The organism is Bradyrhizobium sp. BEA-2-5, assembly GCF_032918025.1.
GTDB lineage: Bacteria > Pseudomonadota > Alphaproteobacteria > Rhizobiales > Xanthobacteraceae > Bradyrhizobium > Bradyrhizobium pachyrhizi.
In genome coordinates this window covers 863,370-978,712 of record NZ_CP136629.1, presented here as the reverse complement: position 1 = coordinate 978,712, position 115,343 = coordinate 863,370, and the positions used below count along the sequence as shown (strand labels likewise).

Here is a 115,343-nt window from a genome sequence, read left to right as displayed (position 1 = left end):
CCGATCGCGCGCGTGGCGAAGAGGTCGTAGAAGGTCAGGGTGAAATAGCCCGCAGCGACGAACAGCGCCGCCATCGCAATCTGGCGCGGCTCGGTGCTCTTGATCGCCTCGAGGACCTCGTTGAAATCGATGCCTCGGAGCATGTGGTAGAGCACGTAGCAAGCGATGCCGATGACCGCGATGCTGATCACAACTCCAAGCTTATGCAGGACCTGCTTCTGGCGCAGAAACGACATCGCCCTGCGTATGGCTTCCAGCATCTAGACCTCGAATTGCGATCCCGCGACGACGGCTCCCGGGCGAACTTCGCCGGCGCTTCGCTGTGCCCTGGCCCGTGTAGCGCGTTTTAAACCGGAGTGGAATTCGTCAAAAGACAATAAAACGCGCATCTTCAAGATATTAGGGATGATTCATGACAGCGGATGCACAAATATGCGCGTTTCCCGCCGCCTTCGACAAGACTTGACATGCGCGTGCGGCAGTTAGCCCGCCGAACAGCCCGCAAGGCCATCCGGAAAACTACGGTGAAGCACCGGCACGGCCGAATAGAGAATGATCTTCCGTACCCGCCGAGAGGCGCTCCGCTGATCAGCAATCCCGCGCCGCCGTGACCGCGGCGACGATCTCGGCGGCATCGGGAAAATGTCCCTTGGCGCGCCTGGCGACAACCTCGTCGCCAAGCTTGACCTCGAAGATGCCGCCCTTGCCGGGGATCAGCGTCGCATCGACGCCAAGGCGCTCGCGCAACAGCGCCGCGGCCTCTTTGGCACGCTTCTCATAGCCGCACGGGCGGCAATAGGTGATCGAGACATTCCTCATGTCACGCCCTCCGTGCACTCATGCGGCGTGGCGCTGCGCGGAGGCGGCCTCGACGCCGGCGATCCAGCCGGCCACAGAACGGCCGATCGCCTCCGGATGATCCTCCTGCAGATAGTGCGCGCCCGCGCCGAGTTGAATGACCGCGCAATGCTTGAGCGTCCTGGCGAATTCGGCGGCAAAGGCCGGTGACACCAGTGCCCCGGGCGACCCCGCAAACAGCAGCTTCGGATAGGTCGATGTCGCGAGCGCCGCATGCGCCACCGTGAGCGCCTCCGCGACATCGGCCGGCTCGCCGGCGATCGGCAGCTCGCGCGGCAGCATCAAGGTCGGCTTGCGGCTTTCTCGCGTCGCAAACGGCGCGCGGTAGGCGGCCATCTCCTCCTCGCTGAGCGTGCGCAGGATCGAGCCGGGCAGCACGCGTTCGACAAACGCATTGTTGTCGAGGATCATCGCTTCGCCCTCGCCCGGCGTGCGGAATTTCCGGAACGTCTCCCGCGCGGCGTCGTGCTGGTGGAAGTCCGACCAATCGCGCATTGGGCGGATGAACTCCATGAAGGCGAGCCCGCGCACCAGTTGCGGACGGCGTGCCGCGAGGTGGAAGGCGAGCGCCGTGCCCCAATCCTGGGCGACTAGATAGGCCGAGGCGATGCCGAGCTCGTCGATCAGCGCGTCGAGATAGTCCGCCTGGTCGAAGAAGCGATAGCCGATGTCGGGCTTGCCGGACTGGCCGTAGCCGATCAGGTCGGGCGCGATGCAGTGCCCGACGGGGGCGACCAGCGGCATGATGTTGCGCCAGATGTAGGATGACGTCGGATTGCCGTGCAGGAACAGCACATGCGGCGCGTCACTGCGGCGGGTCTCGCGATAGGTCATCGTGCTCTCGAGCACAGCGCGATGATGCAGGCTGATATCGGCGGATATGATCATGGCAACTCCTTGAACACGGTTTGGAATGCGATCGTCTTGAAACGCGTCAGCGCAGCTTCGCTGCGTTCGACCTTCATGCGCAGCATCGCGCCCTGCCAGGATGCGAGCAGAAAATCGGCCAATTGATCGGGATCGAAGTCGGAGGCGATCTCGCCTGTGGCCTGAGCCTCGGCGATGCAGGCCGCAAACGGCGCGCGCCATTCCCGGAAGATGTCGTCGAGCTGCTCGCGCAGCACCTCGCTCGAGCCCGACGCCTCGAGGCTGAAATCGCCGATCAGGCAACCGCGGGTGAAGCCGTCATGCGCGAGCTTGCCGGTGATCAGATCGAGGTAGCTTCTCAGCCTCTCGCGCGGCGTCAGCGTCAGGTCGCCCAGCGCCTCGGCGACGAGGCCGCGCACATAGAGGAAGTAGCGGTCCAGCACCTCGGACGCGAACAGCTCCTTCGAGCGGAAATGGTTGGTGAAGGAGCCCTGCGGCGCGCCGGCGGCGGCGGTGACGTCGCGCACGCTGGTGCCATGATAGCCAGTCCGGAACATTTCCTTCAGGCCGGCGTCGAGGATGGCATCGCGAAGAGAGGGTTTTGGCATGACCGCGACTTAATACGTACGTACGTATTAATGTCAAGCCCTAAGAAGAATGCGGCTCGCCTTGCGCTTGGCGACGCCGCTCAGGCCTGCCGGATCAAGAGGTTGAGGTCAGCTCGCGGGCTTGCTGCGCGAAACCACCCAGTCGCGCAGCCAGGAGCCGATCGCGCAGCCGACGAGATAGAGCGCGAACATGACCAGGAAGAGGTCGAGCCAGTAGCCGAACCGGCCGGGCACGATCCGCGCGAACGACGTCGCCACCAGCGCGGCAGCGAGCAGCGCCAGCCAGCGCATCCAGACCTTCGAGACGCCCTGCGCCCGATGCACCACCGCGATCCAGCCCATGCAAAAGCCGAGCAGCGCCGCGCCGAGCAGCCAACCCCAGAAGAATGTCGCGAGCACGGTCATCGCTACTTCACCAGAAATTCGATACGGCGGTTCTGGGCCTTGCCTTCATCGGTGTCGTTGCCGGCGAGCGGCTGCGTGCTGCCATGGCCAACCGCGGTGAAGCGGCTGGCGGGCAGGCCGGCGCGCACGAGGTATTCCACCACGGCCTGCGCGCGCCGCTCCGACAGCGCCTGGTTGGCGGCCTCCTCGCCGTCGCTGTCGGTATGGCCGGCGATCTCGATCGTCGCATTGGGGCAGCGCAACGCGGTCTCGATCAGGCGGTCGAGCAGGCCGGCGGAATCCGGCACGATGTCGGCCTTCCCCGACTCGAAGCGGATCTTGCCCTTCGAGAGGATTTCGGAAAACAGCTGCTGGCACACCGTGGGATCGACCGGGGCAGCCGCCGGCTTGACCGTGACCTCGGCCTTGTACTGCCAGCCCTGCGGAAAATCCTTGCCGAGCCCGTCGCGGATCTGGCCGGCGGCGCCTTCGTAGAGCGCATCGCCCGACAGCTTCACCTCGCGGTCGGAGACGACAAGCGTGCCGGTCGACAGCCGCGACAGCGCGCCGAGCGCTGGGACCACGGCCGCGCTGAAGGAGCCGGGTGCCCCGATGCTGGCCTTGAGGTTGTCGACGACCTTCTCGGTGAAGAACTTTCGGCCGGCGGCGGCGACCAGCGCGGCGTGCACGTTGTTGTCGGGGACGTAGCCGGTCAGCGTCACCGTCGCGGCCACCGGATCCTTGTAGGCCTGGAAGATGTAGGGCGGCGCCTTGATCTCGTTGGCGGCGATCGAGAAACCCTCGGGCAGGTTCTTCAGCGCGGCCGCGATCGCCTCGCGGCCGCCGAGCTCGCGCGCCATGCCCGACAGATTGACCTTGGTGTCGGTTATCGTGATCTTGCCGTCCTTGAGCTTGCCTATCTGATCCAGCAACAGCATCGCCGCCGCGTCGAACCGCAGCGGCGCGCCGCGGGCGAGCACCATCTGATCCACCACCTCGACGCCGCCGAGACCGGCCTTCGGGGCCTCGGTCAACTTGCCCTTGCTCGACGGCAGCGGCGCATTGCCACCAAGAGTCACCCGCACCACGTCGCGCTCGGCGGTCCAGACGAAGGGCTTGGCTTCGGGAACAAGGCGGGTCCCGTCGTTCACCAGCCGCACGCCGGGCACGGCTTCGACCGACGCCACCGCGCTGAGGCGGCCGTCTTCGGAGAAGGCGTTGGCCGCGAACCTCACATCGCGGCCGTCGACGCTGATGCGGCGCTTGTCGAGGACGGTATCCTTGAGTGCGGCATTAGAGCGCGCGGCAAGGTCCGCTTCGACCGTTGCAGTGCTGGTCCAGGCCGCAAGACCCCAAAGCACGACCAGTGGAATCACCCCCGGCCACCACTTGCCACTCCACTTGAAAAGTCCGTGCATTCAGCGTCCTGCGGGTCGGGAACCAGAGAGAAATCAAACCCTTGGCTGACTGTCAAACCCCAAATGACGCGCCATGGCGGGGGCGCCATGTCGGACCGGGATAACAGTTTCTTCAGTGGTCTTTCGCTAAGTTTGCCGCGGAATGCAAATCGGCCGGCCCGCGCCCTCATGAAACAACTCCGCAATACCGTGATCCGTGCCAGCATGGAGGCGTTGTATTTCTCGGGTGCGCACATCCTGCTGCGGCCGATCTTCGCCGGCGTCGGCGCCATCTTCATGCTGCACCACGTCCGCCCGCGGCGCGGCGACACGTTCCAGCCGAACCATCATCTCGAGGTCACGCCGGACTTCCTGCGCGCGATGCTGACGCATCTGCGCGCGCTCGACGTCGACGTGATCAGCATCGACGAGGCGCATCGTCGTCTCGCCGAACGGAATTTCGCACGGCGCTTCGCCTGCTTTACCTTCGACGACGGCTATCGCGACAATCGCGATTTCGCGCTGCCTGTGATGCGCGAGTTCGGCGCCCCGTTCACGGTCTATGTCGCGAGCGATTTCGCCGAGGGCTGCGGCAGATTGTGGTGGATCGCGCTGGAGCGGGTGATCGCGGCGGCGTCCGCGATCGAGGTGCCGATCGACGGCACCATGACGCGGATCGACACCGCGACACCGCAGGCCAAGCGTACTGCCTTCGGCCGCATCCACGACTGGCTGCGTTCACTGCCCGGCGAGCAGGAGATGCAGGCCGAGATATCAGCGCTGTGCGCCCGTCACGGCGTCGACGAGACCGGCATCGCGCGCGAGCTCTGCATGTCATGGGACGAGTTGCGCGGCTTCGCCGACGACCCGCTGGTGACGATCGGCGCGCACACCATCACCCATTGCAATCTCGCCAAGCAGAGCGAGACCATCGCGTCGTTCGAGCTCGCGACCAGCCGGGCGCGAATCGAGGATGCGTTGCAGCGGCCGGCATTGCATCTCGCTTATCCCTATGGCGACCGGATCGCCGCCGGGCAGCGTGAATTCGCCCTCGCCCGGTCGATCGGCTTCCGGACCGCGGTGACGACGCGGCCGGGCATGCTGTTTCCCGAAAGCGCCGACCATTTGACCGCCTTGCAGCGGGTCTCGCTCAATGGCAACTACCAGGACGCGCGCATCCTGCCGGTGCTGACCTCGGGCGCCGCGACCGCGATGTGGAACGGCTTTCGCCGGATCGCGGCGGCGTGATGCGCGCGGAGGATACCGCCGCGGATTTTCAGTTTTCTCCTTCCCCCTGAAAGGGGGAAGGTCGCGATGGGGGTCCGGCCACAGACGACGGCGTCTGTGGAGAGAGCAGATCCCCACCCGCCTTGCTCTGCGAGCAAAGCGACCTCCCTTTTCAAGGGGAGGTGGCAAGCCATGCTCCCACTTGCGCCTTCGAGCTCTCCTTGACTCGTTCCCCGGCCGCGCCCAGAACCAGTGGCAACGCAATGGAGGAGCGCATGTTCAACGATCTGTTCTCGCTCAAAGGCCGTATCGCGCTGGTGACCGGCGGCTCGCGCGGCATCGGCAAGATGATCGCGGCCGGCTTCCTCGCGCAGGGGGCCGCCAGGGTCTACATCACAGCGCGCAAGGCTGGGCCGTGCGAGGAGACCGCCAAGGCGCTCACCGCACAATATGACGGCGAATGCATCGCGCTGCCGATCGACATCTCCACCGTCGAGGGCTGCGACAAGCTCGCGGGCGAGATCATCAAGCGCGAGTCCAGGCTCGACATCCTCGTCAACAATGCGGGCGCGGCCTGGGGTGCGGAGTTCGACGAATTTCCGGAGAGCGGCTGGGACAAGGTGATGAACCTCAACGTCAAGGCGCCGTTCTTCCTGACCAAGGCGCTGGCCGGCCCCCTGCGCGCGGCAGCAAGCGCGGAGCGGCCGGCGAAGGTGATCAACATCGCCTCGATCGACGGCATCTTCGTCAATCCGATGGAGACCTATTCCTACGCCGCGAGCAAGGCGGGGCTGATCCATTTGACCCGCCGCATGGCGACCCGCCTGATCAAGGACAACATCAACGTCACCGCGATCGCACCCGGCGCCTTCAAATCGGACATGAACCGTGCCGCGCGCGACCATGGCGACGAGGTCGCAACGCGCGTGCCTGCAGGCCGCATCGGCACCGACGAGGACATGGCGGGCGCTGCGATCTATCTCGCCTCGCGCGCGGGCGACTACGTGGGCGCGACCATCGCGGTCGACGGCGGCGTGGTCTATGCGACCGCGGGGCTGGAGATCGCGGGCTAGCACGGTATCGCGACGATCGACTTTGGGCGCCATTCTACCGCTGTCATGCCCCGGCTCGACCGGGGCATCCAGTACGCCGCGGCCTCTCAATCCTGCTCGGCAGTCTCTGGAATACTGAATCACCCGCTTTCGCTTTCGCGGGTGATGACGGAATGAGCGCACGACGCAAAAGAAAAGGGGCAAGCCAGGACCTTCTCGGCTTACCCCTTTTCGGCCCCTCCGGGAGGAGAGGAACTGTTAGCTCGCCCTCAGCTCTCGATCTTCACATACTCGAAATCGCCCGGCTTGTTGTCGATGCCGACCTTCGGCGGCGAGATCCAGGAGGCGTACTTGCCGGTCTCGGTGACGGGCTGCATCAGGGAGGTGATGAAGTCGCCGTCGCTGGCCGAGGGCAGCCACTCGTCCTTGCGCCTGGCCCAGGTGGCATCGTCGATCAGGATGCCGTCGGGCGTGGCGTGCACGTCCTTGAACTCACCGATGTGGCGGTGGAAGGCGACGTTGGGCAGCTTGAGCTGGAAATCATAGCCCGCGGTCGAGATCACCTTGTTCCAGCGCAGCATGCCCTTGACACAATCCTGGCTGTAATCGTCGCGCAGGCGCATGTTGAGCGCAGTCAGCGCCGGCTCGTCGACCAGCTTGATTTCGCCGTTGATCAGCTTGAGCACCGGATAGGTGGAATTCTTGAGCTGGTGGTCGTCGTCGATCTGGGTCTCGTGATAGCGGCCCTTGATGCCGGCGTTGAAGGCGTTGGCCGCGTTGGTCGAGACCTCGGAGCCGAACAGGTCGAGCGACAGCGTGTAGTGCAGGTTCAGCTTCTTCTGGATGGTCGGCAGATCGATCACCCCTAGCGCGCGGACCTTGGCAATGTCGGTCGGGTCGGTGATGCCGGCCGCCTTCATCGCATCGCAGGTGCGCTGCACGACGCGGGTGATGCCGGTCTCGCCGACGAACATGTGGTGCGCTTCCTCGGTCAGCATGAAGCGGCAGGTGCGCGACAGCGGATCGAAGCCGGACTGCGCGAGGCTGTGCAGCTGCATCTTGCCGTCGCGGTCGGTGAAATAGGTGAACATGAAGAAGGACAGCCAGTCGGGCGTCGCCTCGTTGAAGGCCCCGAGCATGCGCGGTGCGTCGGCATCGCCGGAGCGGCGGCGCAGCAGATCGTCGGCCTCCTCGCGGCCGTCGCGGCCGAAATATTTCTGGAGCAGGTAGACCATCGCCCAGAGGTGACGGCCTTCCTCGACATTGACCTGGAACAGGTTGCGCATGTCGTAGAGCGAGGGCGCGGTCTTGCCGAGATGGCGCTGCTGCTCGACCGAGGCCGGTTCGGTGTCGCCCTGGATCACGATCAGGCGGCGCAGCATGGCGCGATGCTCGCCCGGGACTTCCTGCCAGGCCGGCTCGCCGTAGTGCTCACCGAACGGCACGACGCGGTTCTCTTCCTGCGGCGCAAGGAGAATGCCCCAGCGATATTCGGGCATGCGCACATAGTCGAACTTGGCCCAGCCGCGCGGATCGACCGAGTACGCGGTGCGCAAGTAAACCAGCGATTCCTGGAAGCCTTCCGGCCCCATGTCGCTCCACCAATCCATGTAGCCGGGATGCCAGCCTTCCAGCGCCTTCAGCACCTGGCGGTCTTCAGCCAGATTGACGTTGTTCGGAATCTTGGTCGAGTAGTCGACGTTCATGATGTTCATGGCCGTGCTCCCTTAGACCCGCGTCATATCGAATTTCGGCTTCTGGCCGCTGCCGTAGCGGCGCAGCGCGCCTTCCTCGCCGACCGCATTCGGGCGCTGGAAGATCCAGTTCTGCCACGCGGTGAGGCGGGCGAAGATCTTTGATTCCATCGTCTCGGGACCGACGAAGCGCAGGCTCGCTTCCATGCCGGTGAGGCTGTCGGGCGAGAAGCTGGCGCGCTCCTCGAGGAACACGCGGACCTCGTCGTCCCAGTCGATGTCGTCGAGTGCGAAGGTGACGAGGCCGAGCTCCTCGGCCTGCTCGGCGTCGAGCGCCTTGCCGATCGAGCCTTGCGCGCGCTCGATGTCCGAGGGGTCGGCCTGGAAGCGCGACTGTAGCCGGGTCAGCCCATGGCTCATCGGGTAGGGTCCGAAATTCATCGCGGAAAGCTCGATCGACGGCGGCGGGCGGTTGTCACCCTGCCGCGTGCCGATCAGCATGTAGGAGCGGTCGGCGGCAAACACGAGCTCGGCCAACGTGCCGGCAAAGCAGGAGCCGGGCTCGACCAGCGTCACCAGTGTGCGCGACGTGACGTCGATGCGCTTGAGCACGCGCTTCCAGTAGTGGCGGATTTCGTTGACCAGCCAGTGCGCCTTGTTGGCTTCGAGGAAGGCATCGCAAGCGAGCACATGGGCCCGATCGCCGTGGCTCTTGAACACCAGCATGGCGATCTCGAGCTCGTTGATGCGCAGATGCAGGATGGCGTCATCGAGCTCGCGCGCGACCTGGAGCGGCCAGAACGAGGCGCCCTGCGCCATCATGCCGTCGATGTCGGCAGGCGGCGCGGCCTCCGGTGCCTTGATCGAGATGGTGGCGATGCGGGCCGTGCGATCGATGTCGACGGTGACGAAGCCGTAACGGATGGCGCTGTCGTCGATGGTGCGCGTCAGCGGCGCCAGCGCGATGCCTTTGCCGGCACCGTTGCGCTTCGACTTCGCGGCGAACTCCTTGACGCGCTCGGCAATCTTGGCTTCCAGCTTGGAATTCGGCGCGATCTCGTCGACGAGGCGCCATTGCACGGCGCGCTTGCCCTTCACGCCCTCCTCGATGGTGCAGAAGAAATCGGCGTGATCGCGGCGCACCTTGCGCTTGTCGACGACGCGCGTGAGACCACCGGTGCCGGGCAGCACCGCGAGCAGCGGCACTTCGGGCAGCGCTACGGCGGACGAGCCGTCATCGGCGAGGACGATGTGATCGGTCGCAAGCGCCAGCTCATAGCCGCCGCCGGCGGCCGAGCCGTTCACCACGGTGATGAAGCGCTGGCCGGAATTCTCCGAAGAGTCTTCCATGCCGTTGCGGGTCTCGTTGGTAAACTTGCAGAAGTTCACCTTGTGCGCATGCGTCGAGCCCGCGAGCATGCGGATGTTGGCGCCGGCACAGAACACGCGGTTCTTGGCCGAGCGCATCACCACGACCTTCACCTCGGGATGCTCGAAGCGCAGGCGCTGGATCGCGTCGGCAAGCTCGATGTCGACGCCGAGATCGTAAGAGTTGAGCTTGAGCAGGTAGCCCTCGAACAGGCCGCCGTTCTCGTCGACGTCCATGGTCAGGGTCGCAACGTCGCCCTCGACCGCGAGCTTCCAGTGCTTGTACCGGGACGGTTCGGTCTGGAAATCGATGAACTTCGCCCCGCCTGCAAGGACGCGATCGTCACCAGCCATGGGCCACCCTTATCTGTTGTCTTGCCGTTGTTCGTTCGAAGGTTCGTCGTCGAGGTCTTCATGCACAATAATGCATGTTTTCGATCTGGTCTAGTTCAAAACGCAAAAACATGCATTTTGTTTCATGTTCGGGAAATTCACTCGCTCGGCCAATGACCTGGCACCGGCACCAAAGGTCAGGCCGCCAGCGCCGGGTCGTCGCGCAGCGCCGCTTTGGCGAATTCGGCGACCGCCTCGAGCGTCACCGCGGGCGCTTCGCGATGCGGCGAATGGCCGGCACCATCGATGGCCGTGACATCGACCGGGCAGTAGCACTCCTCCTGGGCGATCTCGACCTGCCGCATCGTGCCGTACTGGTCGGCCGCGCCCTGCACGATCAGCACCGGCACACGGATATAGGCCAGGTATTCCGAGATGTCCCAGTCGCGGAACTTCGGATCGAGCCAGGCGCCGTTCCAGCCGTAGAAGGCGTTGTCGACGTCCTTGTGCCAGCGCGCCAGCTTTGCCTTCAGGTCCGTAGTCTCGAACGTCGTCTTGATCGCGGCGATGGATTTGATCGAGATGTCCTCGACGATGAAATGCGGCGCGATCAGCACGATGCCGTTCAGGCGATGATCCTGATGCGCCCCGGCATAGATCGCGGCAATCGACGCGCCGTCGGAATGACCGAGCAGCAAGCCGCGGCGGAAGCCGATCCGATCGAGCAGCTTCGGCAGCACGTCGAGCGCCTCGCGATGCATGTAGTCGACCGGACGCGGCAGCTTCGCCGGCGACGAGGAGCCATAGCCCGCGCGCGAATACGCGAACACGCCGGCGCCGGTCGCCGCCTGCAGCTTCTCGGGGAAGTCGCCCCACAGCCCGACCGAGCCGAGGCCTTCATGCAGCATCACGATGGTCGGCGCCGCGTCCGGCGGGGGACCGATCATGCGGTATTCGAGCTCGGCGCCGTCGATGCTGAGGAAGCCTGTGGGGTTTAGGTTCTGCATGCTCGACCTTCCTCATCGTCGTCCCGGCGAAGGCCGGGACCCATAACCACAGGCTTCAGTTGTTGCGCAAAAGCCGTCGAACAGCATCTCTTAGAACAAAGGCCGCGGCGTATGGGTCCCGGCCTTCGCCGGGACGACATGCGAAAACGCTATTGCGCACCGTCGCGCAATTTGAAGCGCTGGATCTTCCCGGTCGCGGTCTTCGGCAGATTGTCCACCACGTCGATCCAGCGCGGATATTTCCATGGGCCGATCTTCTGCTTGACGTGCTCCTTCAGCACCTCGTGCAAACCTTCGGCCGAGCTCTCCGGCCGCAGCACGACGAAGGCCTTCGGCTTCAATAGCCCTTCCGGATCGGCTTCGGGCACGACGGCGGCCTCGAGCACGGCCGGATGCGTGATCAGCGCGCTCTCGACCTCGAACGGTGAGACCCAGATGCCGGAGACCTTGAACATGTCGTCGGCGCGGCCGCAGAAGGTGTAACGGCCCTCGGCGTCCCTGACATATTTGTCGCCGGTTCGCGTCCACGGTCCCTCGAACGTGCGGCGGCTCTTGTGCCGCTGATTCCAGTAGCCTTCGCCTGCGGAGGGCGCGTCGACCAGGAGTTCGCCGACCTCGCCGTCGGCAACCTCCTGCCCGGCCTCGTTGACGAGACGCACCGCGTAGCCCGGCACCGGTTTGCCGGAGGAGCCGTATTTGATGTCGCCGGGCGCGTTCGACAGAAAGATGTGCAAGAGCTCGGTCGAGCCGACGCCGTCGAGGATGTCGACGCCGAAGCGCGCCTTCCAACTGTTGCCGACCGATTCCGGCAGCGCCTCGCCGGCCGAGGTGCAGATGCGCAAACGGTTGCCGCCGGACTGCGCCTTGGTCGCCTCGTCGTTCAGCATCGCCGCGAACAGGGTCGGCACGCCGAAGAAGATGCTCGGGTGATATTTGTTCATCAGCGCGAACATCACCGCCGGCGTCGGCCGCTCGGAGTTCAACACCGTGGTGGCGCCGACCGACATCGGAAAGGTCAGCGCGTTGCCGAGACCGTAGGCGAAGAACAATTTTGCCGCTGACAGGCAGACATCGCTCTCGCGAATGCCGAGCACCTGCTTCGCATAGGTGTCGGCGGTCGCCTGCAAATTCGAGTGCAGATGACGCACGCCCTTGGGCATGCCGGTCGAGCCGGACGAGTACAGCCAGAACGCCGGCTCGTCGGCATGGGTCGGCGCGGTGGCGAACACATCGCTCTCGCGTACGATCTCGTCCGACAGCTTCTTGTGGCCATGCGCGTCCTTGCCGGAGACCACGACATGCTCCAGGTCGGGCATCCGCGCGATGATGTCCTTCACGACCGGCAGCAACGCTTCGGACACGAACAGCACGCGCGCGCGGCAGTCGGAGAGGATGTAGGCGTACTGGTCCGCGGTCAGCAGCGTGTTGAGCGGCACCGGCACGATGCCGGCGCGGATCGCGCCCAGGAACACGATCGGGAAATCGATCGTATCCAGCATGATCATCGCCACGCGCTCCTCGCGGCGGACGCCAAGCCGGCGCAGCATGTTGGCGACGCGGCGGGTCTGCTGCTGCAACTGGCCATAGGTGATTTGCGACACCGTATCGTCGAACACGACCTTGTCGCCGCGGCCTTCATCGATGTTGCGGTCGAGCAGCCAGGAGACCGCGTTGTAAGTCATGCTCCGCTCCTCGGACCCGGACGTGCCACGCTTCCCTCTCCTGTGAATTTAAGAATTATAATTCATACAAAGCCACTACGTTGGCTTGCTGTCAATCCTTATCGGCACTATGTTTCCTAGAACCTCGGTCTGATTCAGCCAGGACCGCGCGTCGCACAGGGATCATGACCGCAGCCAACGACCCGGAAACCGACTTCCTCGAACAACTCGGCCAGCGTGTGCGCACCATGCGCGCATTGCGCGGCATGTCGCGCAAGGTGCTCGCCAAGGTATCGGGGATTTCGGAGCGCTACATCGCGCAGCTCGAAAGCGGCAAAGGCAATGTCTCCATCGTGCTGCTGCGCCGCGTCTCGGACGCGATGGGCGCGCACCTCGAAGACCTGATCCCCACCAGCGAGCCCGTGCCGGACTGGGCCGTGATCCGCGATCTGCTGCGCAAGGCTTCACCGAACCAGATCGCGCAGGCCAAGGACATGCTCGCCGGCAGCAGCCCGCTGGCGCCACGCCGCGCCTCCTTCTGCGGCATCGCCCTGATCGGCCTGCGCGGCGCCGGCAAGTCCACGCTCGGCAAGATCCTGGCGAAGAAGATCGGCTGGAGCTTCGTCGAGCTCAACAAGGAGGTCGAGCAGCAGAACGGCCTCTCGGTCGCCGAGATCATCGCGCTCTACGGCCAGGAAGGCTTTCGCCGCATGGAGCAGGCGGCGCTGCAACAGCTGCTCGCACGCAACGAGCTGATGGTGCTGGCAACCGGCGGCGGCATCGTCTCCGAGCCCCTGACCTTCGACCAGGTCCTGACCTCGTTCTACACGATCTGGCTGAAGGCCGAGCCCGAGGAGCACATGGCGCGCGTCCGCCGCCAGGGCGACCTGCGCCCGATGGCGGATGATCGCTCCGCAATGGCGGAGCTGCGCAACATCCTGCTCAGCCGCGAGCCGCTCTACGCCCGCGCATCGGCGGTGGTTGATACTGCCGGGCTTTCGGTCGACGCCGCCGCCGCGCGGCTGATCGATTCCGTGCGGCCGGTACTGCAGAACGAGGCGCGCAGCTTCGGGCTGCGCAGCGTGGCGCTTTAGCAGCACTTAGAGCAGCCGGCTCTTCACATCATCAGCGCCGTCGCGCAGCAGCGGCAGGAAGCGGTCGATCAATTCCTGCATCGGCACGCGATCGACATGCGCGCCCATGTTGATGGCGGCGACGATGGTGCCGTCGTAGCGGTGCACCGGCACCGAGATGGAACGGAAATGCGGCTCGGCCTCGCGGTCGACCAGTGAATAGCCCTGCGCGCGATCGGCGACAATCGTCGCGAGCAGCTTCTTCGGATCGGTCGTGGTCTGCGGCGTCACCGGATCGCGGCGCATCGCCTTCAGCCGCGCCGCCAGTTCGGCATCAGTGAGCCGGCCGAGCATGGCGCGGCCGACCGAGGTGCAGAACGCCGGCAGCCTGTAGCCGATGTCGAGACCGGCGGAGAACACGCGGGTCGGGCTCGAGCGCGCGACGAACACGACGTCGTCGCCGTCGAGCAGCGCGAGCGAGGCGATCTCCTGCGCCGCGGTCGCGATGCGATCGAGCACCGGTTGCAGCACCGTCACCACCTGGTTGGATTGCAGGAACGAGCCGGCCAGCGTCAGCACATGCGGCGTCAGCGTGAACAGCTTGCCGTCGGTCGCGACGAAACCGCCATGCGCGAGCGTGAACAGGATGCGGCGCGCGGTGGCGCGCGGCAGATCGGCAGCACGCGCCAGATCGCTCAGCGTCGCAGGACCGGTAACGGTGCCAAACACCTGCAGCAGGCGCAGGCCGCGATCGAGCGCCTCGACGAAGTCGGTGGCGCGCTCGTCCTGGTCGGTCCGCTTCAGCTTGGGCATGAGGCTCGGCTTTGAACGGTTCAAAAATTGGGCTTGCTGTCGGAACCAGACATGGCATAATTCGCACATTCGTTCAATAGGCGAACAAATCCAAATCCGGGAGACGCCGCCATGATGAGCCAGGAAGCGAACGATCTGATCACCCGCACCGGCCGCAAGGACCCCTGCGGCAGGCTGATGCGGAGTTACTGGCAACCGGCGGCGCTGGTGGATGAATTGGACGGGCCACGCCCGGTTCGGCCGGTGCGCCTGCTCGGCGAGAACCTGGTGCTGTTCCGCGGCGAGGACGGGAGCTATGGTCTGCTCGATCGCGACTGCCCGCATCGGGGCGCCGACCTTGCCTTCGGCCGGCTCGAGAACGGTGGCCTGCGTTGCGCCTTCCACGGGTGGCTGTTTGACACATCAGGCCAGTGCATCGAGACGCCGGCGGAGCCGGCCGGCTCGCAGCTCTGCAAGGGCATCAGGCAGCGCTCCTATCCCGTGGTCGAGAAGAGCGGCATCCTGTGGGCCTGGCTCGGCGAAGGCGCCCCGCCCGCCTTTCCCGAACTCGACTGCTTCGTCGCGCCCGGCAGCCATACGTTTGCGTTCAAGGGCCACATGAACTGCAACTGGCTGCAGGCGCTCGAGGTCGGCATCGATCCGGCGCACGCTTCCTTCCTGCATCGGTTCTTCGAGGATGAGGATACATCGGCGGCCTACGGCAAGCAGTTTCGCGGTGCGTCGGCCGACTCGGAAATGCCCATGACGAAGGTCCTGCGCGAGTACGACCGGCCGATCATCAACGTCGAGCACACTGAATACGGCCTGCGGCTCATCGCCTTGCGAGAAATCGACGAGCAGCGCACCCACGTTCGCGTCACCAACCAGCTGTTCCCGCATGCGTTCGTCATCCCGATGAGCACGGAGATGACGATTACCCAGTGGCATGTGCCCGTCGACGACGAGAATTGCTATTGGTATGCGATTTTCACCAGCTACGCCGCGCCCGTCGACAAGCAGAAGATGCGCGATCAGCGGCTCGAGCTCTATACGCTGCCGGACTACAAGTCGCGCAAGAACAAGACCAACGATTACGGCTTCGATCCGCACGAGCAGGCAACCGAGACCTATACCGGCATGGGCACCGATATCAACGTCCACGACCAGTGGGCGGTGGAATCGATGGGACCGATCCAGGACCGCACCAACGAGCATCTCGGCCAGAGCGACAAGGCGATCGTGCAGTACCGCCGCCTGCTGCGGCAGGAAATCGAGAAGGTTTCCGGCGGCGCGAAGCCGATGCTGTTCCTCGACGACGCCTCCGCGCGCAGCATCCAGGGCCCGGCGACGATGGACGGCATCGGCCCGACCCAAGGCTGGGAGCTCTACTGGATGGAGGTCGACGTCAAGCGCCGCCGCGGCGCGCCGTGGGCCGCGCCGGTGCCGCGCGAGATCGCCGGCAAGGTGCATCATCTGACGGCGGCGGAGTGATGTTGGCTTCAGTGCCGCAGCGCCGTACCCTTCACCTCGCCCCGCTTGCGGGGAAAGGTCGGATCGCATCGCAAGATGCGATCCGGGTGAGGGGGTCCAGGTCTATCGATCCATTCCATCGGCGGAGAGAGCCCCTCACCCCGACCCTCTCCCCGCAAGCGGGGCGAGGGAGAAGCAAAGGAGTGACGCGGTGAGCTTCGTCGAGCGTCATGGCCTGTGGTCGGATGAGCAGAAGGAGGCCGCACAACGCCTCCGCCGCATCGTCGAGGAGAAGAACCTCGAAGTCATCCGCCTGTCGTTTCCCGACCAGCACGGCATCCTGCGCGGCAAGACGCTGATCGCCAGCGAGGCGGTGCGCTCGCTGGAGGGCGGCTGCTCCATCACCACGACGATGCTCGCCAAGGACACCTCGCACAAGACGGTATTTCCGGTGTTCACCGCAGGCGGCGGTTTTGGCATGAAGGAAATGGAGGGCGCGGCCGACGTGCTGATGGTCGCCGATCCCACCACGTTCCGCGTGCTGCCCTGGGCCGAGAATACCGGCTGGCTGCTCTGCGACCTCCATTTCAGCGATGGCCGGCCGGTGCCGTTCGCGACCCGCAACCTCTATCGCAAGGTGCTCGATCAGCTCGGAAGCCACGGCTACGATTTCGTCGCCGGTCTCGAGGTCGAATTCCATCTGTTCAAGCTCGACGACGCTCATATGGCGCCGGAGGATGCCGGCCAGCCCGGACGGCCGCCGTCGGTCAGCCTGCTGTCGCACGGCTATCAATACCTCACCGAGCAGCGCTACGACCTGATGGAGCCGGCGCTCGAGATCATCCGCCGCGACATCATCGCGCTCGACCTGCCGTTGCGCTCGGTCGAGGTCGAGTTCGGCCCGAGCCAGTGCGAATTCACCTTCGCTCCGACCGTCGGGCTCGCGCCGGCCGACACCATGGTGCTGTTTCGTTCGGCCGTGAAACAGATCTGCAACCGCCACGGCTATCACGCGACCTTCATGTGCCGGCCGAAGCTGCCGAACGTGTTCGCGAGCGGCTGGCACCTGCACCAGTCGCTGGTGTCGCGCGCCGATGGCGAGAACGCCTTCATGGCGAACGAGACCGGCGAGCCGCTCAGCGCGCTCGGCCGCGCCTGGCTGGCGGGCCTGATCGAGCACGCGCGCGCTTCGACCGTCTTCTCGACACCGACGATCAATGGCTACAAGCGCTACCGTTCCTATTCGCTGGCTCCGGATCGGGCGATCTGGGGACGCGACAACAGGGGCGTCATGATCCGCGTGCTGGGCGGTCCCGACGATAAAGCCACCCGGCTTGAAAACAGGATCGGCGAGCCGGCCGCAAACCCCTATCTGTACATGGCAAGCCAGATCCTCTCCGGCCTCGACGGCGTCGACCGCAAGCTCGACCCCGGCCCGTCGGCCGACACGCCCTATGAAACCAAGGCTGCGCTGCTGCCGAAGTCGCTGCGCGAGGCGGTGTTCGCGCTCAACGACGATCCGTTCTTCCGTCAGGCGCTGGGGCCGGAGTTCGTGGACTATTACGTCTTCATCAAGAACGCGGAGATCGAGCGCTTCCAGGCCGAGGTGTCGGACTGGGAGCACCGCGAATATTTCGAGATGTTCTGACGTGCTCTAAAGCATGATCCGGAAAGGTGCGCAGCGGCTTTCCGAAAAGATCATGCTCAAACAAAGAGCTAAGGCGCGATGACGATTCAACCTAATCTCATCGCGCTTTAGAGTTTCGCGAGATGAGCCGCGACGGCCGCTTCGTTCCATTCCAGACCGACACCGGGCGTGTCGGGAATATGCAAAAGACCATCCTTGATTTCATAGGGCCGTTCGAGAATCGGATCGGCCCAGTCCTGCCATTCCAACCAGTGAGCGGTCTCCGTTGCGCGCATGACGTGGGCGGCGACTTCCGGATAAAGATGCGTTGAGATCGGGATGCCCGCCGCGCCGGCGATCGCAGCCGCGCGCATCCAGCCCGTCACCCCGCCGATGCGCATGAAATCCGGCATCACCAGGTCGCAAGCCTTTTTCGCGATCGCTTTGTGCATCTCCCTCGGACCATAGAAGTTCTCGCCGATCTGGATCGGCGTCTTCAGCTCCGCCGCCAGTTGGGCGTGCCCGTCAAGATTGTCGTAAAGCACAGGCTCTTCGATCCAGTCGAGGCCGTGGTCATCGATCATGTGGCATCGGTCGATGGCTTCGGCGAGATTGAGCCCCTGGTTGTAGTCCACCATCAGATGCATGCGATCCCCGACGGCTTTTCGAACGGCGTCGAGGGTCGCCAGATCCTCGCGTGGATCGCTCCTGCCGAGGCGCAGTTTCAGGGCTGAGAAACCTCCTTCGTCCCGCAATTCCAAAGCTTCGGCGGCGACGGCGGCCGGCTCCTTCAACCAAAGGCCGTTACTGTTGTAGGATCTCACGGCGCCGACCGTCGCCCCCAGCAGCACGCACAGCGGCTTGTTTGCCGCTTTCGCCAACGCGTCCCACGCGGCCATGTCGAGGCCCGACGCGGCGATCATCGACATTCCCTCGTAGCCGACGAAGTGAAGCGATTTGCGCGCCGCCTCGAACAACTCGACAGGCGCCACGCTCCGACCTTTGAGCAATTCGCCGAGATCATGCAACGCCGGAACCAGATATCGCATCGATTTCACGACGTAAGGCTCGAGATAGCCGCGCCCGACAATGCCCTCCTCCGTCACCAGATCGATGAGTACGAGCGGCCACTCCGATATCGTGACAATGCGCGCGACCACCGGCCGCTTCAGCTTGAGCACCACCGGACGAGCTCTGATTTCTCCGAGCGTCAATGAGTCGGGCATGATGATCTGCCTTCGCAGCTCGAGGGAGGAAGCCGACTACAACGGGCTGAAAAAGTCGCGGATGCCATTCCAATTGGTTTTTCAACCGATGTAAATTCACTACCCGGTATATTTTAAGAGGGTGACTGCATGGCGCGATCTGCAGAACCGACCCGGCGGCGCATCCTTGCTGCCGCATACGTCCTGTTTCGCCAGCGCGGATACAGCCGTGTCAGCATGGACGAAATCGCATCGGCGACGAGGGTGACGAAGCGCACGCTCTACAATCACTTTCAAAGCAAGGATCAGCTGCTGGCCTTCGTGCTCGAAGCCCAGAACGAACTGGCCTTGGCCGCGTTCGCGACCTTTGGCGACAAGCTCTCCGGCTCGCCGGCGGCGATCATCGATGGCCTGTTCCGCGACCTTGCGGTCTGGGCGGACAGGCCGCGATGGGCCGGCTCGGGATTCACCAGGCTGGTCATCGAGCTGGCCGATCTTCCGGGCCACCCTGCACGCGCGATTGCGCGCCGGCACAAGGCCTTGCTCGAAACCCATCTTGGCGACTTGCTGAAGCGGGCCGGTGTCCGCGAAGCTCTCCGCCGTGCGCGCGAGATCTGGTTACTCTCCGAGGGCGCGATCTCCTTGATGCTGGTGCATGGCGACCGAGCTTATGCTGCGGCGGCAGCCGACGCAGCCAAGCGCTTGCTGCGGAGCGCTTCGCGGCAAGGCGGGCGTTAGCTAGATCCCGAGATACTTGTGCTGCAGGTCCGGCTCGGCGATCAGCTGCTCGCTGGTGCCGCTCCACACCGTCCTGCCGCGCTCGATGATGTAGTGGCGGTCGCAGATGCGGGCGAGATGGTCGACGTTCTTGTCGACGACCAGGATCGACTGTCCCCGGCTCTTGAGCAGCGACAGGCAGCTCCAGATTTCCTCGCGGATCAGCGGCGCAAGGCCCTCGGTTGCCTCGTCCAGAATGAGAAGCTTCGGGTTGGTCATCAGCGCGCGGCCGATCGCGAGCATCTGCTGCTCGCCGCCGGACAGCGTGTTGCCCATATTGGACGCGCGTTCGGCGAGGCGCGGAAACAGCGCGTGGATCTTGTCGATGGTCCACGGATCGGAGGCGCCAAGGCGATTGCCTGATGCGGCGACGAGATTTTCGCGCACCGTCAGGTTGGGGAAGATCTGGCGGCCTTCGGGCACCAAGCCGATGCCGAGCTTTGCGATCTTGTAGGACGGCAGGCCGCGCACCGCCTCGCCGGCGAAGCGGATCGCGCCTGCGCGCGCCGGCGTCAGGCCCATGATGGAGCGGATGGTGGTGGTCTTGCCCATGCCGTTGCGGCCCATCAGCGAGACCATCTCGCCCGGCTTGATCGACAGCGACAGGCCGAACAGCACCTGGGACAGGCCGTAGCAGGTCTCGATGCCTTCGACGTCGAGCAGTGTGTCAGTCATCTTGGTCTCAGCCATGATGCGTCACCACATGCTGATCGCCGAGATAGGCACGCCTGACGTCTTCGTTGGCCCGGATCGCGGCCGGATCGCCGGAGGCGATGACGCGGCCATAGACCAGCACCGAGATGCGATCGGCCAGCGCGAACACCGCCGGCATGTCGTGCTCGACCAGCACGATCGACACTTCCTTCCGCAGCTCCTGGAGCAGCTTCACCATGCGCTGGGATTCGGTGACGCCGAGGCCGGCCATCGGCTCATCCAGCAGCAGCAGCTGCGGCCTGGTGGCGAGCGCGACCGCGAGCTCGAGCTCGCGCTGCTCGCCATGGCTCAATTGCGACACCACGATATCGGCGCGCCTGCCGAGGCCGACGCGTTCGAGCGCCGCGCGTGCGGACTCGCGCAGATGCCGCTCCTTGCGCGCATTGCCCCAGAAGCGGAACGAGTGGCCGTCATGCGCCTGCGCCGCCAGCGCGACATTGTCGATCGCGGAAAAATCCTTCAGCAGCGAGGTGATCTGGAACGAGCGTGCCAGCCCGAGCCGGCTGCGCTTGTAGGACGGCAGGTTCGTCACGTCGCGGCCGGCGAAGCGGATGGTGCCGGAGTTCGGCATCACCTGTCCGGTGAGCTGACTGATCAGCGTCGTCTTGCCGGCGCCGTTCGGGCCGATGATGGCATGCAATTCGCCTGGCACCACCTCCATCGAGAGGTTGTCGGTCGCGGTGATGCCGCCGAAGCGGCGGACCAGATTGTCGACGCGCAGCAGCGGATTTGGCAGGGGCTCAACCACGGCGCATCCTCCCGAGCAGGCCCATGATGCCGCCGCGCGCGAACAGGACGATCAGCAGCAGCAGCGGACCCATGATCAGCGCCCAATATTCGGTGATCTGCGACAGGAACTCTTCCAGCAGCAGGAACACCACGGCGCCCATGACCGGGCCGAACAGCGTGCCGATGCCGCCGAGGATCACCATCACCATGAGGTCGCCGGAACGCGTCCAGTACATCACGGCCGGGCTGATGAAATCAGTGTTGTTGGCGAGCAGCGCGCCGGCAAGGCCGCACATGGTGCCGGAGATGACGAAGCAGACCAGCTGGTAGCGCTTGGCCGGGAAGCCGATCGCCTGCATGCGCTGCTCGTTGGAACGCAGGCCCTGCACGACGAGGCCGAAGCGCGAATTGACGATGCGCCAGATCAGGAAGATGACGCCGAACAGGCAGGCAAGGCAGAGATAGTAGAACTGCACGCGATTGCCGAGATCGATCAGGCCGGAGAAGTCGCTGCGCTTGTAGATGGTGAGGCCGTCATCGCCGCCGTAACGCGCCAGCCCCGAGGCGACGTAATAGGCCATCTGGGCGAAGGCGAGCGTGATCATGATGAAATAGACGCCGCGGGTGCGAAGCGAGAGCGCGCCGATCAGCAGCGCAAACAGCGCCGAGACGGCGAGCGCCACCGGCCACTGGATGAAGCCGGAGCCGATGCCCTCGGCAGCGAGCATGCCGACCGCGTAGCCGCCGATGCCGAGATAGGCGGCGTGACCAAAGCTCATCATGCCGCCAAAACCCATGATCAGGTTGAGGCTCGCAGCCGCCAGCGCCAGGATGATGATACGGGTGAACAGCGTCAGGATGAAGATGTTGCCGGAGAGCTGCGAATAGAGCGGCAGCAGCATCAGGGCGGCACACATTAGCGCCGCGACCGCATTGGAGACGTTGAGCTTTCCCGTCATCGTCTGGCCGCCGGAAACAGCCCCTCCGGCCGCACCACCAGCACGATCGCCATCAGGAGGTAGATCAGCATGGACGACAGCGCCGGCGCCGCGGTGGAGGCCGCGGCGCCGCTCAGCACCTGCCGCAACAGGTTCGGCAGGAAGGCGCGGCCGAGCGTGTCGATCATGCCGACGAAGATCGCGGCGAGGAACGCGCCGCGGATCGAGCCGATGCCGCCGATCACGATGATGACGAAGGCGAGGATCAGGATGTTCTCGCCCATGCCGATCTGCACGGTCAGGATCGGCGCCTGCATCAGGCCGGCAAGGCCCGCGAGCGCGGCTCCCAAACCGAACACCAGCGTATAGAGCAGCTTGATGTTGATGCCGAGCGCACCGATCATCTCGCGATTGGAGGCGCCGGCCCGGATCAGCATGCCGATGCGGGTGCGCATCACGCTGAGATAGAGCAGCAGCGCGACCAGCAAGGCCACCACGATGATGGCAAGGCGATAGGCGGGATAGTGAATGCCGGGCAGGATCGGCACAGGCACGGTGAGCCAGGCCGGCAGCGGCAGCGCAAGGCCGGCCGGCCCCCAGATCAGCCGCACGGCTTCGTTGAAGAACAGGATCAGGCCGAAGGTTGCGAGCACGTGGTCGAGATGGTCGCGGCCGTAGAGATGCCGTAGCGCCGTCACTTCCAGCACGATACCGAGCACCAGCGTGGCGCCTAGCGCCATCAGCGCGCCGAGCAGGAAGCTGCCGGTCCAGGCCGCAAAGGTCGCGGCGAAATAAGCCCCCATCATATAGAGCGAGCCGTGCGCGAGGTTGACGAGATCCATGATCCCGAACACCAGCGTCAGGCCGGCGGCGAGCAGGAACAGCAGCAGGCCAAATTGCAGGCCGTTCAGCAGTTGTTCGACGACGAGATACATCGTGAGGTTACGTCACCATTAAATGAAACAGCGGCAGCGCGCATGCGCCGCCGCTACGTGAACTCCCTCGCCCCGCTCTTCGCGGGGGGAGGGTTGGGGTGAGGGGCAGCTCCGCAGACCGGGTTCGTGGAGAGTCCCCCTCACCCGGCGCTATGCGCCGACCTCTCCCGGCACGCGGGGCGAGGTAAACGCAAAGCAAGCTGCGCGCCAAAAAGACGCCCGACAATCACTTCATCGGACACTTGTCGTGGAAACGATCCTGGTCGTTCTCGACAATGGTGGCGACGGTCTTCAGCGCGAGCTGGCCGTCGGCGTCCTTGACCACGTCCTGGAGATAGAAGTTCTGCACCGGGATGTGGTTGTTGCCGAACTTGAACGCGCCGCGCACCGACTTGAAGTTGGCCTTCTCCATCTCCGCCTTCATCGCGTCCTTCTTGCTGGTGTCGCCCTTCACCGCGACCACCGCGCTGTTGATGAGCTGGGCGGCGTCATAGGACTGCGCACCGTAGAAGGTCGGGCGCAGGCCGGGATACTTCTTGCGATAGTCGGCGACGAAGCGCTTGTTCTGCTCGTTGGGGAGGTCGTTGACCCATTGCTGCGCGCCGGGCACCCCGAGCGCGTTCTCCTTCTGGAGCGGCAGCGACAGCTCGTCGATGGTGAAGGCGGTGTAGAGCGGCATCGTGCTCTTCAGTCCGGCCTGCGCATATTGATTGAGGAACTGCACGCCGGCGGCACCGGGGTAGAACACGAAGATCGACTCGGCGCCGGAGGCGCGCGCCTTGGAGAGCTCGGCGGAGAAGTCGAGCTGGCTCGGCCACACCGTGTATTCCTCACCCACGACCTGGCCCTTGAAGGTGCTCTTGACGCCGGCCAGCATGTCCTTGCCGGCGGCGTAGTTCGGGCCGATCAGGAACACCGACTTGACGCCCTTCTGGTTCATGTAGGTGCCGACCGCCTGCGGGGTCTGGTCGTTCTGCCAGGAGGTCGAAAACACGTAAGGCGAGCACAGCTCGCCCGCGAGCTGCGACGGTCCGGCATTGGCCGAGATCAGGAAGGTCTTCGAATCGACCGCGGTCTTCAGCGAGGCCAGCAGCACGTTCGACCAGATATAGCCGACGATGAAGTCGACCTTGTCCGACTGCACCAGTTTCTCGGTCTTCTGCTTGCCGACGTCGGGCTTCTGCCCGTCATCCTCGTAGATCACCTCGACCGGCTTGCCGTCCATCTTGCGTCCGAGATGATCGAGCGCGAGCTCGAAGGAATTGCGCATGTCGTTGCCGATCACGGCGGTCGGGCCGCTGAAGGTCGAGACGAAACCGATCTTGATGGTGTCAGCCGCCATCGCGGGCTGCGCCAGCGCCAGAGCCATGGCGCCTGCCAGCCAAAATGCCTTTTTCATATTCACTCCCCTCCTCAACCAAAGATCCCACGAGGCTCGATCACGAGGGCCCGGGGGTCACGCTTTGCGCGCGTCGTTCTGTGACGTATTTTGTGCGCGATATCGCAAGTCTGCAGCAAGCATGAACCGACGGCGCTGACTTAGAACCTTCGGCGCATACCTCAGCACCTTGCATCATAATTCGTCTAAATCGACCATGGCAAGAAATATAATGCCGGTTGCGTGGGCAACGATTGTCGCAGGCGGCGGCCTTCGGCAACGACCCACGCCCGCACTGCAGCAGGCTTTAACGATCCGGTAAAGCTCCCGGAAACCACAGGCCGGCAAGCGCCTGCGGGCTTCATGGTCCGGAAAGCATCCCTGGCCGACGCTGCCGCCAAAGGGGTGCGTCACATGCTGAATTACATCTTCGGCTTCAATGCCCGGATGGGCCGACTGGCTTTCTTCTTCTGCACCTTCGTCGTGGGCCTCGGCATTATGATGCTGGTCTACGGCGTCACCGGCAACGCACCGGCGAGCGGCAGTATGGACGTGCTGCTGGCGCAGGCATCGAGCAACCCCGTGCTGGTCATTGCCTTCTACGGCATGCTCGTCATCTGCTTCATGCTGCAATCGATGCGGGTGCGCGACATGGGCTGGGATCCGGTCTGCGTGATGGCGGCATGGGTCGCCCTCATGGTGCTCGACAGGGCCGTTGCCGGACGATTCCCCCAATATGCGCTGACCTATCAGCACACAGCGACGGTGGTCGGCGCGGCCGTCAATGGCGTGATGAACCTGGTCCTGCTGTTCTGGCCGGGCGGCGGCCGTGTCGATGAAGCGTCGTCCTTGCCGCGCGAGAGCGGCAGCGATGGCATGTTTGAACGAAACAGCGCGCCGGCCGCAGCCGGCAGCCGCGTGGCGCGGATTGCCAGCGGCGAATTCGGCGGCAAGACGCGGTAGGGGCACTCTCTCCTCGCGTCGTCCCGGCGAAAGCCGGGACCCATAACCACCGCCATGCGTTGTCGAAACAAGCTGTGGCCCCAGCGGCGCGCGCCAATTGCCATTTGGGGTTATGGGTCCCTGTGTCTTGGAAGTCTGTCATGATGGGTTGGGCGGGAAGCCGTTGGGTCCTTGGCGCTTGACGCCGTGAGCCGGCTCGGCCTCCCGCCCGTTCCATTACCAACCTGAACAGTTGCACGAGGCTGCGCCAACAGACCTCGCATCACAGGGACAGGCACCGTGATCATACCCCCTCGTTATGTCGGAATCGACGTCTCCAAGAAGCATCTCGATATCTTTGATGAAGCTGACGGCGTGTCCAGGCGCATCGCCAACGCGGCACAGGCCATCACACAGCAGGTGGCGCGTTGGCGATGCGATGCGCTGGTCGTCTTCGAGGCCACGGGCGCCTATGACCTCGCGCTTCGCGAGGCCCTAAGCCAGGCCGGTGTCCGCTTCGCTCGGATCAATCCGGCTCGAGCTCGCGATTTTGCGCGGGCCAGCGGCCAACTTGCCAAAACCGATCCGATCGATGCACGGATGCTGGCGGCCTTTGGCCGGGTCATGCAGCCGGCAACCGAGCGGGCCGCCAATCCCGCCCGCAACGCTTTGGCAGGGCTTGCAAAACGGCGGGACCAACTGGTTCTCATGCGCGCGCAGGAGAAGAACCGGCGCAGCGAGGCCGACGACCGCGCCATGGCCGAACGGATCAGTCGGCTCATTGAGGTTCTCGACGGCGAGATCGCCGAGATCGAGGCCGATATCAACGCATTGACCAAGGCCGAGCCGGAGATCGCGGACGATGCGCGGTTGATGCGCTCACTGCCGGGCGTGGGTCCCGTGGCTTGCATGCAGCTGATCGCGAAGATGCCGGAACTTGGACATGTTGGAGCGAAGCAGATCGCCGCGCTCGCGGGCCTTGCCCCCTTCAACGTCGACAGCGGCGCCTTCCGTGGAAAACGCAAGATCGCCGGCGGCCGAAAGCGCGTTCGTGACGCCCTCTATATGGCGGCTCTGAACGCGGTTCGTCGGGCCGATCCATTCAAGGCCTTCTACGCGCGGCTGCGACAGGTCGGCAAACCAGCCAAGCTCGCTCTCATTGCCGTTGCCAGGAAGCTCCTAACGGTCCTCAACGCCATGATGCGCGACAGAAAGCCCTACCTGCAGACCAAGCCGACATAACAGTTGCCGGCTTTCGCCGGGACGACACTGAGATTCTGGAACGATCACTGCGCCACGTGCGGAGGGGCGGCCACCTACCCTTGATCCACCACCCATTCGGCGCCGTCGATCGCATAGGACGCGTGGCGGAAATCCCTGATCGTCGCGACCTTGTCGGCCGACCAGTCGAGCAGCATGAACGATCGCGGCGGCGCGTCCAGAGCGGTCGGATCGAACACCAGGATCGCGGGGCGTCCCTCGACCTGTCCGGTCACCAGGTGCCAGTCGTCGATCTTCGAATAATTGCCGAAGTAGCGTGACACCTCGGCCTTGCCGTTCAGCCGCGTGCGGTTGACGAGCTCGAGCCTGATGTCATCGGCGATCATGGCGCGGATGGCGTCGAAGTCGCGGGCGTTGAAATGGCTGACATAGGCGTTGAGCCTGATGCGATCGGCCGGCGATAGGCCGGGCCGCGGCGCGTCGTCCGGCTCGGCGGCAAACTCGCGCAGTTGCGTGCGTCCACGGTGCAGCGCGGCTTTCACCGCGGGCAGGCTGAAATCCATGATGCCGCAGATCTCCTGCAGGGAGCAGCCGAGCACATCCATCAGGATCACGCTGGAACGCTGCGCCACCGGCAGGCGCATGAAGGTGCGCAGGCTGGTCGCGGCGATCTCGCGGCGGCCCAAATCATCGAGCTCTCCGGCCATCATGTCCACCTCCTCCGGCGCATGGAGCGCTTCCTGGCGGTTGCGCCGCCTGAGGAAATCGAGCGCGGTGTTGTGCGCGATCCGGAACAGCCAGGCTTGCGGATTCTGGATCGGCGCGGCGGACCCGAAGGCTTCCACCGCCTTGATCAGCGCATCCTGCAGCACATCCTCGCCGTCGATGACCGATCCGACCATGCGGGCGCAGTAGCGATGCAGCCTTGGCCGCATCGCCGCCAAAAGCGCGTCGACGTCGGTCGCGGCCGGCGCCTGGTGTGGTGACGTCATGATGGCTCCGCCAGATCGGTGCACTGCCCGCCGGTTCACGGCTCATCCAGCATACGATAATTCCCGACAATCACCGCACTTCGAACCAGCGGCGGCTCGGCGCAACGATCGCGGATGCCGTCCTGGAAGGCCTGGAACGCGGCCAGTTTCGGGATCGGGCTCGAGCCGTCCTCGGCGGCGGTCTCGACCATGTGGATGAAGGTATCGTCCTCCAGCCGCAGGGTCAGATAGCGCACGCCGTCCGGCCTGGCCGCCTTCAGCTCGGCGAACACCGCCGACACCAGCGCGGCATTCTTCTCCGCCATCTCCGGCTTCGCCTTGTACCTGATCAGGGTCCGTCTCATCGCAGCCTCCTTGGCCTGGTCCTGCGGCCTGAACCGGCCGCGTCAGACCCAAGGACGTTTGCAAACCGCCAAAGGATGCGGTCCGGCAAAAATAAATTTAGGCCGCATCCTTTGCCCGTCCCGGTTCGTCCTGGCCTGCGAAGCGCGCCGCAACCTCACGGCGCGGCAATGGAGAACGACCATGCAGACCCCTCGAGAGCGCGCCGAACAGCGCTGGGTGCTCGGCCTCACCGCGCTGGCATCCTTCATGATGGCGCTCGACGCCATGATCATGACCACGGCCTTCGCCACCATCCGCGCCGATTTCGGAAGCGCCGTGGAGACGTTGCAATGGACCGTCAACGCCTTCAACCTGACCTTCGCGGTGCTGCTCCTGACCGGCGCGGCGCTCGGCGACCGGTTCGGGCGGCGCAGGATGTTCGCGGCCGGGATCGGCCTGTTCGTCGTGGCGTCCGCCGCCTGCGCGCTGGCAGGCAACGCCGCGGCCCTGATCGCCGCCCGCGCCCTGCAAGGCGCAGGCGCGGCACTGGTGATGCCGCTGGCGATGGCGATCCTGAGCGGCGCCTTCGGCCGCGAGGAGCGCGCCCGGGCGCTCGGCATTTTCAGCGGCATCACCGGATGCGCGCTGATCATCGGTCCCGCGATCGGCGGCTTCATCACCGAGCATCTCGGCTGGCGCTGGATCTTCTGGATCAATTTGCCGATCGGCCTGGTCGCGATTGCCCTCGTGATCGCCCGCCTGCGCGAAAGTTTTGGGCCGCCGGCGCCGCTCGACATCGCCGGCCTCACGCTGGTCGCGCTCGCGGCGCTCACACTGGTCTGGGGCCTGCTGCGCGGCAATGGCGTCGGCTGGGCCAGCGCGGAAGTCTCGGGCGCGCTGATCGCCGGCGTCGCGCTGGCAGCGATGTTCGTGTTGTGGGAGCTGCGTGCGACAAGCCCGATGGTGCCGATGCGGCTGTTCGCGGTCAGGCCTTTTGCATCGGGCATGGCCGCAAGCGTGCTGTTCTACGCCGCGATGTATGGCGTGCTGTTCCTGCTGCCGCAGTTCCTGCAGATCGCGCTCGGCTTCGACGCCTTCGGCGCCGGGCTGCGTCTGCTGCCGTGGACGGCGACGCTGTTCGTCACCGCGCCGATCGCCGGCGCCGCAGTCAACCGGTTCGGCGAGCGCACGCTGGTCGTCACCGGCTTGCTGATGCAGGCGATCGGGCTCGGCTGGATCAGCGAGATCGTGAGCCCCGCAGTGCCCTATTCGGCTCTCGTCGCGCCGCTGGTGCTCGCCGGCGTCGGCGTGTCGATGGCGATGCCGGCCGCGCAGAACGCGGTGCTGGGCGCGGTCGCCGTCAGCGAGATGGGCAAGGCCTCTGGTATCTTCAACATGGGCCGCTTCCTCGGCGGCATGTTCGGCATCGCGGCGCTGGTGGCGAGTTTCTCCGCCAATGGCGCAGCCGATACATCCGGACATTTCACCAACGGCTTTGCGTCGGCGATGAGCCTTGCCGCAACGCTGTCGTTCGCCGGCGCGGTCGCGGGACTGTTCCTGCCGATGCGGCGGCGGGCCGTCGCCGCGGCCGCGCCACAGGATGCGTGAGGCTTGCGGCGATTGGGTTTTGCTATCGGGCGATCGGGCATTTCGTGTTGGAATGGAGCTGCGAATGAATACATAATCAAACGACGAAGCCGTTCGAAACCGAGAGCGACATCAGATGACGCAAGCGCCGGCCAAACCTCATCGCGTGGTGATCGTCGGCGCCGGCTTCGGCGGCCTGGAAACCGCCTTCGGTCTCGCAAAGGCGCCGGTCGAGATCACGCTGATCGACCGCCGCAATCATCATCTGTTCCAGCCGCTGCTCTACCAGGTCGCGACCGCCTCGCTTGCGACCAGCGAGATCGCCTGGCCGATCCGCCATCTCATGCGCGATCGCCGCGATGTGACGACGCTGTTTGCCACCGTGAGCGGCGTCGACACCGCGGCGAAATGCGTCCAGCTCGACGACGGCGGCAGCATGCCCTACGACACGCTGGTGCTCGCCACCGGCGCGCGGCACGCCTATTTCGGCCATGACGAATGGGAGCAGTTCGCGCCCGGCCTGAAAACGCTGGAGGATGCGACCACGCTGCGCCGGCATATCCTGGTGGCGTTCGAGCGCGCCGAGCGCGAGATCGATCCGGAGAGGCGCGCGGCGCGGATGACCTTCGTCATCGTCGGAGCCGGCCCGACCGGCGTCGAGCTCGCCGGCACCATCGCCGACCTCGCCAAGGACACGCTGCCGCAAGACTTCCGTCACATCGACACGCACAAGGCGCGCGTGGTGCTGATCGAGGCGGGCCCGCGCGTGCTCGCAGGATTTCCCGACGACCTCTCGGCCTATGCCCAGGCCTCGCTGGAAAAGATCGGCGTCGAGGTGATGCTGGGCGAGCCGGTCACCGAATGCTCGGCCGACGGCGTGGTGTTCGGCGGCAAGAGGCTGGAGGCGCGCACCATCGTCTGGGCCGCCGGCGTGCGCGCCTCGCGCGCCGCCGAGTGGCTGAACGCGCCGGCCGATCGCGCCCATCGGCTGCAGGTCGAGCCGGATCTGACCGTGCCGGGCCATCCCGATGTCTTCGCCGTCGGCGATACCGTCACGATCAAGGACCCCGACGGCAATCCGGTGCCCGGCATCGCCCCGGCCGCCAAGCAGGAGGGGCGCTATGTCGCCGCGCTGATCAAGGCCCGGCTCGACGGCAAGACGCTGCCGCCGTTCCGCTACAAGCATGCCGGCAGCCTCGCCCAGATCGGCAAGCGGCTCGCGGTGATCGATTTCGGCCGCATCAAGCTGCGCGGCGCCATCGCATGGTGGATCTGGGGCATCGCCCACATCTACTTCCTGATCGGCCTGCGCCATCGGATTGCGGTGGCGATGAACTGGCTCTGGATCCACACCCGCGACCAGCGCGCCGCACGGCTGATCACGCAAGGCAGCAGCAAGGTCGCGCAGTAGGGGCTCGGCACTGCGCTATCCTGTTATCCGTCTTTGCCTCTCAGCGCTGTACGCATTGTCACCCCATCACCTGATGCGGCGAGCGGCCGAACGCGGCCTTGAAGGCGCGGCTGAAATGCGAGACGTCGCTGAAGCCGAAGCTCAGCGCGACATCGGTGACATGGTTGAAGCGCCGCTCGGCCAGCGCCTGATAGGCGCCGGCGAGGCGCTGCTGCCAGAGCCAGCGGATCGGCGTCGTGCCTTCGCGCGCGAACAGGCGATTGAGCGTGCGCGGCGCCATGTTCTGCGCCGTGGTGATCGCATCGAGATCGAGCCCGGGATCGTCGAGATTGGCCAGCATGTAGGCCTTGACCCGCGCCAGCCGTTCGTCGCCGCGCCGGGGCCCTTCGTCCGTCAGCTCGGTCTGCAGCGTGGTTGCGAAAATATCGAGCGCCGCCGCAGCAAGCCGTATCGCCGCAGGTCCGGCCGCGTCATCGAGCCGCGTCAGCCGGCGGATCAGCGATCCCGCCAGCGCTCCCACTTTCGACGCGTTGCCGACCCGCCGCGCCGTCAGGCGCTGCGCATCCGGCAGGCGCGCGAGCAGCAGCGGCCGCGGGATCGACACCATGATCGCGCGCGCGCTTGGGGCGAATTCGAGCGTGAACGGCTGCGCCTGGTCATGCAGCATCAGATCGCCCCGGCGCATGCGCACGTCGCGGCCGCCTTGCGCAAAGCCGACCTCGCCGCGCAGCGTGAGCCACAGCATGAAATAGTCGCGCGGATCCCTGCGGACGTCGCTCGCGCTGCGCGTCACCCGGATGCGGTCGGCGGCCGGCGTCGACGACCAGATGTCGTTGATGGCCAGCGGGCCGAGATTGCGTATCGAGATCGACGCGGCAAACGCTTCGTCGGCGACGCGACGGCATTCGGTCAGCGAAAATTCGCGGCAGGTGACGTGATGCCAGCGGTCGAAGCTGTCACCCGGCGCAACGAGCGTTTGCGCGACGACTGTGTGATCTGGGGTCTGCATCGGACCTTGCTCCCGCCCAACCCGGCAGCGGGATATTCTGCGTCCGGCCCTCCCTTCTGGCAAGCAGAGACCAGCGACTGGCCGGCGCAGCCAAGAACGATCGCGGGAACCGGCGTAGAAATCGTCTCTCACCCAGGAGGAGACACCACATGGGCTACCAATGCGAAATCATCGATCCGGCGCGAACCGTGATGATCGTCGTCGACATGCAGAACGATTTCGTGGCCGAGGGCGCCAAGCTGCGTTCGGCCCAGGCCGCCGCCACGGTGCCGCGGCTGGCGCAGACCCTGAAGGCCTGCCGCGACAAGGGCATCCGCGTCATCTACACCGCGCATGTGCATCGCCGCGACGGCAGCGACATGGGCCTCTATGACGATCTCTATTCGCCGATCGCCGACCGGTCGTCGCTGGTCGACGGCACCGAGGGCGTCGAGATCTTCAACGACCTCGCGCCCGCCCTCGGCGAGCACGTCATCAAGAAGCACCGCTACAGCGCGTTCTTCGCCACCGATCTCGATCTCATCCTGCGCGAATGGGGCATCACCACGGTGATCATCTCGGGGACCACGACCGAGAACTGCTGCCACGCCACCGCGCGCGACGCCATGTTCCACAATTACAAGGTCGTCTTCCTGTCGGACGCGACCGGCACGTTCGACTATCCCGATGTCGGCCAGGGCGCCTTGTCCGCCGAGGAGGTGCACCGCGCCACGCTGACGATCCTCGCATTCTCCACCGCGCATGTCATGACGGCGGCCGAGATGCTGGCGCGAGTGAAGGTGGCGAGCCCGAAGGCGGCGTAGCGAAGTTCGGTCTCAACGCAGTATAGCCCGCGGAGAAAACTCACCTCCTTCACCCTCCCCTGGAGGGGGAGGGTCGGATCGCAACGAGCGCAGCGACGTGCGATCCGGGGTGGGGTGATCTCTCAACACGGGCACTGTTCGACTGGATGGACCTTCACCCCACCTCGGTTCGCATTTCATGCGAACCGATCCTCCCCCTCCAGGGGAGGATGTGACCGCGCGCGGCAGCCACCCTCGTCACTTCACCAGTGAGCAGCCGCCATCGGCCAGCGGGCGGAATGCCTGATCGGCCGGGATAGTCGCGATCAGCTTGTAATAGTCGTAGGGATATTTCGACTCCTCCGGCTTCTTCACCTCGAACAGATACATGGGGTGCACGACGCGGCCGTCCTGGCGGATGGTGGTGTCGCCGAACAATTTGTCCTTGCCTTTGAACTTCTTCATCTCGGGCACGACGTTCCTGGCATTGTCGCTGCCGGTGGCTGCGACCGCATTGAGGTAGGCGAGCGTGGAGGCGTAAACACCGGCCTGATTACCGCTCGGCATCTTGCCGTTCATGCCGGGACGCGCGGCAAAACGTTTTGCGAAGGCGCGGGTGTCGTCGTTCATGTCCCAGTAGAAGGCTTCCATGAGCTGGAGCCCTTGGGCGACCTTGATGCCCATGCCGTGGACGTCGTTGATGAAGAGCAGGAAGGCGACGAGCTTCTGGCCGCTCTGCTGGATGCCGAACTCGGCGGCCTGCTTGACCGCGTTGATGGTGTCCCCGCCGGCATTGGCGAGCCCGATCACCTGCGCCTTGGAGCTCTGTGCCTGCAACAGGAAGGACGCGAAGTCGGAAGTGCCGAGCGGATGCTTGCTCGAGCCCAAAACCTTGCCGCCGTGCTTCTCGATGTAGTTGGTCGCTTCGGCTTCGATGCCTTTGCCGAGCGCATAGTCGACGGTGAGGAAATACCACTCCTTGCCGCCGCGCGACATCATCGCCGCCGCCGTGGTGTTGCCGGTCGCCCAGGCGTCGTTGACCCATTGGATGGTGTTGGGCGAGCAGGCCTTGCCGGTGAGATCGGAGCTCGCGGTCGAGGACGCCAGGAACGTCATCCGGCTGTCGCGCAGCAGGGTGTTGATGGAGAGGCCGACCGCCGAGTTCGGCACGTCGACGATGGCATCGACGCCTTCGACATCGAGCCATTTGCGCGCGATGGCGTTGCCGACGTCGGCCTTGTTCTGGTGATCGGCGTAGACGATCTCGACCTTGATGCCCTTGCCGCCGCCGTTGAAATCCTCCGCTGCCATGCGCGCGGCCTCGACCGAGCCCATGCCGTTGGTGTCCTGGAAGATGCCGGAGATGTCGTTGAGCACGCCGATGCGGACCACGTCGCCGGAAATCTCCGCGCGTGCGCTGCCCGCGGCGCAGGCCAATGCCAGCGCAAGTCCAATCCTAAATCGCCCGACCCCGAAGCCCCTCATCGTCTCCCCTCCCATGTTTTCTCAATCGACCTTTTGCTGGTCTTGAGCGTCTCGTCAGGCCGGGGTGATGGTGACAGGCAGGCTGTCGAGCCCGCGCAGCGTGTTGTTGAAGCGGCGCTTCGGCTCGCCCGTGATCTCGATCTTGGCGATGCGCCGGGCCAGCGCCGTCAGCATGACCTCGCCTTCGAGACGGGCGACGAGCTGGCCGACGCACATGTGGATGCCGGCGCCGAAGCCGACATGGCCGGAGGTGCGGCGGGTGATGTCGTAGCTGTCGGGCTCGTCCCAGCGGCGGGGATCGCGATTGGCGGCGGCGAGGAACATCAGCACCTTCTCGCCCTCAGGAATGCTGGCTCCACTGAACTCGACCTCGCGCGTCGTGGTGCGGAAGAAGGTCTGCACCGGACTTTCGAAGCGCACGGCTTCCTCGAAGGCGTTGCGCGCCAGCGACGGATCGGCCCGCAGCCTCTGGAACTGGTCGGGAAAACGGGCGAGGCAATAGACCGCGGCCCCGATGCCATTGACGGTGGTGTCGAGACCGGCCGACAGCAGCGAGCGCACCAAGAGCGGCGCTTCGGTCGCCGTAATGGCGCCGGTATCGACATGGGCGTGAATGCAGGCGCCGATGCCGCCCGGGGTGAGATTGTCGCGCTGGCACTGCTCGGCGACATAGGCCTGGTGCGGTGCCGAGCGTTCGATCGCCTCCTGGCGCAACTGGTTGGGCGGACCGAAGGCGTTGAACACCACGCTGGCATAGGGAATCAGATGCTCCCGCCCCTCCGGCTTCAGGCCGAGCGCATCCGGAAAGATCGAGAGCGGATAGGCTTCCGCAAGATCCGTGATCGCATCGAAGCTGCGCTTCTCCAGCAGCGCATCGAGACGGGCCTCCGCGGCGGCGGCAAATTGCCCGCGAAGCTGCTTCATCACGGTCGCCGACAACACCGTGCTCAGCACGGCGCGGGTGCGGGTGTGCGCGGGGGGATCGGCCTCCAGGATCAGGCTCGGCGGCCGCCAGGGCTTTTCCTTCTTGAAGTCGGAAAGACCGACGCCACGGCTCGAGCAGAAGGTCATGGGATCGTTGAGAACGGCATGGACCTCGGCGTAGCGCGCCACGCCATAGACATTCCACTTGTCGAGATAGACCACGGGTGCGGCCTCGCGCAGCCGCTCATGGGTCGGGAATGGATCGGCGAAGAAGTCGAGCGCGAACGGATCGACGTCGAGATGCGGGACGGACGCAGCTTCTGTTGCAGTCATCGGGACCTCCCGAGGTTTGATCTTGTCAACACGGGCCGCATATCTATTGCTCCCGGACAGTTTCGCAGCGATGATTTGAGAGATGAGCAGCCAGCCCCTCCCCCGAAAGCCCCGCCGGCCGAGACCGGCCGATCCCGCAGACGCCAGTGACGGCCCGCTGCTGGACCTTGATCGCTATGTGCCGGCGTTCATCACCTTCATCGCCAACAAGCTCTCGAACAGCGCGACCGCGTTCTATCAGAAGCAGTTCGGCGTCAACGTCACGGAATGGCGAATCATGTCGCTGCTTGCGATCGAACCCGGCATTCCGGCGTCGCGAATCTGCCACGTCATCGGCTTCGACAAGGGGCCGGTGAGCCGCAACCTCGCGGCATTGCAGAAGCGCGGCCTGCTGACGATCCGCACCGATCCGAACGACGGCCGCACCCATTCGATCTCGCTGACAGCGAAGGGGCGCGCCACCCACGACAAGGTGATCGTCGCGGCGCTTGAGCGCGAGCGGCGGCTGCTGTCGTGCCTCAGCAAGGACGAGCGCGAGGTGCTGATCGAACTGCTGCGCCGGCTGCACGAAAATCTCGGCGCGGTGACAGGGCAAAGCACGACCTGACGGCGCGGCGGGACCACGGGCGGCGCGCTGCGCCCCCACGGTATTCGTCCGATCTTCCATGCGTGCCGTTCGCGCCGTGCTGCGCAACATTGTCCTCCCAAACGCCTGGCCGTTGACCGGCCCTGTCCCTGATTGGGGTGGAAACTCGCACAGCTTAGTTGCTCTGGCAACTAAAAAGGCGCGTGTGCGGCGCGGCGAGAGGAAGCAGCGGGGACCTGGCGGTTGGACAGCTGAAACTTGGATGATTCGTGCCACGACGCGGTGTCGTCTCGACCTCCGAGCCGGGACCCCACAAATGCTGATGATCGCATGTCGGCGGAACGACGAACTTTGTTCACAGTATCGGCCGCGGAGTATGGGTCCCTGCTTCCGCAGGGACGACCGCAGTCTATGCGGTGCGCCGCTGGCGGGTCACAGGCACAAATCGGCTCACAAGCCCGCGCAGCGGATCGTCTCATCCGACGCGTCATCCTCCAATACCGCCACCGCATCGGCACGGCGCGTCAGCACGGCGCGCTGATTGATGTAGCCCTTGTCGGTGATCTCGCCGCCGTCGACGGACGGCGGGTCGGCGAGCAGCAGCGCGCGCGTGGCGTGGCCGGAGGAGTTGCCGCTCTGCGCCTTCAGCGTCGCCAGCCCCCGCCCGATCGCGGAACGGACCGCCGGATGGCCGATCACCTCCCGCGCATCGGCGCTCTCGGGCAGGCCTGCCAGGGCGCGGCAGGCTGCGATGTTCGGAAACACCAGGAAGCGCACCTCGTCGCCGCCATGGCCGGTGACGACGATGTCCTGCGCGAGCGGCACCAGCGCGGCGATGCCGGCAACGCGCAACGTGCCGACACTGACCCAGGTGCCGGAATTGAGCTTGAAGTCTTCGGCAACGCGGCCGTCGAAGAACAGGCCGCGCTCGGGCCGAGCGGGATCTGCGAAGGTGACGGCGTCGCCGATCTTGTAAAAGCCCTCGGCATCGAAAGCCTCTGCGGTCAGCTCCGGCGCCTTCCAGTAGCCCGGCGTGACGTTGGGGCCGCGCACGCGGACCTCCAGCTTGTCGCCGGAGGTGACGAGCTTCAATTCGGTTCCGGGAATGGGCACACCGATATTGCCGGAGCGTTCGGCGAGGAAATGACAATCGGTGGCGAGCGGCGAGGTTTCGGTCGAGCCCCAGGCCGAAACCATCGGCAACGCACGGCCGACCGTCTCGATGGAAAGCTGCTCCAGGGCATCCCACAGGTTCTGCGGCAGCGCGGCGCCGGCATAGAAGGCGAATCTGGTGCCCTCGAAGAATTTTTTGCGCAATTCCTCGTCGCTGCGCAGCGCCGCGATCAGCATGTCGAAGCCGCGCGGCACGTTGAAATAGACCGTCGGCATCACGCTCTTCAGATTGGCGAGCGACGTCGCGAACAGGCCGGGGGCAGGCTTGCCGCCGTCGATATAGAGCGAGCCGCCATTGCGCAGCACGAGGTTGAAATTGTGGTTGGCGCCGAAGGTGTGGCTCCAGGGCAGCCAGTCGAGGATGACGAGGTTGCCGGGGCCCTCGTCGAGAAAAGTCCAGGTCTGCGCCTTGGCTTGCTGACTGGAGGTCAGCATGCGCTGGGTGTTGATGACCGCCTTGGGCGTGCCGGTCGAGCCTGACGTGAACAGGAGTTTCGCGACCGTGTCCGCCGTCACCGCCGCGAACGCCTTCGCGACCCCGGGCGCTTCCGGCGCGGCAGCGACGGTACGGAACGGCAATGCGTCGGCATCGTCGGGATTACCGCTGACGATGGTTGCGCGATGCAGCGGCTTGATTGCGCCAAGCGCCGCCGCGAACGGCCTCGTGCCCGAGACGTAGATCGCGCCCGGCTCGAGCAGCGCAATCATGCTCCTGAGCTTGTCGAAGTCTCTCGACATCAGCGAATAGGCGGGCGAGATCGCGGCCGAGGGCACGCCCACATGCTGGGCGGCAAGCGCGAGCAGCGCGTGATCGATACTGTTGTCGGAGAGGATGACGAGCGGCCGTTCCGTGCTCAGCCCTTGCGCCAGCACCCACGATGCGGCCCGCCGCACGATGCCGAGCGCGTCGCGATAGCTGACGGTGCTCCAGGGCGCCTCGGCATTGGCGCGCTCGCCGAGAAAGATGCGATCCGGCGCCTGCCGCGCCCAATGCTCCAGCCAGTCGCCGACGCAGCGGGCGCCTTGCTTCAGCGGCGCGGTGGAGTGAACCAGGATGCTGCCGTCGTCGCGACTGATCGCAACGATCGCGGGCGTCGCGAACAGGCTGCTCGGATTGTCTCCGCTGGCGGCGGCCATCGTCATGGTTTCCTCCTCGCCCAAGTCTTGTCACCCGTGTCTTATCGGGATCGCGCTGCAACACGGTGCGGCGCCGCGGTCCCGGCCGGGCTCTTTGGCCATAATGTTGCGGACATCAATTGTTGTCGTCAACAACAATCTTTCCATCGCGACGATGCCGCGCTAGCCTTGCGGTCATGGCAGGCCAGGAAAAGACATCGCGCAAGGCGGCAGGAACGGCAGCGGCAGTCCGCCGCCCCCGGTCGCACAGAACAAATGGCGGGGCGCCCCGCGGCGAGGCCGCCGACGATATCGGCCTCGACGCACTGGCCGGCCACGCCGGCTATGCGGTGCGGCGCTTCCAGATCTGGATCTTTCAGGATTTCATCAAGACGCTCGGCGATGCCGACATCCGGCCGACTCAGTATTCGGTGCTGACGGTGATCGGCGCCAATCCGGGCCTGTCGCAGATGGCGGTGGCCAAGCGCCTCGGCATCGAGCGCGCCCGGCTGGTGCATCTGCTCGACAGCCTCGAAGAACGCGACTTCGTCAGCCGCGTCCCCTCCGCGACCGACCGCCGCTCCCACGCGCTGCATTTGACGGCGCGCGGCAAGACCGCGCTGGCACAGTTCAAGCGGCTCGCCGCCGAGCATGAGCGGCATGTCGCCGAGAAGATCGGCAAGGAAAACCGCGAGCAACTGCTGCAGATCCTCGCCTGCTTCACCTGACCTCGCGACGAGATTTCGGCTTGACCGGATTTGCCTTTAAATTGGGCAGATACTCTCTCATACCGGCCTGCGTCCGTTCCCGACGAGCGTTTCAAGCGACTGATATTGTGCAATAATCCGTCTCGCGGCGGACGCGAGCGAATTGTACACAATGGCATATTGCTTGCTTCGGTCAGGCTGCGATTCCCTTGCGGATGGCGTCCGACGCCTCCCGCTCACGAGATGAGGCCAAGCACGTGACTGAAACTGTCGCCGCGATCGTCGCCGCGCACCGCGCCGGGACCATGACGCCGGCCCAAACCGTGGCGCGCAGCTATCAGCGCATCCGCGACCACAATGACCCCGCCGTGTTCATCAGCCTGCGCGACGAGAAGGACGCGATCGCGGAGGCCGAACGTCTCGCGACGAGATTGCCGCTCTATGGCGTGCCGGTCGCGGTGAAGGACAATATCGACGCGCTGGGCTTTCCGACCACGGCCGCTTGCCCGGCCTTCTCGTACACGCCGGCGCACGATTCGACCGCCGTGGAGCGCGAAACTGCGCGCCGCCGGCGCCATCATCATCGGCAAGACCAATCTCGACCAGTTCGCAACCGGTCTCGTCGGCGTCCGTTCGCCCTACGGCATTCCCAAGAACCCGGTACGCGGCGATCTGGTGCCGGGCGGCTCGAGCTCGGGCTCGGCGGTCGCCGTCGGCGCCGGGCTGGTGCCGCTGTCGCTCGGCACCGACACCGCCGGCTCCGGCCGCGTGCCGGCGATGCTCAACAACATCGTCGGCCTGAAGCCGAGCCTCGGCATGATCTCGACCGCGGGTCTGGTGCCGGCCTGCCGCACGCTCGACTGCATCTCGATCTTCTCGCTCACCGTCGACGACGCGCTGGCGGCGCTCGCCGTCATGTCCGGGCCGGATCACTCCGATCCGTACTCACGCGACCGGCCGATGGCCCCGCTGGCGAGCTTTCCGGCGAAGCCAAAGCTCGGCGTTCCCCAAACCGGCCAGTTGAAATTCTTCGGCGATCATGAGGCCGAGAAGGCCTATGGCGAGGCGTGCAAGCGCTGGCAGGCGCTCGGCGCCGATCTGGTCGAGTTCGACCTCGAGCCGTTCTACGAGACGGCGCGGCTGCTGTATGAGGGGCCCTGGGTCGCCGAGCGCTATCTCGTGATCAAGAACCTGCTCGCCTCCGCGCCCGACACGATCCATCCGGTGACGCGCGAGATCACCGCCGCCGGATCGCGCCCCACGGCCGCGGACACTTTTTCTGCGCTGTACCGCCTCGAGGCGCTGCGCCGCGTCGCCGAGCGCAGCCTTGCGCAACTCGATGCTATCGTACTGCCGACCGCCCCGACCGTCTATTCCACCGCTGACGTGCTCGCCAACCCGATCGAGCTCAACAGCCGTCTCGGCACCTACACCAATTTCGTCAACCTGCTCGACCTGTGTGGCCTGGCGCTGCCGGCCGCGATGCGGCCCGACGGCGCGCCGTTCGGCATCACGCTGCTCGCGCCCGCCGGCCGCGACGCGGAGCTTGCGAGCATCGGCCGCGTGTTCCATGCCGACACCGGACTTACCCTCGGCGCCAAGTCGCTGCCACAACCGCCGCTCGCCGCCGTGCCAGCGCAGGCTGCATCCAGCGAGATCACGATCGCGGTGGTCGGCGCGCATCTTTCCGGCATGGCGCTGAACCACGAGCTGACGACGCTCGATGCGCGCCTGCTTGAAGAAGCGGTCACCGCACCGGACTACAAGCTCTACGCACTCGACACCACGCCGCCCAAACCCGGCATGCTGCGCATCGAGGCCGGTGCCGGCGCATCGATCAAGCTCGAGCTGTGGGCGATGTCACCGGCAGCATTCGGAAAGTTCGTCGCCGCGATCCCGCCGCCGCTGTCGATCGGTACGATCAGGCTCGCCGACGGACGGCAGGCCAAGGGCTTCATCGTCGAGCCGGCCGCGATCCATGACGCCAAGGATATTTCATCCTATGGCGGCTGGCGCGCATTCATGGCGGAGAAGGCGAAGGCATAACCGCCGCGGAAGTGCGTTACCTCGCCGCGCAAGCGGGCGAGGTAAGAAGAAGCTACACCGACACCGCGTAGATCTCGTACTCCCCGCGCACCAATTCGATATGCGCGCGCATCGCCGCTGCCGCACCTTGCTTGTCGCCGCGCATGATGGCGACGACGACGCGGTCGTGCTCGGCATGCGACTTGGCGAGGCGGCCGAGATTGCGGAACTGGGCGCGGCGAAACGGCTGAACCCGGACGCGGGTGGCGAGCGTGATCTCGGCGATGTAGCCGTTCTGCGAACCGGTATAGATCGCGTTGTGGAAGCGCTCGTTGACCTCGTGGAAGCGCTCGGGATTGCCGGTGTAGCTCAGCACCCGCAGCTCCTCGTGGATGGCCTCCAGGCCGTGACGCTCGGCCGCCGACATGCGTTCGGCGGCAAGGCCTGCGCACAACGCCTCGAGCTCCGCCATCGCCTCGAACATACCGGTGAGCCGTTCAAGCGAGGGCCGCGCCACCACGGCGCCGCGATGCGCGCGGGCATCGATCAGGCCGCTGGCGGCAAGCTGCCGCAGCGCTTCGCGCACCGGGGTGCGCGAGACCTTGAAGCGGCGCGCAAGGTCGGTCTCATCGAGCCCCGAGCCCGGCGCCAGCATTCCGCGCACGATCTCGTCGGCAAGTTGAAGACGCAGCTCCTCGGCACGCGTGACCTTCTCGACCAGCGACGACGGCCGATCGATGCGGCGCAGCGCCGGCTCGGACTCGGTGCCCGGCGGTTGCGGCGCGCGGGTCGGAAGATCGTCCAGGCTCATGGCTGAAGCGCCCTTTCAATCACCCTTGCAAAGCCCCCTTGTTCAGACGCTCTTGGGCTCGTCGATGATGCTGACATGGGCCGCGACGACGCGCCAGCCCTCCGGGAAGCGAATCCACGTCTGCATCTGCCGGCCCACTCTACTCGGTGCGCTGTCCCGGTAGAACAGCGTCGAGGCGATCGCGGTGTCGCGGCCATAGGTCGTGATCACCGTCCGCTCGATTTTGCGCATCAGCCCGACCGGCGAGCGTCCGGCGCGAAACGCCATGATCTCGGCATAGCCATAGAGGTTCTCGCCAATGCCGTAACGCAGCGTACGGCGGTCGTCGTGGAAGAGCTCGTCGAGCACCGCGACGTCGTTCGACACCAGCGCCTTCTCGTAGCGCTCAAACTGCGCCGTGACCTCGGCGACCACATCAGGAAGATCGATTTCCATATCAGAGTCCTCTCGGCGCCGGCGCGGCCGCAACGCCCATCTGTTCCAGCGCATAGGCAACCCGCAGCGCGATGTCCTCGCGCCAGGGCGCACAGATGATCTGCACGCCGATCGGCAGCGGCTCGAGCGGCACCGGCACTGCAACGACCGGCAGGCCGATGAACGAGATCGGCTGGGTGTGGATGCCGATATTGGCGCGGACCGGCAACTCGACGCCGTCGAGGTTGAAACTGGCCTGACCGATCCTCGGCGCGGTGCACGGCGTCGCCGGCGCCAGGATCACATCGACCGACTGGAACAGCTCCAGCACCTTCGCGCGATACCAGCGGCGGAATTTTTGCGCCTTGTCGACATAGACCGCCGGAATCATCGCGCCCGCAATGAGACGGTCGCGCACCGCCGGATCGAAATCGTTGGGACGCTTGCGCAGGCGATCGAGATGCAGCGCGGCACCCTCGGTCGTGGTGATGATGTAGGCCGCAGCGCGGGCGCGTGCCGCTTCGGGAATCTCCACGGTCCGCGTGGCACCGAGCGCCTTCGCGACGCGCGCGACTGCCTCTGTCGCCTCCTGAAACAGGTTCTGCTGGAAATAGCCGCCGGCGATCGCAACTCGCAGCCCGCCAATATCATTGGCAAGCAACGGCAAGGTCGGCTCGACCGACTGCACAATGCAGGCGGGATCATCGGCATCAGGTCCCTGCATCACGTCATAGGCGAGCGCGAGATCGGTGACGGAGCGCGCGAACGGGCCGAGATGATCGAGGCTCGCCACGAACGGGAACGACCGCGCCCGCGACAGCCGGCCGTAGGTCGGCTTCAGGCCAAAGATGCCGCAGAACGACGACGGCACGCGGATCGAGCCGTTGGTGTCGGAGCCCAGCGCGAGCGGAACCAGCGCGCCGCCGACGGCGCTGCCCGAGCCGCCCGACGAACCGCCGCTCATCCGCGTGGTGTCATGCGGATTGCGCGAGGGGCCGTCGTGGACGTTCTCGCCGGTGAAGTCGTAGGCGTATTCGCCCATGTTGAGCGCGCCGACGAGGACCGCGCCGGCCGCTTCCATCCGCTCGATCAGCGCCGCATCACGCTTGGCGGGTGCGAGGTCGCGGTTGATCTTCGAGCCCGCGCGGGTGGGCAGGCCTGCGACGTCGAACAGGTTCTTCACCGCGAACGGCACGCCGGCGAGCGGGCCGACCGGTTGACCGGCGGCGATCGCGGCATCGACCGCGCTGGCCCTGGCACGCGCGCGATCGGCGGTGACGTCGGTGAAGGCATTGAGCACCTTGTCATGCGCCGCGATCCGCGCCAGCGCAGCCTCGGTCGCAGCAAGAGCCGTGATCTTGCGGCTCGATACGGCCTGCGCGATCTCGGCGGCCGACATGGGAACGGGAGTTTCGGACATCGCCGTCTCAGGTCGAATAGACGGCGGCCGACACGACGTCGTCCGGCAGCGCGAATTCGTCGACGAGGCGGGCGAGCCGCAGCGAGACCTCGAGGTTGGCGCGCACCGCGGGCCTCCAGGCCTCCTCCAGCGGCAACGCCATCGCGCGGGCAACGGCGTTCATATAGTCGTCGAGATGATCGGTCATTTCGCTCCCAATAACGATTTTGCGCATGATCCATTCGGAAAACCGGTCCCCACTTTTCCGGATCATGTGTCAAGACGCCGGCAGAGGCGGATGCGGAATCGCCGTCAGCAGCTCCCTTGTATAGGCATCCTGCGGATTGCCCAAGACGTGTTCGGATGCACCCTGCTCCACGATGCGGCCGGCGCGCATCACGATGACGCGATCGCACAGCAGGCGCACGACGTTGAGGTCGTGCGACACGAACAAATAGCTCATGCCCATCGACTGCTTGAGGTCCTGCAGCAGATTGAGCACCACGGCCTGGACCGAGACGTCCAGCGCCGCCGTCGGCTCGTCCAGGATGACCAGCTTCGGATGCAGGGCGATGGCCCGGGCGATGCCGACGCGGGCCTTCTGGCCGCCGGAGAGCTGGTGCGGGAAGCGGTCGAGCAGATTGTGCGGCAGGCCGACCATGGTGGCCAGTTCCTCGCAGCGGGCGCGGAGCGCGTCGCGCCCCTTGATGTCACCCAGTTGCATGATCGGGTCGGCGATGGCGCGCGCGGCGGTGAAGCGCGGGTTGAGGCTGTCGGTCGGATCCTGGAACACCATCTGGATACGGCTGCGCTGCGGCAGCCGCGCGAACGACTGCGGTGCGATGCCGCCGACGTCCTCGCCGTCGAACATGATGCGGCCGGAGGTCTGGTCGAGCAGGCGCATCACCATCATCGACGTCGTCGATTTGCCGCAGCCGGATTCGCCGACGAGGCCGACGCTCTCGCCATGGCCGATCGAGAAGCTGATGCCGTCGACGGCGCGGAACACGTCGGGCTCGACCGGCGGCTTGCGGCGGAACAGTTTTCCGAGCGTGGCGGTCGCGCCCTGGCGGGGATATTCCTTGACCAGCTTGTCGACTGATAGGAGGGGCTCTATCGGCCCCCTCTCCTCGTTCTTTACGGGGAAAGGGTTGGGGTGAGGGGCCGGATCCGCGGGCACGACCCGCGGAGAGCCCCCCTCACCCGCCACGCTCTGGCGCGCAAGTGCGCTGCCGAGCGTGTCGGCCTCTCCCCGCAAGCGGGGAGAGGCGAGAGGATCCTCCTCCGGCAACAGATCCCGTAGCGACACCCCGAGCCGCGGCGTCGCGCGCATCAGCTTCTTGGTGTAGGGGTGCTGCGGATTGGCGAAGATGTCGGCGGCTTTCGCGGTTTCGACCACGCGGCCCTTCTCCATCACGACGACGCGGTCGCAATAGGCGGCGGCCAGGCCGAGGTCATGCGTGATCAGGATCGTCGACATCGCGCGGCGCTTCGTCAGCTCGACGATCAGATCCATCACCGCCTTCTGCGTGGTGACGTCGAGCCCGGTGGTCGGCTCGTCGGCGATCAGGAGCTGCGGATTGCAGGCGAGCGCGAGCGCGATGACGACGCGCTGGCACATGCCGCCCGAGAGCTCGAAGGGATAGGCGTGGTAGCGCTCGCGCGGGCGGGCGATCTTGACCTGCTCCAGCGCCTCGATCGCCTTCTCGCCGTGATCGGCCACCTGGGCCTGCTGCACATGGGTGCGCAGCACGTCCTCGATCTGGTCGCCGACTTTCCGGATCGGATTGAGCGCCGCGCGCGGGTTCTGGAAGATCATCGAGACTTCGCGGCCGCGGAGGTCGCGCATCTGGTCTTCGGTCGCGGCCTTCACGTCGATGCCGGAGAACATCACCGAGCCCTCGGCGATCCGCCCGGCACGGTCGAGGATGCGCATCACGGCATAGGAGGTCACCGACTTGCCGGAGCCGGACTCGCCGACGATGGCGAGCGTCTCGCCCCTGGCGACGGAGATATTGACGTGCTGTACGGCTTTGACGATGCCGCGACGGGTGGTGAATTCGACCGTGAGGTCCTTCACGTCGAGCAGGGGCTGCGCGGTCATGCGCACTCCTCCTCGTGGGGTGCGTCATCCAAAAATCCGCAAAACAACCCCATGCAAAGCAGTGGAGCAGTAACATGATACCGGACCGGGACAGGCATCATGTTCTCCGCTGACGCGCTTTGTTTCCTCTCCCCGTTCTTACGGGGTCGAGACGAGCGAAGCTCGCTCTTAGAGGGCTAGGGTGAGGGGCCTCTAGCAGCGAACTCAACTGGCCGAGGAGTTCGCGGAGACTCCCCCTCACCCGGATCGCATTCCATGCGATCCGGCCTCTCCCCGCAGGCGGGGCGAGGCGAAGGAAGAGGTGGCACAGGCTGGAGATCATCGTCACGTCCTCCGCTGGGGATCGACGATGTCGCGCAGGCCGTCGCCGAGCAGGTTGAAGCAGAACACGGCGATCATCAGGGCAAGGCCGGGGAATAGTGCGATCCACCATTCCCCTGACACCATGAAGCCCGCGCCCTCCGCGACCATGATGCCCCATTCGGCCGTCGGCGGGCGGACGCCGAGGCCGATGAAGGACAGGCCCGCGGCGTTGAGGATGGCATAGCCCATGGTCAGCGACATCTGCACGATCATGATCGGCATGATGTTCGGCAGGATGTGCACCAGGAGGATACGGAATTCGCCGTTGCCCGACAGGCGCGCCGCCTGCACGAAACCGGCGTTGCGGCGGACATTGGCTTCGGCACGCGCCACGCGGGCATAGAGCGGGAAGTTGACGATGGCGGTCGCCAGGATGATGTTCTGCACGGTGTTGCCGAGCGCGGCGACGATGCCCATGGCGAGCACGAACAGCGGGAAGGCCATGATGGTATCGGCAATGCGGCCGACGATACGGTCGGTCCAGCCGCCGAAATAGCCGGCGGCGATGCCGGCGAGCCCGCCCATCAGGAACACCAGCGCCACCGAGGCAACCGCGATGAAGACGTCGAGCCGGGTTGCGACGATGACGCGACTGAAGATGTCGCGCCCGAGCTGGTCGGTGCCGAACCAGTGCGCCGCCGACGGCGGCTTCAGGGCCGCGGCGGTGTCGGAGGCGAGCGGATCGTACGGCACCACATAGGGGCCGAAGATCGCGGCGGCGAGGATCAGGATCAGCAGCGCAAAGGCGAAGCCCGTAACCTTGTTCTCGCCGAGCACGTAGCGGGTCTGTTCCAACGCCGCGGCAAGCCCCGACGTGCGGGCGGGACCTGCGGGTTCGACGGTTGGAGCTACGGTGCTCATGCTCTAGCCCTCCAGCCTGACGCGCGGATCGATCACGCCATAGAGAATGTCGATCACGAGGTTGAGCAGCACGTACATGACCGCCATGGTCAGCACGAAACCCTGCACCGGTGCGAAGTCCGACGAGATCAGTGCTTCCACGGCATAGGAGCCAATGCCGGGCCAGGCGAAGACTTTCTCCACCAGCACGTTGGCCCCCAGCAGGAACGAGAACACCATGCTGAGCGTGGTGATGACCGGCAGCATTGCGTTGCGGAAGGCGTAGGTGACGATCACGGTTGCGGGCGACAGGCCGCTGGCGCGCGCGGTGCGGACGAACTCGCTGGCGAGCACCGCCAGCATCGAGGCGCGCGTCATGCGCGCGATCGGCGCCAGCGAGAAGATCGCGAGCGTCGTCGCCGGCAGGATCAGCTGGCTCAGCGCCGAGCGGAATGCCTCGACGTCGCGCGCGAGCAGAGTGTCGATCAGGTAAAAGCCGGTCACCGTCGGCGGCGCGCTGTAGAACACGTCGAGACGGCCGAGCGGCGCGGGCGACCAGCCGAGCCGGAAATAGAACACGTAGACCAGCACGAGGCCGGTGAAGAACACGGGGAGCGACACGCCGGCCGTCGTCGTCACCCGGCAGAGATGGTCGATCCACGATCCCGGCCGGGTTGCCGCGAGCACGCCGAGCGGAATGGCGATCGCGATCGAGACGAAAAGGCCAAGCAAGGTCAACTCGGCGGACGCCGGCAGGCGGTTGCGGATTTCGGCCGCGACCGGCTGGCCCGTGGTGAGCGATGAGCCGAGATCGCCGTGGGCGAGATCGGTGCTGTAGCGCACGAACTGCTCGATCAGCGGCTTGTCGAAGCCGAGCTTCTTCCGGATCTGGTCGACCGCCTCCTTGGTGGCCGCGGGGCCAGCAAAATACGCCGCGGGATCACCCGGCAGCGCACGCGTCAAAAGGAACGTCACGATCACGACCCCGATCAGCGAGGGGATCGCGAACAGCAACCGCTTGCCGATCATCGCAAGCATGAGCGTCTCACCCCTTCGCCATCGCGCGATAATCCAGGCGGCGGTGGAACCAGTATTGGTAGCCGCTGATGTTCTTCTGCATCGCGACGTTGACGAAGGGCTGGTACAGCGGGATGCGCGGCAGGTCGGTGTAGGCGAGATCGACGAAGCCCTTCACGTCCTTGTCGTAGGTCGCCGTGTCGCCGGTCGCAGCGGCCGTGCGCGCGCCATCGATCAGCTTGTCCATCTCCGCCGACTTGTAGCTCATGGTGTTGAAGACGGAATTGTTGCCGTGATAGCACCAGTAGAAGAAGTACTCGGGATAATCGAGCCAGCCCGAGAACACGTTGGTGAAGAGCGGCATCTCCTTCTTGTTCAGCTCGGTGCGCCAGTTGGCGCCGGGCACCTTGTTGATGGTGGTCTTGATGCCGAGCTGGGCGAGCGATTCCTGCACCAGCACGCAGAGCGGCTCGTTGACGCCCGCGAAGTTGAGGTCGAACGAGATCGTGGTCTCGAAGCCGTTGGCGTAGCCGGCCTCGGCCAGCAGCGCCTTCGCCTTCTCCATGTCGGTGTTGAACTTGTGCGGCTGCGGCCAGGCGACTTCGGTCGGCTTGTCCTTCGGCGCGCCGAACATGGGATTGCCGAGCCCGAACAGCACGGCGTCCATGATCTTCTGATACGGCATCGCATAGGCCATCGCCTGCCGCACCTTCGGATTGTCGAAGGGCGGCTTGGTCACGTTCATGCCGATATACTGGATGCCGTTCGAGAACGGCAGCGACACCACGTTGAGCTTGCCGCTCGCCTTCATCTCCTGGAAATCCTTGAACGGCAGCTCATAGGAGATGTCGGCGTCGCCGCGCTCGAGCAGCGCGCGGCGGTTGCCGGCCTGCGGCACCATGCGCCAGATCACGCGCTTGATCTTCGGCAGAGGCCCGCCGACCCAGTCGTCGTTGCGCTCCATCACCACTTCGGTGCCGGCGGTCCACTTCACCACCTTGTAGGCGCCGGAGCCCGCGGTCTGCTGCTTGGTGAACTCGAGACCCCAGGGATCCTTCTCGCTGGCGTTCTTCTTCACCAGCTCGGAATTGACGATGCAGGGCACGATGACGGCAAGATCGGGGATCGTGAGCTTGTCCTTCTTCAGGAAGTCGACGCGTACCGTGTGATCGTCGATCACGACGAACTGCTCGGGCTTGGTCAGCGAACCCGCGCTCATCTGGAAGGTCGGGAAACCGCCGACGCTGACGGCGCGGTCGAGCGACCACTTCACGTCCTTGGCGGTGACCGGCGCGCCGTCGTGGAATTTGGCGTTCTTCCTGAGCTTGAAGGTGACCGACATGTCGTCGATCTTGAAGTCCTCGGCGAGCTCGCCCTTGAACTTGTCGCGATCGTAATAGGGCACGCCGCCGGGGCCACTCTTCATCTCGTGGCTGATCAGGCGGTCGTAGCAATTCCAGGACACCTCGTAGCCGGGCACGTTGGTGCCGACGCCGTGGATGTCGAGATTGTTGGGGCCGCCCTCCGAGACGATCAGCAGCGTCTCCGAGCGGGCATCGGCCTTGGCCGGCGACCAGATCGCGGGTGCGGTCGGCGCCAACGCCCCCGCTGCCAGTCCGGACACCGATTTGAGGAAGTCGCGACGCTTCATGTGATGCTCCAACGCCTTTGAGAATGGCCTTGGAACTCGGATCGCAAGGATTGTGCCAACCCTTAACGAAACCTTATGTCCTGCTAATGCCTTGCTGGGGCGAAAGAAAACGCCAACCGGTATCGCGATCGGGCAAAATCTCAGATCGCCGATTGCATACAAAGGCAGGCCATATGCTCAATAGATGAGCAAGAAATGGCTTCTGCTTGCTTTGTGGCCGGCAATGAAGGCCGCGCGCTGAAGCGCGCTAATCCGGCCAGATCAGCTCCTGCAGTTGCACGAGATCATCGACCCGGTCCGGCCAGCCCGCGATGCAGATGTGCCGGAGCGGATCGCTGGCGGAGTGCAGCATCAGGAGTGCCATCAGCCGCCGCTTCAGGGTGAACGTCACCTCGGTGCGCGGGATGCCGAAGCCATCGAACAGGCTGCGCACAAGCCGCGGATGCCCGGCGGCCATGAAGGCGCTGGGACCGAGCAGGTCGTACTCGTCCCACCCCGTCCGGACGTCGCCGAAGTCGAACAGGCCGGCAACGTGCCAGCCGTCGGCCCGGCGCCCGAGCAGAAAATTCTCGGGAATGTATTCGCCGATCAGGATCACCGGCGGCGCATCCATCGGAATCAGCTGAGTGGCGTCACGCAGCAGATCGTCGAGCGAGGTGAGGAACTTCGCCGGCAGGCCGAGCCGTTCGTGCCGCGCCCGGCACTGCGCGATCTGCCCGCGCATGAAGGCCTCCCAGCGCGGCTCGATCGCGAGCAAGCCGCCGGGCGGCACGCGCTGCACCTCGGCGATCACGGCCCCGATCTCGGCGAGCACGCGCTCGCGCTCGGCTTCCGACAACGATGGCCAGACCTCCGAGCCGACGGTGCCGGACAGGCGGGTGATGACGAGATAAGGCCAGCCGTCACGCTCGCCCTGCGCGACAAGATCAGGAATCGGAATGCCGAGCCGTCCGCGCAACTCGGCAAGCGCGCCGCGCTCGGACACGAATTGCGGGCGCAGAAACGGGGGGAAGAGTTTGAGGATCAGGCCATCGTCCAGCCCGACCACCAGATTGGTGCCGGTCGAGAACACGTGCGGCGCGAAGCACGACAGCCCGTGGCCGTCAGCAATATCGCGCGCGACCGGCAGCCAGCGCGACGTGTCGCCGCGCCAGGCGCGGTAGCTGTCGTAGTCGGTGAGGAGAGGAAGCGGCATTCGCGATGTCATCGTAGCCCGGATGCAGCGCAGCGCAATCCGGGATTCTGCGCCACCTAAAAGACCGGCCCCGGATTTCGCTTCGCTTCATCCGAGCTACGAACTCTTCTCCTTCCCCCTGAAAGGGGGAAGGTCGGGATGGGGGTCTGCCACAGGCGTGATCGCTCGTGGAGAGAGCAGATCCCCACCCGCTTTGCCCTGGCGAGCAAAGCGACCTCCCCTTTTCAAGGGGAGGTAAGACAACGCATTCCCTCACCGGTCCGGATTGGCGCGCTCGAACTGGCGCAAGAGGCGGTTGCCGCGCTCGACGGCGTTGTCCATCGCGGCCTGCGCCGATCGCTTGCCGGCGAACACCTGCTCGAGCTCCTCCTCGATCACGTCGCGGATCAGGACGAACGAGCCGAGCCGGATGCCCTTCGAATTGTCGGTCGGTGGCTTCAGCGTCACCTCCTCGATCGAGATCGAGGCGCCGGGATTGCGATCGTAGAAACCCTGCGCGCGGGTCAGATCGAATGCGGCGCGGGTGATCGGCAGGTAGCCCGTGTTCTGGTGCCAGGTGGCCTGCACCTCCGGCCGCGACAGATAGGCGAAGAACTTCGCCACGCCGGCATATTCGGCGCGCGGACGGTCGCGCAGCACCCAAAGCGTGGCGCCGCCGATGATCGAGTTCTGCGGCGCGTCCTTCACGTCGGGCCAGTACGGCATCATGCCGTAGCCGATCTCGAACTTCGAATTCGCCTTGATGTCGGCACGCGTCGCCGAGGAGCCAATGAAGATGCCGCATTCGCCCTTCTGGAAGCGCGGCTCGGCTGATTGCCCGCGGCCGCTGTAGTCGAAGGTCTTGTCGGCCTGCCACTGCGCGAGCTGCGCGATGTGGCGCACCACCAGCGGATTGTTGAAGATCAGCTGGGCGTCGAGCCCGGAAAACCCGTTGGCCTTGGTTGCGATCGGCAGGTTGTGGAAGGCGGAGAAGTTCTCGACATTGATCCAGGACGGCCATGACGTGGTCACGCCGCACATCGCGCCCGCCGCGCGCAGCCGCTTGGCCACGACGCCGAGCTCCGGCCAGGTCCTCGGCGGCACACTCGGATCGAGCCCGGCGGAGCGGAACATATCCTTGTTGTAGTAGAGGATCGGCGTCGAGGCATTGAAGGGGAACGACAGCATGTTGCCGTCGACATCGGCATAATAGCCGGCCACCGCGGGCAGATAGGCCGACGGCGCGAACGCCTCGGATTGATCGCGCATCAGGCTGAACACCGGATAGATCGCGCCCTTGGCCGCAGTCATGGTGGCGGTGGCGACCTCGTTGACCTGGACGATCGCCGGCTGGCTGCGGGAGCGGAAGGCGAAGATCGCGGCCGTCACCGTCTCGGTGTAATTGCCCTTGTAGGCCGGCACGATCCGGTAGTCGGACTGCGAGGCGTTGAAGTCGGAGGCGAGCTTGTCGAGCTGCCGGCCGAGCTCGCCGGACATGGCGTGCCACCACATGATCTCGGTGGCCGCTCGCGCCGGCGACACAAGCAGAAGAGCCGCGATGACGAGGTGCAGGAGCTTAAAGGCGAGCTTCAAAGCGAACTTCACGACGAGCCGTTCCCGGATGCCAACACGCCCTCATAAGGCGCTACAACCGCAGATTCAACCGACACCGCAGGTTGCACCGCGGATTTAACGTTTGGCCGATGGCGAACCAGCGCCATTCTGCTAAAAATGCGTTGAACCTTTTCTTCCCGCCCTGGACACAAATCACAAGGGGAATAGTAGCCTGTGTACCGCCGCGCCGGCCTTTCGCGGATAACGATGCTTGCCGTCGCGCTGTCATGGGCAGCGGTCCCGGCGAGCGCTTTTGCGCGCGAATTCCGGACCGCGGATACCCAGAATGAGGACTATCCGACCGTCCAGGCGCTGAATTACATGGACCGCCTGATCGCTGAACGCACTGCCGGCCGGCACCGCATCGTGGTCTTCCATTCCCGCCAGCTCGGTGAGGAGAAGGAGACGCTGGAGCAGACCCGGGCCGGCGCTATCGACCTGAACCGGACCAATGTCGCGCTGATCGGGACAATGGTGCCGTCGGTCAACGTGCTGGCAATGCCGTTCCTGTTTCGATCGCCCGAACACCTGCAAACCGTGCTGGATGGACCGATCGGCAGCGAGATCCTGAACAGTCTCGGGGATCACGGCTTCGTCGGGCTGGCCTTCTACGATTCCGGCGCCCGCTCGATCTATAACAGCGTGCGCCCGGTGCGTTCGCTCGACGACCTCAAGGGACTGCGGGTGCGCGTGCAGCAATCCGAACGGATGTCGGACATGATGCGCGCGCTCGGCGCCGAACCGGTCGAGCTGCCCTACGGGCAGGTGCTCACCGGGCTTGCCAACCACCTGATCGACGGCGCCGAGAACAACTGGCCGTCCTTCGTGACCACCGGTCACTATAAATATGCCGGCTACTACACGCTGACCCGGCACACTTTCAGTCCGGACGTGCTGCTGATGTCGCAAAAGGCCTGGGCCAGCCTCTCGCCGGAGGAGCAAACGATCTTCCGCGAGGCCGCGCAACGCTCCAGCGCCTACATGCGCGAGAGGTGGCGCGAGCTCGAGGAGCGCTCGCGCCAGCAGGCGGAGCTGGCCGGCGTCAAGATCGTGACCGACATCGACCGCAAGCCGTTCGAAGCCGCAATGGCCGGCATCTACGCCGAGGCCGAGCGCGATCCTGCGATATCGGCGCTGATCGAGCGCATCCGCAACATGGAGTAACCGGATCTTGGACGCACAACAGCAGGACGGGACTGTGCGACGGCGGGCGGCCTTCGGGCCGCAGGGCCGTTTCCGCATCGTCCAGTTGCTGCGTGCGGTCCCGATCCGCTGGCGCATCCTTTCGATCGCCCTGCTCAACTCCGCGGTCGTGATCGTGCTGGCGGTACTGATCTGGAACGGCGCGCAGGTGCTTGGTTCGGCCTGGCACGACGTGCGCCAGGTGCGCGAGTCCGACCGGATCCTGGCGCTGCTTGAAAGCGAGACCGGACGCCTCCAGAACCTGATCCACCGCTATATCAACCAGCCGAGCCCGGACCTGTTCGCCGAGATCCTCCTGCTGCGCGAGGCGGTGCTGGGCACGCTGACCAACCGCGCCGCCAAGGACCCGATGCTGTCGGGCTCGGTCGAGGAGCTGGAGCGCACCACCGATCGCTTCCTCAACGGTTTCGGCGAGCTGCGCAGCGTGCAGGCGACGATCGCCAAGACCTATGAGGAGCAGGTGCAGGGCCCGGCCAGGGACATGGCCGGCCTCTACTCCATCATCGAGGGCGCGACCGGCCATCGCGATGCGCTGATCTGGCCCGCGCTCGGCAAGTCGCGCGAAGCCTTCACCTCGCTGCTGGTTGCCGCCAACGCCTACTATCTCTCGCTTGCCTCCTCGTCGGCGGAGGAAGCCCGCCGCAACATCGATACGATCGAGCGGACGATTCCCGTCATGACCGATCTGGCCGAAAACGATCTGCAGCGCATGGCGCTGGCGCGGCTCAAGGTCAAGACCGCCGAGCTGCGCGACGGGCTCGGCAAGCTCAGCGAGCAGCTCACCAACCGCACCGAACTGCTCCGCAACACCATCGACGCCAGCCAGGCCGAGGCGATCGGCGCCATCGACGACCTCTCGAGCAAGATGCGCCAACGCGAGCAGAAGGCGCAGGAGACCTTCGACAAGACGCTGACCTCGATCTCGCGCCGGGTGCTGTCGATTGCCGTGATCTTCCTCGGCGTCATCATGTCGGCCGGCGTCATGATCGCGCTGTCGATCCGGCTGCCGCTGGCGCAGATCATGGCCGCGATGCGCACCATCACCTCGGGGGACCTCGACCGGCCGGTGCAGGGCACGTCGGCCAAGGACGAGGTCGGCGCCATGGCGCGCGCGGTGGAGGTGTTCCGCGAGAACGCGATCGCCAAGCGCGAGACCGAGGACGAGCTGCGCGCGTCCAAGGAGAAGGCCGAGAGCGCGCTGCTCGAGCTCAATACCGCGCAGCAGAATTTGATCGATGCCGAACGGCTGGCGGCGCTCGGCGGCCTGGTTGCCGGCGTCGCGCACGAGGTCAACAACCCGATCGGCATCAGCCTCACGGTGGCCTCCAGCTTGGCCCGGCGCACCGAGATCTTCGAGAACGATTTGAAGACCGAGCCGCTGCGCCGCTCCAAGCTCGACGAGTTCGTGCGCGCCTCGCGTGATGCATCGCAGCAACTGGTCTCGAACCTGACGCGCGCCGGCGAGCTGATCCAGTCGTTCAAGCAGGTTGCGGTGGATCGCTCGCATATCGAGCGGCGGCAATTCTCGCTCAGCGAAGCCACCGACCAGATCATCGCCAGCCTGCGCCCGGTGCTGAAGAAGGCCGCGATCGCGCTGTCGGTTGATGTGCCCGAGGGGCTCTTGATCGACGGCTATCCCGGCGCCTATGGGCAGATCTTAACCAATCTTTTCCTCAACGCCGTCAATCATGCCTTTGCCGATGGCCGCTCCGGCACCATCACCATCTCGGCGCGCGGGCGCGGCGCCGACGATGTCGAGATCAGCTTCGCCGATGACGGGGCCGGCATGACCCCCGACGTGCAGCGCCAGGCCTTTGACCCTTTCTTTACCACCCGGCGCAATGAAGGCGGCACGGGACTTGGCCTCCATATCGTCTATAACCTCGTCACCCAGCAGCTCGGCGGCCGCATGGTGCTGGAATCCAAGCTGGGACAAGGCACCACTTTTCGCATTATCATACCCCGGGTCGCCAAGGGGGCTGCCAAAGGCGAGCCCACGATCGCTGACGCAGCAGCCGACGGAAGCAGTCAATGGCCGAACAGGACGATGTCCTCCACCTGATCGACGATACCGGTACCGCGTCGGAGGATAGTAACGGCCCGGAAGTGGAAGATCGCCGTCATCGACGACGATCCGGCCGTGCATGACGGCACCCGTTTCGCACTGTCCGACTACAGCCTCAACGGTTCGACGCTGGAGATCCTCTCCGCCTACTCTGCGGCCGAAGGCCGCACGCTGATGCGGGACAACCCCGACATCGCCGCCGTGCTGCTCGACGTCATCATGGAGACCGACGTCGCCGGCCTCGAACTGGTCGAGTTCATCCGCAACGAGATCAGGAACGAGACCGTGCGCATCATCCTGCGCACCGGCCAGCCCGGCCAGGCGCCGGAGCGGCGCGTGATCGTGCAGTACGACATCAACGACTACAAGGCCAAGACCGAGCTCACCGCCGACAAGCTGTTCACCTCCCTGACCGCGGCGCTGCGCTCCTATCAGCAGCTCGAGCGCATGGTGCAGACGCGGCGCGGGCTGGAGATCATCATCGACGCCGCTTCGACGCTGTACGACTTCAAGTCGATGCAGCGGCTCGCCGAGGGCGTGCTGACCCAGCTCGCCTCGCTGCTCAATGTCGATTGCGCCGGCATCCTGGTCCTGCGCGACAATGGCGGCGTCGATCCCGAGCTCTCGGTGCTCGCCGGCAGCGGCTGCTACAGCCGCTTCATCGGCACCACCACGTCGAAGGCGCTCGATCCCGACCTGCGCGAGATGGTCGAGGCCGCGTTCCAGCGCCGCAAGAACGAATTCGCCGACCACCGCAGCGTGATCTATCTGCGCACCGGAAGCGGCCGCGAGGTCGTGGTGCTGCTCCAGGCCGAGCGCGAGCTGTCGGAGACCGACCGGTCGCTGGTCGAGATCTTCTCCAGCCGGCTCTCGATCGCCTTCGACAACGTGATCCTCTACCAGCAGCTCCAGGACGCCAACACCCAGCTCGAGGACCGCGTCGCCCAGCGCACCCGCGCGCTGATGCAGGCCAACCGCCGGCTCTCGGCGCAATGGCTGCGGCTGCAGCGCGCCAACGGCTTCAAGAACGAGATTCTGGGCACCGTCGCGCACGACCTGAAGAATCCGCTCGGGGTCATCCTCGGCCGCACCGAGATGCTGACCGAACTGATTGGCGCCGGCTCGCCGAAGGAAAACGTCACGTCCCAGGTCGACCACATTCGCGACGCCACCAAGCGCCTGACCACGATGGTCGATCACCTGATCTCGGATGCGATGGCCGATGCCTTCGACATCACCATCCGCCGCGAGCCGGTCGATGTCGCCGCGCTGGTCAAGGAGGTCGCCGAAGCCAATTTGCCTTCGGCCGTCAACAAGCAGCAGAGCATCTCGGTCTCGGGGCCGCAGCAATTCGTCACGATGTGCGACGCCGACCGGATTCGCGAGGCGATCGACAACCTCGTCAGCAACGCCATCAAGTATTCGCCGATCGGCGGCAAGATCACAGTCACGGTCAGCCATGAGGGCGACGACACCGTGATCCGGATCGCCGACCAGGGTCCCGGCCTCAGCCCGGAGGATCTCGGCCGCCTGTTCGGCCGGTTCCAGCGGCTGTCGGCAAAACCGACCGCCGGCGAGAGCTCGACGGGGCTTGGGCTCTCCATCGTCAAGCGTATCATCGACATGCATGGCGGCCATGTGACCGCGCAGAGCCCGGGCCCCGGACAGGGGTCGACCTTTACGGTTACACTGCCGGCGACAGAGACATCATGAGCCAGAACCCGCATATCTTGATCGTCGACGACGAGGCCCCGGCCCGGGAGATGGTCGGCGATTACCTCAAGATGCACGGCTTCACCGTGACGCTGTGCGACGGCGGCAAGAGCCTGCGCGCCGCGATCCAGGGCAGCATGCCCGACCTCGTCGTGCTCGATCTCAACATGCCCGAGGAAGACGGGCTCTCGATCATTCGCGACCTCAAGAGCCGCATCAACGTTCCGGTGATCATGCTCACGGCGACCGCGAGCCCGATAGATCGCGTCGTCGGACTCGAGCTCGGCGCCGACGATTACGTGGCCAAGCCCTGCGAGCTGCGCGAGCTGATGGCGCGCATCCGCTCGGTGCTGCGGCGGAGCGTGCCGGCCAAGGCAGCAGTGCCCGAGGCGGCGGCGAAATCGGACAAGGAGCAGCTGGTGCGCTTTGGCACCAAATGGCTCGATCTCGAAGCGCAGGCCTTGCGCGACGACGAGGGCAACGAGCATCCGCTGACGGCCTCCGAGTTCGGGCTCCTCAAGGTGTTCGCGGCCAATCCGAAACGCGTGCTGTCGCGCGAGCGCCTGCTGGAATTGGCCAATGCGCGCGACGCCGAGGCCTTCGACCGCGCGGTCGATCTCCGCATCATGCGCATCCGCCGCAAGATCGAGCCCGACCCGGCCAAGCCGGCCGTGATCCGCACCATCCGCGGCGGCGGCTATCTGTTTTCGCCGGCCGGCGAGAAGGCGTAGCGCTGCGAAAGCCGTCCCGCCTCTCAACGTCGTCCTGGCGAAAGCCAGGAGGTAGATTCACATTCGAAGTGCAACACTTGAGCAAAGGCCTCGGCAGGCGTGCGGTAGTCAAGGCATTTGCGCGGGGTGTTGTTGTAGGCGGCGATGAACTGGCGGAATCTGGCGGTCGAGAGGGTTACGAGATCGGTCTTGCGGGGAATAAAGCGGCGCATCCTGCCGATAGCGTTCTCGATGCCGCCCTTCTGCCAGGGGGCGTGGGGATCGCAGAAGAAGGTCTCGATCGAGAGGCGGTGCAGCGCCAGGTGACCGGCGAACTCGGTGCCGTTGTCGAAGGTCACGGTCTGGCGCAGCTCCTGTGGCAGGGTCGCGAAGAAGCCCACGAGATGGCGGGCGACACCGCGCGCGACCTTGCTGGCAAGGCGGATGCCGAGCAGCAGACGCGAGGTGCGCTCGTGCACGGTCAGCACGGCCTGACCGTATTTCGAGAACATCATCAGGTCGGCCTCCCAGTGTCCGGGCACGCTGCGGTCGGCCACTTCGATCGGCCGATTTGCCAAGGAAACACGGCCTTCGATGAAGCTTGCGGGGCTGCCGCCCCTCTTGCCGCGGCGGCCGCGCTTGCTCTTGGCGCGCGGCAGATAGCGCCGCCAGTTGAAATCCGTGGTGCGCCTGAGTTGGGCATAGATGAAGCGGTAGATGGTCTCGTGCGAGATCACCTTGCGCCCGGACTCGCGGGCCAGCCGGCCGGCGACCTGCTCGGGCGACCAGCCCCGGCGAAGGCGTTCCAACACCGCGCGGCGCAGGCCGGGCTCCCGTTCGAGGCGTCCGCCCGTCCAGCGCCGCGCTCGCATCTGGTGCTGGGCATAGTTTGGCTTGTAGCCGACCTGGCTCCCCCGATTGCGCCTCAGTTCCCGAGAGACCGTTGATGGCGAGCGATCCAGAGCTGCCGCGATTTGCCGGACCGAGCTGCCATTGGCCGATAGGCAGGCAATCTCGCATCGGTCGTCCAGAGAGAGCTGCTTGTAAGTCCGCCCCATGGCAACACCTCCTCAAGGAAGTGTTGCACTTCGTTTGCGAACTCAGGGGACCCATTACCACGACTGCCCGCGTTGGGTAGGCTGGACCCGCAGCAGGCTCAAACAACGATCATTTGGGGTAATGGGTCCCGGCTTTCGCCGGGACGACAGATCGTTGTGTGGCACGGGCGGATTCAGCGACACAAAGGCTGTCAATCCGCGCAAAAATCCCTAAGTTTCGGCCATGCCGAAAACAGCCTCCAAAGCCCCCGCCAAGCCCGCATCGAAGACCGCCCCCAAGCCCGTTGCCGCCAAGGCCACGGCGAAGGGCGATCATGTGTTCCTGGTCGACGGTTCCTCCTACATCTTCCGCGCCTATCACGCGCTGCCGCCGCTGAACCGCAAATCCGACGGGCTCCAGGTCAACGCCGTGCTCGGCTTCTGCAACATGCTGTGGAAGCTCTTGCGCGAGATGCCCGAGGACAACCGGCCGACGCATCTGGCGATCATCTTCGACAAGTCGGAGATCACCTTCCGCAACAAGATCTATCCGGACTACAAGGCGCACCGGCCGCCGGCTCCTGACGACCTGATCCCGCAATTCGCGCTGATCCGCGAAGCCGTGCGCGCCTTTGACCTGCCGTGCCTGGAACAGACCGGCTTCGAGGCCGACGATCTCATTGCGACCTATGTGCGGCTCGCCAGCGAGCACGGCGCGACCACGACGATCGTGTCATCGGACAAGGATCTGATGCAGCTCGTCAACGACAAGGTCGTGATGTACGACACCATGAAGGATCGCCGCATCGGAATCCCCGAGGTGATCGAGAAGTTCGGCGTGCCGCCGAACAAGGTGGTCGAGGTGCAGGCTTTGGCCGGCGATTCCACCGACAACGTGCCCGGCGTGCCCGGCATCGGCATCAAGACCGCAGCGCAGCTGATCACCGAATATGGCGATCTCGACCAATTGTTGTTCCGCGCCGGCGAGATCAAGCAGCCCAAGCGCCGCGAAGCGCTGCTCGAGAACGCCGAGAAGGCGCGCATCTCGCGGCAGCTCGTGCTGCTCGACGACAAGGTCGACCTGGAGGTGCCGCTGGACGACCTCGCCGTCCACGAGCCGGACGCGCGCAAGCTGATCGCCTTCCTGAAGGCGATGGAGTTCACGACGCTGACGCGGCGCGTCGCCGAATATGCGCAGATCGATCCGGCCAATGTCGATGCCGATCCCGGCAACAAGAGCGGCGCGAGCGTGTTCTCTCCGTTGCCGCCGTCGGATGTGACGCCGGCACCCGGAGACGCTCCGACATCGGCCGCAGCCCCGCTGCCGAAAGCCAAGCCGAGCGGTGCGCGCGACGACAAGAATTCGAACCGCAAGGGCACGCCGGCAGCGCTGGCCGAGGCCCGCGGCGAGGCGATCCGCAAGACCGGCTTCGACCGCAAGGCGTATCAGGCGATCGGCAGTCTCGATCAGCTCAACGCCTTCATCGCCCGCGTGCCCGACACCGGCTATGTCGCGATCGAGGCGATGTCGGAATCGATCGACCCGATGCAGGGCGAGCTCGCAGGCCTTGCGCTGGCGCTGGCGCCGAACGATGCGTGTTACGTCCCGCTCAGCCACCGGCAAGCCGGCGGAGGCGCAGGCCTGTTCGATGCCGGCCTCGCACCCGGCCAGATCAAGACGGCCGAGGCGCTGGCGGCGCTGAGGCCGCTGCTGGAGTCCATCGGAATCCAGAAGATCGGCTTCGACGTCAAGTTCACGGCCGTGATGCTGGCGCAGCACGGCATCACCCTGCGCAACATCGACGATGCGCTCCTGATCTCCTACGTGCTCGACGCCGGCCTCGGCTCGCACGCGCTGGAGTCGCTGTCCGAGCGCTGGTTCGGCCATGCGGTCGTCAATTACGGCGGCCTCGTCGGCAGCGGCAAGGGCAAGCTGACCTTCGATCAGGTCACGATCGACAAGGCCAGCGAATATGCGGCCGAAAGCGCCGACGTGATCCTGCGGCTCTGGCGCGTGCTGAAGCCGCGCCTCGTCGCCGAGCACATGACCGCCGTCTACGAGACCCTGGAGCGGCCGCTGGTCTCCGTGCTCGCACGCATGGAGCGGCGCGGCATCTCGATCGACCGTCAGGTCCTGTCACGGCTCTCCGGCGACTTTGCCCAGACCGCGGCGCGCGTCGAGGCCGAAATCCAGGCGATCGCCGGCGAGCCGGTCAATGTCGGCAGCCCCAAGCAGATCGGCGACATCCTGTTCGGCAAGATGGGACTGCCCGGCGGCACCAAGACGAAAACCGGAGCATGGTCGACCACCGCGCAGGTGCTGGACGAGCTCGCCGAGCAGGGGCACGACTTCCCGAAGAAGATTCTGGAGTGGCGCCAGGTCTCCAAGCTGAAATCGACCTACACCGATGCGCTGCCGACCTATGTCAACCCGCAGACCCATCGCGTGCACACGACCTACGCCCTGGCCGCGACCACGACGGGCCGGCTGTCGTCCAACGAGCCGAACCTTCAGAACATTCCGGTGCGCACCGAGGATGGCCGCAAGATCCGCCGTGCCTTCATCGCCGCGCCGGGACACAAGCTGGTTTCCGCCGACTATTCGCAGATCGAGCTGCGGCTGCTCGCCGAGATCGCCGACATTCCGGTGCTGAAGCAGGCGTTCCGCGACGGCCTCGACATTCACGCCATGACGGCATCGGAAATGTTCGGCGTGCCGATCAAGGGCATGCCGAGCGAGATCCGCCGCCGCGCCAAGGCGATCAATTTCGGCATCATCTACGGCATCTCGGCGTTCGGCCTCGCTAACCAGCTCGGCATCGCGCGCGAAGAAGCCTCGGCCTACATCAAGAAGTATTTCGAGCGCTTCCCCGGCATCCGCGCCTATATGGACGAGACGCGGGACTTTTGCCGCAGCCACGGCTACGTCACCACGCTGTTCGGCCGCAAGTGCCACTACCCCGACATCAAGGCGTCCAACGCCTCGGTGCGCGCCTTCAACGAGCGCGCCGCGATCAACGCGCGGCTTCAGGGCACCGCCGCCGACATCATCCGCCGCGCCATGACACGCGTCGAGGATGCGTTGGCCGAAAAGAAGCTGTCGGCGCAGATGCTGCTCCAGGTGCATGACGAATTGATCTTCGAGGTGCCGGACGCCGAGGTCGAGGCGACGCTTCCCGTCGTGCAGCACGCGATGCAGGATGCGCCGTTCCCGGCCGTGCTGCTCTCGGTGCCGCTGCATGTGGACGCGCGCGCGGCGAACAATTGGGACGAGGCGCATTGATCTCTTCTTCACCTCTCCCTGCTTGCGGGGAGAGGTCGGATCGTATGGAGCGAAGCGTAATGCGATCCGGGTGAGGGGAGCTACCGCAAGATCCGCCCTCACCGTCATTGCGGATACAGCCCCTCACCCCAACCCTCTGAGAGCGAGCTTCGCTCGTCTCGACCCCGCAAGAGCGGGGCGAGGGAGCGCAGCGGCTTCGCCACCACATTGCTCCGAGAGCAATTCCGAGATGGCCGCGCGGCGGACGACACGCTAGAAGTGTGCGCATCCCTCGCGAGACCCATCATGCCCCACACATCCGCTTTGCTCGGCTTTGCGCTCATCTGCCTTGGCCTCGTGCTCACGCCGGGACCGAACATGATCTATCTGATCTCGCGCTCGATCACGCAGGGGCCGGCGGCCGGCATCGTCTCGCTCGGCGGCGTGGCGCTCGGCTTCGTGTTCTACATGCTGTGCGCGGCGTTCGGCATCACGGCGCTCTTGCTCGCCATTCCGTTCGCCTATGACGCACTGCGCTTTGCCGGCGCCGGATATCTGCTGTGGCTCGCCTGGCAGGCGGTGAAGCCGGGCGGGCGCTCGCCGTTCCAGGTGAAGAAGCTCGCGGTCGACAGCCCACGCAAATTGTTCGCGATGGGCTTCGTCACCAACCTGCTCAACCCGAAGATCGCGATGCTGTATCTGGCGCTGCTGCCGCAGTTCATCGATCCGGCCGCCGGCAGCGTGCTGATGCAGTCGCTGGCGCTGGGGACGATCCAGATCGCGATCAGCGTCAGCGTGAATGCGATGATCGCGCTCGCGGCGGGCTCGATCGCATTGTTCCTGGCGAACCGGCCGAGCTGGATGCTGGTGCAGCGCTGGCTGATGGGCACGGTGCTGGCCGGGCTTGCCATGAAGATGGCGCTCGAGGCGCGGCGGGCCTGAGCCCGACTCGTCATGCGCGGGCTTGACCCGCGCATCCATCGCCTGCACATGCAGGCGCGAAGACTCGCTTGCGAGAGGATGGATTGCCGGGTCAAGCCCGGCAATGACAAAGCCCCTCAATCCAGCTTCGCTTCCATCCCGCGCTTCACCGCCGGGCGCGCCATCAGCGCCTCGTACCAGCGCTTGACGTTGGGGAAGTCGGCCAGATCAACCTTGTGGCGAGGGTGGCGCCAGGCCCAGCCCAGGATGGCAAAATCGGCAATCGAAAGCTCGCCGGCGACGAAGTCGCGCCCCTCAAGCCGCCGGTCCAGCACGCCGTAGAGCCGGCGCGTCTCCGCCATGAAGCGCTTCAGGCCGTAAGCGCGATCCTGCTCATTCTCCAGCGCGATGAAATGGTGCACCTGGCCCGGCATCGGGCCGAAGCCGCCCATCTGCCACATCAGCCATTCGTAGACGGGAATCCGCTCGCTCAGCGATTTCGGCAGGAATTTGCCGGTCTTTTCGCCGAGATAAAGCAGGATCGCGCCCGATTCGAAGATGCTGACGGGCTTGCCGTCGGGGCCCTCGGGATCGACGATCGCGGGAATCTTGTTATTGGGGGAGAGCTTGAGGAACTCGGGCGTCATCTGCTCGCCCTTGGTGATGTTCACCGGGATCACCTTGTAGGGCAGCCCCATCTCCTCCAGCGCGACCGAGATCTTGCGGCCGTTCGGCGTGTTCCAGGTGTAAAGCTCGATGGTCATTCCGCTTCCCGTGCAAGTGTTTGGGCAAGTGTTTGGCCGAGTGTTTGGCGCCTGCTTACGGGGAACGGAACGGCCGCACAACCGCGCTTTCCGGAAAGCACGCCCGCGGAAATCGCGGCTTGGGCACTGTTGACGGCCCGATTTCCACGCTGGAATGTGCCGGTAAGCGTGGATAGATTGCCGCCCGCCTCAAACCCTCAAGGGAAAAAGTCTTTGTCCAAATCAGCCTCCCGCGCCCGCCTCGCCGAGATCATCCGCAAGCGTTCGTTCGGCCGCGGCGAGATCACGCTGGCGTCGGGCCGCAAGAGCGACTTCTATTTCAACCTGAAGCCGACGATGCTCGATCCCGAGGGCGCGGCGCTGCTCGCCGAGCTGACCTATGAGGCGCTCAAGGACGACCAGCTCGACTTCATCGGTGGGCTCGAGATGGGCGCCGTGCCGCTCGCCGGCGCGCTGGCTCAGATCTCCTGGATCAAGGGCCATCCGATCGCGGCCTTCTTCGTGCGCAAGAAGCCGAAAGAGCACGGCGCCAAGCTCGCGATCGAAGGCCTGCCCAAGGGCGAGACGCTGGCGGGCAAGCGCGTCGTGATCGTCGAGGACGTCACCACCACGGGCGGTTCGGCGATGAAGGCGGTGGAATCGGTGCGCGAGGCCGGCGCCAATGTGGTGCTGGTGCTCACCATGGTCGACCGCGAGGAAGGCGCCACCGACACCTTCGGTGCGGCCGGCCTGCCGTTCCGCTCGCTGTACAAGGCGTCGGAGTTCCTGAAGGGCTGAGTTTATTCGCTCCCTCTCCCCGCAAGCGGGGCGAGGTGGAAGGGGCGGTTCGCGCGACCTCGCCTTCGTGTGATGCCGTCACCCCAAATCAATCGCTCGTTTACCATCCCGCACTATGGTGAAGCCGCCAGGGCAGCTCGTCGCCGTGGCGCGTCGGGTGGAGTTGGCGTTGCGTACAGAGTTGAGTGATTGGCGTATGCGGCGCCGCGTGATGCTGGTCGCCGCAGCCTTTGCGGGTTCCGTCCTGGTGGTGCCCGCGCCTGTCTCGGCCGAAGGGCTGTTCGACTTCTTCTTCGGCGGTTCCCAGAAGCAGCAGAGCCGGCAGGCGCCGCCGCAGGCCAATTTCTTCGCCGATCCGTTCGGCCTCAACCAGCAGGCCGAGCGGCAACCGTCCGCGCCCATCTCCGCGCCGCGGGTGGCCGGTTCCGGACCGGCATATTGCGTGCGCAGCTGCGACGGCAAGTATTTTCCGCTGACGATGCGCGGCAACGCCACGCCGGCGCAGCTTTGCCAGGCGTTCTGTCCGGCGAGCGCGACCAAGGTCTATTACGGCAGCCATATCGACAGCGCCGCATCGACCGCCGGCGAGCGCTACGCCGACAGCGAGAACGCGTTCGCCTATCGCAAGGCGCTGCGCGCCGACTGTACCTGCAACGGCCGTGATCCGGTCGGCCTCGCCCCGGTCGATCTTGCGCTGGATTCGTCGCTAAAGGCCGGCGACGTGATCGCCACCACCGACGGCCTCGTCGCCTATACCGGCATCCGCGTCGGCAACGACCAGGCTGCGGACTTCACCCCGGTTGCCTCCTATCCCGGATTGACCTCGGCGGTCCGCGCGCGGCTCGGCGAAATGAAGGTCGCCCCCGTCAGCGCCGAGATCGCCGGCGACGCGCCGCTGCCGGAAACCAGAAGCGATGTCGCGCCGTCGGCGCCGTCGTCCGTTGCGCCGACGGGCAACGCCGCAAAGCCCGCGAAGCGGGCGGAAGCGAACTGACGGGCGTCAGCCCGTCATTCCGGGATGGTGCGTAAGCACCAGACCTCAGATGCGCAATTGCGCATCGGGGAATCTCGAGATTCCGGGCTCGCCTCTTCGAGGCGCCCCGGAATGACGACGTAACAAATGCTACCGCGCCACAATCACCCCGATCACGTTTGGCGCTGCCAGATACTTCTCCTCGATCGCCGCGCGCGCGGCGGCGCGGTTTTCCGGCGTCAGGAGGCCGCGCTTCTCGGCGAGGATCATCCAGCAAAAGCCCCACCAATCGGTCAGCATGCCCGCTTCGTCGACAAGGTCGTAACCCTGCTCGGCCGCGAAGATGCGCGCATGCGCTTCATCGAGCGAGTCGAGCCAGGCGTGATCCTCGGTCGAGAACAGATCGTCGCTGATGTCGTCGATGGTGTAGCCCCAGATCGACTGGCACACCGCGTTGAATTCGCGATCGAACTGGTCGTCATCGACGGCGTAGCGCCGGGCCGCCTGATGCAGCCGAGACAGCGAGCGGGCGAAATCGGCGATCCGGGTAAGGGCAAATTGGTCGAAGGCAACGGTGGACATGTAGTCCTCGCAAGGTCGGACAGACGCTAGATATTGTGTCGGCGAAGCGCCGAATCACAATGATATATCAAAGACTTACTAAAGTGTTCTTAATTTGTTCTGATTGGTTTGCAGATCGCCCTTTGGGCGTCGTCCTGGCGAAAGCCAGGAGGTAAATTCACATTCGAAGTGCAACACTTGAGCAAAGGCCTCGGCAGGCGTGCGGTAGTCAAGGCATTTGCGCGGGGTGTTGTTGTAGGCGGCGATGAACTGGCGGAATCTGGCGGTCGAGAGGGTTACGAGATCGGTCTTGCGGGGAATAAAGCGGCGCATCCTGCCGATAGCGTTCTCGATGCCGCCCTTCTGCCAGGGGGCGTGGGGATCGCAGAAGAAGGTCTCGATCGAGAGGCGGTGCAGCGCCAGGTGACCGGCGAACTCGGTGCCGTTGTCGAAGGTCACGGTCTGGCGCAGCTCCTGTGGCAGGGTCGCGAAGAAGCCCACGAGATGGCGGGCGACACCGCGCGCGACCTTGCTGGCAAGGCGGATGCCGAGCAGCAGACGCGAGGTGCGCTCGTGCACGGTCAGCACGGCCTGACCGTATTTCGAGAACATCATCAGGTCGGCCTCCCAGTGTCCGGGCACGCTGCGGTCGGCCACTTCGATCGGCCGATTTGCCAAGGAAACACGGCCTTCGATGAAGCTTGCGGGGCTGCCGCCCCTCTTGCCGCGGCGGCCGCGCTTGCTCTTGGCGCGCGGCAGATAGCGCCGCCAGTTGAAATCCGTGGTGCGCCTGAGTTGGGCATAGATGAAGCGGTAGATGGTCTCGTGCGAGATCACCTTGCGCCCGGACTCGCGGGCCAGCCGGCCGGCGACCTGCTCGGGCGACCAGCCCCGGCGAAGGCGTTCCAACACCGCGCGGCGCAGGCCGGGCTCCCGTTCGAGGCGTCCGCCCGTCCAGCGCCGCGCTCGCATCTGGTGCTGGGCATAGTTTGGCTTGTAGCCGACCTGGCTCCCCCGATTGCGCCTCAGTTCCCGAGAGACCGTTGATGGCGAGCGATCCAGAGCTGCCGCGATTTGCCGGACCGAGCTGCCATTGGCCGATAGGCAGGCAATCTCGCATCGGTCGTCCAGAGAGAGCTGCTTGTAAGTCCGCCCCATGGCAACACCTCCTCAAGGAAGTGTTGCACTTCGTTTGCGAACTCAGGGGACCCATTACCCCAATAGACCAACGTATCGCGAGCCCTGGCTACGAATGAGCACAGCCGGCAGCTACTATGTCTACATTCTGGCGAGCCGCCATCACGGAACGCTCTACATTGGCGTCACTAACGACATTCGCACCCGGCTTGAGCTACATCGGTCAGGCCGAGGCTCCAAGTTTGTCTACAAATACCAGGTCTTCCGCCTCGTCCATGTCGAGGAATTCGCCACGCCGCAGGAAGCGATCGCCCGCGAGAAGCAGCTGAAATTCTGGAAGCGCGATTGGAAGATCAAGCTGATCGAAGCAGAAAATCCGGACTGGAACGACCTGTCGGGCCTCATCTGACGATTGGGGTAATGGGTCCTGGCTTTCGCCAGGACGACGATGTGGCGAGCGAGCATCATCGCTCGGTGACGCATATGCTGCCCGCAAAGCAATTCGGGCCGCTGACCAGGTCAGCGGCCCGTTGAAAATGGCTTCGGAATGAAATGCGTCGGAGCTGAAAAACGTGCCCGCCCCACGAGCGACAGCTGTGTTTGTAAAGGCTCCGTTAAGGCTTGAAAATCCGTATCACCACGGTGTTTCGGATTGAGCGTGAAAGCGCGTTGCGTGGCCGCTCAATTCGCTGCCGAGAGCAGTTTGTCGCCGCAGGCATTTGCGTAGAACCTGCCGCCGCATTGCCGCTTGATGGCGGTACAGCGCGCGGCGGGCGATGCATTCTGCGCCACGCTGAAGCCGCAACTCAGGCCGTCGGCGCTGCGGCCCGGTTTGCCCGCTGCATCGGCTGCGCTGGTCGCCGTGATGCACACCACGAGCAACGCCGCGGCCGCGATCTCGATCAAGAGTCTCATCACGCATCCTCCGGTCGATTGCGAAATCCCGGCTTCTGCAGCGCCATCGTAGCACCCATGACCGCTGGTCCGGAAGGTTCCCGAAGCGGCCCGGTCCTTGCATAAAATCACGGCAGCGCTGTGTATGGCACCGTCCCTGACGGTTTCGATTGCCATGCAAGGCGGGTATCATTGCGCTGGAGCGTGATCGGAAGGCCGCGGAACCGGGATTTCCGCGGGAACCATGCTCGACCAATGAGATGAGGACATGACGCGGGTCATCGCGTCGTGTTCCGGTTCGAACGGCAGGGATTGGGCGCGTTGCAGGAACAGACAAACTACCCGGCATTGAACCAGCCCATCGACGAACTCGCGCTGGCTGAGATCAAGGGCGCGATCCTGGCAAAGCTGCGCCTTGCCATCGGCAAGGACGCGGGCATGGCGACGAAACACGACTGGTACCAGGCCGCGGCGCTCGCGCTGCGCGACCGCATCGTGCATCGCTGGCTGACGGCCGAGAAGCACAGCTACGATGCGGGACGCAAGCGGGTCTATTATCTCTCGCTTGAATTCCTGATCGGCCGCCTGTTCACCGACGCGCTCAACAATATGGGGCTGCTGAAGATCTTCGAGGTCGCGCTCGGCGATCTCGGCGTCTCGCTGCCGGAGCTGCGCAAATGCGAGCCGGACGCCGCGCTCGGCAATGGCGGCCTCGGCCGCCTCGCCGCCTGCTTCATGGAGAGCATGGCGACGCTGTCGATTCCCGCGATCGGCTACGGCATCCGCTACGATTACGGCCTGTTCCGCCAGATCATCAATCAGGGCTGGCAGCAGGAATATCCCGACGAATGGCTGAGCTTCGGCAACCCCTGGGAGTTGCAGCGGCCCGAGGTGATCTACGACGTCAATTTCGGCGGCGGCGTCGAGCATGTCGAGGACAAGGGCCGCGACCGCGCGATCTGGCATCCGGGCGAGACCGTGCAGGCGATCGCCTATGACACGCCGATCGTCGGCTGGCGCGGCCATCACGTCAATGCGCTGCGCCTGTGGTCGGCGCGCTCGCCCGATCCGTTGAAGCTCGATGCCTTCAACAAGGGCGACTATGTCAGCGCCAGCGCCGAGCAGTCGCGCGCGGAGGCGATCTGCAAGTTCCTCTATCCGAACGACGAGAGCCCGGCGGGCCGCGAGCTGCGGCTGCGCCAGGAATATTTCTTCGTCTCCGCCTCGCTCCAGGACCTGGTGAAACGGCATCTCGCCTCCGACGGCCAGCTGCGCAACCTCGCAGGCAAGGTCGCGGTGCAGCTCAACGACACCCATCCGAGCCTTGCCGTCACCGAATTGATGCGGATCCTCGTCGACCTCCACAATTTCCGCTGGGACGAGGCCTGGAAGATCACCGTCGCCACGCTCTCCTACACCAACCACACGCTGCTGCCCGAGGCGCTGGAGACCTGGCCGGTCGAGCTGTTCGAACGGCTGTTGCCGCGGCATCTGGAGATCATCTACCGCATCAACGTGCAGCATCTGGCCCTTGCGGAGGCGCGTTGCCCCGGCGACATCGACTTCCGCGCCTCGGTCTCGCTGATCGACGAGAAGAGCGGCCGCCGCGTGCGCATGGGCCAGCTCGCCTTCGTCGGCTCGCACCGCATCAACGGCGTCTCGGCGATGCATTCCGACCTGATGCGAGAGACCGTATTCCACGACCTCAACCATCTCTATCCCGGCCGCATCACCAACAAGACCAACGGCATCACCTTCCGCCGCTGGCTGATGCTGGCGAACCCGAAGCTGACCGACCTGTTGCGCGAGACCTGCGGCGATGCCGTGCTCGACGACCTCTCGCTGCTCGAGCGGCTCGAGGCCCATTCGAGCGACCTCGAATTCCAGAAGCGCTTCCGCGACGTCAAGCATCACAACAAGCTGGCGCTGGCCCGGCTGGTCAACGAACGCAACCACATCAAGCTCGACCCATCGGCGCTGTTCGACGTGCAGATCAAGCGCATCCACGAATACAAGCGCCAGCTGCTCAACGTCATCGAGACGGTCGCGCTGTACCAGGCGATCAAGGACGACCCCAGCGGCAATTGGGTGCCGCGGGTGAAGATCTTCGCCGGCAAGGCGGCGGCGAGCTACCGCTACGCCAAGCTGATCATCAAGCTGATCAACGACGTCGCCGAAATCGTCAACAACGATCCCGCGATCGACGGCAAGCTCAAGGTCGTGTTCCTGCCCGACTACAATGTCAGCCTGGCCGAGGTGATCATTCCCGCGGCCGACCTCTCCGAGCAGATCTCCACCGCCGGCATGGAAGCCTCCGGCACCGGCAACATGAAGCTGGCGCTCAACGGCGCCATCACCATCGGCACGCTCGACGGCGCCAATATCGAGATCCGCGACCATGTGGGACCTGAGAACATCGCGATCTTCGGCATGGAAGCCGGCGACGTGATGATCCGGCGCAAGCAGGGGCTCGACGCCTCCGACGTGATCCGCAATTCGCCGCGGCTCGAGCGCGCGATCCGCGCCATCGAGACCGGCGAGTTCTCGCCCGGCGATCCCGGCCGCTTCGAATCGATCGCGCATGCGCTGCGCTATCTCGACCATTACATGGTCAGCGCCGATTTCGATTCCTACTACGAGGCGCAGCGCGCGGTCGATGCGCGCTGGCTGGTCTCGTCGGCCTGGACACGCGCCTCCATCCTCAACGTCGCGCGCATGGCGTGGTTCTCCTCCGACCGCACCATCCGCGAATACGCCGAGGAAATCTGGAACGTGCCGGTCAATCCGGGTGCCTCGCCGCAACTCGGCAACCAGCGCGAGGCGAAGGGCTAATCCCGGGACGCGGAAATCGATTACGCCCGACGTCATTGAATTCCGCGCAGTAGCCCGCGATATTGCATGACGGACGTCATTACTCGTCATTGCCCGTCAGTCCGCTTGGCGATGACCGAAGCGCCAGTCGATATTGAAAGATCCGCATGCTCACCAAGACCCCGCACCTTTTCGATGAAGCAACCGCCGTGACCGCCGGCGACAGCCGCTGGCAGGGACGGACCAGCCCGGATTACTGGGCGTTCGTCGGCCCCTTCGGCGGCTGCACTGCCGCGACGATCCTGCGCGCGCTGATGCAGCACCCGCAGCGCGCGGGCGATCCGCTGGCGCTGACGGTCAATTACTGCGCGCCGGTCGCCGAGGGCGTGTTCGATCTCGATGTCCGCCTGGTCAAGGCCAACCGTTCGAGCCAGCACTGGTCGGTCGAGATGACGCAGGGCGGCGGCGAGGTCGCGACGCTGGCAACCGCCGTGTTCGCCGAGCGCCGCCCGTCCTGGTCGCACCAGCCGGCCGAATTTCCGGGCGCCGTGCCGTTCGAACAGCTGCGCTCCTTTCCGAAGCTCAAGATGACCTGGGCCAACCAGTACGAATTCCGCTTCGTCGAGGGCGAGCCGAAGTTCGCCGGCGGCGGTGCCGCGAAGCTGCCGTCGAGCCCCTATTCGAAGATCTGGATCAGCGACCGCACGCCGCGCAAGCTCGACATGCTGTCGCTGATGTCGATGTCGGATGCCTTCTTCGGCCGCATCTTCCACGCGCGCCGCGAACTCGTGCCGTTCGGCACGGTGTCGCTGACGACCTATTTCCACACCGACGCGGCCGACCTGGATGCGGAGGATACCACCCGCGTGCTCGCCACCGCCGACGCCAAGATCATGCACAAGAGCTACGCCGACCAGAACGCCGAGCTGTGGTCGCCGAACGGCAGGCTGCTCGCGACCACGACGCAGATTGCGTATTTCAAGGCCTAGGCGTTTCGAGCGGATCGGCCTCCGGCTCGCGTGGAGCCGTAGCCAAATATCCACATTGGTCTGTTACGACCGCATTGCCTATTTCAAGGGTTGAGGGAACATTGGCACGTCGCTTCTGTTCCACACCTTTGGGAGCACTGCTGCATGTCCGAAGCCGACACGTCAAAGCCCTCGCGCATCGCCCTGCTTGGCGTTCCCATCGAGATCGGCGCATCGCAGGCCGGCCCGCTGATGGGACCGGACGCGCTGCGCACCGCGGGCATCGCGCGCCTGCTCGAGCAGCTCGACTTCCAGGTCGATGATCACGGCAACCTTGCGATCCCACAGGTCGTCGCCGACGGCCCGGTGCCGGCCAACACCAGGTTCTATGACGAAGTGAAGACCTGGACCCGCGCGCTCTCCGAGCGCGCCTATTGGCTGGCGCATTCCGGCGCGATCCCGATCTTCATGGGCGGCGATCACTCGCTGTCGATGGGGTCGATCAACGGCGTCGCACGCTACTGGCAGGAAAAGGGCCGGCCGCTGTTTGCGCTCTGGCTCGACGCCCATGCCGACTACAACACCCCGGAGACGACGATCACCGCGAACATGCACGGCATGTCAGCTGCGTTCCTGTGCGGCGAGCCCGGCCTCGACGGCCTGCTCGGCGGGCTGCCGCGGGCCTCGATCCCGCCCGATCAGCTCGACCTGATCGGCACGCGCTCGGTCGATCCGCTGGAGCGCAAGCTGCTGCGGCAGCGCAATGTGTCGATCGCGGACATGCGCCAGATCGACGAGTTCGGCGTCGCCGTCATGATCCGGCGCGTCATCGAGCGGGTCAAGGCGAGCAACGGCGTGCTGCATGTCAGCTTCGACGTCGATTTCCTCGACCCCTGCGTGGCGCCGGGCGTCGGCACCACGGTGCCGGGTGGCGCCACCTATCGCGAGGCGCATCTGATCATGGAGCTGTTGCATGATTCCGGCCTGGTAGGATCGGTCGATATCGTCGAGCTCAACCCCTTCCTGGACGAGCGCGGCCGCACCGCGCGCGTCGCCGTCGAATTAATCGGCAGCCTGTTCGGCCAGCAGATTACAGACCGGCCGACGCCGAGCAACGCGGTGCTGCCCGAGATGGGGGAGTAGCGAAGCAACACAGTTGATGTCGTCCCGGCCTAGTGCGCAATTGCGCACGGGCGCCGGGACGACGGTGGAGAATGTGGCGCCGTTCGCTGCTCAGCTTGGACGGATGGAGACGTCGCCGAGCCGGCCGGGCAAACAAAAAGGCGGCCGCGAGGGCCGCCTTTTCAAATCGCGTATCGCTTGCGCGGCTCACTCCGCCGCGAGCTTCACGTCCGGCGCGGCGGCGCGCACCTCGGCATCGACCTGGGCTTCGAACTTGGCGAAGTTCTTCTGGAACATGCCGACCAGCGCACGGGCGGTCTTGTCGAACTCGTCCTTGTCCTTCCAGGTGTTGACCGGGTTGAGGATCTCGCTCGGCACGCCCGGCAGCGCGGTCGGGACCGCGAAGCCGAAATATTTGTCGGTGCGGAATTCGACGTTGCGAAGCGAGCCGTCGAGCGCAGCCGTGAGCAGCGCGCGCGTCACCTTGATCGGCATCCGCGAACCGACGCCGTACTTGCCGCCGGTCCAGCCCGTATTGACCAGCCAGCAGTCGACATTGTGCTGGGCGATGAGGTCACGCAGCATGTTGCCGTAGACGCTGGGATCGAGCGGCAGGAAGGGCGAGCCGAAGCAGGTGGAGAATTCCGGCTGCGGCTCGTTGCCGAGACCGCGCTCGGTGCCGGCGACCTTGGCGGTGTAGCCGGAGAGGAAGTGATACATCGCCTGCGCCGGCGACAGCTTTGCGATCGGAGGCAGCACGCCGAACGCGTCGGCGGCGAGCATCACCACGTTCTTCGGCTGCGGCGCGCGGCCGGTGCGCGAGGCGTTCGGGATGAACTCGAGCGGGTACGCCGAACGCGTGTTCTCGGTCTTGGAGCCGTCGTCGAAATCGGGCACGCGATCATTGGCGCCGAGCACGACGTTTTCCAGCACCGCGCCGAAGCGCTTGCTGGCGGCGTAGATTTCCGGCTCGGCTTCGCCGGAGAGCTTGATGCACTTGGCATAGCAGCCGCCCTCGAAATTGAAGACGCCGTTCGGGCCCCAGCCGTGCTCGTCGTCGCCGATCAGCGTGCGGTTGGGATCGGCCGACAGCGTGGTCTTGCCGGTGCCCGACAGGCCGAAGAAGATCGCGGTGTCGCCCTTGGCGCCGACATTGGCCGAGCAGTGCATCGGCATCACGCCGCGCTCGGGCAGATAGTAGTTCAGCGTGGTGAAGACCGACTTCTTCATCTCGCCGGCATAATAAGACCCGCCGATCAGGACGATCTTGCGGGCGAAATCGATCGCGACCACGTTCTCCGAGCGCACGCCGTGGCGTTTAGGATCGGCGCGGAAGCTCGGCATGTCGATGATGGTGAGCTCCGGCACGAAGGTCGACAGCTCGAGCGCCTCGGGGCGGATCAACAGCGTGCGGATGAACAGCGAGTGCCAGGCGAGCTCGGTGAAGACGCGCGTCTTGATCCGGTAGGCCGGGTCGGCACCACCATAGAGATCCTGCGCAAACAGCTTCTTGCGTTCGGCGTGCTTGAGGAAGTCCGCATGAAGTGCCGCGAACTGCTCCGCGGTGATCGACTGGTTGCCGGCCCACCACATCTTCTTGTCAGTGGTGGTGTCACGGACCGTGAACTTGTCCTTCGGGCTCCGGCCGGTGAACTCGCCCGTGTCGGCGCAGAGCGCACCGTCGGCGGAGAGCACCGCCTCGCCATTACGCAGCGAATGCTCGTAAAGCTGAGGTGCACCGTAATTCCAATGCACGCCCTTGAGATTCCTTAAGCCGAATTTGTCGGCGCCGAAGGCACCGTTGCGCACGCCCGTCTCTTGCACGAAAGAACCTCCTCGAACCCGCGTATCCTTGTTCGCGCGAATGTCGCTAGTCGCGCCCCGCCGCGGTGACCGTGATCAGAATATAGCCTCTCGGCTTCGGTCCGGCGACCTAATAGTGGGGATCGCCGGGCTTGCCAAGCCAATCGAACGGCTTTTGGCTGATTCCAAGGCAGGCCCATCATCTGGCGCAAATACCGCAGCGCGAAACCCTTTCGCCTTGCTTTCGTTTTCTCATTGTTTTCGCAGCAGTCGGGCGACGTTTCGTCGCCTTTCCCGCCGCGCACGGAGCTTTGCGATGCACAAAAAGTGCCAGCCGGCGGGCAGCGCCGTCGCCGATCAAGGCGAACGGCGCGGAGAATGCCGGGTATGCATTTCGCGCTGAGGATGTATCGTTGAGATGAGCCGCCGCGCGTTGACGCGGCGCTGCAGAGCCGAGCATGACCGCCATCGTGTTGCACGCGGCACCACCTGATCGGCATTGAGCTGCAAGTGAGAAGCTGCTGATGAGCAGTTTCGATTGCGCTCAACACACCTTCGTCGAAGCCCGATTGGTTCAACGCTCAACTGCGGTGAATGTTCCGCAACGCGTCGCGTTCGGCGGTGAGGCAATCACTGCCCCTGGCGATCGGATGATAACGCAATCAGCGCGACGCACGCGCGCGTCATCGCGGCGTGGTCGCGATCCGGATGATTTTCCGAACAGCAGCGCCAGCCATTCTTGCACGCGCATCGAACCAACGGGCGATCACGAGACGCGCCGGCGCGAAATGATCGCGCTGTCAGACCTTGCGCAAACAGGAAGCGGCGCACGGGTCGAACGACACCTCGCCTTGAGCGAGCGCGCAATCGAGCCGCCGCAGCCATGCGACACCATGCCTCGCCACGGCCGCAGCACCGCCGTGCGGACAGGTGGTTTTCTGCTCGCTTGCTACTCTTTGGCGCGCGCCTCGCCGGCGAGCCGCACCAGCATCTTGCGCAGCTCGGTGCCGGTGGTGACGCGCTCGGGGAAATCCAGCCGCAGCGTGTCGCGGCCGGCCTGCATGTCCATGCCGTCGGGATCGCAGCCGGTGCAGAGCCAATCGGCACTTTCCGCGCCGAGCAACCGCGTCGCGTAAAGATTCATGGCCTCGCGGTGATCCTCGTTCATATGCGCCACCGCGCCGGGCTCGGCTTCGAGCAGCCCCTCGGCTCCGCCGAGATCGGTCAGGAATTGCGCGGGTTTGAGGTCCACGATGCGGCCGAACCCGGCAACCAGATGGGCACTGCTTGGCTTGATCCGGAAGAACGAAAAATCCTTAAATTCCACAAAGGCTTCCGCTGACGGATGGGCAGCGAGATAGCGCCCTCGGACGAGCTCCCGCCCGGCCTCCGCGGCCTCCTCCGCCCGGCCGGACAGCATGATTCGGGCGCCTTCCAGGGGATCGCCGGCCACGCGCTCGTCCAGCATCAGCGAGACCCGGCTGTCGGCGAGGATGTTCCTTGTGTGCACGGCGAGGCGCGAGATCAGCAGGATCGGCGAGCCATCGGGGTGGCTGGCGAGATTGACCAGGGAACAATAGGGATCGCCGCTGCCGGTCATCAGCGTCGCCAGGGCCCCCTGCCGGCTGCGGCGGAGCAGCGAGCGGGCAAGGTGGGCAGGATCGAAGTCGGCGGTCGGTTGCATGGGGCCTATCGGGTCATTTTATGGGCGAATCTGGCGGGTTCCCTATGAAAAAAGGGCCTTTTCTCATGGTCCAAGGGTGCTATATGGGGACCCATCGCGTGGGTCGCAGAAGCGGATTTTTGTGGAACTTGGTCACACTTCAGCCCAGCTTGCATTGCTCGTTGACCGCGTTCGAAGCCCAATTCTACGGCGCGTCGCCAGAGTGCCCGCCGTCTAAGCCACTCTCATTGTGAAAGCAGCTCATGCCCACAATCGCTTTGGTCGACGACGACCGCAACATTCTCACATCCGTCTCGATCGCGCTGGAAGCCGAAGGCTACCGCATCATGACCTACACCGACGGCGCCTCCGCGCTCGACGGTTTCCGCACCACCCAGCCCGATCTCGCCATCCTCGACATCAAGATGCCGCGCATGGACGGCATGGAGACGCTGCGCCGCCTGCGGCAGAAATCCGACCTGCCCGTGATCTTCCTCACCTCCAAGGACGAGGAAATCGACGAGCTGTTCGGCCTCAAGATGGGCGCCGACGACTTCATCCGCAAACCGTTCTCGCAGCGCCTGCTGGTCGAGCGCGTCAAGGCGGTGCTGCGCCGCTCGGCGCCGAAGGACCCGACCGTCGCGCCGAAGGAGAACGACGCCAAGGCGCTCGACCGCGGCCTGCTGCGCATGGATCCGGAACGCCACACCTGCACCTGGAAGAACGAGCCGGTGACGCTGACCGTCACCGAATTCCTGATCCTGCAGGCGCTCGCGACCCGGCCCGGCGTGGTGAAGAGCCGCAACGCGCTGATGGACGCCGCCTATGACGACCAGGTCTATGTCGACGACCGCACCATCGACAGCCACATCAAGCGGCTGCGCAAGAAGTTCAAGGTGGTCGACAACGAGTTCGAGATGATCGAGACGCTTTACGGCGTCGGCTACCGTTTCAAGGAAGCCTGATCTGCGCTTCCCGGGCGGCTTGTTAACTGACAGGCTCCGCACGGCTGGGGTAAGCTCGGGCGAACGATTGCTTCGCGGGACGACATCCATACCAACCGGCAGCTTTGCCAGTGCTTGATCGAACGCAGCTCGAGCAAGGCCTGAACACCGAGGACGCGTCACAGCTCCTCGATCAGGACGCCGTTGCCGAAGACGTGGCGCAGGACAGGGGCTGGCGCCGTCCGCTCGGCTGGCTGCGGCGCGCCGGGCAGTTCTTCTTCGCGCTGTCCTTCTCGAGCCTGACCCGCCGCATCGTCTCGCTCAACCTTGCCGGCCTCGTCGCGCTGGTGGCGAGCATCCTGTACCTGTCGCAATTCCGCGCCGGGCTGATCGACGCGCGCGCGCAGAGCCTTTTGGTCTATGCCGAGATCATCTCGGAGGCGATCGCGGCCTCGGCGACCGTCGAAGGCAACACCGTCACCATCGATCCCGACCGCCTGCTCGACCTCAAGCCCGGCGAGAGCTTCGGCCAGCCGGATGAATCGGCCGACTTCCCCATCAATCCCGAGCGGGTCGCGCCGACCCTTCGCCGCCTGATCGCGCCGACCAAGACGCGGGCCCGCATCTTCGACCGCGACGGCGGCCTGATCCTCGACAGCCGCAATCTGTTCGCGCGCGGCGACGTGCTGCGCATGGAGCTGCCGCCGCCGTCGGAGAAGCCATCGCTCTATGAAAAGACCAAGGCCACGATCAAGACCTGGCTCAACCGCGGCGACCTGCCGATCTATCGCGAGCTCGGTCCCGAAGGCGGCAAGGGTTATTCCGAAGTCGCTCAATCGCTCGAGGGCATGAAGGGCAGCGCGGTGCGCGTCACCGAGCGCGGCGCGATCATCGTGTCGGTTGCCGTTCCGGTGCAGCATTTCCGCGCCGTGCGCGGCGCGTTGATGCTGACCACCCAGGGCGACGACATCGACCAACTGGTGATGTCCGAGCGCCTCGCCATCCTGAAGGTCGGCGGCGTCGCGGCCGCCGTCATGATCATGCTGTCGCTGCTGCTCGCGAGCACGATCGCCGGACCCGTGCGCCGGCTCGCCGACAGCGCCGAGCGCGTCCGCCGCCGCATCAAGGCCCGCATCGAGATTCCCGACTTCACGCGCCGCCGCGACGAGATCGGGCACCTCTCCGGCGCGCTGCGCGACATGACCAGCGCGCTGTACAGCCGCATCGAGGCGATCGAGATGTTCGCCGCCGACGTCGCCCATGAATTGAAGAATCCGCTGACCTCGCTGCGCTCGGCGGTCGAGACGCTGCCGCTGGCGCGCAACGAGACCAGCCGTGCGCGCCTGCTCGAGGTGATCGAGCACGACGTCAAGCGGCTCGACCGGCTGATCTCCGACATCTCCGACGCCAGCCGCCTCGATGCCGAATTGCAGCGCCAGGATGCGATCCCCGTCGATCTGCGCCGGCTGCTGACGACGCTGACCGGCGTCGCCAACGAGACCAAGCTCGGCCACGACGTCGCGGTCGAGACGCGCTTCGAGGGCCGCAGCCCGACCGACACCTTCGCCGTGAGCGGCCATGATTCACGGCTCGGGCAGGTGGTCTCCAACCTGCTCTCCAACGCGCAATCGTTCTCGGAAGCCGGCAGCAAGGTGCGTCTCACCTGCCGCCGCGTCCGCGGCGAGATCGAGATCGTGGTCGACGACGACGGCCCCGGCATTCGCGACGACGCGCTGGAGCGCATCTTCGAGCGCTTCTACACCGACCGTCCGCATCAGGGCTTCGGCCAGAACTCCGGCCTCGGCCTGTCGATCTCCAAGCAGATCATCGACGCCCATGGCGGACGCATCTGGGCGGAGAACCGCATTGGCCCTGCGGACGCAGACGGCAGGCCCACCATCGCCGGCGCACGCTTCGTGGTCAGGCTGCCGGTACTATGAGCGACAATTCAAGCGTGCACGCATCCGCCGTTCTGGTCGGCGAGCGTGCGGTGCTGATCCGCGGCCCATCGGGCGCCGGCAAGTCGCGTCTCGCCTTCGACCTGATTCTCGCCGGGCGCACCGGAGCGCTTCCGCCGGCCATTTTGGTGGGGGATGACCGTGTCCATCTCGACACAGCCGGCGAACAATTGTGGGTTCGTCCGGTCCAGCAATTGGCTGGTCTGATCGAGATCCGAGGCCTCGGAATCCGCCATTGTCCGTTCGCAAGTGAAGCCGTGGTCGGCTTGATCGTCGACCTCGCCGCTGACGACGCCGAGCGGCTGCCGCCACCGGAGACGCTCACGGTTCGCCTTAATGGTGTTTTGGTACCGCGAATTCCCGTCGCCATTGGCTTCCAACCCCTGCCGCTGGTTGTCGCTGCGCTGACGACAACCTGAAAGTTCATGTTCCCGTAATCTTGCGGCCAATTGTGGGAAGGGAATTGGTAACCATATCACATCCACTATCGCGTCGGATTTTGCCGGCGCAGCCTCCCCTCTCTACCGCCAGGAACCGGGAGACTAGCCAACATCCCCTCTTGCGCGGGGGCTCTGGATGGTCAAAGTGGCGCGTTCGTGCGGTGCACCAAAAGCGCCCGCGAGGAGTTTTCCGATGATTGGTCTAGTACTTGTGACCCACGGGCGCCTTGCCGACGAATTCAAGGCAGCGCTTGAGCATGTCATGGGTCCACAAAAGCAAATCGAAGCGATCACGATCGGTGCCGAAGACGATTCCGATCTCTGCCGAAGCGACATCATCGAGGCGGTCAATCGCGTCGATTCCGGCGACGGCGTTGCGATCCTCACCGACATGTTCGGCGGCACGCCATCAAACCTTGCAATATCCTGCATGAGCCGGCCCAAGGTCGAAGTGCTCGCAGGGATCAACCTTCCCATGCTGGTGAAGCTCGCCAAGGTGCGCGAGGAGCGTTCGCTGCCCGACGCGATCGCAATGGCTCAGGAAGCGGGCCGCAAATACGTCACCATCGCCAGCCGCGTCCTCGCCGGCAAATGAGCGACGAGGCCCCGGGCGGAAGTCAGGTCGGCCCGGGCGTGCCAGCGGGCGCCATTTCCCGTGATCTCCTGATCATCAACAAGCGCGGCCTGCACGCCCGCGCCTCCGCGAAATTCGTCCAGGCGGTCGAGCGCTTCGACGCGCAGGTGTGGGTGACGCGCGGCGGCGAGACCGTCGGCGGCACCTCGATCATGGGCCTGATGATGCTCGCTGCCGGTCCCGGCACGACGGTCGTGGTCTCAGCAAAGGGCGACGAAGCACAGCAGGCGCTCGACGCCATCGCCGAACTCGTCGCCAGCAAGTTCAACGAGGAAGGCACGTAACGGCGGGCACGCCCGTTACGCCAATCCATCACCGTCACCCCCGCGCAACGGCTTCGCCTTTGTCGCTGGAGGAGCGCGCCGCAAGGCTCGCACCTCAGTGAAGGGCCTGGCGCAGGCACACCGATGCTGCACACTCCCCTGGAGGGGGAGGGTCGGCTCACATTGAGCGCAGCGATAATGTGAGACGGGGTGGGGTGATCTCTCAACACGGGCAGCACCCGAGTGGAGAGACCTTCACCCCACCTCGGTTCGCATTTCATGCGAACCGATCCTCCCCCTCCAGGGGAGGATAAGAAGAGCAGTGTCGACCGTTCAAACAGTCGGTCGCAGCAAGACCAAAGCGATCGCGAAGGCGATCCTTTCGATCGGGTCGAGATCGCTGCCTTTCCAGGATGCCCGGAAATAACTACTTCGCCGGCGGCACCAGATAGACCTTCCAGACCGTCGACGGACCGGGATGGCCGTTGAAGAAGCGCATGGTGGTCATCACCAGCGGCTCGGCATCCTTGGCGTGCTCCGCCATCCACGCCTCGCAGGGCTTCAGGAACACCGGATCGGTGGTGTCGCAGACGCCGATGAAGCCGAGACGCTTGGCTTCGTCGAGCGACGTCAGCCCCGACGACCAGGCTTCGCCCGGCACCAGCGAGGCCGGATGATCCGGACTGTAGAACGTCATCGGCTCGCCGATATCGGACCGCGCGACCACCACGGCCCAGCGTGAATGGAATCTGTCCTGCCAGGTCTGGGTGAGTTCGCGCGCGAGCTCGGAGCGCGCGGCATAGGTCGAGCCGCCGATATGGTTGGACGCGATCTCCTGCGTGGCGATGCTGGGCGCGGCGATCAGCGTGGCGATCGTGGCGACGAACCAGATCGCGGTGATCGAGAACAGCGCCATGCGCGGGAAGCGAAGCGAGGGGATCGCGACCAGCGCAAGCGGCACCAGGAAGAACAGCGGGATGCCCCAATCGGTCTTGATATACACGGTGAACGCCAGTGCGCCGAGCGGCGGCCCGATCGCGACGATCAGCTGGATGATCCAGACGTTGAGTGCCTGCGGAAGGATGACGGCCGGATTGGGTCCGCGCGACCAGATCCGCGCCAGCACGTCCGACGGCCGCCACGGCACCGAGCCCAGCAGCAGCGCCACCAGGCCCAGCACGACGGGAATCGCGAGCAGCCCGACATTGTGCACGACATAGCCGATCACGAGCTGGACGTTGAGTGCGCGGCTCGACAGCGCGTAGACGTCACCGGCATAGGTGAACGGCACGAAGTCCACCTCCTCCAGCCACACCAGATGCGGGATCATCGCCACCGCCATCGTGCCGATCGCAACCCATGGCGCCGGCGAGCGCAGGAATTGCATCCGTTGCGGATGGATCAACGCGGCCAGCCCGACGGCGCCGATCATCGTCACCACCCAGTACTTGGTCATCAGCGCCAGCATGCCGGCAAAGCCGAGCCAGAGACCCGATTTGAAGCTGCGCTTCTCGAACGCGTTCAGATAGGCCAGCACCAGCAGCGGCAGCGGCACCAGCTGCGCGAGATCGGCATTGTACTTGAAGCCCTTGAAATTGAAGATCGGGTAGAGTGCGATCATCACCACCACGAGGAACGCGCGGCGGCGATCGACGACGCGCAGCGCGATCAGCCAGCACACCACCAGCGCGAAGCTGACCGTCGTCATCGCAAGCGCATAGGTCGACCAGTTGGTGACGGGAAAAATCCTGAACCAGACCCCGGCGATCCAGCCCGACAGCGGCGGATGCTTGCCATAGCCGAGCAGGAAGCGCTGGCCCCAGGCATAGGCTTCCGCAACATCCATATGGATGTCCTGTGCGGCCTTGAGCTTGACCAGGATCAGCGTCCACAGCACCGCATGAACCAGCGCGAAGCCGATCACGAACCACAGGCTGGTCCTGGGATCGGTGGCGCGCGAGGCGATCCAGGCGGCGATCCGCCGGATCGTCAGCTTGCGGTGGGTGCGCCGGGCGGCGGGGAGCGTGGAGGCGGTCGACATGGCCTGTGCCTGAGGCATGCCCGGAAAAGTGGAAAGCGGTTTCCCGGAAGGATCATGCCCGAATGGAAGCGGAAGCGATGAGTGCTCATCCGCATTTCAGCGCGCTTTAGCGCGTTTTTGTGGCCAGTGAAATCAGCTTGGCGTGAGAACGCCTCCAGCAAGCGGATTCACTTTCCGAGAAGCTCCGGCCGGTGCTCGAAATGCATGGTATCGTAGTGACACCATTTGCCGCCCCGGATGCAGCCGTGACGCTCGACGATGTCGACGATCTCGCGCGGCATCCGGTTCTCGCAGGGGATGGTCTTGCCCTTGCCGGCCCACAGCCAGTCATCCGAAACTTTCAGGTTGAGGTCGATGGCGGCGGCGTAGCCTGCATGCTCATCCGCCCGGTGTCGGCAATGCGAACGACGATTTTCGAGCCGTCGGACCTGGCAGGAACATGCCCGAAAAGCGGTCACGGCAACCCTGCCGGAAACGCCGCCGTGATTCGCCGTCACACCGCTGCAAAATACCGCAATTTGGTTGCCCGCGCGGGGGTGCGGATGGTATCCCGCGCCCATGACGACCGTCCCCATTTCCAACATCCGCAATTTCTCCATCGTCGCCCATATCGACCATGGCAAATCGACGCTGGCCGACCGCCTGATCCAGATGACGGGCGGCCTCTCCGACCGCGAGATGGCGGGCAAGGAGCAGGTGCTCGATTCCATGGACATCGAGCGCGAGCGCGGCATCACCATCAAGGCGCAGACGGTGCGCCTTCAGTACCGCGCCAAGGACGGCAAGGATTACATCTTCAACCTGATGGACACGCCCGGCCATGTCGACTTCGCCTACGAAGTCTCGCGGTCACTGGCGGCGTGCGAAGGTTCCCTCCTGGTGGTCGACGCCAGCCAGGGCGTCGAGGCGCAGACGCTCGCCAACGTCTACCAGGCGCTCGACAACAATCACGAGATCGTCCCGGTCCTGAACAAGGTCGACCTGCCCGCCGCCGAGCCCGAGAAGGTCAAGCAGCAGATCGAGGACGTCATCGGCATCGACGCTTCGGATGCGGTGATGATCTCGGCCAAGACCGGCCTCGGCGTCCCCGACGTGCTGGAGGCCATCGTCACGCGTCTGCCGCCGCCGAAGGGCGATCGCGACGCCACGCTGAAGGCCCTGCTGGTCGACAGCTGGTACGACGTCTATCTCGGCGTCGTCGTCCTGGTGCGCATCGTCGACGGCACCATGAAGAAGGGCCAGCGCGTGCGCATGATGGGCACGGGCGCGGCCTACGACGTCGAGCGCGTCGGCTTCTTCACGCCGAAGATGCAGCAGGTCGAGGAGCTCGGTCCCGGCGAGATCGGCTTCATCACCGCCGCGATCAAGGAAGTCGCCGACACCCGCGTCGGCGACACCATCACCGACGACAGGAAGCCGGTCACCGAGATGCTGCCCGGCTTCAAGCCGGCGATCCCCGTGGTGTTCTGCGGCCTGTTCCCGGTCGATGCCGACGACTTCGAGACGCTGCGCGCTGCCATGGGCAAGCTACGCCTGAACGATGCCAGCTTCTCCTTCGAGATGGAAACCTCGGCCGCGCTCGGCTTCGGCTTCCGCTGCGGCTTCCTCGGCCTGCTGCACCTCGAGATCATCCAGGAGCGGCTGTCGCGCGAATTCGACCTGAACCTGATCGCGACCGCGCCGAGCGTCATCTACAAGATGAAGCTCACCGACGGCAGCGAGCTCGAGATCCACAATCCCGTCGACATGCCCGACGTGGTGAAGATCGCCGAGATCCAGGAGCCCTGGATCGAGGCCACGATCATGACGCCCGACGAATATCTCGGCAGCGTGCTGAAGCTCTGCCAGGACCGCCGCGGCGCGCAGAAGGAGCTCACCTATGTCGGCTCCCGCGCCATGGTGAAATACGACCTGCCGCTCAACGAGGTCGTGTTCGACTTCTACGACCGCCTGAAGTCGGTCTCCAAGGGCTACGCCTCGTTCGACTATCACCTGACCGACTACAAGCCGGCCGATCTCGTCAAGATGCAGATCCTGGTCAATGCCGAGCCGGTCGACGCGCTCTCGATGCTGGTCCACCGCACCCGCGCCGAAGGCCGCGGCCGCGCCATGGTCGAGAAGATGAAGGAGCTGATCCCGCCGCACATGTTCCAGATCCCGATCCAGGCGGCGATCGGCGGCAAGGTGATCGCCCGCGAGACCGTGCGCGCGCTGCGCAAGGACGTCACCGCAAAATGCTACGGCGGCGACATCACGCGCAAGCGCAAGCTTCTGGAGAAGCAGAAGGAAGGCAAGAAGAAGATGCGGCAGTTCGGCAAGGTCGACATCCCGCAGGAGGCTTTCATCGCCGCGCTGAAGGTGGATAGCTGAGGCGACGCTGCCGGCGCGACTGTTGCGCATTCTTGTCCCAGCAACAAAACGCACCATGATTTGAATCGCCACTGCATCGCGCCCCGACTAGACTGCGATCATGTTGCGCATCCCGTCCCTCCTTATCGTCATCCTCGCACTACTGCAGCCGGATCTGAGCTCGGCCGCCTCCTCGAAGAAGCGGCACGGCACCCGCTGGCACGGCTATGGCTTCCTGCCCGGCTACCGGCAGCCGCCGAACCAAACCATTCCGGTGTTCGGCCCGCGCGGCGCGGCTCGCGGCTACCCGGACTACTCGCCGCAATATTGGTATGGCGGGGATTGGTACTATTTCGGCCGCCCCGGATTCTACCGCGGCCGCTACAATGGCGGCAGTTTTGGCCCGTGCTGGACCTGGACGCCGATCGGGCGGGCCTGGCAGTGCGGCTAGCGGCGCGTCGCTGCGACATCCTGCGCATGCAACGCACAATCCGCTGATCCCGGAATGAGAGGCATGTTGCCCGTCATGTTGCCCCTGGACCTCAGATAGGCCAGCATCCTCCCTGTGCGCACCACAACAAACAACAGCGCCGGGGAAACGCATGAGCAAGGCCGCTCGGTTGGATTATGGCTGGGTCGTTGTCGCCGCGGGAGCGCTGATGACCTGCGTCGGGTTCGGCACGATGCTGTCGCTCGCGGTGTTCCTGCAGCCGATCTCGGAAGCGATGGGCTGGTCGCGCGCCGGCGTGTCGGCGGCGGCGACGCTGGATTTCCTCTGCATGGGCGTGGCCGCTTTCCTCTGGGGCGCGCTGTCGGACCGCTTCGGCACCCGCATCGTGGTGCTCTCGGGAAGCCTGCTGCTGGGGCTCGGCCTCGTGACGGCGAGCCAGGCGGCAACGCTGTGGCAGTTCCAGCTTTGCTTCGGCGTGCTGATCGGCATTGCCGCCGGCAGTTTCTATGCACCGATGATGGCGCTCGCGAGCGCCTGGATCGAGAAGAACCGCAGCCTCGCGGTAGCTCTCGTCTCCGCCGGCATGGGCGTGTCGCCGGTGACGATCGCGCCGTTCGCGAGCTGGCTCATCACGACCTATGACTGGCGTACCGCCATGCTCGTGATCGGCTGTGCTGCCTGGGCGCTGCTGATCCCCGCCTGCTTCCTGGTGCGTCCGGCTCCGCAGGGAACGGACGTCGCAATCCCGACCGCCGCGAACGCGCCGCAGACCGAATTGACCGCGGCGCAGGCGCTGCGCACGCCGCAGTTCATCGCGCTCGCGGCGGCGCATTTCGCCTGCTGCGCAGCGCATTCCGGCCCGATCTTCCACATGGTGTCCTATGCGATGGTCTGCGGCATCGCTCCACTCACGGCGGTGACGGTCTACAGCGTGGCCGGCGTCTCCGGCCTCGGCGGCCGCCTGCTGCTGGGCGCGGCTGCCGATCGCATCGGTGCAAAGCCCGTGCTGGTCGGCGGCTTGCTGGTGCAGGCGATGTGCATCGCGGCCTATCTCGCGGTGGGGCAGCTCGGCGAATTCTACGCGCTCTCGGTGGTGTTCGGCCTCGCCTATGGCGGGGTGATGCCGCTCTATGCCGTGCTGGTCCGCGAGTTCTTCGGCGCGCGCATCATGGGCACGGTGTTCGGCGCGGTGTCGGCCTTCGCCAGCCTCGGCATGGCGCTCGGTCCCTGGGCCGGCGGGCTCGTGTTCGACAATTTCCAGCGCTACACGTGGCTGCACGCCGGCTCGTTCGCGATCGGGCTCGCCGCCGTCGCGGTGGCGCTGAGCTTCCCGACCAGGCGCCGGCCATCGCTCGATCTCGGCCGCGCCGCCGCCTGAGCGCGGATGCATTCGTCACTCGCGCACACGCGCACAGCGGATGGATAGCTGATCTGCATCGGCGCCGTCCCGCCTTGCCCTCTCCTGCCGGATGCGCCACCATCGCCTGGCCTGCCCAACAAGAATGACAGAAGGCGCCGAGGACACGCATGAACAAGCCGCAGGGAGTAGACCTTGTCGAGCGGGCGCGCGCGCTGGCGCCGCTGATCACGAGTGAAGCCGACGAGATCGAGCGGACACGGCGGCTGACGCCGTCCGTCACCGCGGCGCTGGTCGAGAACGGGCTGTATCGCGCATTGCTGCCGAAGCGTTTTGGCGGCGCCGAGGCGACGCCGGAAGCCTTCATGCAGATGCTGGAGGAAATCGCCAAGGCGGACGCGTCCACCGCCTGGTGTCTCGGCCAGTGCAGCGTCTGCGCGATGATCGCGGCCTGGCTCGATCACGACACCGCGCAGGAGATCTTCAACACCCCGCCCGGGATCCTCGCCTGGGGCGCGATCGCGCATGAGGCGCGCATCGTCGAGGGCGGCTATCGCGTCACGGCGCGCTGGGACTTCGCCTCGGGCTCGCGGCAGGCGAGCTGGCTGGGCGCGCATGTCCGCATCGTCGAGGCCGACGGCTCACCGCGCAAGAAGGCCGACGGTTCGCCGGAGATCCGCACCATCCTGTTCCCGATGTCGCAGGCCGTGATGTACGACGTCTGGGACGTGATCGGCCTGAAGGGCACCGGCACCGATTCCTATTCGGTCGACAACCTCTTCATTCCGGAAAAATTCGCCGCGCTGCGCGACGATCCCGCCGCGTGCCGCGAGAGCGGCCCGCTCTACAAGCTTTCCACCAACATGGTGTTCAGCATGGGCTTTGCCGCCACCTCGCTCGGCGTCGCGCGCGCCATGCTCGACGCGGCGACCGAGCTTGCCCGCGGCAAGACCCCGCAAGGCCTCAAGGCGATGCGCGACAACAATGCCGTGCAGGGCCAGATCGGCCGCACCGAGGCCAGCCTGCGCGCCGCGCGCGCCTATCTATACGCGACGGCGCACGACGTCTGGAGCGATCTCGCGAGCGGCGCCCCGATCACCGAGGCACATCGCGTCGCGATCCGCATCGCCTCGACCTGGACCATCCACCAGTCGGCCTCGGTGGTCGACATCGCCTATCACATGTCGGGGGCAACGGCGGTATTCGCCAACAATCCGTTCGAGCGCCGGTTCCGCGACATGCACGCCATCGCGCAGCAGATCCAGGCCCGCGACACCCAGTATGAGGACGCCGGCAAGGCGATTTTGGCAGGCAATCTCGACGCCCCGCCGACCGCGCGCTGAAGCATGATCCGGAAAAGTGCGAAGCGGCTTTCCGGAAAGATCATGCTTAAAGAAGAAGCCAAGGCGCGATGAAGTCAGATTGAACCAGGGCGTACTCACCTATCTGGTTGGTCTCGCACCGGCGCTGTTCGCCGGCGGGCCGGTCGTATTTGGGATGTCGTTGTGGCGAAGGTTCGGGATTTTGCACGCTCCTGGCGCAGGATGCGTGGGTAGGCATTTTGCTCGCGGGAACTACGTTTATCACTTCTTCACCTAGAAGGTCTTCGCGACCCTTTGAGACCCGCTCCGGCCTCCCCTGCCCCGAGACATGTCGCTGCACTGCGCGCGCCAACTTACTCTGGCAATCCGGCTTTCCTCAATCCTTCTTCAAATCGCGCAAGGTCATCGGCCCGTCGATGAGGCACCAGATCCCGTATGCTGGACACCCGGAGCGCGGGATGGAGTTGCCGAAGACGCGCCATTGCCTTGTGCGCCTGTTCGGGGCGGCCGGCCATCGCGTTGCTGGCGGCGGCCACGCGCAATCCAGCGGGAAATTCTGGGTTGTATTGCAGCGCCATTGCCGCCCACGACGCTGCCTCTTCATAGCGGCCCAGCAGGAAGTGCGCATATGCCGTCCCGGTTCGCATGCCCGCTATCCGCGAATCCAATGGGTTCAGACGCATGGCGTGCGCGAAGCATTCGAGTGCCGGATCCGGCTCGCAGAGCCAGTTTTTAACCCAACCACTAAAGTGCCACGCCTCGGCCAAATTGGCATTGAGCAAAAGTGCGTGGTCGATCAAGGCGGCACCTTGCTCGAAATCACCAACGATGTAGGCGAAAGCCCACCCGCTCGCACTGAGTGCGATTGCATCATCTTTGCCCAACTCGGCTGCTCGTCTAGCGAGCAGTGTTACTCGCACAATCTCTTCCGCGGCGCCTGAAAACCAACCAATGCCCTTGCCATACGCGTAGCAAGAGGCGGCACGACCGTACGCGGCCGCAAAATCCGGATCGAGTTCAGTCGCGCTGTTGAATAGCCGCAATGCGTCGTCGATCGCCTGCCGGTTGGTATCGATCTGATAAAATCTGGCCAATCCGCGCAAATAGACCGTGTACGCGTCGAGACTTTCTGTTGGCTTGCGCTTGGCGCGCTCAATCTCTGCTTTCTCAACCGTCGGGGCGATCGCTCCAACGACGCTCTCAGTTACCTGGTCCTGCAGATCGAAGACGTTTCCGAGCTCGCCCTCAAATCGGTCGGCCCAAAGATGTGCCCCGGTGGCGGAATCTATGAGCTGGCCGGTGATGCGCATGCGGCCCAAAGCTTTTCGGACACTGCCTTCCAGTACGTAGCGCACCCCAAGTTCGCGCCCGATTTGCTTAACATCGACGAGACGCCCCCTGTATGTGAAGCTCGAGTTGCGTGCGATGACGAACAGGGCCTTGAACCGAGACAACGCTGTGATGATGTCTTCGGCCATTCCATCGGCGAAGTAATCCTGTTCCGGATCGGAGCTGAGGTTGGTAAAGGGGAGAACGGCCACGGACGCCTTCTCAGGGAAGGGAAGATTCAGTGTTGGCCCCTGCACGGGAGCATCGCCGATTGCCCCGCCCACGAGCCTCGTTGCTTCCTGCACTGTTCCGACGAAACGGAAGCCCTTGCGCGGAAGTGTCTTGATCAATCTCTGTTCTCCGCCGGAATCGCCGACGGCAGTGCGGGCAGCATTCAAGCGCGTCGTGAGCGCAGCGTCGGACACGCTCCGCCCGCGCCAAATGGCATTGATGAGATCGTCCTTGCTGACAACGCGCTCCCTGTTGCGGATCAGATAATCCAGCAGATCAAACACCTGTGGTGCGACGGAGACGACGTCCGCCCCGCGATGCAACTCGCGCCGGTCAGGGTCGAATGCATACTCCTCGAAGAGATAGCGCAAGATGCGAATCCCCTTGGCTTGGGCCTCGCCGGAAATCGCAAGAATAAGCTGCCGGTGAGGAAAATGTAAGCTGCTGGTCAAGTGTGCCCGCCGATCTCGCGGCACCCTCATGCCGGTGAAAAAAGCCGTCCCAGGAGACACCGCAATGAGCACGACGCACGGCACAACGTGGCTGGAACGGACATCCGTATCGATCCAGCATGTCGCCAGCTTTATCTGGACATATTGGGATGCCTTTCAGGAGCGCCGCGAGCGCCAAAAACTGCGCGACGCCCTGTCCAACTTAAGTGACAGGGAGCTGATGGATATCGGCACCACGCGCGGCGAGATCGACTACGTCGCCTCGCACCGAGGTATTGACGCGCGAGGCATCCGATCCGGCGAATGGCTGCGATACCTGCCGACGGCGGACGGCCAAATTTTGCCCACCGACTTCCGCTAGGGTCAGAAGCTGGCAAAGACGACTAACCGCCGTGATGTCTGCTAAGAGCAGAAGCGGACAGCGAACTGCGCCGCTGTCACGCAACGCGACTACCCGGTTGATCAGGAACCGATCTGGCCCGATCGGCAAGAAGAAGGGGTATGCATCCATCATGTCGGACTGCAAACCGAAAGGCTGGTTCGACTCCGAGCGGTTAGAAATGGTCCGTCGAGACATACGCCCTGACCGCGTGGAGGTCGCCGTCCCGCGAGGCTCCCCTCACCGAGCCGCGTGGTACGAAAGTAGGCACCGGCGGCCACGGCTGCGGCACGAATACCGGCGGCAACAACATCCGGTTGTTAAGCTTTTTCTGGGAGGTTGCGGACGGCGCTAATGCCTGGAGTTCCGCTGGTCCCATGTTCACGCTTCGATCGATTGCCGCCCGCCTGATCCTGGCGATTTCACTGACCGTTGCGGTCGCCTGCGCCATCCTCGGCGGCTTCTCCATCAGCCAGCAGCGGGCGCTGACCCGGCTCGCGCTCGATCAGCAGCTCAAGCTGCAATATGACAGCGTGATTGCGGCGATCGACTACGAGGGGCGCGCCGCGCTTGCGGTCTCGGCGGTCATCGCCGCCTTGCCGCCGGTCGAAGACGCCATCGCCAAGGGTGACCGCGACGGCCTCGGAAAGCTGCTCGGCGCCTCCTGGGCGTCGATGAAGGCGCAGGGCATCCCGCTGATCTCGTTCTGGCAGCCCCCGGCGACCAGCTTCTATCGGGTGCATGCGCCGAAGACATTCGGCGATGACGCCTCGACGCGGCGCACGACGGTGGTGGAATCGAACAGGACCGGCAAGCCGATCGTCGGCGTCGAGCCCGGCCGCGAGGCGCTGTCGATCTTCGGCATGACCCCGATCATGCACGAGGGCAAGACGCTGGCCAATGTCGACGTCGGCGCCGCCTTCGGCAAGGAATTCGTCGACCGCGCCAAGAAGCGCTTCGGCATCGACCTTGCCGTACATTCCTTCGACGGCCAGAGCTTCAAGCGGCTGTCCTCGACCTTCGGCGACACCGTGGTCGCGACCCAGGACGAGCTCAAGCGCGTCATGAACGGCGCGGCCCTGCTGCGTGACGCTGTTCTCGACGGCCATGCGGTCGAGCTCTATCTCGGACAGATCAAAAACTACGCCGGCGAACCGGTTGCCGTGCTCGAGATCGTCAAGGACACCAGCGACTATGAAGCCGCCGCCGCGAACGCGCAGCGCAATCTGATCCTCGGCGTGGTCGCGATCATGGCCGCCGCCGTGCTGCTCGCGTTCCTGCTCGGCCGCGGCCTGTCACGGCCGCTCACCGCGATCACCGCGGTCATGAACCGCCTGTCCCGCGGCGACACCAGCGTCACGATCCCCGGCAGCGAGCGCCGCGACGAGCTCGGCACGATGGCGAAGGCGGTCGACGTGTTCCGCCGCAGCATGGTCGAAACCTCCTCGCTGCGCGAGGCGCAGGAGGCCGACAAGGTGAAGGCGGAGGCCGACAAGCAGGCATTGCAGCGGCAGATGGCCGATCGTTTCGAAGCCGACGTCAAGGGCATGGTCGCCGCCGTCGCGCGGTCCTCGGGCGACATGCAGCGCGTCGCGGGCGAGATCACCGCCAGCGTCAACGGCGCCTCCGAACGGACCTCGGCGGCAGCCGCCGCGTCCGAGGAAGCCTCGGCCAGCGTCAACGCGGTCGCCGCCGCAACCGAGGAGCTGGCGTCGTCGATCACCGAGATCGGCCGCCAGGTCACCCATTCCAGCCGCGTCGCCGACAGCGCCGTGACCAAGGCCATGGAGACCACCGAGATGGTGACGAGCCTCGCCGCATCGGCAGAGAAGATCGGCGACGTGCTGCGCCTGATCAGCGCGATCGCGAGCCAAACCAATCTGCTGGCGCTCAACGCCACCATCGAGGCCGCGCGTGCCGGTGAGGCCGGCCGCGGCTTCGCCGTGGTCGCCGCCGAGGTGAAGGACCTGGCGAGCCAGACCGCGAAGGCGACCGAGGAGATCGCCGGCCAGGTCGGCGCAATCCAGTCAGCCACCGGCAACTGCGTCAGCGCGATCGGCGACATCAGCGGTACCATCCGGGAGATCTCGGGTATCGCCACCGCGATCGCGGCCGCCGTCGAGCAGCAGGACTCGGCGACGCGAGAGATTGCCCGCAGCGTACAGCAGGCCTCCACCGGGACCGTCGAGGTCTCCGCCAATATCGCGGGCGCGAGCCAGGCCGCCGGCCAGTCGCGGGCCCTCACCGGCAATGTGCTGGATACGTCCGGCCAGCTCGGCGATCACGCCGCCGCGCTGTCGCACAGCGTCGACACCTTCCTCGCCGGACTGCGCAACGCCGCCTAGAGCCGCATTGCATGGCTTCAAGTCACGGCCAGGGCAGTACCGGCGGCGGAGCCGATCGCTCCGCCTCGTCGTCCGGCCCTGCCCCAGTCCGGCCCCAATCGCGCATGAACGGCATCTTCAGCAGTCCGCGCAGCGACTGCTTCTCGGGATCGTCGAAGCCGTCGAGGCCGTAGCGCAGCTCGGCGAAGCGCGGACCGCGATGATAGGTGCCGCCGAGCCGGTCCCAGATCGAGAGCAGGTTGGAATAATTGCTGTCGGTTTCCGGCTGATGACGCGAATGATGCATCTTGTGCATGTTCGGCGTCACGAAGACGAGCCGCAGCCAGCGGTCGAGCCGCTCTGGCAGGCGGATGTTGGCGTGCTCGAACTGGGCGTTCAACGCCGACAGCGTCAGATAGCTGACCAGCACCCATTCCGACGTTCCGAACACGAAGACGCCGGCGATGTGCCAGCCGATCCGCCACAGCGTCTCGCCGGGATGCTCGCGGAACGCCGTCGTGACGTCGACGAAGCGATCGGCATGGTGCATGCGGTGGAAGCGCCACATCCAGCCGAGCTTGTGCATGGAGACGTGGGCGAAATAGGCGAACAGGTCGAGCCCGATGATGCCGAGCAGGAGCTGGTTCAGGAGTGACAGGCCGAGCCAGTGCGACAGGCCGAATTTCGCATCCAGCGTCCATTGCGCGGCCAGCGGCGACAGCGGACTGAGCAGCAGGTTCACGCCGACGAAGATCACGGTGATGGCGGCGTTGCGGCCGACATTGCGCAGCCGGTCGCTGCGGCCATAGCTGAATAGCGGAAACGCCGCCTCGAACAGCAGCACGATCGCGAACGACGCAAGCAGGAACGCGATCCGCGCGCCGGTCGACGGAAGTTCGACATGGGCGATCTCAGCCGCGCCCGGATGCCACAGAAGCTTTGCAAAGCCGATCATGCTGAATGCTCCTCTTTACAAAACGAATATTCGTTCTTTATAATGGCGGCGAATGATCGTCAAGCCCGCCGCATCGGCCGGCCGCGACCTGACAAGGACCCGACAATGCCGAAGGTGAAACCCGAGACCCTGGCGATCCGCCGCGAGGAGATTTTGCAGGCCGCGGAGATCTGCTTTGCGCGCCAGGGATTTCACCAGACCACGATCCAGGACGTCATCAAGCAGTCCGGGCTCAGTGCCGGCTGCATCTACGGGCATTTCACCGGCAAGGAGGAGTTAATCCAGGCGATCGGCGAAAGCCGCCATGGCCGCGACAGCGCGCTGCTGGCGCTCAAGGATCCACCGGACGATGTGTTGCAGAGCCTGCGCTCGATCGCCCGCGCCTTTCTCGGCGATCTGCAGAAGGAAGAAGGCCTGCGCGCCCGCCGCGTCGCGTTGCAGCTCTGGGCCGAGGCGCTGCGCGACGACGTGGTCCGCGACCAGGTGACGAGCGGAATCCGCCAGCCGATCGCCCTGATCGTGGACCTGCTGCGGCGCGGCCAGAAAAGCGGCGCGATCGATCCTCACATGCAGCCACGCGGCGCGGCGCGGGCGATGGTGGCGATGTTCCAGGGCATCGTGCTGCAACGGCTGTGGGGCGAAACCGTCTCGACCGCGGAGGCGATGCACGCCTTCGACATCTTCCTTGCCGGCCTTGCCTCCAGGCGCTGATGGGGGATGCGGTGATCATCCACGACCTCCTCGCCGGCATCGGCACGGGCCTCGCCGGCGGTCTCACCGCCGGGCTGCTCGGCGTCAGCCCCGGCGGCGGACTGGTCGTGTTCTCGGTGCTGCTGCTCGGCGCCGGCCAGCATGTCGCGCAAGGCATCTCGCTGGTCGCGCAGGTGCCCCCGACCAGCCTCACCGGGATCCGGCGCTATTGGCAAAGCGGCAACCGCACACCATTGCGCTGGATCGCGCTGCTGACAGTCGGCTTCGTCGCCGGCGGCGCGGCCGGCGCGCTCGCCGCCAACCATGTCATCGAGTCCGCGCTGCGCTGGACCTATGTGGCCTATCTCGTCGTGCTCGACGCGATGCTGATCCTGCGCGGCGGATGCGACCAGGCGAAGCACGACGACAAGGGTACCGCGCGCGACATATCCTGGGCGGCGCTGCTCATTGTCGGGTTGTTGGCGGGCCTGTCGTCGGGCTTTCTCGGCATCGGCGGCGGACTGGCAACCGTGGTCGGACTGAGCGCCGTGCTCGGCATGCCGCAGCATCAGGCGCAGATGGCCAGCCTCGTGATGTCGCTGATCCCGACCACGATCCCGTCGGCCTGGATCTATTGGAGCGAGGGCTCGCTCGCATCATGGCCGGTGCTGGCGGGCGTGATCGTCGGCCTTCTGGCCGGCACCGATCTCGGCGCCCGCGCCGCCAACCGCATCGACCGCGCGCGGTTGCGCGGCGCGATGATCGTCTTTGTCTCGCTGATGGCGGCCTATATGACCTTCAAGGCGCTGTGGTAGATAGACGTGGATACGTCCTCCTCGCGGAGCCCACCATGCGCAAGCCGGCGACATTGACCAGCAAGGCGGCATCACGGTCGCACACCAAACCAGCAGCTGCGCTGTTCGACGCCTACCCTGCCCCGGTCAGGGCCAGGCTGCTGGCGCTGCGGCGCCTCATCTTCGAGACTGCGAAGGCGACCAAAGGCGTCGGCGCGCTGGAAGAGACGCTGAAATGGGGCCAGCCGAGCTACCTCACGCTTGAGACCGGCAGCGGCAGCACGGTCCGGATCGATCAGGTGAAGCCGGCCGCCGACCGCGTCGCGGTCTACTTCCACTGCCAGACCAATCTGGTCGAGACCTTTCGCGAGCTCTACCCCGAGCTCAGCTACAGCGGCAACCGCGCCATCCTGCTCGATGTCGCGGGCAAGCTGCCGGAGGTAGCGCTGCGCCACTGCGTGGCGCTGGCGCTGACTTATCACCTCAACAAGAAAGAATCGTAGGACGTGAAAAGCGCGGCGGTGCGCTCCCTCTCCCCGTTCTTACGGGGAGAGGGTTGGGGTGAGGGGCTGTCTCCGCACATTCGGTGATAGCTGCGTTCGCGGAGAATCCCCCTCACCCGGAACGCATCTAACGATGCGTCATAGCCGAAGCTCTGCTTCGGCGTTGCCAAGAACGGCCGCCAAAGGCGGCCTATGCCTCTCCCCGCACGCGGGGCGAGGTAAGGGGAGCCCGTCGCTCGATTCGAGGTAACATCTCTTCCTCTAGGCTCCACTACGCCACCAGCGCGGTCGCCACGCGCTGCGCCTTCAGCAGGCTGACGATCTCTGCATTCGGCCGAGCCTTGCTGAACAGAAAGCCCTGGCCCTCGTGGCAGCCTTCGGCGCGAAGACAGCTCAGCTCGGCTTCGGTCTCGACGCCTTCGGCGGTGATGGTGACGCCGAGACCCTTGCCGAGGCTGACGATGGAGCGGATGATCGCCTGCGCCTCGCGGTTGGCACCGAGATCGCGCACGAAGGACTGGTCGATCTTGATCTTGTCGAAGGGGAAGCTGCGCAAATAGCTGAGGCTGGAATAGCCGGTGCCGAAATCGTCCATCGAGATGCGCACCCCGAGCGCGCGCAGCGCGTGCAGCGTCGCCAGCACCTGCGCGCTCTTTTCCAGGAGCAGCGTCTCGGTGATCTCGAGCTCGAGCCGGCGCGGCGGCAGGCCGGAATGTTTCAGCGCATCCGTCACCACCGAGAGCAGATTGCCGCTGCGGAACTGGAGCGGCGACAAGTTGACGGCGACGCGAACGTCGTCGGGCCATTGCGCCGCGTCCATGCAGGCACGATGCAGCATCAGCGCGCCGAGCGGATTGATCAGCCCGGTCTCCTCCGCGACCGGGATGAACTCGGCCGGCGAGATCATGCCGCGCTCCGGATGCGGCCAGCGCACCAGCGCCTCGAAGCCGGTGATGCGGCCGCTCTGGAGATCGATCAGCGGCTGGTAATAGGGACGGAGCACGTCGTTCTGGATCGCGTCGCGCAGCTCGACTTCGGTCTTGCGGCGGCTCTGGGCGCGCGCGTCCATCTCCGCCTCGAAGAAGGAGAAGGTGCCGCGGAATTCGCTCTTGGCGCGCGACAGCGCCATGTCGGCGCTCTTGAGCAGCTTCTCGGAATCGTCGCCGTCGCCGGGCGACATGGCGATGCCGATCGAGGCGCCGATCACCACGGAATGGCCGTCGAGCAGATAGGGATCGGCGATGGCTTCCAAGATCCGCCGCGCCAGCAGCACCGCGTCCTCAGGCCGCATCACGCCGCCTTGCACGATCGCGAACTCGTCGGAATTGAGCCGTGCCAGCGCATCCTCTTCGCGCAGTGTCGAGCGCAGCCGCTTGGCGACACCGCGCAGAAGCTTGTCGCCGACTGCATGCCCCAGCGTGTCGTTGACCGCCTTGAAATTGTCGAGCCCCAGCATCAGGAGCGCGACCTTCTCGGCGCTGCGCCGCGTGTGCAGCAGCATTTCGTCCATCTGCTGCCGCAGCAGGCTGCGATTGGGCAGGCCGGTCAGCCCATCATGCTGGGCCATGAAGGCGAGCCGCGCCTCGGCGCGCTTGCGCTCGGTGATGTCCATCAGCGCGAGCAGCACCGCCGGCTGGTCGCCATGCATCAGCTGGCGCGAATAGATCGCAAGGTCGATCAGCGTGCCGTCGGCGCGCACATGCTTCCAGGTCCGCGCCGCCTGCTCGTCGCTGCTGCGGCCCGCCGCCCAAGGCAGCTCGGCATCGAACGCCTGCAGGCTCCTGATCGTCATCCGCTCGAACTCGGCCCGGCTGTAGCCGTAATGCGCGACCGCGGCGTCGTTGACGGCGATGATGCGCTCGTCATCCAGCGCGCAGACGATCATGGGCACGGGATTGCCGTCGAACAGCAGGCGGAACGAGGCCTCGCGCTGCTTCAATTCGGTGATGTCGACGCGCAGGCCGACGACGCCGCCGTCGTCGGTCAGGCGCTCGTCGATCAGGATGACGCGGCCGTCCGACAGCTTCTGCTCGTGGCGCGCACCGGGCTGATACATCTTCTTGAGCCGCTCGGCGATCCACTCTTCCTCGCGGCCGGCTGCCTCGGGATAATCGCCGCGCGCGACGCCGATACGGATGGTGTCTTCGAGACGCGCACCGTGCTCGAACAGATCGGAGCTGCGCTTGTAGATTTCGGCGTATTTCTTGTTCCAGAGGACGTAACGGCCTTCGGCATCGAGGAACACGATGCCCTGCGGCAGGATATCGATGGCCTCACGCAGCCGCGCGTTGGATTTGCGCGCCTCGGCGATCGCGGCCTCGGCCTGCGCGCGCTGGCGCACCAGTTCGCCGACCTCGACCGCGGGGCGGCGCGATCTGCCCGACACTTTCGGCATCGGCGTGGGACGACGGCCCCGAGGACGGGACAGTTTGGCCTGGTTCGGTTTCTTGGTGTTTTTCTTCGGCCGCATCATCGGTATCGCACGCCCCACGCGCATTCCAGTTCGGCGATATATCTGCGATAAGTCTCTGAAAAATTGGTATCTCTTGGCGCGTAGCTGCGCTGCCTGAGAAGCCCTTGCATGCCTGCTTTGCAGGCGAATTCACGCCGGGCGCGAGTCTGCTCCCGGCGCGCCAGCGGCGCACGGCACAGATTCGCAGCATGGAAGCGCCGGCGCTTGGTGAAGGAAGCGTAAACCGGCGCGCGATTGCACATTGAATGCGCCGAAGACGCTTCAAGCGCATCAATGTTCGTCAGCGTGCGGCAGGGTTATCGCGCGGTTAAAGTGCGACGCGCCTCAGCCTTCGGATTTTGCCGGATCATACCTTAGTTGGTGATCTCGATCCGCGTGCCGCTGCGGCCGTTGCGCTCGACCAGCCCATAGAGCTGGGCTGCGTGCGAGGGATGCAGGCGCACGCAGCCATGCGAGGCCGGCCCGCCAAGACGCGTGAGTTCGTATGTTCCATGGATGGCAAAGCCGCGGTGGAAGAAGATCGAGTGCGGCATCGGCGAGTTATAGTACTTCTTCGAGTACCAGCGGCGCGCCAGCATCTGCGGACGAAAGACTCCACTCGGCGTGCCATAGCCGCGGCGGCCGGTCGACACCGGCCAGTTGTAGCGTCTCGCGCCGTCGACGCTGACCGCCATGCGCTGCGATGATTTATCGATGTGAACGACGACGTCGGCCCGCGCCGGCGAGAGCGCCAAAATCGGCGCGGCAATCGCGGCGGCAAACGCCAGCCGTACGCACGATACGCTTGTCACAATAACGCCTACCCTGAAATTATTGCGGACATGATGTCGCCCACAACGTGCGCTTGTAAAGTGGCGTGGCTCACATCGGAGCCTGGAAGCCGCGGGTAATCTTAATCCACCCTGTGGGCGATCAAGCGAATGGGATGAAAGCGCGGTCCGCCTGCTCCGAATCCATGCTAGCCTTGCGCCGACAGAGTGATCCGAATGACACCCCGCCTGCGTCTGTTCCCACTCCTGATCTTAGCCCTCGTCGCCTGCACCATCTCCGCGCGGGCGCAGGACAGGGGCTCGCTCAATCCACAGCCGCTGCCGCCGCTCGCCAACCCTGACGATCCGAAGATCGGGGCGAAGCAGCTGTTCGCGCGCAAGGTTTTGCCGGCGGCGTTGCCGACCCGGTCGATCGGCGGCTACACCAAGGGTTGTCTCGCCGGCGCCGCGCAGATGCCGCTCAACGGCGAGACCTGGCAGGTGATGCGCCTGTCGCGCAACCGCTACTGGGGTCACCCCAACATGATCGCGCTGCTGAAGCGGCTCGCGGCGAAGGCGCACAAGGACGCAGGCTGGCCCGGCATCCTGGTCGGCGACATCGCCCAGCCGCGCGGCGGGCCGGCGCTGTCAGGCCATGCCAGCCACCAGATCGGTCTCGATGCCGACATCTGGCTGACGCCGATGCCGAACCGCCGGCTCTCGCGCGAGGAGCGCGAGGACATGTCGGCGGTGATGATGGTGCGCCAGGACCGGCTCGATGTCGATCCCAAGGTGTTCACGCCTGGCCATGTGCTGGTGCTGCGCGATGCCGCGCGGGAGCCCGCCGTGCAGCGCATCTTCGTCAACGCCGCGATCAAGAAGGCGTTGTGCCGCGAGGCCAAGGGCGATCGCGCGTGGCTGTCGAAGATCCGGCCGTGGTGGGGCCACGACTACCACTTCCACATCCGCATGCGCTGTCCGCCCGGCAGCCCTGGCTGCGAGGGACAGAAGCCGCAAGCGGAGGGCGAAGGCTGCAAGCCGTCTGATCTCGCCTTCTGGTTCAAGGATTCGGTGCTGCACCCGAAGCCTCCGCCGAAGCCGCCGAAACCCCGCCCGCCGATGACGCTGGCGCAGATGCCGGCTGACTGCAGGACGGTGCTGAACGCCCCCGACGCGAAACAGCAGCTGCCAGGGCAATAACATCTTTGTCAGGCGGCTATGCCGGCCGGCTCGAACTGCGATATGATCTCCTGCCGTCGCGCCGTAAGCGCGTGCGGGCGGTGGATCGGGGCGGCTGATCTATTTATCCGTCATCATGAATGGACCAGACATGCGCAAATCGCTCCTCGCCGCATCGCTCGTGCTCGTCTCGACTTCCGCTTTCGCGGCGGAGGAGCCGAGCGGCTGTGACAAGTTCAAATGGTCGATCGAGCGCGCACGCGCCGCGCTGACCGCGTCCGATCGCGCCAAGGTCGTATCGGGGAGCGAGCAGACGGCGCTGCCGGCGACCGCGATCACGCTGGCGCTGGTGGCCCCCGGCGACGCCAAATTGCCGACGCCGCCGGAGCGCGCGCCGAAGGAGGGCACCTTCGCCGGTTTCACCAGCTTCAAGGCCGCGCCGAAGGCCGGACTCTATACCGTCAGCCTGTCGGCCGGGGCCTGGGTCGACCTGGTGCAGGACGGGCATGTCCTGAAGCCAAAGGCGTTCAGCGGCGCGACCGATTGCGACGGTATCCGCAAGACCGTGAAATATGACCTCGCCGCCAGCCCCTTCGTGCTGCAGGTCAGCGGCTCAAAAGAGAACTCGCTGTCGATCGCGATCCAGCCGGCGGATGAATAGGACGAACGGTTAGACAAACGGTCGCCTTTACCGTAAGCCCCAGCCTGCTATGTTTGCAGTGCGATATCCCTGAGGACCGTAAGTCCATCGGGGACCCAGCGGAACAGCGCTTCCGTCCGTCGCAGGCCAGACCCCACTCAACGCCTGATTTGCGCGCCCGTTCGCGCGTGAACTCGCACGGAGCGCTTTCCATGTCACGACTTGCCGGACTTTTCACCGCCTTCGTCATCCTGCTCGGCGCGCTGCATTCGCCCGCGAGCGCCGAGGACAAGACCATTACCGTGTTCGCCGCCGCCTCGATGAAGAACGCGCTGGACGAGATCGACGCCGCCTACACCGCCAAGACCGGCGTCAAGTTCAGCGTCAGCTATGCGGCAAGCTCGGTGCTGGCCAAGCAGATCGAGCAGGGCGCGCCGGCCGACGTGTTCGTCTCGGCCGACACCGACTGGATGGACTACGCGATCTCCAGGAAGACCATCAACGAACCGACCCGGGTCAACCTGCTCGGCAACAGCATCGTGCTGATCGCGCCGAAGGATGCCAGGATCGACAACGTCGACATCGCGCAAGGCTTCGACCTCGCCAGGCTCGCCGGCGACGGCAGGATCGCGACCGGCGACGTCAAGTCCGTGCCAGCAGGCAAATATGCCAAGGCCGCGCTGGAGAAGCTCGGCGCCTGGCAGGCCGCGGAGCCGAAATTCGCCATGGCCGAGAGCGTCCGCGCCGCGCTGACGCTGGTCGCCCGCGGCGAAGCCGGTCTCGGCATCGTCTACTCGACCGACGCGAAAGTCGAGCCCGGCGTGAAGACCGTCGGCACCTTCCCGGCCGACACCCATCCGGCGATCATCTATCCGGTCGCGGCGACCACGACCGCGAAGCCGGAGGCCGCCGAGTACCTTGCCTTCCTGCGCTCGTCCGCGGCGAAGACGATCCTCGAGAAATACGGCTTCAAGTTCCTGATCAGCCCGACGACCTAAGCGTGTTCGAGATCTCTCCCGCCGAATGGACGGCGATCCTGCTCTCGCTCAGGGTCGCCATCATCGCAACGCTGGTGGCGACGCCATTCGGCATCGCGCTGGCGTGGCTGCTCGCGCGGCGTGATTTCTGGGGCAAGTCGCTGCTCGACGCGGTCGTGCATCTGCCTCTGGTGCTGCCGCCTGTCGTCACCGGTTATCTGCTCCTGCTGACGTTCGGCCGCCGCGGCCTCGTCGGCGGCTTCCTCGCCGACTATCTCGGCATCGTCTTTTCATTCCGCTGGACCGGCGCGGCGCTGGCCTGCGGCGTGATGGCGTTTCCGCTGCTGGTCCGCCCGATGCGGCTGTCGATCGAGGCGATCGATCGCCGGCTCGAGCAGGCGGCCGAGACGCTCGGCGCCGCGCCGTGGAAAGTGTTCTTCACGGTGACGCTGCCCCTCGCGCTGCCCGGCGTGCTCGCCGGCATGGTGCTCGGCTTCGCCAAGGCGATCGGCGAGTTCGGCGCCACGATCACCTTCGTCTCCAACATTCCCGGCGAGACCCAGACGATATCCTCGGCGATCTATTCGCTGATCCAGACGCCGGACGGCGACACCGCCGCCGCGCGGCTCGTGATCATCTCGATCGTGCTCGCGGTCGGCGCACTGGTCGCGGCTGAAGTGTTCGCGCGTCGCGCCACCGCGCGCCTGCACGGGCAATAGCCATGCTGCGCGTCGACATCACCAAGCAGCTCGGCGAGTTCTCGCTTGCGGCCTCGTTCACCAGCGAAGGCCGTGCCATCGGCCTGTTCGGCGCCTCGGGTGCCGGCAAGACGTCACTGGTCAACATGATCGCAGGGCTGTTGCGGCCCGACCGCGGCACCATCGTGATCGACGGCGAAACCGTCGACGACACCGCGGCCGGCATCCATGTCCCGACCTGGCGCCGCCGCATCGGCTATGTGTTCCAGGACGCGCGGCTGTTTCCGCATCTCGATGTCCGCCAGAACCTCGACTACGGCCGCCGCATGAACGGCCTCACCGAAGATCTCGCCCAACACCGGCGCATCGTCGACCTGCTCGACATCGGCGCCCTGCTCGATCGCCGTCCCGGAAAGCTCTCGGGCGGCGAGCGCCAGCGCGTCGCGCTCGGACGCGCGCTGCTCTCGAAGCCGCGGTTGCTGCTGCTCGACGAGCCGCTGGGCGCGCTCGACGAGGGCCGCAAGCTCGAGATCCTGCCTTATCTGGTGCGGCTGCGGGATGAAGCCAACGTGCCGATGGTCTATGTCAGCCACGACGCCGCCGAGCTGCGCCAGCTCGCGACGCAGATCGTATTGCTGCGCCGCGGCCAGGTGACCGCGTTCGGCGGTGTCAAGGTGCTGACGGCGGGCGGGTAGCTGGCCGTTTTTCCGAAAGTCGGCATAAGATAGCCTATCTTGTCTGCTAGGCCCGCGTCGGGACGTCCGATCGGGCATGGGGAAAGGTGAATTTGTGCGACTGACTGGCTGGGTGTTGCTGCTGATCGGCGGGCTGCTGTGCGCCACGATTTCGTGGGCCGCGCTCGGCTTCCTGCTGATGGGCGTCGGCCTGATCGCGCTGCAGGTCGACGAGCGGCGCCGGCGTCCGGCCGATGCTGCCGTGCCGGCTGGCGCCTCGGGATTTACCCCGCCGCGCCTCAGCGACGGGCTGCAACCGCCGACCCGCGACCCGATCGCAGGCCAGGATACCGGGCAGCGTCAGCCGCGCCGGGTGGCCTGGCCCGACCAGAAGGGCGACGCAGCCTACGACCGGGAGACTTACGACGGGGAGGCCTGGCGCCGGCTGGTCGAGAGCGATCCTGATCTCGCCCAGATCGCCAATGTGCTCGCCGATTACGGCCCGCAATATGTCGACGAACTGGCGGTGAGCTATTTGGCCGCCCCCGACAAGGGCCGCCTGGGGGCGATCGTCGACGGCATCATCGCGCGCGCCCGGGACGGTCAGCCGAGCCCGCCGCCGCCCGCACCAGTCGAAGCATCGCGGCCACCGCCGCTTCCGACCCCGCCGCAGCCGAAGCAGGTGACCATCCCTGCCGCCAAGCCCGCGACTTCGCCAAGCAATCGCGCAAACGCGCTCGAAGCGTCCCTGCTCGCCACGGTCGAGGAGGCTTCCGCCAAGATGGCCGCCGAACGCGCCGGTCTCTTCAAGCCGGGCAAGGCCACCGACGGCCGGCCGCAGGCGGCGAGCCAGCGGGAACCGCAGTTCGGTCGCGCCACCCGGGACGCGAAGCCCGCCGGGCCACCGCCGGTGCCGGTCACACCGCCGCCGATGCCGGCTACACCGCCGCCCATGCCGGCCGACACGCCCGCCGACCTCGAAGCATCGTTGATCGCCGCCGTCGGCGAGGCCGCCGCCCGGCGCGCGGACGCCCCCAAGGACACCCCTAAGGATGCATCCAAGGATGCGTCCAAGCCGGCACCGGAGTCAGCACCGCCGGCAAGGCCCGAGCCCGAAATCCGCGCGGTCGGGCCCGCCGCCCCACCGACGCCGCCTCCGCCGGCTCCCGCTGCGCCCGCCAAGACGCCAGCTGCGACGACACCACCTGCGAAGACAGCGGCCGATAATCTCGACGAGACGCTGCTCGCGGCGCTGGCCGAGATTTCCGGTCAGAAAATCAAGGGCGAGGCCAAGCCGGACGCGGCGTCCAAGGGCCCATCCGGTCCACCGGCCGACGACGGGCTGTCCGACATGATCAGGAAGTTCGCACCGGATTCGAACTTCCTGCGCAAGACCTAACGGCGCGGCTCAGACACCCGCCACCGACGCCCAGATATCGGCGAGCTTGCGCTTGACGATCTGCATCCGCGTTTGCGGCGCGACCTTCTCCTCTTCCTCCGGCAGGCGCAGGCCGACGACGTTGACGCGGCCGCCGCTGATGCTGCGCGCCACCAGCACGATCTCGCCGAGCGCCAGTTCGGCGCCCTCCTTCGGCGCGCGGTCGAGATGGACGTCGAAATAGTCCGCCAAGGTCAGCTTGCCTTCGTCTTCACCGACCTTGACGCCGTAGATCTCGGCGAGCTCGGCGAGCGTGTGGTCGCCGGAGACCATGAAGTCGCCGAGCAGATGCGGATCGGGCGCCGTGCTCGGCTGCATGTCGACGAAGAAGCGGTCGAGCGACTCGGCCTTTTCCGGCGGGGCCAGCAGATAGATGTAGTCGCCGGGCGCGATCGGATCGGCTTCCACCGGCGTCAGGATGTTCTCGTTGCGGATCACCAGCGTCGGCTTGGCCCAGGACGGGATCAGGCCGCGGCGGAAGTACAGGCTCTTGGGCCGCACAGGATAACCAACCAACTGCTGCTCGAGCTGGCCGGGCAGATCCAGTTCGACGCGCCGCGGGCCGCGCTCGGCGCGCGGCAGCGCCACGTGCAGCTTGCGTGCGGCGGGCGCCAGCGTCCAGCCCTGCAGCAACAGCGAGATGATGACGACGACGAAGGCGACGTCGAAATAGAGATAGGCCTTGGAGAGCCCGACCAGCATCGGGATCGAGGCCAGGAAGATCGCGACCGCGCCGCGCAGGCCGGTCCAGGCGATGAAGATCTTCTCGCGCCAGTTGAAGCGGAACGGGGCAAGGCACACGAACACCGCGAGCGGCCGCGCCACCAGCATCAGCACGAGCGCCACCAGCACGGCGCCGCCGGCGCTGGAGAGCAGGCGATGCGGTGAGACCAAGAGGCCGAGCAGCACGAACATCACGATCTGCGCCAGCCAGGTCGCGGCGTCGAGGAAGGTCACCACCGAATTATGCGCGCGCGTCGGCCGGTTGCCGATGATGATGCCGGCGAGGTAGACCGCGAGGAAGCCGGAGGCGTGCAGGATCTGCGAGCCGCCGAAGATCACGAGCGCAGCTGTGGCCACGAACGGGGCATGCAGGCCCTGCGGCAGCGCCACCTTGTTGAGCGCGATCACGACCAGGCGCCCGCCGATGACACCGACGATGGCACCCAGGACCGCCTCCTGAATGAACTCCAGCGCGATGTGCGTGGCCGAGCTCTGGCCGATCGAGATGAACTCGACCAGCATGAGCGTGAGAAAGATCGCGAACGGATCGTTGGTGCCGGACTCCGCCTCCAGCGTCGCGCCGACGCGCGGGCGCAGGCGCAGGCCCTGGGTGTGCACCAGCAGGAACACCGCGGCCGCATCGGTCGAGGCCACCACGGCGCCGACCAGCAGCGATTCCGACCAGTTGAGATCGAGCGCGTATTTCGCGAACGGCGCCGTGACAAGCGCGGTCAGCAGCACGCCGACGGTCGCGAGCATCACGGACGGGGCCAGCACAGTGCGAATGCTGGCAAAGCGCGTCCGCAGGCCGCCGTCGAACAGAATCAGGGCGAGCGCGACGGAGCCGACCAGATAGGTGGTGCGGACGTCGTCGAACTGGACCTGGCCAGGGCCGGAATCGCCGGCGAGCATGCCGATCGCAAGGAAGACGAGCAGCAAGGGCGCGCCGAAGCGCAGCGCGAGCAGGCTCGAGAGGATGCCGGCCATGACCAGCACCGCACCGAGCAGGATCGCTATACTGACGGAGTCGAGGGATGCCATGCGCCTTCGGAGGTCTCAAATACTTGCAATTGCATCCTTATCGTCGCCACACTGGGACGCCAACCGATTTCTGACATAAGCGGCAATGTGCCCGGTCTCATCAGCCCTAGGTCGCCCCGACACTGTGTTGTATCGATGGTCGCGTGCGCGCCTTTGTGGGATTCTCGCTGGGCTTTCGAATCACATTTGGCTGACCCGCGCTTCGAGTTGAGATTTTGCCGATGGACATGAACTGGAAGGACGTCCTCGAATCGATCCAAATGGCGGCGCGCTCGGTCGGCGCCGAGGTCGCCTCGCCCTGGTTCTATCTGCAATTCGGCATCATCCTCGCCGCCGCGGGCCTCGCCTACGCCGCCGACACCGCCATTCATGCGCGGGTCGACATGTCGTCGCTGGCGATGCGCTGGCCGCTGCCGCTCCGGCACTTCGCCCGCGTGATGGTGAAGAGCGCTTCTACCGCCGTGTTCGCGGTCCTGGTGATCATCTCGCGCGTGGTGATGTACCACGCGACCTGGCCGAGCCGCAGCTATCTGATCGCGGTCTCCGCCAAGCTGGCGCTGGCCTGGCTGGTGATCCGCCTCGTCACCTCGGTGATCGACAACGCCTTCATCGTGAAAACAGTCTCGATCGCGGCATGGCTGGTCGCCGCGCTCAGCATCATCGGCCAACTCGATTGGGCGGCCGACACGCTGGATGCGTATGCGGTCGTGGTCGGCGGCCTGCGGCTTTCCCCGCTGCTGCTGATCAAGGCCGGCGCGCTCCTGATCGTGGCGCTGTGGCTGACCAACATCGCGAGCAATTTTGCCGAGAGCCGGATCAACGCGACCACCGATCTGACGCCGTCGGTGCAGGTGCTGCTGGTCAAGATCATCCGTATCGGGTTACTCACCGTCGCGATCGTGATCGCGCTCGGCGCCGTCGGGATCGACCTGTCGGCGCTCGCGGTGTTCTCCGGCGCGGTCGGCGTCGGCATCGGTATCGGCCTGCAGAAGATCGTGGCCAATTTCATCTCGGGCATCATCCTGCTCGCCGACAAGTCGGTGAAGCCCGGCGATCTCGTCACCATCGGCGACAATACCGGTCGCATCAGCGCGATGAAGACGCGCTATATTTCCGTCGCCGCCGGCGACGGCCGCGAATTCCTGGTGCCGAACGAGGATCTGGTGACGCAGAAGGTCGTCAACTGGACTTATACCGACAAGAACACGCTGGTGAAGATCGCCTTCGGCACCAATTACGATGCCGACCCGCGGCAGGTCTGCAAGCTCGCGATCACGACCGCGGCGGCCCATCCGCGCGCCACCAAGGGCCGGACCCCGACCTGCATCCTGACCGAGTTCGCGGAAGCCGGCATGAAGTTCTCGCTGACCTTCTGGATCGCCGACCCCGACGGCATGGACAAGGTCAGGAGCGACGTGATGCTGGAGCTGTGGGACGCTTTCAAGCGCGAGGGCATCCGGGTTCCCTACCCCGTCCGCGAAATCCGCATCCGCGGCGGCGCCCTGCCGGTCGAGAGCGTGGTCGAGGTCTCCAATTAGCGCCTGCGCACGGTCTTTTCGCAGCAGCGGTGGCCGCTGTTCCGGATATGGCCTGAAAATCAAGCCGTTTGGGCATGTCCCCATGCCCAAGCTTGGCTTGCGCCGGGCGCGCCGATCATTAAATTAGGGCCTGAAATCAGCCCCTTGCCCGCAGAAACAGCCCGCCCATGAGCTACGTCGAAGCCACCGATACCTCCCTGCGCAAGACCGGACAGATCAAGCTGCATGGGCCGAGCGCCTTTGCCGGCATGCGCAAGGCAGGCGCGCTGGTGGCAAAATGCCTCGACGAGCTCACCGACATCGTCGGGCCGGGCGTGCCGACCTCCAGAATCGACGAATTCGTCCGCGACTTCGCCTTCAGCCATGGCGCCTATCCGGCGACGCTGATGTATCGCGGCTATCGCTACTCGACCTGCACCTCGCTCAACCACGTGGTCTGCCACGGCATGCCGGGCGACCGTCCGCTGAAGGAAGGCGACATCGTCAACATCGACGTCACCTTCATCGTCGACGGCTGGTATGGCGATTCCAGCCGGATGTATGCGATCGGCCCGATCGCACGCAAGGCCGAGCGGCTGATCGAGGTCACCTATGAAGCGATGATGCGCGGCATCGCCGCCGTGAAGCCCGGCGCGACCACCGGCGACATCGGCCACGCCATCCAGAGCTTCGTCGAGCCGCAGGGCATGAGCGTGGTGCGCGATTTCTGCGGCCACGGTCTGGGCCGCATGTTCCACGACGAGCCGAACATCATCCATGTCGGCCGGCCCGGCGAGGGCGTGCAGCTCAAGCCCGGCATGTTCTTCACCATCGAGCCGATGATCAATCTCGGCAAGCCGCACGTGAAGATCCTCTCCGACGGCTGGACCGCGGTCACCCGCGACCGCTCGCTGTCGGCGCAGTTCGAGCACTCCGTCGGCGTCACCGCGACGGGCGTCGAGATCTTCACGCTGTCGGAGCGGCACGGCGAGAAGCCGTGGGTCCAAGTGTAATCTGCCCTCGTCAATAATCGCTCCGCGTGCGCTCGATGATCTCCTCGGGCGTGTGGTTCTCTCCGATCGACATCGCGCAGATCCGCGACAGATGCAGATAGGACAGGCCGGTCTCCTCGGCCCAGGCATTGAACTGCGCCTGCACCTTGGCGAGATCGCCCTTCGACTTGACCTCTTCGGCGATGTCGAGACCTGCATCGCGCAGGCAGACCACCACGTCCTTGGACGTCACGAAACCGTCCCAGCCGACGAAGCGCAGCAGCATCTGGCCGGTGTTGCCCCCGAGCCGGCTGCCGCGCTTCGCCAATAGCTCCAGCAGTCCGACCTCATCCGACGACGGCCAGGCGCCAAGGAATTTGCCGAAGCTGCCGTGCTGCTTCGCGATCTCCTGCACGAAGGCGGCGTTGTCGCGCACCGACATGATCTTGGCGCCGTTGCGCACGATGCTGGCGTCGCTGACGAGCTTCTCCCAGAATTCGTCGGGCTTGAAGGCGAGCTTGGCGGGCTGAAAGCCGAGGAACGCCTCCTCGAAGCCCGGCCACTTGGCGTCGATCACGCTCCAGGCAAAGCCCGCGCAGAACACGCGCCTGGTCATCTCGGCCAGCACGCGGTCGTCGCCGAGCTTGGCCAGCGCCTTGGCGCCCGCCGGCGGCCGCAGCAGTTTCTCCAGCGCCTTGGGCCCGCCCTTGCGCTTCTCGGCCCGCGCGCGAATCACCTTGAATGAAGTCACGCCGCCCTCCCCCTCTTGCTCTCGAACCGTTGCAGCCGACGGTAATTCGTCCGAAGCATCGTGGCAAACCGGGCAGTTGCATCGGCTCTTGCAAATCGCCGCGAGCACGGCATGGTTGTGGCCGATGCCCGCCAAGCACGATACCAGCGACGACGAAGCCAGCGAGACGCCGCATTATCACGGCCATCGCGAACGGCTGCGCGAGCGCTTCTATGCGGCCGGACCGGACGCGCTGACCGACTATGAACTCTTGGAAATGGCGCTGTTCGCCGCGATCCCGCGCCGCGACACCAAGCCGTTGGCCAAGGCGCTGTTGAAGAAGTTCGGCTCGTTCGCCGAGGTGGTGCACGCGCCGGTGGCGCGGCTGCGCGAGGTCGAGGGCGTCAAGGATGCCTCGATCAACCAGCTCAAGCTGCTCGCCGCCGCCGCCGGCCGGATCGCCAAGGGCGAGATCAGGCGCAACAACGCGCTGTCGTCCTGGAACGAGGTGATCGAGTATTGCCGCTCCAGCATGGCGTTTGCCGACAAGGAGCAATTCCGCCTGCTCTTCCTCGACAAGCGCAACCAGCTGATCGCCGACGAGGTGCAGCAGACCGGCACGGTCGACCACACCCCGGTCTATCCGCGCGAGGTGATCAAGCGCGCGCTCGAACTCTCCGCCACCGCCGTCATCCTGGTGCATAACCACCCCTCAGGCGATCCCTCGCCCTCGCAGGCCGACATCCAGATGACGAAGGCGATCATCGACATCGCCAAGCCGCTCGGCATCGCCGTGCACGACCACATCATCGTCGGCAAGAACGGGCATACCAGCTTCAAGGGCATGCGGCTGATGTGAGGATTGCACTCAACAAGCCCCCCGCTGTCGTCCCGGCGTAGTGCGCAATTGCGCACGGGGGCCGGGACCATAACCACGGGGATGCGTTGTCGAAAACAGGTTATGGCCCCGGCGTCGCGCAAACAATTCGCATTCGTGGTAATGGGTCCCGGCCTTCGCCGGGACGACGGTGAAATTGTTGCGGGCTCTGTGAGTCACACATTCGCTTCGTATGCCCCGAATGACGAACGGAGAGAGCGGCGCCGCGTTTGAACCGTCACACAGGCCAGGGACAAACTCTCCTAAAATCACCCATGCAACGTTTTCCGCACGGCGGCGTTTGTTGCAGATTGATCTGGCGGCCTGACAAGGGCCTTGGGGAACCGATGTCCGATTTCGTCATCGAGGAAGGGCTGCCCTATCCGCTGGGCGCCCATTGGAGTGGTCACGGCACCAATTTCGCGGTGTTTTCCGCCAACGCCACCAAGGTCGAGGTGTGCCTGTTCGACGGCGGGCGCGAGACGCATCGCTTCGAGCTGCCCGAATACACCGACCAGGTGTTTCACGGCTTCATCAATGGCGTGCAGCCGGGGACGTTCTACGGCTATCGCGTCTACGGTCCCTACCAGCCGGACGGCGGCCACCGCTTCAATCCGAACAAGCTGCTACTCGATCCCTACGCCTGCGCCCATGCCGGCAGCCTAACGTGGAATCCGGCGGTGTTCGGCTACAAGATGGAGAGCGGCGACGACCTCACCTTCGACGAGCGCGACAGCGCGCCGTTCATGCCGAAATGCGTGGTGGTCGATCCCAATTTCGACTGGGTCCAGGAAGCGCAGCGGCAGGACGTGCACTGGGACGAGACCGTGGTCTACGAGACCCACGTCAAGGGGTTCACCAAACAGCACCCGGGCGTCAACGAACATTTGCGCGGCACTTATGCCGGCTTCGGCTCGAACGCCGCGATCGATCATCTGAAGGCGCTCGGCATCACCTCGGTCGAGCTGCTGCCGGTGCATTCTTTCATCAACGACAGCAACCTGCTGGACAAGCACCTCACCAATTACTGGGGCTACAACACCATCGGCTTCTTCGCGCCGGATCCGCGCTACGCCGCCGACGTGCCGAACAGCCTGCGCGAATTCAAGGAGATGGTGTCGCGGCTGCATGGCGCCGGCCTCGAAGTCATTCTCGACGTCGTCTACAATCACACCGCGGAAGGCAACGAGCTCGGCCCGACCCTGTCGTTCAAGGGCATCGACAATGCCAGCTATTACCGCCTGCTGCCGGACAAGAAGCGCTACTACATCAACGACACCGGCACGGGGAACACGGTGAACCTGTCACATCCGCGGGTGATCCAGATGGTGATGGACAGCCTGCGCTACTGGGCCGGCCACATGCATGTCGACGGCTTCCGCTTCGATCTCGGCACCATCCTGGCGCGGGAAGTCTACGGTTTCGACGAGCAGTCCGGCTTCCTCAAGGCGATGAACCAGGACCCGTTGCTCGCGACCGTCAAGCTGATCGCAGAGCCCTGGGATATCGGACCCGGTGGCTATCAGGTCGGTCGGTTTCCGCCCGGTTGGGCGGAGTGGAACGACAAATACCGCAACGTTGTGCGCGATTTCTGGCGGGGCGAGGCGGCACCAGGCAGCCTGGCGCCGCGGCTGCTCGGCTCGCACGACGTGTTCAACCGCGAGGGACGCCGCACCTGGGCCAGCGTCAACTTCATCACCGCGCATGACGGGTTCACGCTGAACGATTGGGCGAGCTACAACAACAAGCACAACGAGGCCAACGGCGAGCACAACAATGACGGCTCGTCGGACAACCACTCCTGGAATTGCGGCGCCGAGGGCCCGACCGACAATCCGGATATCCGCACTTTGCGCGAACGGCAGAAGCGCAACATGCTGGCGACGCTGCTGGCCTCGCAGGGCACGCCGATGCTGCTCGGCGGCGACGAGTTCGGCCGCACCCAGCGCGGCAACAACAATGCGTACTGCCAGGACAACAACATCTCCTGGTTCGACTGGAATTTTTCCGACGACGCCGGGAAGCTGCTCGCTTTCACCAAGCGGATGATCAAGCTGCGGCGCGACTACCCGATCCTGCGTCGCAGCCGCTTCCTCTCCGGCGATCGCGATCCGCAGCTCGAGATCCGCGACGTGGTCTGGATCGGCACGACAGGCGCCGAGATGACGCAAACCGACTGGAGCACCGGCTGGATCAAATGCTTCGGCGTCGTGCTCGACGGCCGCGCCCGCAAGACCGCGATCGCGCGTGAGGGCGAGGACGACACCGTGCTGGTCATCCTCAACAGCTATCAGGGCGAGGTCGACTTCAAGCTGCCGCCGACCTCAGCCGGCGCGCATTGGTCGCTGCTGCTCGACACCAACGCGCCGGAAGAGCCGGCGGGCGCGCAGCTCGCGTTCGACAGCGCGTACAAGGCGGCGGGGCGTTCGTTCGTGCTGCTCACGTCCGGCGAGGTGAAGTCATCCCCGTAGCCCGTTGGCTCCACTCGGGCTGCGGTCCGCCTTCTACTTCCCCCTGAAAGGGGGAAGGTCGGGATGGGGGTCAACCACAGGCGACGCTCTGTGCGGAGAGAGCGGATCCCCACCCGCTTTGCTCTACCGAGCAAGGCGACCTCCCCTTTTCAAGGGGAGGTTGCCGTCCCGCGACCCCGTCGGCCAATTGACATTCGGCCGCGGACTGCCAGACTTCGCGGAAAATTAGGGGTGGAGACCTCTGGATGGCCAATCTTTCGGCCTCAAATCACGTCGCCCGTGTTTTGTCGACGGCCAACCAGGTGGCCGGCGTCGACACCGAGACGCGGATTGCCGCGTCCTGGCGGCGCTGCCTGGTCAGTCACAAGCTCGATCCGGCCCGCCAGGGTCCGCCGCAGACGCTGACCGAAGCCGAAATCCGGCACGCCGCCGAGCCGATGGAGGATTTGATCCAGGTCGCGATCCCGGAACTGGAAGACCTCGCCCGGGTGCTTCACGACTCCGGCTACTGCGTCAATCTCGCCGATCCCAACGCCACCATGCTGGTGAGCAGGTTGCCCGACGGCGACTACGCGCGGATGTTTCTGGACTGGAAGATCTATACCGGCTCGAACTTCGCCGAGACCTTCGAGGGCACCAATGGGCTGGGGACCGCGCTCGCGGAGGAGAAGCCGATCCTGGTGCATCGCGATGAGCATTTTCGCGCGCAGTGGCACATGTTCTCCTGTGCCGTGGCGCCGCTGTTCGACCAGGCCGGGCGGCTCGCCGGCGCCGTCAACATCACCTCGTGCCGCAGCGACCTCGGCCGCAGCGCGCATGAACTGGCGCTCGCCGTCACCACGGAGGCGACGCGACGGATCGAGCAGTCGTTCTTCCGCCGGCGCTACCGTGCCTCCTGGATCGCGATGCTGCCCGGCGACGGGCACGGCATGCTGGCCTATGACGACGACCGCCGTGTCGTCGGCGCCTGCCGCACGGCGCGCGCCGCGTTCGGCCTGACCGATGCGATGATCGACGACGGCATCGACCTGTCGCATCTCATTCAACTGGACGATCGCGCGACGCGTGCCGCGGACGAGCAGGTCGCGCTGCGTCGCGCCGACGGCACGCCGTGGGGACGCGGCCATCTGGCGCCGCCGGTGCGGGCGCGATCGCCGCGTCCACCGTCCCAACCGCCGCGCGAAAAGCCGGCCGGACAGTTTTCCGGCCTGCACCGGCTGGCGGGCCGCGATCCCGTCCTGATCAAGGGCGTGAAGCGGCTGATGACGGTCGGCAATCTCGACCTGCCGGTCCTGCTGCATGGCGAGACCGGTGTCGGCAAGGACGTGTTCGCGCGCGCCATTCACGCCGCCAGCAACCGGGCGCGTCACAACTATGTTGCGCTGAATTGCGCGGCGATGCCGGAGAGTCTGATCGACGCCGAACTGTTCGGCTACGAGGCCGGCGCCTTCACCGGCGCCCGGCGCGACGGTTCGAAGGGCCTGATCGTGCAGGCCGATGGCGGCACGCTGTTCCTCGACGAGATCGGCGATATGCCGATCGGCTTGCAGACGCGCCTGTTGCGCGTTCTGGAAAACCGCGAGGTCTGGCCGCTGGGCGCGCTCAAGCCTGTCGCCGTCGACATCCACCTGATCAGCGCCACGCATCGCGACCTCGGCCGCATGGCGGAGCAGGGCGCCTTCCGCGCCGATCTCTATTTCCGCCTGCGCGGCATCGAGGTGCGGCTGCCGGCGCTGCGCGAGCGCGCCGACCGCAGAGACGTCATCGCGCAGATCGCCGACGAGGAAGCGCCGCATTGCCGCATCGCAACCGACGCCTGGGCGCAGCTGATGGCCTATCCGTTCCCCGGCAACATGCGCCAGCTCCGCCACGTGCTGCGGCTCGCCGGCTGCACCGCGGAAGACGGTGTCATCACGGATGCCGATCTCGATCTGCCGCCGTTCGGCGCACGCGGTGCGGAGGCCGATCACACCGCGAGCGAGCGCGCCGCGATCGTCGATGCATTGCGCGCCAATGACGGAAGAGTGACGGACGCGGCCAAGGCGCTCGGGCTCAGCCGCGCGACGTTGTACCGGAAGATCAAGGCGTTAGGGATCGCGCTGGACAGCTAGACCAGAACCGCCCCTGCTGTTCCGGCGGCACCTGAAGGGTGCTATCATACACCTTTCATTCAACGCCACGGAGCGGGTCCCATGACACGGTTTCCCCTCGCTGTGGTCGTTGGCCTCATTGCCGCGACCATTTCGCAGCCTGCCGCCTCGGATTC

The 115,343-nt window shown here is 65.4% G+C and carries 98 protein-coding genes and 2 pseudogenes (2 of these 100 cut by a window edge); 52 read left to right on the top strand and 48 right to left on the bottom strand.

Features of this window, described 5'->3' with window-relative positions:
• From RX327_RS04445 to RX327_RS04420, 6 genes are all read right to left on the bottom strand, one after another.
• Positions 1–260 carry the start of a lysylphosphatidylglycerol synthase domain-containing protein gene (locus RX327_RS04445; protein WP_317249585.1) on the bottom strand. It extends 796 nt beyond the left edge of the window, so only the first 260 of its 1,056 coding nucleotides appear in the window; its start codon is at positions 258–260; the stop codon falls past the left edge of the window.
• 328 nt (positions 261–588) lie between these two features.
• A complete protein-coding gene (locus tag RX327_RS04440; protein WP_028333755.1) occupies positions 589–819 on the bottom strand; it encodes a SelT/SelW/SelH family protein in 231 nt (76 codons plus the stop codon).
• Between the two features lie 18 nt (positions 820–837).
• Positions 838–1,746: a haloalkane dehalogenase gene (locus RX327_RS04435; protein WP_028333756.1), complete on the bottom strand. Its 909-nt coding sequence runs from the start codon at positions 1,744–1,746 to the stop codon at positions 838–840.
• Positions 1,743–2,333: a TetR/AcrR family transcriptional regulator gene (locus RX327_RS04430; protein ID WP_028333757.1), complete on the bottom strand. Its 591-nt coding sequence runs from the start codon at positions 2,331–2,333 to the stop codon at positions 1,743–1,745. Before RX327_RS04430 ends, RX327_RS04435 begins: the two co-directional genes overlap by 4 nt.
• A 108-nt stretch (positions 2,334–2,441) precedes the next feature.
• On the bottom strand, positions 2,442–2,738 hold the full coding sequence (locus RX327_RS04425) for a hypothetical protein (RefSeq protein ID WP_016844056.1): 297 nt from the start codon (positions 2,736–2,738) through the stop codon (positions 2,442–2,444).
• Between the two features lie 2 nt (positions 2,739–2,740).
• Positions 2,741–4,135: an OmpA family protein gene (locus RX327_RS04420; RefSeq protein ID WP_317249584.1), complete on the bottom strand. Its 1,395-nt coding sequence runs from the start codon at positions 4,133–4,135 to the stop codon at positions 2,741–2,743.
• A gap of 168 nt (positions 4,136–4,303) precedes the next feature.
• Here RX327_RS04420 and RX327_RS04415 point away from each other — a divergent pair, with 168 nt between their 5' ends.
• Both RX327_RS04415 and RX327_RS04410 read left to right on the top strand, forming a co-directional pair.
• Positions 4,304–5,362, top strand: coding sequence for a polysaccharide deacetylase family protein (locus RX327_RS04415; RefSeq protein ID WP_317249583.1), 1,059 nt, complete (start codon positions 4,304–4,306; stop codon positions 5,360–5,362).
• 254 nt (positions 5,363–5,616) lie between these two features.
• Complete coding sequence (locus RX327_RS04410) at positions 5,617–6,414, top strand: SDR family NAD(P)-dependent oxidoreductase (protein ID WP_317249582.1); 798 nt, start codon at positions 5,617–5,619, stop codon at positions 6,412–6,414.
• A 248-nt stretch (positions 6,415–6,662) separates the two neighbouring features.
• Here RX327_RS04410 and boxB read toward each other — a convergent pair whose 3' ends face one another.
• The 4 genes from boxB to RX327_RS04390 form a co-directional block, all read right to left on the bottom strand.
• Entirely contained in the window at positions 6,663–8,099 is a 1,437-nt protein-coding gene (boxB, locus tag RX327_RS04405) for a benzoyl-CoA 2,3-epoxidase subunit BoxB (RefSeq protein ID WP_317251202.1), read from the bottom strand.
• A gap of 21 nt (positions 8,100–8,120) precedes the next feature.
• Positions 8,121–9,809, bottom strand: coding sequence for a 2,3-epoxybenzoyl-CoA dihydrolase (boxC, locus tag RX327_RS04400; RefSeq protein WP_317249581.1), 1,689 nt, complete (start codon positions 9,807–9,809; stop codon positions 8,121–8,123).
• A 176-nt stretch (positions 9,810–9,985) separates the two neighbouring features.
• Positions 9,986–10,795: an alpha/beta hydrolase gene (locus tag RX327_RS04395; protein WP_317249580.1), complete on the bottom strand. Its 810-nt coding sequence runs from the start codon at positions 10,793–10,795 to the stop codon at positions 9,986–9,988.
• 149 nt (positions 10,796–10,944) lie between these two features.
• Positions 10,945–12,477, bottom strand: coding sequence for a benzoate-CoA ligase family protein (locus RX327_RS04390; RefSeq protein WP_317249579.1), 1,533 nt, complete (start codon positions 12,475–12,477; stop codon positions 10,945–10,947).
• A gap of 164 nt (positions 12,478–12,641) precedes the next feature.
• Here RX327_RS04390 and RX327_RS04385 point away from each other — a divergent pair, with 164 nt between their 5' ends.
• Complete coding sequence (locus RX327_RS04385; protein ID WP_317249578.1) at positions 12,642–13,550, top strand: helix-turn-helix transcriptional regulator; 909 nt, start codon at positions 12,642–12,644, stop codon at positions 13,548–13,550.
• Between the two features lie 6 nt (positions 13,551–13,556).
• On the opposite strand, the gene RX327_RS04380 is transcribed toward RX327_RS04385, so the two are convergent.
• A complete protein-coding gene (locus RX327_RS04380; RefSeq protein WP_050386779.1) occupies positions 13,557–14,342 on the bottom strand; it encodes an IclR family transcriptional regulator C-terminal domain-containing protein in 786 nt (261 codons plus the stop codon).
• Between the two features lie 111 nt (positions 14,343–14,453).
• Between RX327_RS04380 and RX327_RS04375 the strand changes: the two genes are divergently transcribed.
• Together RX327_RS04375 and RX327_RS04370 are read left to right on the top strand one after the other, a co-directional pair.
• Positions 14,454–15,812, top strand: a complete 1,359-nt coding sequence (locus RX327_RS04375) for an aromatic ring-hydroxylating dioxygenase subunit alpha (protein WP_317249577.1) — start codon at positions 14,454–14,456, stop codon at positions 15,810–15,812.
• Between the two features lie 190 nt (positions 15,813–16,002).
• Positions 16,003–17,439, top strand: coding sequence for a glutamine synthetase family protein (locus RX327_RS04370; protein WP_317249576.1), 1,437 nt, complete (start codon positions 16,003–16,005; stop codon positions 17,437–17,439).
• 107 nt (positions 17,440–17,546) lie between these two features.
• Here RX327_RS04370 and RX327_RS04365 read toward each other — a convergent pair whose 3' ends face one another.
• Positions 17,547–18,644 carry an enolase C-terminal domain-like protein gene (locus RX327_RS04365; protein ID WP_050386776.1) on the bottom strand — a complete coding sequence of 366 codons (1,098 nt, stop codon included), beginning with the start codon at positions 18,642–18,644 and terminating at the stop codon, positions 17,547–17,549.
• 129 nt (positions 18,645–18,773) lie between these two features.
• Here RX327_RS04365 and RX327_RS04360 point away from each other — a divergent pair, with 129 nt between their 5' ends.
• On the top strand, positions 18,774–19,361 hold the full coding sequence (locus tag RX327_RS04360; RefSeq protein ID WP_063779976.1) for a TetR/AcrR family transcriptional regulator: 588 nt from the start codon (positions 18,774–18,776) through the stop codon (positions 19,359–19,361).
• Here RX327_RS04360 and RX327_RS04355 read toward each other — a convergent pair whose 3' ends face one another.
• The 5 genes from RX327_RS04355 to RX327_RS04335 form a co-directional block, all read right to left on the bottom strand.
• Complete coding sequence (locus RX327_RS04355) at positions 19,362–20,075, bottom strand: ABC transporter ATP-binding protein (RefSeq protein WP_317249575.1); 714 nt, start codon at positions 20,073–20,075, stop codon at positions 19,362–19,364.
• Positions 20,076–20,082: 7 nt separating this feature from the next.
• Positions 20,083–20,850, bottom strand: coding sequence for an ABC transporter ATP-binding protein (locus RX327_RS04350; protein WP_317251201.1), 768 nt, complete (start codon positions 20,848–20,850; stop codon positions 20,083–20,085).
• 4 nt (positions 20,851–20,854) lie between these two features.
• Positions 20,855–21,802: a branched-chain amino acid ABC transporter permease gene (locus RX327_RS04345; protein WP_317249574.1), complete on the bottom strand. Its 948-nt coding sequence runs from the start codon at positions 21,800–21,802 to the stop codon at positions 20,855–20,857.
• On the bottom strand, positions 21,799–22,716 hold the full coding sequence (locus tag RX327_RS04340; RefSeq protein ID WP_317249573.1) for a branched-chain amino acid ABC transporter permease: 918 nt from the start codon (positions 22,714–22,716) through the stop codon (positions 21,799–21,801). The genes RX327_RS04345 and RX327_RS04340 overlap by 4 nt, the downstream gene beginning before the upstream one ends.
• A gap of 226 nt (positions 22,717–22,942) precedes the next feature.
• On the bottom strand, positions 22,943–24,115 hold the full coding sequence (locus RX327_RS04335) for an ABC transporter substrate-binding protein (RefSeq protein WP_317249572.1): 1,173 nt from the start codon (positions 24,113–24,115) through the stop codon (positions 22,943–22,945).
• Between the two features lie 222 nt (positions 24,116–24,337).
• Here RX327_RS04335 and RX327_RS04330 point away from each other — a divergent pair, with 222 nt between their 5' ends.
• Entirely contained in the window at positions 24,338–25,057 is a 720-nt protein-coding gene (locus tag RX327_RS04330) for a DUF805 domain-containing protein (protein WP_317249571.1), read from the top strand.
• 279 nt (positions 25,058–25,336) lie between these two features.
• Positions 25,337–26,278, top strand: a complete 942-nt coding sequence (locus RX327_RS04325; protein ID WP_283089494.1) for an IS110 family transposase — start codon at positions 25,337–25,339, stop codon at positions 26,276–26,278.
• A gap of 74 nt (positions 26,279–26,352) precedes the next feature.
• On the opposite strand, the gene RX327_RS04320 is transcribed toward RX327_RS04325, so the two are convergent.
• Positions 26,353–27,249, bottom strand: a complete 897-nt coding sequence (locus RX327_RS04320) for a sigma-70 family RNA polymerase sigma factor (protein ID WP_050383178.1) — start codon at positions 27,247–27,249, stop codon at positions 26,353–26,355.
• A gap of 35 nt (positions 27,250–27,284) precedes the next feature.
• A complete protein-coding gene (locus RX327_RS04315) occupies positions 27,285–27,593 on the bottom strand; it encodes a hypothetical protein (protein WP_028333780.1) in 309 nt (102 codons plus the stop codon).
• Positions 27,594–27,774: 181 nt separating this feature from the next.
• Between RX327_RS04315 and RX327_RS04310 the strand changes: the two genes are divergently transcribed.
• Together RX327_RS04310 and RX327_RS04305 are read left to right on the top strand one after the other, a co-directional pair.
• Positions 27,775–29,181 (top strand): DHA2 family efflux MFS transporter permease subunit, encoded by a 1,407-nt coding sequence (locus RX327_RS04310; RefSeq protein WP_050383179.1) that lies wholly within the window; start codon positions 27,775–27,777, stop codon positions 29,179–29,181.
• A gap of 115 nt (positions 29,182–29,296) precedes the next feature.
• Positions 29,297–30,571 carry an NAD(P)/FAD-dependent oxidoreductase gene (locus tag RX327_RS04305; protein WP_317249570.1) on the top strand — a complete coding sequence of 425 codons (1,275 nt, stop codon included), beginning with the start codon at positions 29,297–29,299 and terminating at the stop codon, positions 30,569–30,571.
• 58 nt (positions 30,572–30,629) lie between these two features.
• On the opposite strand, the gene RX327_RS04300 is transcribed toward RX327_RS04305, so the two are convergent.
• Complete coding sequence (locus RX327_RS04300) at positions 30,630–31,580, bottom strand: helix-turn-helix domain-containing protein (RefSeq protein WP_028333783.1); 951 nt, start codon at positions 31,578–31,580, stop codon at positions 30,630–30,632.
• A 149-nt stretch (positions 31,581–31,729) separates the two neighbouring features.
• Between RX327_RS04300 and RX327_RS04295 the strand changes: the two genes are divergently transcribed.
• A complete protein-coding gene (locus RX327_RS04295; protein ID WP_028333784.1) occupies positions 31,730–32,383 on the top strand; it encodes an isochorismatase family protein in 654 nt (217 codons plus the stop codon).
• A gap of 237 nt (positions 32,384–32,620) precedes the next feature.
• Here the strand turns inward: RX327_RS04295 and RX327_RS04290 are convergent, their stop codons facing one another.
• Positions 32,621–33,847: an ABC transporter substrate-binding protein gene (locus tag RX327_RS04290; protein WP_317249569.1), complete on the bottom strand. Its 1,227-nt coding sequence runs from the start codon at positions 33,845–33,847 to the stop codon at positions 32,621–32,623.
• Positions 33,848–33,901: 54 nt separating this feature from the next.
• The gene (locus RX327_RS04285; RefSeq protein ID WP_317249568.1) at positions 33,902–35,104 is read right to left on the bottom strand and encodes a cytochrome P450; all 1,203 of its coding nucleotides are present in this window, start codon (positions 35,102–35,104) and stop codon (positions 33,902–33,904) included.
• 82 nt (positions 35,105–35,186) lie between these two features.
• Here RX327_RS04285 and RX327_RS04280 point away from each other — a divergent pair, with 82 nt between their 5' ends.
• Positions 35,187–35,711 carry a MarR family winged helix-turn-helix transcriptional regulator gene (locus RX327_RS04280; protein ID WP_317249567.1) on the top strand — a complete coding sequence of 175 codons (525 nt, stop codon included), beginning with the start codon at positions 35,187–35,189 and terminating at the stop codon, positions 35,709–35,711.
• Between the two features lie 429 nt (positions 35,712–36,140).
• On the opposite strand, the gene RX327_RS04275 is transcribed toward RX327_RS04280, so the two are convergent.
• Entirely contained in the window at positions 36,141–38,000 is a 1,860-nt protein-coding gene (locus RX327_RS04275) for a feruloyl-CoA synthase (RefSeq protein WP_317251200.1), read from the bottom strand.
• A gap of 176 nt (positions 38,001–38,176) precedes the next feature.
• On the opposite strand from RX327_RS04275, the gene RX327_RS04270 reads away from it, so the two are divergent.
• Together RX327_RS04270 and atzF are read left to right on the top strand one after the other, a co-directional pair.
• Positions 38,177–38,707, top strand: a complete 531-nt coding sequence (locus tag RX327_RS04270; protein ID WP_317249566.1) for a MarR family winged helix-turn-helix transcriptional regulator — start codon at positions 38,177–38,179, stop codon at positions 38,705–38,707.
• Between the two features lie 194 nt (positions 38,708–38,901).
• Positions 38,902–40,732 (top strand): annotated as a pseudogene (gene atzF, locus RX327_RS04265) (allophanate hydrolase).
• A gap of 52 nt (positions 40,733–40,784) precedes the next feature.
• Here the strand turns inward: atzF and RX327_RS04260 are convergent.
• The 10 genes from RX327_RS04260 to ugpB form a co-directional block, all read right to left on the bottom strand.
• A complete protein-coding gene (locus RX327_RS04260; RefSeq protein ID WP_317249565.1) occupies positions 40,785–41,522 on the bottom strand; it encodes a GntR family transcriptional regulator in 738 nt (245 codons plus the stop codon).
• Between the two features lie 42 nt (positions 41,523–41,564).
• Positions 41,565–41,957, bottom strand: coding sequence for an oxalurate catabolism protein HpxZ (hpxZ, locus tag RX327_RS04255; RefSeq protein ID WP_317249564.1), 393 nt, complete (start codon positions 41,955–41,957; stop codon positions 41,565–41,567).
• A 1-nt stretch (position 41,958) separates the two neighbouring features.
• Positions 41,959–43,356: an AtzE family amidohydrolase gene (locus RX327_RS04250; protein WP_317249563.1), complete on the bottom strand. Its 1,398-nt coding sequence runs from the start codon at positions 43,354–43,356 to the stop codon at positions 41,959–41,961.
• 7 nt (positions 43,357–43,363) lie between these two features.
• Positions 43,364–43,543, bottom strand: a complete 180-nt coding sequence (locus tag RX327_RS04245; protein ID WP_317249562.1) for a DUF4089 domain-containing protein — start codon at positions 43,541–43,543, stop codon at positions 43,364–43,366.
• A 69-nt stretch (positions 43,544–43,612) separates the two neighbouring features.
• Positions 43,613–45,439: an ABC transporter ATP-binding protein gene (locus tag RX327_RS04240; protein WP_317249561.1), complete on the bottom strand. Its 1,827-nt coding sequence runs from the start codon at positions 45,437–45,439 to the stop codon at positions 43,613–43,615.
• A gap of 324 nt (positions 45,440–45,763) precedes the next feature.
• A complete protein-coding gene (locus RX327_RS04235) occupies positions 45,764–46,663 on the bottom strand; it encodes an ABC transporter permease (protein ID WP_317249560.1) in 900 nt (299 codons plus the stop codon).
• Between the two features lie 3 nt (positions 46,664–46,666).
• A complete protein-coding gene (locus RX327_RS04230; RefSeq protein WP_317249559.1) occupies positions 46,667–47,680 on the bottom strand; it encodes an ABC transporter permease in 1,014 nt (337 codons plus the stop codon).
• Between the two features lie 7 nt (positions 47,681–47,687).
• Positions 47,688–49,310 (bottom strand): ABC transporter substrate-binding protein, encoded by a 1,623-nt coding sequence (locus tag RX327_RS04225; RefSeq protein WP_317249558.1) that lies wholly within the window; start codon positions 49,308–49,310, stop codon positions 47,688–47,690.
• 247 nt (positions 49,311–49,557) lie between these two features.
• Entirely contained in the window at positions 49,558–50,505 is a 948-nt protein-coding gene (locus RX327_RS04220) for an aminoglycoside 3'-phosphotransferase/choline kinase family protein (RefSeq protein ID WP_317249557.1), read from the bottom strand.
• Positions 50,506–50,757: 252 nt separating this feature from the next.
• Positions 50,758–51,996, bottom strand: a complete 1,239-nt coding sequence (ugpB, locus tag RX327_RS04215; RefSeq protein WP_410712173.1) for a sn-glycerol-3-phosphate ABC transporter substrate-binding protein UgpB — start codon at positions 51,994–51,996, stop codon at positions 50,758–50,760.
• Between the two features lie 309 nt (positions 51,997–52,305).
• Here ugpB and RX327_RS04210 point away from each other — a divergent pair, with 309 nt between their 5' ends.
• The 4 genes and pseudogenes from RX327_RS04210 to RX327_RS04195 all read left to right on the top strand — a co-directional run bounded on the left by RX327_RS04210 (position 52,306) and on the right by RX327_RS04195 (position 57,810).
• On the top strand, positions 52,306–53,262 hold the full coding sequence (locus tag RX327_RS04210) for a TRAP transporter substrate-binding protein (protein WP_317249555.1): 957 nt from the start codon (positions 52,306–52,308) through the stop codon (positions 53,260–53,262).
• A 34-nt stretch (positions 53,263–53,296) separates the two neighbouring features.
• Entirely contained in the window at positions 53,297–55,363 is a 2,067-nt protein-coding gene (locus RX327_RS04205; RefSeq protein WP_317251199.1) for a HAMP domain-containing sensor histidine kinase, read from the top strand.
• Positions 55,333–57,079 (top strand): annotated as a pseudogene (locus RX327_RS04200) (DUF3369 domain-containing protein). The gene RX327_RS04205 and the pseudogene RX327_RS04200 overlap by 31 nt, the downstream one beginning before the upstream one ends.
• On the top strand, positions 57,076–57,810 hold the full coding sequence (locus RX327_RS04195; protein ID WP_317249554.1) for a response regulator: 735 nt from the start codon (positions 57,076–57,078) through the stop codon (positions 57,808–57,810). Before RX327_RS04200 ends, RX327_RS04195 begins: the two are co-directional and overlap by 4 nt.
• A 23-nt stretch (positions 57,811–57,833) precedes the next feature.
• Here the strand turns inward: RX327_RS04195 and RX327_RS04190 are convergent, their stop codons facing one another.
• Positions 57,834–58,847 (bottom strand): IS30 family transposase, encoded by a 1,014-nt coding sequence (locus RX327_RS04190; protein WP_317248812.1) that lies wholly within the window; start codon positions 58,845–58,847, stop codon positions 57,834–57,836.
• 223 nt (positions 58,848–59,070) lie between these two features.
• Here RX327_RS04190 and polA point away from each other — a divergent pair, with 223 nt between their 5' ends.
• Positions 59,071–62,109, top strand: coding sequence for a DNA polymerase I (polA, locus tag RX327_RS04185; RefSeq protein WP_317249553.1), 3,039 nt, complete (start codon positions 59,071–59,073; stop codon positions 62,107–62,109).
• A gap of 285 nt (positions 62,110–62,394) precedes the next feature.
• The gene (locus RX327_RS04180; protein ID WP_317249552.1) at positions 62,395–63,030 is read left to right on the top strand and encodes a LysE family translocator; all 636 of its coding nucleotides are present in this window, start codon (positions 62,395–62,397) and stop codon (positions 63,028–63,030) included.
• A gap of 116 nt (positions 63,031–63,146) precedes the next feature.
• Here the strand turns inward: RX327_RS04180 and RX327_RS04175 are convergent, their stop codons facing one another.
• Positions 63,147–63,773 carry a glutathione S-transferase family protein gene (locus tag RX327_RS04175; protein ID WP_317249551.1) on the bottom strand — a complete coding sequence of 209 codons (627 nt, stop codon included), beginning with the start codon at positions 63,771–63,773 and terminating at the stop codon, positions 63,147–63,149.
• A gap of 213 nt (positions 63,774–63,986) precedes the next feature.
• Between RX327_RS04175 and pyrE the strand changes: the two genes are divergently transcribed.
• Together pyrE and RX327_RS04165 are read left to right on the top strand one after the other, a co-directional pair.
• Complete coding sequence (pyrE, locus tag RX327_RS04170) at positions 63,987–64,550, top strand: orotate phosphoribosyltransferase (protein WP_317249550.1); 564 nt, start codon at positions 63,987–63,989, stop codon at positions 64,548–64,550.
• Positions 64,551–64,746: 196 nt separating this feature from the next.
• The gene (locus tag RX327_RS04165; protein WP_317249549.1) at positions 64,747–65,544 is read left to right on the top strand and encodes a DUF2865 domain-containing protein; all 798 of its coding nucleotides are present in this window, start codon (positions 64,747–64,749) and stop codon (positions 65,542–65,544) included.
• Between the two features lie 129 nt (positions 65,545–65,673).
• Here the strand turns inward: RX327_RS04165 and RX327_RS04160 are convergent, their stop codons facing one another.
• Positions 65,674–66,105 (bottom strand): hypothetical protein, encoded by a 432-nt coding sequence (locus RX327_RS04160; RefSeq protein WP_317249548.1) that lies wholly within the window; start codon positions 66,103–66,105, stop codon positions 65,674–65,676.
• A gap of 78 nt (positions 66,106–66,183) precedes the next feature.
• The gene (locus tag RX327_RS04155) at positions 66,184–67,242 is read right to left on the bottom strand and encodes an IS30 family transposase (protein WP_317249547.1); all 1,059 of its coding nucleotides are present in this window, start codon (positions 67,240–67,242) and stop codon (positions 66,184–66,186) included.
• A 94-nt stretch (positions 67,243–67,336) separates the two neighbouring features.
• On the opposite strand from RX327_RS04155, the gene RX327_RS04150 reads away from it, so the two are divergent.
• Entirely contained in the window at positions 67,337–67,630 is a 294-nt protein-coding gene (locus RX327_RS04150) for a GIY-YIG nuclease family protein (protein ID WP_028333812.1), read from the top strand.
• Between the two features lie 272 nt (positions 67,631–67,902).
• On the opposite strand, the gene RX327_RS04145 is transcribed toward RX327_RS04150, so the two are convergent.
• On the bottom strand, positions 67,903–68,136 hold the full coding sequence (locus RX327_RS04145) for a hypothetical protein (RefSeq protein WP_028335862.1): 234 nt from the start codon (positions 68,134–68,136) through the stop codon (positions 67,903–67,905).
• A 291-nt stretch (positions 68,137–68,427) separates the two neighbouring features.
• On the opposite strand from RX327_RS04145, the gene RX327_RS04140 reads away from it, so the two are divergent.
• From RX327_RS04140 to rocF, 3 genes are all read left to right on the top strand, one after another.
• Positions 68,428–70,947: a glycogen/starch/alpha-glucan phosphorylase gene (locus RX327_RS04140; protein WP_410712172.1), complete on the top strand. Its 2,520-nt coding sequence runs from the start codon at positions 68,428–68,430 to the stop codon at positions 70,945–70,947.
• 146 nt (positions 70,948–71,093) lie between these two features.
• The gene (locus tag RX327_RS04135) at positions 71,094–71,915 is read left to right on the top strand and encodes a thioesterase family protein (protein WP_317249545.1); all 822 of its coding nucleotides are present in this window, start codon (positions 71,094–71,096) and stop codon (positions 71,913–71,915) included.
• Positions 71,916–72,059: 144 nt separating this feature from the next.
• Positions 72,060–73,037, top strand: a complete 978-nt coding sequence (gene rocF / locus RX327_RS04130) for an arginase (protein WP_317249544.1) — start codon at positions 72,060–72,062, stop codon at positions 73,035–73,037.
• A gap of 186 nt (positions 73,038–73,223) precedes the next feature.
• Here the strand turns inward: rocF and RX327_RS04125 are convergent, their stop codons facing one another.
• Together RX327_RS04125 and RX327_RS04120 are read right to left on the bottom strand one after the other, a co-directional pair.
• Positions 73,224–74,840 (bottom strand): phosphoenolpyruvate carboxykinase, encoded by a 1,617-nt coding sequence (locus tag RX327_RS04125; RefSeq protein WP_317249543.1) that lies wholly within the window; start codon positions 74,838–74,840, stop codon positions 73,224–73,226.
• A gap of 928 nt (positions 74,841–75,768) precedes the next feature.
• On the bottom strand, positions 75,769–76,503 hold the full coding sequence (locus RX327_RS04120; protein WP_317249542.1) for a HugZ family protein: 735 nt from the start codon (positions 76,501–76,503) through the stop codon (positions 75,769–75,771).
• Between the two features lie 242 nt (positions 76,504–76,745).
• Here RX327_RS04120 and RX327_RS04115 point away from each other — a divergent pair, with 242 nt between their 5' ends.
• The 5 genes from RX327_RS04115 to RX327_RS04095 all read left to right on the top strand — a co-directional run bounded on the left by RX327_RS04115 (position 76,746) and on the right by RX327_RS04095 (position 80,742).
• Positions 76,746–77,447, top strand: coding sequence for a response regulator transcription factor (locus tag RX327_RS04115; RefSeq protein ID WP_008542552.1), 702 nt, complete (start codon positions 76,746–76,748; stop codon positions 77,445–77,447).
• 110 nt (positions 77,448–77,557) lie between these two features.
• Entirely contained in the window at positions 77,558–79,366 is a 1,809-nt protein-coding gene (locus RX327_RS04110) for a sensor histidine kinase (RefSeq protein ID WP_317249541.1), read from the top strand.
• Entirely contained in the window at positions 79,363–79,803 is a 441-nt protein-coding gene (locus RX327_RS04105) for an HPr kinase/phosphorylase (RefSeq protein WP_050384673.1), read from the top strand. The genes RX327_RS04110 and RX327_RS04105 overlap by 4 nt, the downstream gene beginning before the upstream one ends.
• A 214-nt stretch (positions 79,804–80,017) precedes the next feature.
• On the top strand, positions 80,018–80,419 hold the full coding sequence (locus tag RX327_RS04100) for a PTS sugar transporter subunit IIA (protein ID WP_024339151.1): 402 nt from the start codon (positions 80,018–80,020) through the stop codon (positions 80,417–80,419).
• Positions 80,416–80,742, top strand: coding sequence for an HPr family phosphocarrier protein (locus RX327_RS04095; protein WP_317249540.1), 327 nt, complete (start codon positions 80,416–80,418; stop codon positions 80,740–80,742). Before RX327_RS04100 ends, RX327_RS04095 begins: the two co-directional genes overlap by 4 nt.
• Before the next feature lie 406 nt (positions 80,743–81,148).
• Here RX327_RS04095 and RX327_RS04090 read toward each other — a convergent pair whose 3' ends face one another.
• Positions 81,149–82,762: a glycosyltransferase family 39 protein gene (locus RX327_RS04090; protein ID WP_317249539.1), complete on the bottom strand. Its 1,614-nt coding sequence runs from the start codon at positions 82,760–82,762 to the stop codon at positions 81,149–81,151.
• Between the two features lie 167 nt (positions 82,763–82,929).
• On the bottom strand, positions 82,930–83,337 hold the full coding sequence (locus RX327_RS04085) for a M15 family metallopeptidase (protein ID WP_317249538.1): 408 nt from the start codon (positions 83,335–83,337) through the stop codon (positions 82,930–82,932).
• Here RX327_RS04085 and lepA point away from each other — a divergent pair.
• The 4 genes from lepA (at position 83,321) to RX327_RS04065 (ending at position 88,262) form a co-directional block, all read left to right on the top strand.
• Positions 83,321–85,132 (top strand): translation elongation factor 4, encoded by a 1,812-nt coding sequence (gene lepA / locus RX327_RS04080; RefSeq protein WP_239620379.1) that lies wholly within the window; start codon positions 83,321–83,323, stop codon positions 85,130–85,132. The two genes, RX327_RS04085 and lepA, sit on opposite strands and share 17 nt — an antisense overlap.
• 100 nt (positions 85,133–85,232) lie before the next feature.
• A complete protein-coding gene (locus RX327_RS04075) occupies positions 85,233–85,562 on the top strand; it encodes a hypothetical protein (RefSeq protein WP_028335872.1) in 330 nt (109 codons plus the stop codon).
• A gap of 151 nt (positions 85,563–85,713) precedes the next feature.
• On the top strand, positions 85,714–86,940 hold the full coding sequence (locus tag RX327_RS04070; protein WP_317249537.1) for an MFS transporter: 1,227 nt from the start codon (positions 85,714–85,716) through the stop codon (positions 86,938–86,940).
• Positions 86,941–87,089: 149 nt separating this feature from the next.
• Positions 87,090–88,262, top strand: coding sequence for an acyl-CoA dehydrogenase family protein (locus RX327_RS04065; RefSeq protein WP_317249536.1), 1,173 nt, complete (start codon positions 87,090–87,092; stop codon positions 88,260–88,262).
• A 332-nt stretch (positions 88,263–88,594) separates the two neighbouring features.
• Here RX327_RS04065 and RX327_RS04060 read toward each other — a convergent pair whose 3' ends face one another.
• Positions 88,595–90,172: a winged helix-turn-helix domain-containing tetratricopeptide repeat protein gene (locus RX327_RS04060; RefSeq protein WP_028335875.1), complete on the bottom strand. Its 1,578-nt coding sequence runs from the start codon at positions 90,170–90,172 to the stop codon at positions 88,595–88,597.
• 145 nt (positions 90,173–90,317) lie between these two features.
• On the opposite strand from RX327_RS04060, the gene RX327_RS04055 reads away from it, so the two are divergent.
• Both RX327_RS04055 and RX327_RS04050 read left to right on the top strand, forming a co-directional pair.
• A complete protein-coding gene (locus RX327_RS04055; protein WP_317249535.1) occupies positions 90,318–90,614 on the top strand; it encodes a DUF1127 domain-containing protein in 297 nt (98 codons plus the stop codon).
• 395 nt (positions 90,615–91,009) lie between these two features.
• The gene (locus RX327_RS04050; RefSeq protein WP_050384669.1) at positions 91,010–92,977 is read left to right on the top strand and encodes a methyl-accepting chemotaxis protein; all 1,968 of its coding nucleotides are present in this window, start codon (positions 91,010–91,012) and stop codon (positions 92,975–92,977) included.
• Between the two features lie 22 nt (positions 92,978–92,999).
• Here the strand turns inward: RX327_RS04050 and RX327_RS04045 are convergent, their stop codons facing one another.
• A complete protein-coding gene (locus RX327_RS04045; protein ID WP_050384668.1) occupies positions 93,000–93,911 on the bottom strand; it encodes a sterol desaturase family protein in 912 nt (303 codons plus the stop codon).
• Here RX327_RS04045 and RX327_RS04040 point away from each other — a divergent pair.
• Genes RX327_RS04040 through RX327_RS04030 form a run of 3 tightly spaced genes read left to right on the top strand, consistent with a single transcriptional unit; the run spans position 93,858 to position 95,898 of the window.
• The gene (locus RX327_RS04040; RefSeq protein ID WP_317249534.1) at positions 93,858–94,622 is read left to right on the top strand and encodes a TetR/AcrR family transcriptional regulator; all 765 of its coding nucleotides are present in this window, start codon (positions 93,858–93,860) and stop codon (positions 94,620–94,622) included. The two genes, RX327_RS04045 and RX327_RS04040, sit on opposite strands and share 54 nt — an antisense overlap.
• A gap of 11 nt (positions 94,623–94,633) precedes the next feature.
• Positions 94,634–95,416, top strand: a complete 783-nt coding sequence (locus RX327_RS04035) for a sulfite exporter TauE/SafE family protein (protein WP_152977597.1) — start codon at positions 94,634–94,636, stop codon at positions 95,414–95,416.
• 35 nt (positions 95,417–95,451) lie between these two features.
• Positions 95,452–95,898, top strand: coding sequence for a DUF1801 domain-containing protein (locus RX327_RS04030; protein ID WP_050384665.1), 447 nt, complete (start codon positions 95,452–95,454; stop codon positions 95,896–95,898).
• Between the two features lie 271 nt (positions 95,899–96,169).
• Here RX327_RS04030 and RX327_RS04025 read toward each other — a convergent pair whose 3' ends face one another.
• On the bottom strand, positions 96,170–98,368 hold the full coding sequence (locus RX327_RS04025; RefSeq protein WP_410712137.1) for a putative bifunctional diguanylate cyclase/phosphodiesterase: 2,199 nt from the start codon (positions 98,366–98,368) through the stop codon (positions 96,170–96,172).
• Positions 98,369–98,724: 356 nt separating this feature from the next.
• Positions 98,725–99,162 (bottom strand): L,D-transpeptidase, encoded by a 438-nt coding sequence (locus RX327_RS04020; RefSeq protein ID WP_244482032.1) that lies wholly within the window; start codon positions 99,160–99,162, stop codon positions 98,725–98,727.
• Positions 99,163–99,357: 195 nt separating this feature from the next.
• On the opposite strand from RX327_RS04020, the gene mepA reads away from it, so the two are divergent.
• The 6 genes from mepA (at position 99,358) to RX327_RS03990 (ending at position 104,687) form a co-directional block, all read left to right on the top strand.
• Positions 99,358–100,320, top strand: a complete 963-nt coding sequence (mepA, locus tag RX327_RS04015; protein WP_317249533.1) for a penicillin-insensitive murein endopeptidase — start codon at positions 99,358–99,360, stop codon at positions 100,318–100,320.
• Between the two features lie 130 nt (positions 100,321–100,450).
• Entirely contained in the window at positions 100,451–100,960 is a 510-nt protein-coding gene (locus tag RX327_RS04010) for a hypothetical protein (RefSeq protein ID WP_028335886.1), read from the top strand.
• Positions 100,961–101,151: 191 nt separating this feature from the next.
• On the top strand, positions 101,152–101,937 hold the full coding sequence (gene modA / locus RX327_RS04005) for a molybdate ABC transporter substrate-binding protein (protein WP_317249532.1): 786 nt from the start codon (positions 101,152–101,154) through the stop codon (positions 101,935–101,937).
• A gap of 2 nt (positions 101,938–101,939) precedes the next feature.
• Positions 101,940–102,635, top strand: a complete 696-nt coding sequence (gene modB, locus RX327_RS04000; RefSeq protein ID WP_317249531.1) for a molybdate ABC transporter permease subunit — start codon at positions 101,940–101,942, stop codon at positions 102,633–102,635.
• A 2-nt stretch (positions 102,636–102,637) separates the two neighbouring features.
• Positions 102,638–103,309, top strand: a complete 672-nt coding sequence (gene modC, locus RX327_RS03995) for a molybdenum ABC transporter ATP-binding protein (RefSeq protein ID WP_317249530.1) — start codon at positions 102,638–102,640, stop codon at positions 103,307–103,309.
• A gap of 94 nt (positions 103,310–103,403) precedes the next feature.
• Positions 103,404–104,687, top strand: a complete 1,284-nt coding sequence (locus RX327_RS03990; RefSeq protein WP_152977595.1) for a hypothetical protein — start codon at positions 103,404–103,406, stop codon at positions 104,685–104,687.
• Positions 104,688–104,696: 9 nt separating this feature from the next.
• Here the strand turns inward: RX327_RS03990 and RX327_RS03985 are convergent, their stop codons facing one another.
• Complete coding sequence (locus RX327_RS03985) at positions 104,697–106,490, bottom strand: potassium/proton antiporter (protein WP_317249529.1); 1,794 nt, start codon at positions 106,488–106,490, stop codon at positions 104,697–104,699.
• Between the two features lie 221 nt (positions 106,491–106,711).
• On the opposite strand from RX327_RS03985, the gene RX327_RS03980 reads away from it, so the two are divergent.
• Both RX327_RS03980 and map read left to right on the top strand, forming a co-directional pair.
• Positions 106,712–108,028, top strand: a complete 1,317-nt coding sequence (locus RX327_RS03980) for a mechanosensitive ion channel family protein (protein ID WP_317249528.1) — start codon at positions 106,712–106,714, stop codon at positions 108,026–108,028.
• A gap of 167 nt (positions 108,029–108,195) precedes the next feature.
• Positions 108,196–109,020 carry a type I methionyl aminopeptidase gene (map, locus tag RX327_RS03975; protein ID WP_317249527.1) on the top strand — a complete coding sequence of 275 codons (825 nt, stop codon included), beginning with the start codon at positions 108,196–108,198 and terminating at the stop codon, positions 109,018–109,020.
• A 10-nt stretch (positions 109,021–109,030) separates the two neighbouring features.
• Here map and RX327_RS03970 read toward each other — a convergent pair whose 3' ends face one another.
• Positions 109,031–109,750, bottom strand: coding sequence for a DNA-3-methyladenine glycosylase I (locus RX327_RS03970; RefSeq protein WP_317249526.1), 720 nt, complete (start codon positions 109,748–109,750; stop codon positions 109,031–109,033).
• 124 nt (positions 109,751–109,874) lie between these two features.
• Between RX327_RS03970 and radC the strand changes: the two genes are divergently transcribed.
• The 4 genes from radC to RX327_RS03950 form a co-directional block, all read left to right on the top strand.
• Entirely contained in the window at positions 109,875–110,588 is a 714-nt protein-coding gene (gene radC / locus RX327_RS03965) for a RadC family protein (RefSeq protein ID WP_317249525.1), read from the top strand.
• A 365-nt stretch (positions 110,589–110,953) separates the two neighbouring features.
• Positions 110,954–113,077 carry a glycogen debranching protein GlgX gene (gene glgX, locus RX327_RS03960; protein WP_317249524.1) on the top strand — a complete coding sequence of 708 codons (2,124 nt, stop codon included), beginning with the start codon at positions 110,954–110,956 and terminating at the stop codon, positions 113,075–113,077.
• Positions 113,078–113,322: 245 nt separating this feature from the next.
• Complete coding sequence (locus tag RX327_RS03955; RefSeq protein ID WP_317249523.1) at positions 113,323–115,188, top strand: sigma-54-dependent Fis family transcriptional regulator; 1,866 nt, start codon at positions 113,323–113,325, stop codon at positions 115,186–115,188.
• Positions 115,189–115,269: 81 nt separating this feature from the next.
• Positions 115,270–115,343, top strand: the 5' end (the start) of a protein-coding gene (locus tag RX327_RS03950; protein ID WP_050384654.1) for a hypothetical protein. 1,510 nt of this gene lie beyond the right edge of the window; 74 of the gene's 1,584 nt are visible here — the first part of the coding sequence; the start codon lies at positions 115,270–115,272; its stop codon lies off the right edge, out of view.

What these genes read in the sequence shown, in the direction of transcription:
- glgX (WP_317249524.1), top strand. Translation starts at nt 110,954, where the DNA reads ATGTCCGATTTCGTCATCGAGGAAGGGCTGCCCTATCCGCTGGGCGCC.
- RX327_RS04245 (WP_317249562.1), bottom strand. Translation starts at nt 43,543, where the DNA reads ATGACCGATCATCTCGACGACTATATGAACGCCGTTGCCCGCGCGATG.
- RX327_RS04320 (WP_050383178.1), bottom strand. Translation starts at nt 27,249, where the DNA reads ATGACGTCACCACACCAGGCGCCGGCCGCGACCGACGTCGACGCGCTT.
- RX327_RS04055 (WP_317249535.1), top strand. Translation starts at nt 90,318, where the DNA reads ATGAGCACGACGCACGGCACAACGTGGCTGGAACGGACATCCGTATCG.
- RX327_RS04160 (WP_317249548.1), bottom strand. Translation starts at nt 66,105, where the DNA reads ATGTCCACCGTTGCCTTCGACCAATTTGCCCTTACCCGGATCGCCGAT.
- RX327_RS03985 (WP_317249529.1), bottom strand. Translation starts at nt 106,490, where the DNA reads ATGGCATCCCTCGACTCCGTCAGTATAGCGATCCTGCTCGGTGCGGTG.
- RX327_RS04075 (WP_028335872.1), top strand. Translation starts at nt 85,233, where the DNA reads ATGTTGCGCATCCCGTCCCTCCTTATCGTCATCCTCGCACTACTGCAG.
- RX327_RS04085 (WP_317249538.1), bottom strand. Translation starts at nt 83,337, where the DNA reads ATGGGGACGGTCGTCATGGGCGCGGGATACCATCCGCACCCCCGCGCG.
- RX327_RS04335 (WP_317249572.1), bottom strand. Translation starts at nt 24,115, where the DNA reads ATGAAAAAGGCATTTTGGCTGGCAGGCGCCATGGCTCTGGCGCTGGCG.
- RX327_RS04430 (WP_028333757.1), bottom strand. Translation starts at nt 2,333, where the DNA reads ATGCCAAAACCCTCTCTTCGCGATGCCATCCTCGACGCCGGCCTGAAG.
- RX327_RS04150 (WP_028333812.1), top strand. Translation starts at nt 67,337, where the DNA reads ATGAGCACAGCCGGCAGCTACTATGTCTACATTCTGGCGAGCCGCCAT.
- RX327_RS03980 (WP_317249528.1), top strand. Translation starts at nt 106,712, where the DNA reads ATGGACATGAACTGGAAGGACGTCCTCGAATCGATCCAAATGGCGGCG.
- RX327_RS04365 (WP_050386776.1), bottom strand. Translation starts at nt 18,644, where the DNA reads ATGCCCGACTCATTGACGCTCGGAGAAATCAGAGCTCGTCCGGTGGTG.
- RX327_RS04380 (WP_050386779.1), bottom strand. Translation starts at nt 14,342, where the DNA reads ATGCCCAAGCTGAAGCGGACCGACCAGGACGAGCGCGCCACCGACTTC.
- RX327_RS04285 (WP_317249568.1), bottom strand. Translation starts at nt 35,104, where the DNA reads ATGACTGCAACAGAAGCTGCGTCCGTCCCGCATCTCGACGTCGATCCG.
- RX327_RS04355 (WP_317249575.1), bottom strand. Translation starts at nt 20,075, where the DNA reads ATGACTGACACACTGCTCGACGTCGAAGGCATCGAGACCTGCTACGGC.
- RX327_RS04410 (WP_317249582.1), top strand. Translation starts at nt 5,617, where the DNA reads ATGTTCAACGATCTGTTCTCGCTCAAAGGCCGTATCGCGCTGGTGACC.
- RX327_RS04310 (WP_050383179.1), top strand. Translation starts at nt 27,775, where the DNA reads ATGCAGACCCCTCGAGAGCGCGCCGAACAGCGCTGGGTGCTCGGCCTC.
- RX327_RS04100 (WP_024339151.1), top strand. Translation starts at nt 80,018, where the DNA reads ATGATTGGTCTAGTACTTGTGACCCACGGGCGCCTTGCCGACGAATTC.
- mepA (WP_317249533.1), top strand. Translation starts at nt 99,358, where the DNA reads ATGACACCCCGCCTGCGTCTGTTCCCACTCCTGATCTTAGCCCTCGTC.
- RX327_RS04065 (WP_317249536.1), top strand. Translation starts at nt 87,090, where the DNA reads ATGAACAAGCCGCAGGGAGTAGACCTTGTCGAGCGGGCGCGCGCGCTG.
- RX327_RS04090 (WP_317249539.1), bottom strand. Translation starts at nt 82,762, where the DNA reads ATGTCGACCGCCTCCACGCTCCCCGCCGCCCGGCGCACCCACCGCAAG.
- RX327_RS04315 (WP_028333780.1), bottom strand. Translation starts at nt 27,593, where the DNA reads ATGAGACGGACCCTGATCAGGTACAAGGCGAAGCCGGAGATGGCGGAG.
- RX327_RS04345 (WP_317249574.1), bottom strand. Translation starts at nt 21,802, where the DNA reads ATGACGGGAAAGCTCAACGTCTCCAATGCGGTCGCGGCGCTAATGTGT.
- RX327_RS04165 (WP_317249549.1), top strand. Translation starts at nt 64,747, where the DNA reads ATGCGGCGCCGCGTGATGCTGGTCGCCGCAGCCTTTGCGGGTTCCGTC.
- modC (WP_317249530.1), top strand. Translation starts at nt 102,638, where the DNA reads ATGCTGCGCGTCGACATCACCAAGCAGCTCGGCGAGTTCTCGCTTGCG.
- polA (WP_317249553.1), top strand. Translation starts at nt 59,071, where the DNA reads ATGCCGAAAACAGCCTCCAAAGCCCCCGCCAAGCCCGCATCGAAGACC.
- RX327_RS04210 (WP_317249555.1), top strand. Translation starts at nt 52,306, where the DNA reads ATGCTTGCCGTCGCGCTGTCATGGGCAGCGGTCCCGGCGAGCGCTTTT.
- RX327_RS04415 (WP_317249583.1), top strand. Translation starts at nt 4,304, where the DNA reads ATGAAACAACTCCGCAATACCGTGATCCGTGCCAGCATGGAGGCGTTG.
- boxB (WP_317251202.1), bottom strand. Translation starts at nt 8,099, where the DNA reads ATGAACGTCGACTACTCGACCAAGATTCCGAACAACGTCAATCTGGCT.
- RX327_RS04280 (WP_317249567.1), top strand. Translation starts at nt 35,187, where the DNA reads ATGAGCAGCCAGCCCCTCCCCCGAAAGCCCCGCCGGCCGAGACCGGCC.
- RX327_RS04270 (WP_317249566.1), top strand. Translation starts at nt 38,177, where the DNA reads ATGGCAGGCCAGGAAAAGACATCGCGCAAGGCGGCAGGAACGGCAGCG.
- RX327_RS04375 (WP_317249577.1), top strand. Translation starts at nt 14,454, where the DNA reads ATGATGAGCCAGGAAGCGAACGATCTGATCACCCGCACCGGCCGCAAG.
- hpxZ (WP_317249564.1), bottom strand. Translation starts at nt 41,957, where the DNA reads ATGGAAATCGATCTTCCTGATGTGGTCGCCGAGGTCACGGCGCAGTTT.
- RX327_RS04425 (WP_016844056.1), bottom strand. Translation starts at nt 2,738, where the DNA reads ATGACCGTGCTCGCGACATTCTTCTGGGGTTGGCTGCTCGGCGCGGCG.
- RX327_RS04290 (WP_317249569.1), bottom strand. Translation starts at nt 33,847, where the DNA reads ATGAGGGGCTTCGGGGTCGGGCGATTTAGGATTGGACTTGCGCTGGCA.
- RX327_RS04230 (WP_317249559.1), bottom strand. Translation starts at nt 47,680, where the DNA reads ATGCTTGCGATGATCGGCAAGCGGTTGCTGTTCGCGATCCCCTCGCTG.
- RX327_RS04440 (WP_028333755.1), bottom strand. Translation starts at nt 819, where the DNA reads ATGAGGAATGTCTCGATCACCTATTGCCGCCCGTGCGGCTATGAGAAG.
- RX327_RS04360 (WP_063779976.1), top strand. Translation starts at nt 18,774, where the DNA reads ATGGCGCGATCTGCAGAACCGACCCGGCGGCGCATCCTTGCTGCCGCA.
- RX327_RS04240 (WP_317249561.1), bottom strand. Translation starts at nt 45,439, where the DNA reads ATGACCGCGCAGCCCCTGCTCGACGTGAAGGACCTCACGGTCGAATTC.
- RX327_RS04050 (WP_050384669.1), top strand. Translation starts at nt 91,010, where the DNA reads ATGTTCACGCTTCGATCGATTGCCGCCCGCCTGATCCTGGCGATTTCA.
- RX327_RS03955 (WP_317249523.1), top strand. Translation starts at nt 113,323, where the DNA reads ATGGCCAATCTTTCGGCCTCAAATCACGTCGCCCGTGTTTTGTCGACG.
- RX327_RS04095 (WP_317249540.1), top strand. Translation starts at nt 80,416, where the DNA reads ATGAGCGACGAGGCCCCGGGCGGAAGTCAGGTCGGCCCGGGCGTGCCA.
- RX327_RS04120 (WP_317249542.1), bottom strand. Translation starts at nt 76,503, where the DNA reads ATGCAACCGACCGCCGACTTCGATCCTGCCCACCTTGCCCGCTCGCTG.
- RX327_RS04155 (WP_317249547.1), bottom strand. Translation starts at nt 67,242, where the DNA reads ATGGGGCGGACTTACAAGCAGCTCTCTCTGGACGACCGATGCGAGATT.
- RX327_RS04115 (WP_008542552.1), top strand. Translation starts at nt 76,746, where the DNA reads ATGCCCACAATCGCTTTGGTCGACGACGACCGCAACATTCTCACATCC.
- ugpB (WP_410712173.1), bottom strand. Translation starts at nt 51,996, where the DNA reads ATGTGGTGGCACGCCATGTCCGGCGAGCTCGGCCGGCAGCTCGACAAG.
- RX327_RS04435 (WP_028333756.1), bottom strand. Translation starts at nt 1,746, where the DNA reads ATGATCATATCCGCCGATATCAGCCTGCATCATCGCGCTGTGCTCGAG.
- RX327_RS04180 (WP_317249552.1), top strand. Translation starts at nt 62,395, where the DNA reads ATGCCCCACACATCCGCTTTGCTCGGCTTTGCGCTCATCTGCCTTGGC.
- radC (WP_317249525.1), top strand. Translation starts at nt 109,875, where the DNA reads ATGCCCGCCAAGCACGATACCAGCGACGACGAAGCCAGCGAGACGCCG.
- map (WP_317249527.1), top strand. Translation starts at nt 108,196, where the DNA reads ATGAGCTACGTCGAAGCCACCGATACCTCCCTGCGCAAGACCGGACAG.
- RX327_RS04260 (WP_317249565.1), bottom strand. Translation starts at nt 41,522, where the DNA reads ATGAGCCTGGACGATCTTCCGACCCGCGCGCCGCAACCGCCGGGCACC.
- RX327_RS04340 (WP_317249573.1), bottom strand. Translation starts at nt 22,716, where the DNA reads ATGTATCTCGTCGTCGAACAACTGCTGAACGGCCTGCAATTTGGCCTG.
- modA (WP_317249532.1), top strand. Translation starts at nt 101,152, where the DNA reads ATGTCACGACTTGCCGGACTTTTCACCGCCTTCGTCATCCTGCTCGGC.
- RX327_RS04010 (WP_028335886.1), top strand. Translation starts at nt 100,451, where the DNA reads ATGCGCAAATCGCTCCTCGCCGCATCGCTCGTGCTCGTCTCGACTTCC.
- RX327_RS04225 (WP_317249558.1), bottom strand. Translation starts at nt 49,310, where the DNA reads ATGAAGCGTCGCGACTTCCTCAAATCGGTGTCCGGACTGGCAGCGGGG.
- RX327_RS04300 (WP_028333783.1), bottom strand. Translation starts at nt 31,580, where the DNA reads ATGCAGACCCCAGATCACACAGTCGTCGCGCAAACGCTCGTTGCGCCG.
- RX327_RS04040 (WP_317249534.1), top strand. Translation starts at nt 93,858, where the DNA reads ATGGGCGATCTCAGCCGCGCCCGGATGCCACAGAAGCTTTGCAAAGCC.
- RX327_RS04145 (WP_028335862.1), bottom strand. Translation starts at nt 68,136, where the DNA reads ATGAGACTCTTGATCGAGATCGCGGCCGCGGCGTTGCTCGTGGTGTGC.
- RX327_RS04190 (WP_317248812.1), bottom strand. Translation starts at nt 58,847, where the DNA reads ATGGGGCGGACTTACAAGCAGCTCTCTCTGGACGACCGATGCGAGATT.
- lepA (WP_239620379.1), top strand. Translation starts at nt 83,321, where the DNA reads ATGACGACCGTCCCCATTTCCAACATCCGCAATTTCTCCATCGTCGCC.
- RX327_RS04295 (WP_028333784.1), top strand. Translation starts at nt 31,730, where the DNA reads ATGGGCTACCAATGCGAAATCATCGATCCGGCGCGAACCGTGATGATC.
- RX327_RS04175 (WP_317249551.1), bottom strand. Translation starts at nt 63,773, where the DNA reads ATGACCATCGAGCTTTACACCTGGAACACGCCGAACGGCCGCAAGATC.
- RX327_RS04395 (WP_317249580.1), bottom strand. Translation starts at nt 10,795, where the DNA reads ATGCAGAACCTAAACCCCACAGGCTTCCTCAGCATCGACGGCGCCGAG.
- RX327_RS04390 (WP_317249579.1), bottom strand. Translation starts at nt 12,477, where the DNA reads ATGACTTACAACGCGGTCTCCTGGCTGCTCGACCGCAACATCGATGAA.
- RX327_RS04025 (WP_410712137.1), bottom strand. Translation starts at nt 98,368, where the DNA reads ATGCGGCCGAAGAAAAACACCAAGAAACCGAACCAGGCCAAACTGTCC.
- RX327_RS04070 (WP_317249537.1), top strand. Translation starts at nt 85,714, where the DNA reads ATGAGCAAGGCCGCTCGGTTGGATTATGGCTGGGTCGTTGTCGCCGCG.
- rocF (WP_317249544.1), top strand. Translation starts at nt 72,060, where the DNA reads ATGTCCGAAGCCGACACGTCAAAGCCCTCGCGCATCGCCCTGCTTGGC.
- RX327_RS04135 (WP_317249545.1), top strand. Translation starts at nt 71,094, where the DNA reads ATGCTCACCAAGACCCCGCACCTTTTCGATGAAGCAACCGCCGTGACC.
- RX327_RS04250 (WP_317249563.1), bottom strand. Translation starts at nt 43,356, where the DNA reads ATGTCCGAAACTCCCGTTCCCATGTCGGCCGCCGAGATCGCGCAGGCC.
- RX327_RS04195 (WP_317249554.1), top strand. Translation starts at nt 57,076, where the DNA reads ATGAGCCAGAACCCGCATATCTTGATCGTCGACGACGAGGCCCCGGCC.
- RX327_RS04420 (WP_317249584.1), bottom strand. Translation starts at nt 4,135, where the DNA reads ATGCACGGACTTTTCAAGTGGAGTGGCAAGTGGTGGCCGGGGGTGATT.
- RX327_RS04305 (WP_317249570.1), top strand. Translation starts at nt 29,297, where the DNA reads ATGACGCAAGCGCCGGCCAAACCTCATCGCGTGGTGATCGTCGGCGCC.
- RX327_RS04275 (WP_317251200.1), bottom strand. Translation starts at nt 38,000, where the DNA reads ATGGCCGCCGCCAGCGGAGACAATCCGAGCAGCCTGTTCGCGACGCCC.
- RX327_RS04030 (WP_050384665.1), top strand. Translation starts at nt 95,452, where the DNA reads ATGCGCAAGCCGGCGACATTGACCAGCAAGGCGGCATCACGGTCGCAC.
- boxC (WP_317249581.1), bottom strand. Translation starts at nt 9,809, where the DNA reads ATGGCTGGTGACGATCGCGTCCTTGCAGGCGGGGCGAAGTTCATCGAT.
- RX327_RS04235 (WP_317249560.1), bottom strand. Translation starts at nt 46,663, where the DNA reads ATGAGCACCGTAGCTCCAACCGTCGAACCCGCAGGTCCCGCCCGCACG.
- RX327_RS04045 (WP_050384668.1), bottom strand. Translation starts at nt 93,911, where the DNA reads ATGATCGGCTTTGCAAAGCTTCTGTGGCATCCGGGCGCGGCTGAGATC.
- RX327_RS04385 (WP_317249578.1), top strand. Translation starts at nt 12,642, where the DNA reads ATGACCGCAGCCAACGACCCGGAAACCGACTTCCTCGAACAACTCGGC.
- RX327_RS04105 (WP_050384673.1), top strand. Translation starts at nt 79,363, where the DNA reads ATGAGCGACAATTCAAGCGTGCACGCATCCGCCGTTCTGGTCGGCGAG.
- RX327_RS04220 (WP_317249557.1), bottom strand. Translation starts at nt 50,505, where the DNA reads ATGCCGCTTCCTCTCCTCACCGACTACGACAGCTACCGCGCCTGGCGC.